The organism is Breznakibacter xylanolyticus (genome assembly GCF_003254275.1).
GTDB lineage: Bacteria > Bacteroidota > Bacteroidia > Bacteroidales > Marinilabiliaceae > Breznakibacter > Breznakibacter xylanolyticus.
Window position 1 is genome coordinate 1 of sequence record NZ_QKZK01000011.1, and the last position, 115,343, is coordinate 115,343.

Genomic DNA, 115,343 nt, shown 5'->3' on the forward strand with positions numbered 1-115,343 from the left:
CCTTCAATTTGCCGCTCGGGCTGACTGATGTTTACAATTTTGTAGTGATGGTAATAGTCGGTCAGTTTAGGCTCAAAGTTTTCGTTCACCAGACTCAGCGCATACACGGGTTGCAATAACTTATATTCGCGGGCATTGTCCAGCTGTTTGACGTAGGCCTTGGAGGCGTTGAATACCACTCGGTTTTTAAAGCTCTCGGTCCAATGCATCTGCATCTCCACAATAAACTGACGCCCTTTTTGGTCGCGGCAGCGCACGTCCACAATGGTGCGCTTGAGCACCGGAATTTCGGGCACCAACTCGGGGGAGAGGTATTCAAGTTCCTCAATCAGGGCATCGGGTTCGAGCGGCAGCACGCTGTTGAGGAAACTTTTGCACAGGTGCGGATGCTCTCCGAATATCCGTTTAAAGGTGAGGTCGTTTTTTGGATCGAGATAATGCATGATGTGTGGTTTGATGCAAAGATAATCAATTGATGTTGTTGACGCCAGATGCTTTGAGTGAACAAAGTAGCAGTGTGATTGTTTTCGGTAAAAGATTCTATGGATTCATTGTCACACCTTCGTCGTAACTTCACGTTGCAACAACTTCAACGGCACCAGTTAATGACCAACCCCCTCCTGCAATTTACGCAGTGGCTTTCCGATGCCGTTAATCAGATGGCTGATGAAGCCACCATGATGACTCTGTCTACCGTTGACGAGCAAAGTCGTCCCCATGCCCGGGTGGTATTGCTGAAAGGGGTTGACGATGGAATGCTTCAGTTTTTTACCAATTACGATAGCGACAAAGGGCGCCAGATTGCCGCCAACCCTTATGTGGCTGCTACTTTTTACTGGGGGGCGTTGGAGCGTCAGGTGCGCATCGAGGGGGTGGCGCATCGTTGCAATGAGGCGGTGAATGAGGCCTATTTTTCCTCGCGTCCCATCGAGAGCCGGGTGGCCGCCTGTGCATCGCCCCAAAGTCGCCCAGTGAACGATGATGAGGTGCAGGGGCGTTATCGTGCGTTGATGGATTGCCTGTTGCCATCCGATATTGCCCGTCCTTCGTACTGGGGCGGGTACAACATTGTACCCCATCGGTTCGAGTTTTGGCAGGGGGGAATCCATCGGTTGCACGATCGTTTTGTGTACACGCTCAACGAGGGTCAATGGGTGATTGATCGCTTAGCTCCCTGAACGAGTGAGGGCATGAAACACCTCCTCGAGCGAGCGGCTTTCGCGGTTCATTTCCAGAATGACGCGTTGGTTTTCTACTGCCCATTTGAAAATGACCGGGCGAATGTCGTTGCCATCGCCCGGTGCAGTGATTTTGTAGTGTGCCGCCCCATGCTGGCTGATGCCGGTAATGCCGCTTTGCAATGACAGCGATTCGGTACAAATGGGTGCATCGAACTCCACGTTGATGATTTCTTCGTTTTGAAATGTCGAGGCCGAGAGTTGTTCGGAACGGTTGTCGGCCACAATTTCCCCTTTGTTGATGATGATGACCCGCTGGCAGATGGCCTGCACTTCTTGCATGATGTGTGTGGAGAGCATCACCGTTTTTTCACGCCCGATGTTGCGGATGAGTTCACGCACGTCTACAATCTGGTTGGGGTCGAGGCCGGTGGTGGGCTCGTCGAGGATGAGCACCTTGGGGTCGGGCAGCAACGCCTGCGCAAGTCCCACGCGCTGACGATAGCCCTTGGAGAGGGCTCCGATTTTCTTGTGTTTTTCGGGAGTGAGGCCGGTGAGGCCAATCATCTCGCGAATGCGTGCATCGGGTTTGGGCAAGTGGTAGATGCCGGCCACCATGCTGAGATATTCGCTCACGTACATGTCGGAGTACAGGGGGTTGTGCTCGGGCAGATAACCGATTTTTCGGCGGATGTCGAGCGTGTTGTCGGCAATGTTCATGCCGCACACTTCCACTTCGCCTGCCGAGGGAGGGAGATAGCCGGTGATGATTTTCATCATGGTGGACTTTCCCGCACCGTTAGGGCCCAGAAATCCCACCACTTCGCCCGAAGGGATGTTGAAACTAACCTCGTTGAGGGCTTTTTGAATGCCGTATGTTTTGGTAACTTGTTTGACCTGTATGGACATTGTTTCGTATTTGAAGGGGTGATGGCATTCAACCATCAGCGGGTAATGATGCCTCCCAAAACTACACATTTCATCGCATCCTAAAAAATGGTTTCTAAGGACACTGCGTCCATACGCCCCCGTTAGATAAATGTGTTGATAAATGGTTGATTTTTAGATGATGAATTGACGCATTGGTTGAAAACCTTTCATTCTCTTTTCGTGGGTTTTGAGATTTTCGTTTCTTTGCACCCGAAATGTTGTCTTAATGTGAAGAGAACATTAAGCAAATATTAACAAAGCAAACGCAACAATGAATTATTCGTTTTTTGATTTTCTCAAGCTGGTAGGCTCGTTGGGCATGTTTTTGTATGGGATGAAAATCATGGGTGAAGCCCTTCAACGCCTGTCGGGCGACAAAATGCGCTCCATCCTCTCGGCCATGACTGCCAACCGTTTTCTGGGCGTGTTTACCGGCTTTTTGGTGACGGCCATCATTCAGTCGTCGTCGGCCACCACCGTCATGGTGGTGAGTTTTGTAAATGCCGGGTTGATTTCGCTGGTCGAATCCATTGGGGTGATTATGGGGGCTAACATCGGTACAACGGTGACCGGGTGGATGATTTCATTGTTGGGTTTTAAAGTCAGCATCAGTGATTATGTGCTGCCATTGTTGGGCATCGGATTGCCGTTGGTGTTTTCAAAGGTGACGCGACGCCGCTCGTTGGGGGAAATCATGATTGGCTTTGCGCTATTGTTCCTGGGGCTCGATTATCTGAAAGCATCGGTGCCCGATATCAATAGCAATCCCGAAATATTAGAGTTTCTTAAAAATTATACACAGTGGGGATATGGTTCAATCATTTTGTTCATGTTTTTTGGCACCTTGCTCACCATCGTTATTCAATCTTCAAGTGCTACGATGGCGCTCACCTTTGTGATGTGCAATCAGGGATGGATATCCTTTGAGTTGGCAGCAGCCATGGTGCTGGGTGAGAACATTGGAACCACCATTACGGCGAATTTGGCCGCTACCGTGGCGAATCTCTCGGCCAAACGAGCTGCCATGGCGCATTTGGTTTTCAATTTGATCGGGGTAATATGGATGTTAATCGTTTTTAAGCCTTTTGTGGGGATGGTCGATAACATCATCACTACTAATAATGGCGCCTCACCCATGGTTGAAATGACGGCTGTGCCCATCGCCCTGTCAATGTTTCATACCTTGTTCAATGTCATCAATACATTTGTCATGGTATGGTTTGTGCCACAGATTAAGACCATTGTGGTGAAAATTTTGCCGCAAAAAGAATCGGAAGAGGAAGAGTTTCATCTTAAATACATCACCACCGGATTACTCTCGACACCGGAATTGTCGTTGCTTCAGGCTCGTAAAGAGCTTCAGTATTACGCCAAGCATAGCATTAAGATGTTCTCGTTTGTGGAACGTTTAATGGATGAGAGCTCTGATAAGAAATTCAATAAGCTTTATGCCAAGGTGCAAAAGTATGAAGACGTGAGTGATGAAGTGGAGGTGGTAATCGCCAACTACCTCAGCGAAGTGGCTCAAGGTAAGTTGAGTGATTTTGGGCGCCATCGCCTGCGTGCCATGCTCAAATTGGTGAGTGACATCGAGAGCATTGGTGACTGCAACTACAATTTGGCTCGCACGGTGAATCGTATGCGAGAGTCGAAGATTGTCTTTCCTGATAAAATACGAGCTAAGCTCGATTTGATGTTTCGTTTTGTTGAGAAGGCGCTCGAGGAGATGAAGGCCAATCTCGAGAAGGACGAGAAACAGGTGATACTGGCCAAGGCCAAAGAAATAGAAGATGAAATTAACAATTACCGTACCCAGTTAAGGTCCGAGCACCTCGAAAATCTCCGTAAGGGGGTTTACAATTACGAGACCGGGATTGTGTTTGCCGATTTGTTTTGCGAATGCGAAAAATTGGGTGATTATGCCATCAATGTCTCAGAGGCATTGGTTGAAGTAAAGTAAATGAGGTAGAATTTGTTGGTGAGTTTGCTCTATTGAGATTCTCATTTTCTGAATAGGGTGCAGTCATGCCTGGAATGACATAATTTATGACTGCAATGAAGTGCGATGTCCTTTGGATGTTTGTGCTGATGCCATAAAAAACGAAGGCACGGATACACTATCGATATAGTGCATCCGTGCCTTTTTGTTTAAAACAACGGGAGTGTTGTTGTTCCTTTTTCTGAGCGGGGTAGTTTAATTGCCGAATTCGCTCTCAGTGGTGAATGACGGAGCAGGAAGTCCTGCGTTGTTGAAGAGCGATGCCTGCGCACCGTTTCTAAAGGCGTAGCGTACGCTTACAGGAGCTGTGACTTTGGGGGAGCGGCATACAATGGTTTCTCCTTCGATGGTGGTGATGGCGGGGTAAAACACGCCATTATTTCCTGCAATTTCAAACTGATTGGGGATTTCATTTTTGAGTAATAATCCATCGTTGGCGTGTGTGAAGTGCAGGATGGCACTGTTGTCTTTAATTTCGATGTTGCTAAACAAAGGGCCGCTCGAGGCCATTTGTTGCCCGTATTGGTTTGTTAAAGCCCAGGCCGCGAGTCTTTCGCCCACTTCTTTTTTGTGGCAGGGGTGAATGTTGTTCACGTTACCAATGTCGAGGGTCGAAATCATGCCGGTGTTTGGGATGGTCATGGTTCGGCGTTGTGCCTCGCGCAGGTTGGCCGATGAGGTGCCGTTTACATCGCTGTAGTTCCATGGAGCCAGTTGAGTGAAATAGAATGGCATGTCGGGTTGATTGAATCGGGTTCTCCAGTTCGAAATCAAATCTGACATCAGTTTCACGTACTGATTGGCACGTCCTACGTTGGTTTCGCCCTGATACCAAATTGCCCCTTTGATGGTGTAGGGGGTGAGGGGGGCTATCATGGCATTGTAAAGTGCCGATGGTGTGCCCGATCCCAGTTGAATTGAGAGTTGTGGACGATTGGCAAACTCGTTCTTCACGGGGTCAAATATTGTCATTTGGTTTTGTTTGTAGAGCGCGACCACCCGGTATTTCCATTCCCCGGTAAGGGCGATGGTTTGCTTGGGGGCGTTTTGAAGCGAGATTGCCATTAACTCAGGTTTTCCTGATAGGCCGCCGCCACCCTGTGTGTCGGTCATCTTCACGGCGATAACTGCTTTGCCGGTTTTGGTTATCTCGGCCGGGATGGTGTATTCGCGGTTCATCTGCCACAGTCCTGCTGCGTCGTTGGCGCCTACTCGTATGCCATTAAAGTAAGTGACGTCGCGGTCGTCGATGGCGCCCAGGGTCAGCGTGAGGGCTTTGCCGTTCCATTGGGCGGGGATGTCGATGCTGCGTCGGAACCAAATGGTGCCGTCGAATTCTCCCACTTCGGTGTTCTCGATGGTGGTGGGGATGGTCATGGTGTTCCAGTCGGCGTCCTCGAGAGCTGGATTGCTGCACACACTGTCAAACAGGTCGAGTCCCACGATGGGGTCTGAACCGTCGGGGCGGGTGGCGACATCGATGGTTTTGAACCCTTTTAGCCATGCTTCAAAGGCTTTGCTTTGAGGTGCAATGGAGTCGAGTTTGGCAATGGTGGCGCTGAAGTCGGGGCTGGCAGCCAATACTTTGCCTTCAACCCAGGCTTCGGCCGGAGTGCCGCCCCAGCTACTATGAATAATGCCCACAGGTATGTTTAGTGTCTGGTGCAATTTTTTTGCGAAGAAGAAAGCAGATGCGCTAAAGGTTGGTGCACTTTGCGGCGTGCAGACGGCCCATTGTCCGCTCACATCGTCGAGTGGTGTCACCGATATGTTTTTTGCTACGGTGAACATGCGAATGCCTGTATAGTTTGCTGCTTCTATTTCTGAGGCCGAGTATTGAATGGTGTCGTTGGGCGGCCATCCGGCCAGGGGCATTTCCATGTTCGATTGACCGGACGCCAGCCATACTTCGCCACTCATCACGTTTTGGATGGTGTGGAGCGAGTCGCTGTTTTGAATGTTGATGGTGAAGGGGCCTCCGGCTTCGGGCGTTTTGAGTTTCAGGAGCCATGTGCTGTCAGGCAGGGTGGTGGCAGATGCTGTTTCACCCCACGATGCGGTGAGGTTGATTTTTGACCCCGGCGCCGCTTTGCCCCAAATGGAGGCTTCACTTTTTTGCTGAAGCACCATGTTGTCGGTGATGAGCTTGGGGAGTTGCAAGGCCGACTTCTCAGAGCCGCAACCCGTTGTCATTATCCCGATGGTGAGTGCCAGTGCGGGAATCATGCGAAAATGTGTCATTATGAATTGTTTTAGAGATTTGGTTTACTCGTGGTACATGTTGGGAATGCTGTCGTTGAATAGCGTTGCCGGGTGTTGGTAAAATGCCTTGAAGTCTTCAATGGCTTTGTCGGCATTGGGACGTTTCATGCCCAAGTAGGGGGTGTAAGCTTCGGTGGATTGGTCGCCACGCCAGTCGGCGCCGTACCAACTCATGATCCAGGCAATGCGACGTGTTTCTTTTGTGCTCAAAATGGGTTTTAGGACGTAGTTGGTCCAGAAGTCGGGGTGGATGTCGGGGTATCGGAAGTTGCCATTGTCGTCTTTTCGGAGGCCAGTTTCAGTGATGGCCACCACCTTGCCGTTTTTGTCAGCGTAATTTACCATTTTGGTGATGTTTTCGATCATCAGTTCGTGCGAGCTATAGGGCATGATGCCCGGTTCGTAAATGTCGAGCCCCAGGATGTCGGTGTACGCGTCGCCCGGGTAATAACGAAAGTCAGCTGTTTTGTCAGGAGCCCAGGCCACCAGCATGTTGCGAATGCTTTTTTCGCGTAGATAGTCAATGGTGAGGCGGAACAAGCGGATGTACTCATCGGGCGTGCAATTGTCACGTCCCCACCAAAACCAGTCGCCGTTCATCTCATGAAAAGGGCGGAAGATGAGGGGGAAGCTCAGTTGGTTAAACACGGGGATGACCATCGAGTCCAGGCGTGTCAATAGCCAGTTGAGTGCCGGGTTTTCATTGCGATTGCTGTTGCTGAGAATGTTTTTGACCAACAGGCTGTCGGCAGTGAATTTGTTCGTCTCTTTGTCGCGTGCGTAAAATGATTGGCTGTCGGGGCCACGAAGATGCCAACAATAAGCCAGAACAGCACCTCGTTCGTAAGCCTGCTTCATGGCCAGAATATCTTTGGTTTGGAAGGCTGAATCCTGTTCGTACCACATGAAATCACTCTCAATAAATGCCGGGTGGGATCCCGTGATGTCTTTGCAGTCACTGCGTGAGAGGTCGTTGTGGTTGATGCCTCCCAAGTAGGTGATGGTGGTGGCATTGGCCTGTCCGAAGAGTATTTTGCCGTCGTTGACCAGTTTTTTCAGATTGTTGTACAGGATTTTCGTAGCTGTGTCTTGATGGATGGATTCAGAGCTGCTGCTTTTATTAATCTGACAGGAGGTGAGGGCGATGATGCCCATGATGAGGATGGATTTTAGATAATTGTTTGGCATAGCGACAGATGTATTTGAATGTGTCTGCAGGTTGGTTTTTACCCACTCAATTTATGGTTTTTTTGGATATGAATCAATCAAAGATATTGTAATTGATACGCTTACTTTTGTGTGATTTAATCTTTTTATGGTATTATTATTTAGATGTGTGCTTGTTGTTCGCAGTGTTGTTTTTAGATTCTTTGAACTGAATGTGCCGATTTGTGTGGCTTGTGTTGATTAAATGCTTCGAAAAGAGTGTTTGTTGTGGTTGGTTAATGGTTTTTGTCTTGTGAAAAAATGTAAAAACCAATTGATACAATTGTGTCACTTTTTATATCTTTGTCTACATTCTTTTAGTCGTGATTGGGTGTAGATGGGCGTGAAAAATGAATCGATCGCCCGTTGAACTTAAAGGGGGTAAGAATGTCGTTTTGTTTGTCTTATTCGGATAAAAGAAAATTGGGAGAAGTGCTAAGGTGCAAGAGTACATCAGTGCCATCATTAAGTTTCTATCACAACTCCAAATTCGTGTAATTCTTTCCTTCGGGAAGCGCAAAGGCGACGATTACTTTGTTTCGCAAGGTGCAAATCGATATTGTGGCTTAAGAAAATGAAATACAGCTCGATATAAAACTATAAACGCATGAAACGAGCCATGTCTAACGCCTCGAAACGCAGGCGTATGCGGCAGGAGAGTTTCATGAGGTCATTGAAAATAAATATTAACACATGAAACGAGCCATGAGTAACCTTTACTCACACACGAGGATGATTATTTGCGAGTTCCATATGGCCAATGAAAAACAAATTATAATCATATGAAAGATGTCATCCATCGTGAAATTACACCGTTGAAGGACAACGATTGTTTTTTGGTGTTCGACCGGACGAAGGCCGACTTTAATTTCCCCATTCATTTTCATCCTGAATTTGAGCTCAATTACATTGCTCGCGGAAAGGGGGCTAAGCGTTTTGTAGGCGACCACATGACCGAGATTGACGAGAAGGAATTGGTATTGATAGGGCCTAATCTTTATCATGGATGGGAGAACTATCATAATGCCATTCTGCCTGATGAGATTCACGAAATCACCATTCAATTTCCGCGCGATTTGTTTGGTAACGACATGCTTGAGAAAAATGTCCTCAAGCCTATCAAGGAGTTGTTTCAGAATGCACAGCGGGGTATTGCCTTTTCATCGTCAGCCATTAAGGCTGTGGAGGATAAGATTTTGACTTTGTCAAAGAAGCGTGGATTCGATTCGTTCATTGAGTTGCAATCCATCTTGTACGATTTAGCCATTTCGCGTGACCAAAAACTACTCACCAATGTGTCGTTTCAGCGAAATAACGACTTTCACAATAGTGAAAAGATCGAAAAGGTGTATCATTTTATTCGCGAAAATTACAATAAGAAGATCAAGCTCGAAGAGGCAGCCGGATTGCTCAATATGTCGATCGTGTCGTTCACGCGGCTCATTAAACAACGTACCGGGAAGTCATTTGTTGACTTTGTCAATGAGATACGGTTGGGTTACGCCACCCGCATGCTCATTGAAACCACAAAGAGCGTGGGTGAGATCTGTTTTGACTGTGGTTTTAACAATATTTCTAATTTTAATCGCATCTTCAAAAAGAAGCAAGGCGTAACACCATCGGAATTCCGAAACAGCTTTACAGGACTTCGGACGGTGTATTGATCTCTCTGTTCAATGTTTGAATAACATCCTTTGATTTTAAGTTGAGGTTTTGAAGTTTAATGCTATCAATATCGACAATCGTGTCATAAGTGAGTATCTTTGTGTTAAAATGTTTAGGTATGGAACTGACAATAAGCATAAAGGAACAGGAAAAGATTGCTGCTTTTCTTAATTTGATCAAAGAAATTGATTAGATCGAGATTGTTGATGTGAAAGAAGATTTGCCGGAGCTTCCATTTAAGCACTCTGATTTGCTTAATAAAAGGATGCGAAGAATAGATAGCGGCGAAGTAACTTTTAAGAGTTGGGATTTGATTAAAATGAAATATGATGACAAAGCCTTATGATATCGAATTATTAGATGAGGCTGAAGTTGACATTGATAAATCATTTGAATTTTTTTTATGAGAAAAGCCCTGATGTTGCATTCGGTTTCATTAAGTAAATAAATATTGGGTTTGAGGGTGTTATGAAAAATCCAAATTACTTTCCAATTGTGTATGTCAATGTGAGAAAGTATTTTATGACGAAATTTCCCTTTGTGATTTATTACAGAGTCAGAATAAACGCAAAGGCGCGAAGGCGCTGAGTTATTTTGGTGCGCCATGCGTTTAAATAACAAAGCAGATAACTCAAAAGAGTTATATAGTAGTTGTAAATTCAATTATACAGGTGATTGCGATATTCCATTCATGTAGGAATCCTGAAATGTGGAATGAACGGTTATAAGCAATCAGCTGCGGAACAATAGTTTGTCAAAGCCATTTTTTAAGAGAAGAATACAGTAAACTAAAAAACAGATGATGAGATGAAGAAATTTTTTAGATCTGTTGTCTTAGTTTCATTACATTAGTCAAGGCGATCTGTTTGAAATCTAATATTCTTCATGTTTGACATTGACTCAATGACACTGACTTTTAATATCATGTTTTATTCATGTTGACCGTAATTGCCATTGATGATGAGCCCCTTGCTTTGAAGCTGGTAGAGGGGTATGTGAAACGAACCCCGGTGTTGCAGTTGGCCGGACTCTTCGATAATGCCCTGGACGCCATGGATTACCTCTCTGAGCATCCCGTCGACTTGGTGCTCACCGACATTCAGATGCCCGACATGAAGGGTACCGATTTTGTGCGGATGCTTGAGAAAGCGCCCATGATTATCTTCACCACTGCCTATGAGAAATATGCCATTGAAGGCTTTCGGCTCAATGCTGTCGATTACCTGATGAAGCCTTTTGGTTACGATGAGTTCCTGACAGCCATTCGTAAAGCTGAACATTTGGTTGAGCTGGAACGTCAATCGGCTTATGCCACGGCTGAGGCTGGTGGTAAGTTTCTTTTTCTCAAATCGGAGTATAAGGTAAGACGCGTTAATTTTTCCGACATTCTTTACATCGAGGGGCTTAAGGATTACATCAAGGTGTATGTGCAGCACGAGGAGAAACCATTGTTATCGCTAAGCTCTCTCAAGGTTCTTGAGCAAAAGCTGCCCTCTGTTTCATTTATGCGGGTACACCGTTCGTTTATCGTCAACCTCGATAAAATTGAGACCATCGACCGCCTGCGTATTGTCTTTGGCGATGTTTATATTCCTGTTGGGGAACAATATAAGGAACGCTTTCAAGAGTTTGTGGAGCGGAATTTTTTGTAAATGTTTTGCGTGTAATCGGTTGATTATGTGGGTTAAGGGGATTTGGAGTGGATTGCAAGCGGTTTGAAACACAACCATTACTTACCTGTCTCTAATGATAACATCACAAAAACGCCAAGGGCAGAGTCGAATCTCTTTGTGCCCTTGGCATCTTTATTTTGTTGAATAATCAGCCGTCAATCCATGAGACTGTAGTTATTCTCCGTGTCATTGGGGCGCGCTGTTATACACCGCATCGAGGGTGTAGGATGCATCCTGATTGGTCATGGCTTTCACCATCACGTCAATCATCTCCTTGCCGTTGTTGATGTATTCGCCTGTGGCGTGGTTGATTAATCCAAGGCATTCCTTGCCGGTACCGGCACTGCCATTGTCCCAGTAGAATGGAGCCAGTCCGTATGTTTTTGCTGCTTTACACACATATTCAAGGTAGTATTTTCGGAATGCTTCAGCACGTGCGGTGCTGCGGTGCACACTACCCATTTCGCCAATGTAAACGGGAATGCCTTGGTCGATGTATTTGGTTTTAAGTTTCTCGAACATCGCTATGACTTCTGCTTCATCACCATACGAATCTTTTTTATCTGCTGCGGCTGTGTGACCCCATTCAGAATAAAGGTCTTCCAGTGCATATTTGTGTGGGTCGTAATAATGTACCGAAACCATGAGTCGATTGGGTGTGATGTCATTTGGTAATACCAAGTGGTCGATGGTCAATTTTGGACTGGTAACGTATCCCGGCACGCCCAAATATCGATCGGCATTGTTGCCGCCAGTTGCGCGCACGGCATCGACAAACACCTGGTTCCACTCATTGAGCACTTCGTACTGTTTGCCGCCATCAGTCAGGTTGGCACCCCATCCCCATTTGCCGTCGTGAATCTCGTTCATGGCTTCAAACACCAAAAAGTTGCCTTTGTCCATGAACTTGTTAGCAATTTGTGTCCACATGGCCTGTAGTTGAGCTTTGATTTTCGTGTTGACCATTGCGTTGGTGGCCGCATCGGTGATGTTGAGCCAAAATTTGCTTTCTGCACCATCGTGGTGAATGTTGATGATGGCTTTGAGGCCTGCATTTTCGGCATAGCCCACGACTTCAGCCACGCGGTTGAGCCAGGTTGCATCGATGGTGTAAGAAGGTGCCGGTCCGACTTTCCCCAGCCAGGTGACCGGAATGCGAACGGATTCGATGCCGACAGCTTTAATTTTATTGAATGCCTCTTGTGTGGTGGCCTGGTTGCCCCAAATGGTTTCGTTGGCCACGCCGTTGCTGTGTGCATCCAGTTGGTTGCCTAAGTTCCAGCCCATGCCGAAGTGGTAGTCGATGACCGGAGGCTCAGGTTTTAATTTTCCTTGTTGGGTGATGAGTACTTCACCTGAATAATCTGATCCGGTGATGATAATTTTACATTCCCGAGCGTTGTAGGTGGCATTCGCACTGGTGTTGATGGTGTAGAGGGTGCTGTTGCCAGAGGGTTTTCCCTTGATGACGGTGCACCAAAGGGCATTGCTGCTCGTTAATTCGAGTGGGATGTTTGATGTGATGGTGAGAGTTTCACTTCCTCCGGGGGCATCAAATGTGAATGTGTTGTGGGAGAGCTGAACCTCGGGTACGACCGTTGTTTCCTTGTCGGAACAGGCGCTGAATAGCGTTAGAATGATTAAGGAGATGATTGTCATACTGATGTGAATGGGTTTTCTCAATTTGTTCATCATGGTGCTTTGACTTAGTGTGTAGAGTACAAAATTAGCAAGATCTTTGTAATCCTTTACTTATGCTGATGTTAAAAAAGAAGCCGGCACACTCAAGGATGAATGTGCCGGCTTACTGTTTGAGTCATCTGATGTCAGAATGGATAAGTTCCGGCATCGGCTCCTTGTTTGAGGGCATCGAGTGCTTTTTGATCGGATACCGTTAAGTTGCTGCGGTTGAAAATGCCAAAGCCATCGTTGGCGGTAGGGCCGTTATCCCAATAGAAGGGGGCAATGCCGTATTCTTTCATCTTTTGAGTCACATATTTGAGGAAATAAGCTCGAGACTCCTGATGTTTCAGGCGATCGGTTTCGTTGTCAATGTTTGATGAGCGGTTTACCGCACCATATTCGCCCATGATGATGGGGATGCCTTTATCGACGAAATTGGTTTTGAGTTTTCCGAATTCTGTTCTTACATAATCCTCTTGGCCGTAGGTGGATACATTGGTGTAGCCACCTTCTTTGCCCCAGTAAAGTTTGGGGGATTCAGTGCTTTTAGCCCCACAAAAGTCCCAGGGCGAATAATAGTGGGTTTCGAGGATCAATCGGTTCTCAACCACATCGGTTGGCATGTTTAAGTATTTTAGTGCCCATTCGGTGTTTGTGTTGTAGGACTGAATGATCAGGTTGCGATAGGCATTTTTGCCACCAGTAGAGCGAACGGCGTCCACAAATGTTTGGTTATAGCTCATTTGTACGGTGTAGTGCTCAACGGTCGGTTCGTTGTAATCGGCATGTACCTCGTTGGTGCCGGCAAACAACAGGTGTTCATCGTAATCGTTAAAGTAGTTTGCGATTTGTTCCCAATAAGCTTTTTGCTTTTTGTTGACAGATTCCTGATTGGCGTAAAGCGGGTGTTCTTCCAGCCAGCCACCATCCCAGTGGATGTTGATGATGGTGTACATGCCGTTGTCGATGCAGTAGTCCACCACTTCTTTGACCCGTGCCAACCAGGTGCTGCTGATCACGTGGGTGGTTTGATCGGCATAGCCATCCCAGGCGCAAGGGATGCGCACGGCGTTAAATCCTGCGTTTTTTACCATATCGATGATGGCCTTGGTGGTCTTGGGGTTGCCCCATTCGGTTTCATTGCCGGGGACTTCGAGGCTGTTGCCGAGGTTCCAGCCAAGGTGGATTTTTTTTACCAAAGCAAGGGCATCGCTGGACATGCTGCCTAATCCGGCTGCTTGTTTGACCACAAATGTTGCTTTGGCATTGCCGCAGGTGAATGTGATGGTGTCGGTTCTGGTGGTTGATTTGTAATTATTGGGGACTGTGATCTTTACGCTTGTGGCATTTTTTTCACTAATCGTTAACCAATTGTCGGTCGTTTTAATCGTAAAATCACCACTTGCCTGCACGTTGATGGTGAATTCTCCTCCGCTAGTTGGGGCTTCGTAAACTTTGATTTCGTTGGTGATGGTCATCTGGTCGCCGGCTGTTTGTTCTACAGATACTTCGCCGGCATATCCTTCACCTTTAATCTGTATTTGTGTGGATCTCGTCTCTGTGTTTGGGTTAGGAAGGACAGTGATGGTGTATTGAGCTACCTTGGTTGACGTAAGCTCTACTTTGGTAATGGTGCACCACGATGCGTCGTTGCTGGTGGCTTCAATGGGAATGTTGGTTTGGATGGCAAGTGTTTCAGTTCCGCCTGAGTTGGGGAAGGTGAATGCTGGGGTTGCAATGACGACTTCGGGTGTAATGGTCGATTCCTTGTCGGTGCACGATCCCTGTATAAAGGCCAGTGAAAGACCCAAGGTCAAGGTGGCGGTCTTTATGAATCGGGTGATGTTGTTCATGGTGTATTTTTTAATGTTTGTTTACGCAAATTTAACTTCATTGGGGTGATTGCTCTTGGTTGTTTTGTGTTAGAATGTGGCGTGAATTGTCATTTTATTTGAATTGATAGGCTTTCTATGAAGGCTGATAAGCATCCGGATATTCCTTCTTTAAAAATAGAAACGGGTCTGCCTATTGAGATAGACAGACCCGTTCTTCAAATAATGCTGTTTTTTAATTCATCACTGTTAATAGAGTGAATTAACAGTGAACGAGACTGTTGTTGATGAGGTAAAACCAAGAGCCGGAACTTTGCCTTCTGTTTCACCTGCAAATGCAGAATTATCTTTTGAACTACCAAAGGTGTTGTAAAGTTCAATACGATAATTTCCTTTGTCTTCTAAATCTCCATAAAGGATTTTGGTTGCATCAAAAGAAACCTCTAAATTGTCACATTCTACTTTATTAAGTGTGAAGGTGGCCTTGGGAAATGCCTTGGCAAGGTTTTGCATTTCAATTAGGTTAATCATGCCATCGGCTCTGCTACCTTCGAAGGTTATCTGATATTCAACGTTTTTTGCGGGTGCGAAATTCGTGAATAGATTGAGTGGCGTTGAAGCATCAGGCCAGCTGGAATTCCATCCTGAATCGCAGCAAGTATAACCTGCCGTGAATCCGTTAAGAGACACAATGGTGAATACGACTTCAAATGATTGAGTAAATCCAATGACCGGTTCTTCTGTTTTTTCGCCGCCGGTGCCGAATGGGCTGTCTTTTACCCCATTCCAGGCATCATTGTGGCCGGCACCCCATTTGTTAAACAGCTCAATTCGATAATTGCCATTTCCTTCGATGTCTCCAAAAAAGAATTTGTTCGCATCGTAGGAGATAGATGATCCATCTACTTTGATGTCATCAACGCGTAATACAGCACTGGGGTAATCTTTTGCAAAATTTTCAACATCAATGATGTATACTTCTCCTGCATTTCTTTGGCCTGTGAATTTTACGGTATATTGGTTTCCTTGGATGGGAGCAATTCGAGTCATGGCTGATGACCATGCATCTGCCGCATCGTTTGGTATACCGTAACAGGTAAGCTTGGCTTTGTATCCATTCTTCACGATGTCTGTCACATAGTTGATCGACAGCAGGCAAGGATCTTCAGTTCTCACCACGGCAATTTGCATGGCCGTTTCGGTTAATGACAGTATTTTTAGCTTTGTCTGTTTGCTGTCTATCTGAGTCAGGCCTTCGCCGGCAGTGGTTGAGAAGGTGTAGGGCGTTAAGATGTCGATATCGAGCGTCACCGTTTTTTCGGTTTCATCAACGATGTACGTTCCGGTTTGGATGGTTTCTTTGCCTTCGGCATCTATTTGAGTCACCGTAACCTTACCATCATCCTCAAATTTCATAGAACCATATTCCTTCGCCGGACAAATCTTTTTAGTATCAGCATGTGTCGGCTTCCACGCCCAGGCACCCATGACTGGTTCATAGTTGGTTTCGGTTGCCCAGCTGTTTTGTGTGCCATAGAAATAAACAGGTCCGACAAATTCAACCGAAGCACCATCTACATCGATGTCAATCATCCAAGTGTTTTTCATTAATTCCTTTTGGAGAGCAACCTTTCTGGCGGTTGAAACAGGGCGCACCGCCAATGCGGTATAGCGGGGCGAAACGCCTTTGTCGGCATAGCCATTGCCAAAGGTGAACGATTGGTTAAAATCTTTGTTGCCTTTGTTGATTGATCCGGTCAGGTAGTTTCCTAAAACTTCTTTATTGCTAATGGTGTTGCCGGTGCGAGAACCTGCTGCTGGGAGGAACAGTTTGTTGCCATTGGGGCCGGTAAATTCATATCCGGTAACATCGTCAATGGTTTTCCAAACATAGGTACAGGAGTTGAATAGTTCTACGAAATCGCTTGCTGTTGGCAAAGTAGTTTTCGAATAGGTGGCGTGGCTGATGTCGAAATTTGTTAAGTAAATGTCGCCCTCCTGGCCGTAGTCTGACACGTTGGTCGAATTGTTCAATCCGGTGAGGTCGCCATAGGCAAAAAGGCCACCATATTCAGCTGCTTTGGAGGCTCCCAGGTTGTATTTGCCCCATTTGCGGCTCAGACCCAGATCTACAAAGTCATCATCTACATCCAAATCGTGAGATGTGGTGGTGAACGATTTCACATCACCGTAAACAATGCCAGAACCAAGATTCAGATATGCCGCATAGTAGTAAGTTTTACCAGGCAGCAATCCTTTTTGTTCGAATGAAAAGTCACCGGAAAGTTCTGAATTGGCAACAATTAACCCGGCACGTACCGCTTCGTCATCAGCAGATAAGGAAATCACAATACCACATGATATGTCTTTACCTGTTGGGTAGTCGGTGATGGTACCGCCCAGGGTGGCTTTCATCAATCCTCCTGTGGTTTCTTTGGTGGCCACTTTGGCATTGGTGGTCACCAGTGTTTTTACTTCACCGGTGTAGGTTACCTTGCCTTGAAGAGTCACATAGGCCTGATAGTAGTAGGTGGTGTTGTTGGTTAGCCCGGTTTTTGAAACGGTCATGGTGTTACCGTCCAGACTACCGGTCAATTCGCTCAAATTGTCTTGCGAGGTGCCGAATTTGACCCCTACGACATAAGCCGCAGGGGATTGTTTCTCGAGTCCTTTAACGGTTCCGTGCATCACGGCCGAATTGGCCGTGACGTCTGCTGAACCGGTGGTGATTTCTGTCATCACATTACCTGTTGCGACAGAGAAGTCTTCGTCATTGCCGCACGAGATCGCGAAGAATCCCAAGGTTAACGACAGGAGACCGGATAATATTTTTGTCTTCATAATTTGTAACAATTTAATGGTTATTCAACAGTGATGGCATCCACGGTGACAGTGAAGTTGGGACATTGAATGCCTCCTTCGGCAAGTTTCAAGTCCACATCAGTTTTTCCTTCAATGGGCATGTCAATCACAAACACAAAATCGGTGGTGGGTGTTACAGCTACCTTTGTTTCTGTGGTGTACTTTAATGTATAAGTACCATCTCCAGTGACGTTGGCATTGGTTCTGTTTGGAAGCGCAGCAGCTTCTTCCTTAAATTTACCGTCTGCACCGCCATTCATGATGCCAATTGTTGCAGTTGTACTTTCTTTAAGCGTTCCTAAGCCAGCAATCGTGAAGGTTACAGTCAGTTCTTTTTTGAAATTGATTTTAGTAGCATTGATGGGAGGGTTGGCTTTGAAAGCGTCTGCACCATAAGCGTTGTAAAGTTGAATTCTCAAGTATTTCTCGTTTTCCACAAATCCATAAGACACTTTGCTGTTGTCGCAAATCACCTTGGTGGCACCCGACTCTGAAGAGGTTTTCTTGGGTAAGAGTCGCACGCAAATGTACTTGTTGGTATTGCCTTTGGAATCCACACCGGCAGCTGCACCCAGCCATACTTCTTTGGTCTCTTCGTCAATTTTTAAGACGGAGAATTCTTTACCCGAAATGGAGATGGAGCGGATGTCGTTTGACGCAGTAAGGATGGTTACTTCTTTTGAGAATGTTAGTGTATTACCCGAAAGTGTGTAGTTTCCGTCAAAGCTCACATCGTCGGTGCTGTTAAGAACAAATTCGTTGGTCACTTTTCCACTAGCGTCTTTCATGGTTTCGAGAGAAAGACTGAATTCGCTGGTTGAAGCCGGCAGTGGCGCCCAAGTTGGATAGTCCGAATTTGCCGCAAAGCCGTTCGATTCCCAAGTAGCGTCAGCTGCGTTCCACCATAGCCAGTCATAAGGTGCGTCTTCGTTGAGCGTATAGGTCATCTTGGTGGTTGTAGTTGTGGTTAGTTGGCCGTTCAGATCGGTGAAAGTGGGATCTGTAACGGGGGTTTCTGTGACACCTGTTTTTTCTGTTAGCAAAAGCGTTGGATCGTCGTAGGCGGCTTTGGTAATGTAATTGAAAACTAAGAGACATGGGCCTTCGGTCGATGCGTCACGCAATGCTGCAATTTGCATGGTGTGCTCGGTCAATGACATGATTTTTAAATTGCTAGCCCAGTTTGTAACAATGGCATCGTGGCCAGAAGTGTGCAAAATGAGTGCATTCGTTAGTGAAATGGTATGGTTTTCTGTATCTAGTAAATAAGTGCCTTCATAGTTTTTTCCGTTATCAAGGTCATTTACTTTTACGTGAGCTCCATTTGTCAGGTCAAATGTCATGGTTCCGAAATCTTTGGCTGCACTTATCCATTTGGCATCAGCCCATACGGGTTGCCAATTCCACGAGTCCACATTATCCCCGACTAATTTTGCTCCGTTGGTTACAGTTTCCCAGCTGTCATCAGTGCCATAGAAATATAGCGGTCCAGTGAAAAACTTGCTGGCTCCATCAGCATCCAAGTCCAATACCCATGTTTTCGATTTGTCAACACCGCCCGAAATTAGCTTCCAAAGAGGATCGGTTAATAAATTCCCGTTGGTGTTATCGATGGTGAAGTTGATGGGAGCCGACTTTATTAAACCTTCTTTAGTGACGATTCCGAAATAAACCGTGTAGTCGCCCGCGAAGGGGATGGCAAATTTGACATCGCGGTTTTGAGAATAACCATTTCCGGCTTTCGAAAAGTCCCAGTATACGGAGTATTCTTTGCTAACGAAACCTTCTTTGGTTGTGAAGGTGACTGTGTTGGTGGTTTGATCTACGGTGTAGTCGTAGGCAATCCCCTTCACTAGGTCGTCACTCGTGAGTGCCGAGCTGCCCAGTTCATATTCATCCGGTGAGCAAGCCGTAAACGCTAACATGACGGCTGTCACAAGTATGGAAAGATATTTAAATTTCATAATTGTAATGTTTTATGGTTTTGTGCCTGTGTTTTACCAACCTGTATTTTGGGTGAGCACTTTGTCTGACAGGGTGATTTGTTTATTTGGGATTTGTTGCAGGCCTTTTTTAGCGCTGATGTTAGCGGCAGAAGTAACAACCACATCGTCGGCACCACCCGATTTGACAATTGTGCCGTTTTGGTTGGCCGTGATGGTGGCCGCAGCCACGTCAACGCCCTGGCGGAGCAAGTCCCAATAGCGAATCCCTTCAAAGGCAAACTCTACTTCGCGTTCTTGCATGATGGCTTCTTTCGAAACGGGAACCACATCGGTATAGCCGGCACGTCCGCGTACTTCATTGAAGTGTGTTTGCGCGTTTTCAGAACCCAGTTCTGCTGCCATGAGAAGTACATCGGCATAGCGCATGATGGTGTAGTCGATGTAATAGGTGATGTTTTGGTGTTGCTCTCCCAACTTGAAGCCCACTGATTCCCGGGTTCCATCAAAGAAACAGAGAGGTGAATACTTTTTAATGGCATAGCCGGTGTATTCACGGGTGTCGTTAAAGCATTTTGAGAAAGACTCAGCTGCTTCAAAACCAATGCCTTTATAGTCAATTACAGAGGCCTCAACGCGAGGATCTCCCAGGAATTTCTTCACGAATTTTGGATTCACCGAGCAACAACCCCAGCCGACAGCAAACGGAGGGTGGTTGGTGTTGCGCATGCCCAGGAATACCTGGAATGCATTGCCGTCGGCGTTGCCATTGTAGTCCTGTGTGGTGTTGAATTTCATGTTGAGGATGAACTCTTTTGACAATTCGCCCTGTCCTGCGTGCCATCCGTCGGCGTTGTAGTATTTACCGGCATAAGTGGTCACCCACGAATATTCCGAGGGAGATGATTGTGTGCAGGCGGGCATCCACAGGTCGGCATATTTTTTTTCTAAGCTGTATCCACCTTCTTTGATGACGCTTTCTACGGCAGCCAGCGCCTGTTCTTTGGTGCATCCTTCGGGATCTTTACCGTAGTAGCCGCTGTAGAACAGATATACACGCGCCAGCATGGCCTGAGCAGCAAATTTTGTGATCCGTCCGTCGGTGGCGTTATTCCCTTTGACGGGATATGCGTTGGCGGGAATATTGGCCGATGCATAATTCAAATCAGCCACAATCACTTTATAGACCGAATCTGCAGCTGCACGGGGGCGGTTTTCATTCACCGGCTCGGTAAACAGAGGCACATCGCCAAACAGACGTGCCAGGTCGAAGTAGAGGATGGCACGCATAGCTCGGCATTCACCCAAGATGCGACCTTTGGCCGCTTCGTCGGGCCATGTCATCTGTCCTGTCTTGTCCAACAGCTCGTTGCAGCGATAAATTGCTGCATAGTAGTTTTGCCAGTCAGTATCGTAGATGTCAACGTCAGATGTCGATTCGGTCTGGTCGAAACGGTCGAGTACCTGCCAGTTGCGGCCGTCGCCATTACCGGCTCCACCAAAACATTGATCGGAGAGCATCTCGGATGCCAGGTAGAAGCCCGGTCCTCCTGATGAAATGGTGCGTTGCCAGCCGTCGTAGCACCCGATAAGTGCCATTTCGGCATCCGCGACTGTCTTGTAGAACGTTTCCGTGTTCAGTTCTGTCTTTGATGACGTATCGAGAAATTCATCGGAGCAAGCTCCAAAGGACATCAAAGAGACAGTCAAAGAAGCGATATATATGAATGATTTTTTCATTGTCTTACTCTTTTTTAAAATTTAAGATTAACACCTACAATCAGGGTGCGAGGATGTGGGTAGTAACCCATGTCAACGCCTGATACCCATGTGTCATTGCTATTGCCATCGGTTCCGTTGTATGAACCAATTTCAGGATCCATGCCGTCGTATTTGGTGAATGTCAAAAGGTTTTGACCTTGCACGTATAAGCGTGCCTGAGAGAGGTATTTCCAGTCTACGAGCTTGGCAAAATCGTAGCCCAGGGTTACGTTTGAGATGCGCAGATAGTCACCTTCCTGAATATACAAGTCAGAAAATTCCCAGTTGATGTTAGAGGTGGTTACGCGGGGCATTTTGTTAGATGTGCCTTCGCCGGTCCAGCGATCCAAAATCTTGGTGGAATAGTTGGCCTGTGCTGAGGCGTGGTTACGGTACGATTGCACGATTTGGAAATCAGCAGCACCCGATGCAGTTACGCCCAGGTCAAACCCTTTGTAGTTGAGCCCGATGTTGAAGCCGAAGGTCATGGTGGGGATGCCGCATCCCAAGTCTACTTTGTCGCTGTTGTCGATTGCTCCATCGTGGTTGATGTCGTAGTATTTCACGTCACCTGGTTTTACATCGGTTTGTTTCACTCCGTTACCGGCTGCTATCCAGTCGTTGATTTCTTGTTGATTCTGGAAGATGCCGGCTGTTTTATAACCCCAAAAGTATCCAATGGCATGTCCGTTTGAAGCGCGGTAATATTCGGGCGCATTGTTATAAATCTGGTTGGTTTCGCCATGGATAATCCCATCTTGTGTGGGGATTTCACCGACTTCGTTTTTGTTGTAGGCACCGTTGATGCCGATACGGTATGAGAAGTCTTTGGTAATTTCGTCGTTCCAACTCAAAGAGAGTTCAACCCCTGTGTTTTTTACATCGCCACCATTAATGTACGGCGCGCCGGCGCCTGCAGTGGCCAATATTGGCGCTTCAACCAGCCAGTCTTTGGTCGTTTTAATGTAATAATCGGCATTCACTCCCAGTCGGCTGGTTAAGAAGCGTGCATCTACTCCAATGTTGATTTGCTCTGAGGTTTCCCATTTCAGATTGGCATTGGCCAGGCGACTTGGATAGGCTCCGGTAATCCAGGCCGTTTGGCCGCCGGTTGCCCCAAAGTTGTAATTGATTTTGTCGGATGTCACAGGTGCCAGATATTGGTAGGCTTTAATGTTTTGGTTACCCACTTGTCCCCAGCTGGCACGTAGTTTCAAATAGTCGAGCCAGCCTTGGGTGGCTTCCATGAAGGTTTCGTTGGTCAGAGTCCAACCAGCCGATACTGATGGGAAAAAGCCGAAGCGGTTGCCGCTGGCGAATTTCGAAGAACCGTCAGCACGGAAGGTGGCATTCAGCATATAGGTCTCGTTCCAGTTCCAGCCCAAACGGGTAAAATATGAAACGGTGCGATTAACATCGTTGGGTTTTCCTTCCGCAGTTTTGTTTTCAGTTCCGTTGGTGTTTGACAGGTAGGCTGTTGACCATGAGTCAAACCCGTTTTTCAGGTCGGTGTTGTATCCTCGCAGGTAACCGCCATCATATTTCGAAATCTCCATCCCCACGAGTGTGTTGAATGCGTGCGAGTCAGCAATGATGAAATCGTAGTTGGCTGTGTTGGTCCACACCTGAGTCATGCCCGAACCTCTGCTTTGATCCACTTTTGTCACCGAGTTTTCGGTGGCTGCCTGAAATTTGTAGATGGGGGTGTACGAACGGTACTCGTTGGCGCCAAAGCTGATCCCGTAAACTGATTTTATTTTCAGGTTTTTGACAGGTTCGATTTGTGCGTAAGCATTGGCATCCAGTGTTGCGTTTTTGCTCAGGTTGTTACCGGTCATCATTGATGCATAGGGGTTTCCATCGTCAACGTTCCACAGGGCATTGGCTGTGTTGTTGTAAGCGCCCAGCGCATCATAAATGGGAGCCAGGGGCGAAGTGCCAAAAGCACTGCGCAATGTGTTGTTATATTGGTTGCCAGTGCTAATGCCGGTAGTTTCTTTCCAAATGAAGCTGACATTTTCGCCTACGGTCAAAAAGCCATTGTACAGTTTGTGTTCCGAGTTGATGCGGAAGTTATAGCGGTCGTATGACGATACTTTGGGGCCGCCCACAATTCCTTCTTGTCCCATGTACCCGGCTGACATGGCATAGGTGGATGTTTCAGAGCCGCCGGTTATACCCAAATTGTAGTTTTGTGTCACCGCATTTTTCACGAACATCTCATCTATCCAATTGGTGTCGTACACATTTCCATTGGCATCGTAAATGCCATTCGAAATGATATTTCCTTCTTCATCCAATTTGTCGGCAAATGAAGCCCAATCGTATGAGCCGCTGCCCGAGTTGACGCGAGCTTCGTCCATGATGGTCATGTATTCTTTGGCGTTGAGCATTTGTGCTTTGCGAGCCACGTTTTGGACGCCGTAGTACGCATCAAATGATACCTGAGATTTTCCGGCTTTCCCTTTTTTAGTGGTGATGAGCACCACCCCGTTAGCCGCCTGTGCCCCATAAATGGCAGCTGAAGCAGCGTCTTTCAATACGTCGATGCTTTCGATGTCGGCGGGGTTTACGGTGGAGATATCACCGCCAATTCCGTCAATCAGATAGAGCGGGGCTGCGTTTCCTACAGTTCCCAAACCACGAATGGTTACGTTCATGCCGGCACCGGGTTGACCCGAGGTGGAGGTGATGGTTACCCCTGGCGTTTGTCCCTGCATGGCCTGCAATGGGTTGGTGGTGTTGAGTTTTGAAATCTCTTCACCTTTCATTTGAATGGTAGCGCCGGTATTCAGTTTCTTTTTCTGTACCCCGTACCCAACTACCACCACTTCATCAATCTCTTCTGTGTCCGATATTAATGATACGTTGATGGTCGATTGTGTTCCCACGGTGATTTCTTGTGATTTCATTCCGATGAACGAGTACACCAACACGGCATTATCGCCCGGAACGGTCAATGAATATTTTCCGTCGATGTCGGTAATGGTTCCGTTGGTGGTTCCTTTGATGAGGATCGACACCCCCGGAATCGGGTCATTGCTGTTGTCTGTTACGACCCCCGTCACATTTTTTTGTTGTGCCCAGAGTCCGATTTGAACCAGCAATGCAAGCATTAGAAACATACTTCTTTTTAGCATAGCATTGGATTTTGAATTTAATAGTTCGTGTTAATTTGTGATATCAACTCATTGTGAGGGAAGTTGACGTATGTAAAGATATTTTAACACATCTTGACCCTTTTCTGTGATTTGTTCTATTTAGAGGGGTAGATTGATTTTTTGGGGTGTGTGAAATGTTTTTGAACGTGGGGTAATTTGTAGGTACGGGTGTTGTAATGAATTGTCAATCAGCTTTGAGTCTGTTTTTGTTAACACTTTTCAAGAAGTGTAAATTAGACACAAAGATGGGTGTCGAAGGAAGACCCTCAGGGTTTTTAAAACCCTGAGGGTCTCTGTTAGTCCTCGGGTATTCTTCGCCTCGTATACGCTCTCTTTTCGTATCATCCACGAGTCATCTCTGAGTCATCTCCGTATTACCTCTGAGTTTTTTTGAGAATTAATTGGGCGAATACTGGTTAAAAACATGAAATAGGTCTGAAGATGGTTCGAAGCAGAGGTGGAAGAGAGGATGTTTGGGGGATGTGGGTTTTGAGTTGGGATGTGTAAAGGAAAGTTGAGTTGTGCGTTATAGTCGAATTTCGAGGTGGTGTCCCCCGGTGGGGTTTAGATTTTGGGTGTGATTGATAATTCCGGGGTTTATTGAACACTGGAATTTTTATTTTTCGAACAAGAAGTGTGTAGAAGTGTAAATAAATACTAAATTTGCCAATAGAATGTCGAAATCGTATCAATCAAATCTGATTGGGTTGTATACTTTTGTTAAAACCAAATGTGTGTAAGAGAAACACTAAGAAGGGGTGATTTTGTGAGTTGGAAAGTGGTTGTCTTGGGCTGACATGTTGGTGGTTACGCATTGGGGACTATGTCTCGATCGTAATCTGACAGATAATGGCTTTACTGGCAATTTTCATAAATGCAACATTTATTAATTAAACTCAAGAGACTATGAAAAAAAGAGGAGTGATTCTGCTTCTTTGTTTGTTGGTAGGCTTTGCCGCTTTCGCCCAGAAAAAGGTGAGCGGTAAGGTGACTGACAATCAGAACGACCCCATTCCCGGGGTGACCGTTGTCGAAAAGGGAACTACCAATGGGGCCATCACCGATATGGATGGTAATTTTTCATTGACAGTACCCGGTGATAATACCATTTTGGTGTTCTCGTTCGTGGGGATGAAATCCCAGGAGATTACTGTTGGCACTCAGTCAACTATTAATGTAATGCTTGAATCTGACATGTCCGACCTCGATGAGGTGGTGGTGGTAGGATACGGGGTACAGAAGAAAAAACTGGTGACCGGAGCAACCATTCAGGTGGGTGGTGAAAATCTACAAAAGCTGAGCACCAACACTGCTTTAGGAGCGCTTCAAAGCCAAGCGCCCGGGGTGAACATTACCCAAAGCTCTGGGCAGCCCGGTGAAGCTTTTAAAGTGACCATTCGCGGTTTGGGTACCGTGGGTAACTCTTCGCCTTTGTACGTTATTGACGGTGTGGCCGGTGGCGATATAAACTCGTTAAACCCTGCTGATATTGAAAGTATTGATGTGTTAAAAGATGCTGCTTCGGCTGCCATCTATGGTGCTCGTGCTGCAAACGGGGTCATCTTGGTAACTACCAAGCAAGGTAAGTCAGGTAAGATGCAAGTGACTTATGATGGCTATTATGGGGTGCAAAATGTGTACAAAATGCCATCGTTGCTCAATGCCAAAGAATACATGGCCATGATGGATGAAACCCGTTTTAACGATGGGAAAGATGGTTATGATTGGGAAGGAATGATGCCTGAATTGTACGAAAAAATACAGGCGGGAGAATGGAATGGTACCAATTGGCTTGAAGAAATGCGTGTAAAAAATGCAGCGACTCAAAGTCACGCTGTGAATATTACCGGAGGAACCGATGTGTCACGTGTTTCGTTAGGTTTTTCATATTCTTCGCAAGAAGGGATTTTGGGTAATCCAGTTCAGTCAAACTACGATCGCTATACAGCTCGTTTAAATTCTGAGCATGTCGTATATAGTAAAAACGATATGGATGTGATTACTGTAGGCGAAAACCTTACTTATAGTTACAATACGCGTAACGGGATTCAGATTGGTAATATCTATAGCAATGATATTCACTCTGCTTTGGTGGCTTGTCCTTTGATGCCGATGTATGATGAAGATGGCAATTATTTTGATGCTGCCGACAAAAAAACTGCAGGGTTGGACAAGTATGATTCTTATATTTTGAATCCTGTTGCATTAATGGAATATAGGAGTGGTTATAATTTGTCAAAAAACTATAACCTTCAGGGAAATGCTTATTTGGTGATACAGCCGGTTAAAGACTTAAAATATAAGAGTACTTTTGGTTATAAGATGAATGGCAGCAGCTATCGTCAATATCGTCCCACCTTTGAGTTGGCATCAACAGGGGATGGCTATAATCCGACTAATGATAGAACTCAACAAAGTTTGAACCTTGGCTATCAGTGGCAGTGGGAAAACACCTTGGCCTATAACATTCGTAAGGATTTGCATATGATTGATGCGTTGGTTGGTCAATCCGTTGAAAAATTCGGATTGGGCGAGAATGTAGATGCAACAAACGCAAAGTCTGTTTTTTCTGATTTTGATCATGCATGGTTGACAAATACCCAAGGTTTTACCGAAGGGGTTACAAATATTAAAGGAGCCCCATGGGACGAAGGCGCATTGGCATCCTTCTTTGGTCGCGTAAACTATAACTTCAATGAGACTTACATGGCATCATTGGTGATGCGTGCAGATGCCTCCTCAAATTTTGCCCGAGGTAATCGTTGGGGGTATTTTCCTTCGGTTTCTGCCGGCTGGGTGATTACGAACGAAGATTTTATGTCTGCCACATCAAGTTTTATGGACTTTCTGAAACTTCGTGCCAGCTGGGGACAGAATGGTAACTGTAATATTAAAAACTTCCAATATTTGGCCACAGTTGGTTTCCCTGAGACAAGCAAATATTCATTCGGAGGAACAAAAACAGAACAGTCATCAGGAGGTTATCAGAATATCTTAGCAAATCCAGATGTAAAATGGGAAACATCCGAGCAGCTAAACTTGGGTTTTGATGCACGTTTCTTAGGTTCACGCATGGGATTGGCTTTTGACTGGTATAAAAAAACTACTAAAGATTGGTTGGTTTTGGCTCCAGCTCCTGCTACTTATGGAACAGGTGCTCCATATGTCAATGGTGGTGATGTTGAAAATACCGGTATTGAGATTGCCTTAAACTGGAACGATCAATTGGGTGATTTGACTTACGGTGTGTCAGTGAACATGGCTTATAATCAAAATGAGGTGACCCGAATCGCGAATAGCGAGGGTATTATTCATGGGCGTACCAATGTGCTGAGTCAGGGAACTACTGAGATGTATCGTGCAGAAGTTGGTAAACCCATCGGTTATTTTTGGGGTTACAAAACCGAAGGCATTTTCCAAAATCAGTCTCAAATTGATGCCCGTCGTGCCGATGCCAGTAACGGGGTGTTGGATGGCGCACAACCCGGAGATGTTATTTTTGCAGATACCAACCACGACAATGTGATTGATGAAAAAGATAAAGTAGAAATTGGAAATCCACATCCTGACGTGACATCCGGTTTGAATATTAATTTGGGTTATAAAGGGTTCGATTTTTCAGTGACTGCAACCGGTGCTTTTGGTCATCAAATTGCCAAATCGTATCGTTCGTTTGCTGACTCAGAGAAGCAAAATTATACCACCGAAATTTTTGGTCGTTGGTATGGTGAAGGTACTTCCAATAAGCTGCCACGCTTGACCCCCGGGACTCATACCAACTGGCAAAATATCTCAGATATTTATATTGAAGATGGCGACTATGTAAAGCTTACCAATATATCTGTTGGCTATGACTTTAAAAAGCTGTTCAAAGGAATGCCATTGCAGCAAGCACGTCTCTATTTCGCAGCGCAAAACCTTTACACATTTACCGGTTATTCAGGGATGGATCCTGAAGTGGGATATGGTTACAGCGGAGGCGATACTTCTAACGATTCCAACTGGTCATCGGGCATCGACCTTGGATTCTATCCAAGTCCCCGTACCTATTTGGTTGGTGTCAATCTTAAATTTTAAATCGATAGGACAATGAAAAGACTATTATATTTTGCAGCAGCTGCATTGGCTTTGACCAGTTGCGAAGACTTTTTGGATACCGAGAGCTACACTCAGAAAAACACCACCAATTTTCCTGCAAATGCCGATGATGTTGAGTTGGCTATGGTGAGCGTTTATAATACATTGAATGTGGCCGTTGCTGATCCACAGTGTACCTATTTTTATGCTGCCGAGCTGGCTGCCGATGACCGTTTTGGCGGAGGTGGTGATAACGATAAGTTGATGCAGGCATGGGATAAAATCATGAACTTTAATACTGATGCGTCATTACCATTTTGGAAGGCTCGCTATCAAGGTATTTTTCGTGCCAATAGTGTAATAACCTCTATTGAAGCGATGAAACTTGAAGGCGAAGCTGTGAAGGCGATGAAGGGCGAAGCTTATTTTTTGCGTGCCTTCTTTTATCATGAGTTGGCCGAAATGTATGGTGAAGTACCTTTAGTGTTGACAACCGAAGCGGTTACCCTGCCAAAATCATCAGCTGAAAAGATTTATGCACAAATTACGACCGATTTGGATTCAGCGATTGCTTTATTGCCAGCGGTAAGTTATGATAAGACAGTTGCCGGGCATGCAACGAAATGGGCTGCAGAAGCTTTGTTGGCTCGTGTGTATTTGTTCTATACCGGTTATTATAAAAAAGATGCCCTGCCCATGGTTGGTGGTGGCTCTATGACCAAAGCGAAGGTTGTAGAATATTTGGAAGATTGTCGCGACAATAGCGGACATGGCTTGGTGGGTGATTTCCGTAATTTATGGGCATACACCAATAAATATTCCAAGAAAGACTACGCAAAAGTTGCCGGCGTGAAGGGGGTCGATGGTAGTGATTTGGATTGGGCTGGTGATGGAAACAAGGAATCCATTTTTGCCATTAAATTTTCAAAATTTGCTGATTGGAACACCACCATCGGATATTCAAATCAATATTTGCTTCACTTTGGCATTCGTGGGGGTCAACCTTATGCCAATACTTTCCCGGTTGGTCAGGGTTGGGGTGCCGGTCCTGTGAATCCAACACTTTGGGAAGAGTGGGCTGCTGCTGAGCCAGAAGATTTGCGACGCGAAGGATCAATTGTTCCGGTGAAAGAGTTGCCTGCTTATTCGTTTGGCGGCTGGACTATGATGGAAGAGACCGATTATTGGCAGCTTAAATGTGTGCATATTGCAGCAAAAACCGGAACACAAGATGAAGATGGCAATGATAAGTACTATTCGTCGTTTTCGGTGCCAATGTTTGGAGCCTCTGATAACTTTCAATTGGATGGACTCAATGATTTGGTGTTGATTCGCTATGCTGATGTTTTGTTGATGCATTCAGAGTTGACTGGAACAAATGATGGTATGACTTTGGTTCGGAAACGCGCAGGACTAGACCCTGTTGCTTTTTCACAGGAAGCCATCAAGCGTGAACGTCGTTGGGAATTGGCCTTTGAAGGTCGTCGTTGGGCTGACATTCGTCGTTGGGGGGATGCTCCTGAGTTGTTAGCAAAGCAGGAAGGGGTTAAGATTTATAAGAGCGGATCACCTGCCACCATGAAAGCATTTGGTGGAGGATACAAAGCTCGTTATAATGCAACTGGCGGTTTCTTTCCAATTCCAGAGTCTGAGGTTGCTCTTTCTAATGGTGTTTTAGAGCAGATAAGTGGCTATTCTGACGCTTCAAGTCAGTATACTGGCTGGTAATCAAATTAATTAAGGAAAAGTTATGAGAAAAAATATTTTATATCTGGCGTTCCTGGCTGCTGCATTCACAGCCTGTGATCCCATCGAAGATCGTGATTCTCTTTCAGGGAAGCTAAGTGCTTCTGATTTGGAATTGACTTGTACTCCTGTGGTGGTGAATGGTAAAAACGGGAATGATGTGGTGGTTGAAAACAATTCGACCATTTTATCCCGTTGGATTTCCGATCGATCAAAAATCGAAAAGGCTCATGGTACCGTGACTTTCCAGTATATTGGTAATCGCGAGGTTCAATTTTTTGGATTAAACGGAGATGGTACTGATTTGGAGAATAATATTGTAGAGAAAAATGTACCTGTTCGTATCGATACAATTTCAAATATTCCATCTGATTTTTTCGATCGTCTTTCGATAAAGAAGAATTCAGATGGTTCGATTGATCAAACGAGTCTTCCATATTATTTTGGAATGGCAAGCGGAACAGCAATAACGAACAGTATTACTATCGAGCAAGTTGTTGAAGAAGGAACCAATTTGAAAGGTAATGTGCTAAAAGTAAAGTGTGCAAGTCCTGTTCTTTGTGATTGGAACTGGGGAGGTATGACAGGTGAGAAAAACCATGATCAATTATTTGTTACCACTGAAGGAGAGCATGTTTTATCACTGAAAGTGACCAAGGCTGACGGATCAACCGAAACGTTTGATTTGGGCTCGTATAAGGTTGAAAAGTTGACATATATTCCTGAGGTATTTATCAATCTTTTTGGTGGGGTAACAGCTTCCTCAAATAAAACTTGGGAATGGTATAAAGATGGCCCATGCTGGGCTAACGGACCATATCTATCTTCAACGGATCCCAATGCCGGATGGTGGCAGAACAAATTCGCTGATATGGAAGGGCGTGAAGTTGGCACCATGACCTTTGAATTTGATGGTTTTAAAATGAGCAAAACCGTGACCGGAGGAGGTGATGATGCTGTCCTTGGAACGACTAACGGAACCGTGAAGATTGACTTGTCAAAGACTTTAACAAAAGATGGCAGCAGTGATTTGTGGTCTGTAGGTCGTATGTATACCAATGGTGTGAATGTCCTTTATGGTATTAATGTCAATGATGGTAATGCTCCTTATTATGAATATGATATTTTGAAAGTGAGCAAAAAGGTTCTGATTGTTGCCGGGACTAAAGCAGGTACAGGTGCCTATGGGGAATCTTGGTTCTTTAAATTCCAGGTGGTAGAAGCGCCTGAAGCTGGAGAATGATGCATTTCTTTTTAGCGATTTAATGTTAGTTGAATGGAAGGACGGGCTTTTTTGCCCGTCCTTTTCATTAAAAATAGGTTCAATCGTTTTTAGAGGATGCATAATGATATCTTTGATGAAGGTGAATTATTAAAGTAAAAAGTATGGTTCGTTATCTCGCAATGTTGATGTTTTGTATTTATGGTTGCTCAGAGGGGGCTCGATTTGTGATTCGTGGGCAGTTGCAAGGGGCGCAGTATGATGGTGAAAAAATTTATATGGTTCCCATTGAAAATGCATCGCTTCATCGCATTGATTCTACCGTGATTAAAAATGGGCAGTTCTGGTTTGACGGTGTCGCTGATACCATTGAGATTTATGTGTTACGAGCCCGACCTCTTTTGCGTTTGCAGTTGCAAGAATTGCTGGTGGTTAAGGAGCCCGGGGATATACAGGTAACGTTGAGTGAAAATAGCGTAGCATCCGGCACTTCGTTGAATGATTCCCTGCAAATGTGGAAGCGAGAAAAGATGCAGTTGGATAGTTTGTATTATTCATATTACAATAAGATCCGTCACTCAAATGATTCCGTTAAGAGTTTGCTAATGGATAGTCTAACTTCACTTCAAAACCGCAGTGTCGCTTATCATTTTGGGTTTGTCAAGCACAATGGTGATAATGTTGTCGGTCAGTTGGTGCAAAAAATGATGGAAGGAGCTTTTACTCAAGATCAGCGCAATGAATTATCTCATTGATGACGTGAATGATTGGTGTTAATTGATTCTGTATGTTTGTTTCTAATATGGAGGGTTATGATCTCATTTAATTCCATTCGTCACTTGAGGGTCGGACTGTTGCTGGGGGCACTGGTGTTTTTATTTTATCAGTTTGCCTATCCCCATCATCTCTATTTTAAGGAACAGAATCTGTTGTTTCTTTGGGATATCTCTGCTGTGTTAGATTATATGAGCGAGTCGGGGTGGCTGGCGCATCTGTTGGGCGATTTCTTCACCCAGTTTTTTTATTTGCAGGGGGGTGGAGCGCTGGTACTCACGTTTTGGCTCATGGTTGAGTGGTGGTTGGTTTCGCGCATGCTTCGTGATGTCACGCAGCACGCAAGTGCGTCATGGTGGGCTGTGTTGCCGGTGATGGTCGATGCGGGGCTGCACACGTCGCTGTTGCATGGGCTGGAGTGGACCATGGCCGTGTTGCTGGGTAGCGTGTTTTATTTCCTTCTATCGTTTCGTCTCAGGCGATGGGGCTTGCTGATGGTTTCAGTGCTGTTGATCATGGCCGGATGGTGGTTGTGTGGGGCTGTGGTTCTGGTGGCGCCCTTGATGTGGGTGATGCACGGGTTGATGCCACAGAAGCGTGATTGGTGGCGGTGGCTGTTGCCCTCGTTGGTCGTGGCGGTGTTGTTGCCACTGGCAGGTCGGTATCATTATTTACAGACCATCCGTCAGGCTTATGTGTGCCCATCACTGATTGCCGACGGCTGGTGGGTGATTGTGGCACTTGTGTCAGCCCTGGCAGGTGTTTGGTTTAGTCGCTTCCAATGGTTGCAGCGTCGCAGAATCATGGTTGGATGCATTGTTTTGCTTGGCGTGACTGCCGGAGTGGTGGCGGGATGGTGTCGCGCCGATTTTGAGGGTGAACGCATTCACGAGTTGGATAATCTCACCTATTTTGGTCGTTATGAAGAAGTGCTTGAGATCGTTCAGCGACAAGGGCTAAAGAGTCGTCATGCCATCTATTTCGCGAACTTGGCCATGTCGGAGTTGGGCATATTAGGTGATTCGTTGATGACGGTTCCACAGCCGGCCACCTACGGGCTGATGCTGCCCGTGGCACCCGGAGAGGGATGGGTGTCCATCCTCTTTAGCAATGAGGTGCATTATCGGGTTGGTGATATGAACATGACACAACATGCGGCCATGCTTGGCAATACATTTTCGCCGCGTTGCCACAATTCGCGCATGATGCGACGGTTGGCCGAGGTGAACCTGGCCATCGGCGACACGGCAGCAGCTGGCAAATATTTGGGACTTTTGGAAAAGACACTTTTTCATTGCCGCTGGGCGCAGACGCGGTTGTCGTTGCCATCCACATCGTATTGGCTGCGTGAAATGCATCATCGCCGAGCGTTGCTGCCCGTTAGCGACACCATTCGGCGCTCCAACGATTTCACGGGGTCATTGGGCTTTCTCATCTCTCAAAATCCTCGAAATGTCGTGGCTGTCGATTACTTGCTGTGTTATCATTTGTTGAACAAAGATTTGGCCTCTTTTCACCGCACCTACGTGGCAACCGCGCAGTCATTGACGCGCAAAATGCCCCAGGTATATGCCGAGGCGTTGTTGTTGTATCTTTATTTGGAAAGAGCCACCCCACAACAGGCTGCTGCATATCAAATTCCGGCAGAGGTGGTGAGTCGCTTTCCGGAATATTTAAGGATGGGTGAAGATGCGTCAAATAATGCAGCGGCGTTGACCCGTCGCTTTGGAAAGAGTTATTGGATGTATTATCACTTTGCAAGGCTGATGAAGTGAACGAGAGGGAGGGCAGTTTGAGTCCTCTCTGAATAATCCTTTGTCCACGAATTCTTTGCTACGCAAAGCGACTTTGTCGATTAACACGAATTTCGCTCATCATTAAACGTAGATATGCATAAGGCTATGATTGAAATAAGGTGGTTGATCTGAGAGAGAAACACTTTTCCGAGTAAATTTAAGTTTAGATGTGTATGAGTTTAGGAGTTCATGAAGGACAGAATTTGAAACATATCATGAAGGTTCACGAATTGGGGAGTGCATCATGTGGTGAGTTTGTTTGTTGTTGAATTGTAATAAATTGAAGCGCTGTAGGTAATGAGTCGTTTATATGTTATAGTTAGTTTTTTTCTGGTGCTGGCATCGTGTCAGCGTCCGCATCATGTGCGACAGATGGAGACGTTGCCGCCCATCTATCCCGATTATGTGGATGTGACGATTCCGGAGAATATAGCCCCGCTCAATTTTTTAATGCGTGGAGCGCCCGAACGAATGGAGGTTTATATTCATGGAAACCATGGGGCAATGACCGTTCGAGGGCGTTCCGCCATTGCCATGCCTTTGAAGCGTTGGCGGCAGTTGTTGGCCGATCATCGGGGTGATTCACTCACGGTGGAGGTGACCGCACGTGTGGAAGGTGAGTGGCAGCAATATCGCTCGTTTGTGTGGCATGTGGCACCCGATCCGGTGGATGCCTATCTGACCTATCGGCTGATTGAGCCCGGGTACGAGGTGTGGAATCAAATACAGTTGATACAACGCGATGTGACTTCATTTGATGAGCGGGTAATTGCCGATAACCAACTCACCGAAGGACGTTGTATGAATTGTCATATCTCGGGAAAGGGAGATGCCTCATTGACCATGTTTCACGTGCGAGGACAGGGGGGCGGCACCATTTTGAACAGGGATGGTCGATTGCGTAAGTTGGCACTGCGTACCGACAGTATGATGTCGGCAGGCGTGTATGGCGACGTGCATCCATCGGGACGTTTTGGCGTTTTTTCGTCCAATGTGGTTATTCCTGCTTTTCACGCCTATGGCAGTGAGCGGCTCGAGGTGTACGATGATGGTTCGGATTTGGTGGTGGCCGATTTCGACAATCACACCATTCTTCGTCCCGGTCATTTGAACGGAGAGGTGTCGTTGGAGACATTCCCGGTGTTTTCACCCGACGGTCGGTTTATCTATTATTGTGTGGCTTCGGCAGTCGAATTGCCCGAGCAGCTGCGTGATTTGCAGTATCACCTCTGTCGTGTCACGTTTGATGCGGAAAGCGGGGCGGTTGGGACGGATGTGGATACCGTTTGGCATGCCGGGTCGAATAGCGGCTCGGCCAGTCATCCTAAAGTGTCTCCCGATGGTCGTTATCTGCTATTCACGAAGGCGGCTTATGGCACGTTTCCCATTTGGCATCGCGAAGCCGAATTGCAACTCATCGATCTTCAAACCGGGATGGTTGACAGTTTGTTGCATGTCAATGGCCCCAATTCAGATACCTATCACAGTTGGTCGCGTAACAGTCGCTGGTTCGTTTTCGCCTCAAAGCGCGACGACGGCATTTACGGCAAGCCCTATTTTTGTTATGTCGATGGACAAGGTAAAGCCCACAAGCCTTTTGTGTTGCCACAACGGCATCCTTCAAAATATGATGTGATGCTTAAGTCCTTTAATCTTCCAGAATTGATGTCCACGCCGGTGCCCTTTGATGCCATGGATGTGGCACATTTGTTTCGTCGTGGAGAGGCTGAGCGGTTTGAATAGGGCTGGCATTGGTTGCAGGTTAAGTTTAGAAGTGGAGAAGTTTAGAAGTGGAGAAGTTTAGAAGTGGAGGAGTTTAGAAGTGGAGGAGTGGAGAAGTGGAGGAGTTTAGGGGTGGAGAAGTTTAGGGGTTTGAAAGTTTAGAGGGGAAGTTTAGTCATAGATTTTCTTTTATCCCTGAAAGGAGGGATATTACGTGATAAACCCGTTGCAATTCAGCCATATTGAGTAATTTTGTAGAAAATCGATGTTATGACCGAATTTACCGAGAGATATATCAACCCGTTTACCGATTACGGATTCAAAAAACTGTTTGGTGAAGAGCCTAATAAGGATTTGTTGCTCGATTTTTTAAATGAATTACTCAAAGAGGAGCAAGGTCAAATCACGAACCTGACCTTTATGAAAACCGAGTTTCTGGGCACATCCGAAATTGACAGGAAGGCAATTTTTGACCTTTATTGTGAAAACGAAAGAGGCGAGAAATTCATCGTTGAGCTACACAAGTCAAAACAGAATTTTTTTAAGGACAGAACTGTTTATTATTCGACATTCCCAATACGAGAGCAGGCAAAGAAGGCCGATTGGGATTATGAGCTTAAAGCCGTTTATACCATCGCGATATTGGATTTTGTGTTTGATGGCGATAAGCGCGAGCCTTCGAAGTTTCGCTACGACGTTAAGTTAACAGATATAGACACGAAAAAGGTGTTTTACGACAAGCTCACCTTTATATACCTGGAAATGCCCAAGTTCAACAAAACGGTTGAAGAACTGGAAACCCGATTTGATAAGTGGCTGTTTGTGATGAGGAATCTCAATAAGTTAGATCGAATTCCGGAAAAGCTTAAAGAGCGAATTTTCGATAAACTATTTGAAACGGCCGAGATTGCCAGGTTCACGCCGGATCAGGTGCGTTCATACGAAGATAGTTTAAAGTATTACCGCGATTTAAAAAACTCATTGGATACCGCAAGGGACGAAGGCAAGATTGAAGGAAAGATTGAAGGCAAAATTGAAGGAAGGATAGAAGGCAAAATTGAAGTTGCTAAAAATCTGTTGAAGAGTGGGATTTCAATTGATTTGATTGCAAAGACAACCGGCTTGTCAGAAGATCAGATCGCGAATTTGCAATAATTGCATCTCCTGATAAGCGGTCGTTTTCAATGCCAGACCTTTGATCGTTCATACGTTGGCCGTTCTTTAAAATGCGGCATCAGCCTTTTTGCTCACAGTTACAAAATTCATCCTATTCATGAATCGTTTTTTGAAATCACCTCTTTTGCTCAGCCTGTTGTTTGGCATTGGCGTTTTTCTTTTTTGGACTTTCGGTTATTCCTATCACCTCAATTATCAGGAGCAGTATCAATTGTTTCTTTTTACCGGCGATTATTTGTTTGATTATTTATCGCGTCCGGGCGGCTTATCTGATTATCTGGGTAACTTTATTACGCAGTTTTACTTTTATTCGTGGATTGGGGCATTGATGATTGTCCTGTTATTGGTGCTGATTCAACAAGGTGTGTGGGCATTGAGTCGCCAATGGGGTGCCGCGTTGTGGACGGTACCACTGAGTTTTGTGCCGTCGTTGCTCTATTGGGGCGTATTGTGTGATGAGAATTATCTGATTGGGGGCGTGATTGCATTGTTGTTGGTGTTGGCAGCCATGTGGGGGTGGTCGTTTGTATTTAAAAGGCGTTGGCGCATGGCACTACTATTGGTTTCGCTGCCTTTGTTGTACTGGGCTTGCGGGGGGCTTTTTTTGTTGTTTCCATTGTATGTGATGACGTATGAGAGGAAGCATGCCTCAGTGCCTCGCTCAAGTCTTCTTGGATGGATTGTGGCCGTGATGTTGACAGTTGTTTTGGTGTTGCTTTCGGGGCGCATGTTTGCCTTGCAATATCCGTTGGATCGTATGATGGTGGGAGTGAGTTATTATCGTTATCCGCATTTTTGGCCGTTGCCGGTCATTGCCATTGGGGTTATGGTGTTGCTGATATCGCTCTTTGGAGGTCGTCTGTCCATGCTTGTTTCACCCCGGCGGCAGTTGTTTGCCTATGTGGTTACCATTGTGGTGATTGTTGCCGGCGGTTTTGGGTATGTGAGTGCATCAGCCGATTTTTCGAAAGAGGAGGTGATGGCATACGATTTTCAGGTGCGCATGCGCCGTTGGGATCGGGTGATTGCCATGGCCGATCACAAGCAGCCCATGAGTCCGCTGTCAGTCACCTGTCTGAATCTGGCACTGGCCAAGCAGGATTTGTTGGGGGATCGTATGTTTCACTATTATCAAAACGGGGTAGGGGGGCTGCTTCCTGATTTTGTGCGTGATTACACCATTCCGATGATCACAGGTGAGGTTTATTATCATTTGGGGATGATCAATACTTCTCAACGTTATACGTTTGAAGCCATGGAAGCGCTCCCCGACTATCAAAAAAGCGTTCGAGCGGTCAAGCGCCTGGCCGAAACCAATATCATCAATGGAGAATATCGTTTGGCTCGTAAATATCTGACCCTTTTGTCGCAGACCCTCTATTACCGGGACTGGGCACAGAAGGCGCTGTTGACCATTGCTGATGAAGGTGCTGTGAATGAGCATTCCGAATGGGGCGTATTGCGGAAAATGAAACCTGTGGCTGACTTCTTTTATAGTGAGCAAGAGAAGGATATGATGCTGGGACTTTTGTTTCAGCAGCAGCCCGATAATAAAATGGCATTCGACTATTTGCTGGTGCATTGCTTGTTACGAAAGGATTTGCAGCATTTTTGGAAATATTTTTCATTGGGCGAGTCATTTTATGGTCGTCGCATCCCCAAGGCTTTCGAGGAAGCATTGGTTGCCGGCTGGAGCATGCAACAACGTTCACCCTCCGAGGCGATGCCCTTTCCGGTGTCGACCACTACCCGGCAGCGTTTTGATCAGTTTGCCCGCAATGTCCGTTCCGGGGGGGAAGGCACTTATTGGGATTATTTGCAAAGGAGGTAAACATGGCGATGTTGAGTAAAGGTTGAGTTCACTCTTGAAAGTTTTTTTCACGAATTCTTTGCTTTGCAAAGCGACTGAGTCGATTACTTTCCTTCGGCCATTAAAGGATCAGAAATAGGTGTTTTTAGTAATTATTTTTTTTAGGTAAGTATGTTACATTTTAAAATATTCGTCCGATTGTTATCGGGGTTGATCATGGGAGGCGCGTTGTTGTTGGTTACTTCTTGTGCCGGACGTGTGTCGCCTGACGAAGTCCGTCCTGATCATCCTTCAATATTTCCCGATTATGTTGGGGTAACCATTCCAGTGGGCATTGCGCCGCTGAATTTTCGAATGGATTCTCTCACCTCAGGTGTTGAGGTTGAGGTTGTGTCATCCGGTGGTGAAACGTTGTTGGTGAAAGGGACGGATCATATTGTTTTTCCTGAAACGGATTGGCGTGATATGGTTGAGCAGTCGACGGGCGACAGCCTGATGTTGACAGTGACAGCTTTGAAGGATGGTCGTTGGGTGCAGTATGCGCCCTTTGCGGTGCATGTGAGTGCGCATCCCATTGATGCCACATTGGTGTATCGATTAATCGCTCCCGGGTATGAGGTGTATAGTCAAATGGGGATTTACCAGCGCCAACTGGCTTCGTTTAAGCAGACGGCATTGGTTGAGAATACGTTGGTGCCTGGCAGTTGTGTCAATTGCCATTCGTTTCGGCAAACGGCACCCGGTCAGATGAGTCTGCACATGCGAGGCGAAATCGGTGGCACCATCGTGAAGAACGGCGTAGAGATGCAGTTTCTCAATACCAAGACGGAGCAGACGTTAGGGAATTGTGTTTATCCTTATTGGCATCCTGGAGGTGATTATATCGCCTATTCGGTGAATAAGACGCAGCAAGCGTTTCATATTCAGCAAACCAAGCGGGTTGAGGTTTTTGACCACGCATCGGATGTGGTGGTGTACCATTTGCCGTCAAAGCAGTTGGTGAGTTGTGATGCTTTGCGTAACGATTCTGTTTTTGAAACCTTTCCTGCATTTTCGCCTGACGGAAAGTGGCTTTATTATTGTACTGCCGCTGTTCAGCCCATTCCCGAAGGGTTGAAAGAGATTCGATACAACCTGTGCCGCATTGCTTTTGATGTCCAAAGTGGGACATTTGGTCAGGCAGCGGATACTCTTGTGGATGCTGTTGCAAAGGGAAAGAGTGTGTCGTTTCCGCGTCCATCGTATGATGGACGTTACCTGATGTACACCCTTTCCGATTATGGTAATTTTTCCATTTGGCATCGAGAAGCCGATTTGTGGATGCTGGATTTGCAAACGGGTCAATCACGAGCTTTGACAGAACTGAACAGCGATGAGGTCGAGAGTTATCATTCATGGTCGTCGAATTCCCGGTGGGTGGTTTTTTCCAGTCGTCGCATTGATGGACTTTATACCCGTTTGTATTTGTCGTGCATGGATGAGTCTGGTCAGTTTTCGAAGCCTTTTTTGTTGCCGCAACGCCATCCCGGTCAGAACGATGCGTTATTGTTTTCGTATAATGTGCCAGAGTTTGTGAACGGAGCGGTTCAAATGAGTCCTTCTGAGGTTGAGCATCTGGTAAAGGGTGCCAAAACCAATGTGGGATACCGAAATGAGACTTCTGGTGTAGATTTAAACATAGAGTCAGAATAAAAGCAAAGGCGCGAAGGCGCTGAGTTATTTTGTTACGCCATGCGTTTAAATAACAAAGCAGATAACTCAAAATTGTTATATAGTAGGCGTTTAAGTGTTAAGGGCATCAGAGATGATGGGGGGAAAGTGCAATCGTGCAGGAGTGCAGGAGTGCAAAAGTACAATTATAGGTCTTGAGTCTAGGTGCTTGCATCTTAATAGTTTTTTAAACTCATGAAACAGTATCGTTTGATAGCGCCTGTGGGGGGCATTGGTTTTCGGGAATTGTTTGCTGATTGTTTGGGGCAGATACAGGAACAAATCGATGGTAGCTTTCGTGTTATTCGTATCGTGGTATTTGTGGATGTCACCGAAGATTCGTTGTTGGCACAATACCGCCAAGTGGCCGGGATGATGCTGGAAGATGCCTTTAGAGAGGCTTGTCCTGCCTGGTCGCTGTTGGCTCAGCCACCCCGGTCGCGCCATGGTTTAATGTGCGAAGTGATGGGCGTGGCCGATGAGGCGGTGGGTTTGTTGTATCAGCGATTCAATCTGACCCCCTACGTCATCGTGCAGACCGGTCACACTCGCGAGTTGTGGGTGTCGGGGCTTGGAGGTCATGCATCGGCAATGGATATTGAAGCTTCTTGTGTCGCGGCTTTTGATGAGATGGTGTCGATCCTGTCACAGTGTCAAATGACGCTAAACAATGTGGTGCGGCAATGGAATTATGTGCCGCACATTCTGGTTTGTGAAGGCGATGCCGTGTTGTGTGAGCGTCAGAACTATCAGGTTTTGAATGAGGTTCGCCGTCATTATTATGGCCTTTATCGCACCATTGACCGATTCCCTGCTGCGACGGGGATTGGAACTTCTGCCGGTGGTGTTACCATGGATGTGTGCGCTGTTGAGTCCGATGAAGTGCGTGTGGTTCCTGTAGATAACCCCGTGCAGTTGCCGCCTTATCGTTATAGTCAACAATTGTTGGTTGGGAAACCGCCTGTTGGAGCCTCTGTTAAGCAACCGCCGCAGTTCGAGCGGGCAGTGATGGTGCATGATGGTCGGGGTGGGGTTGTGTATGTTTCGGGCACTGCATCCATTGTGGGCGAGCAAACAGTGGGGGTGGGCGATGTGGTTGTGCAGACGCAACAGACATTGCAGAATATTGGGCAGTTGGCTTCAGTGAGAAATATTGGTGACCACGATTCAAGTCTGTCGGGTTTTCAAATCGCTCCGCATTATTTGAGGGGTTATGTTAAGCACGTGTCTGATTTTGAAGTGGTGATGCGCTTGTGTCGCCAATCTTATCCTGGTGTGCCTGTGTCGCTGGTTCAGGCCGATGTGTGCCGCGATGACTTATTGGTAGAGATTGAGGGGGAGTTTATGTTTGTTCGTTAGAAGAGAGAAAGTTGTTTTGATCAGAGTTAGATGACGAGGTGATGATGTAAGTGATTTGTTGATCGATGGGGTTGTGCTAAAAAGCGTCACATTCCAAGGGTTTTAATATCCTTGGGATGTGACGCTTTTTTGTTGTTTGAATGATATATGTGTTAATAAATGTTTTGAACTCATGTGTTGTTATGGTTTGCTCATTTTTTGGGTGATTAAATTGTATTGTTGTTGTTGTTGTTTGTTGGTTGGATGTGTGAGGAATATGTGGGTGTGGTTGTTGGTTTTATGTGAGTTTAATTTTAGATTGAGTATTTTGTAACAATCACGATGTTAATCTTTAGCATTGACAAAGTGTCTAAATTACAAATTTCAAATTGAGGGTTGTGTTGAATGGTCTTTGATTCGTAAGAGGTGAAGGTGAAGTGGTGAAAAGTTATATGAAAATGATCAAAAAGTATCTGAATAAAACCTAAAAGCCGTTTATCTTGCATATTCATAAAGAGTGTCACAAACTCAGTAATCGGTTTTTTTATAAACTCTAAAAAGTATTGATAATGAAGGAAAATCTGCGGTTTTTTTCAGTCGTGTTTTTCCTGTCCATCAACTTCATGTTATTTGGACAAGGGAAAACCATCACCGGAAAGGTGACCGATGACACCAAAGCGCCTCTTCCGGGGGTGTCGGTGGTCATTGAGGGAACAACCCAAGGGACAATCACTGATGTTAACGGTGGTTATTCGGTGGCTGTGCCCGATGATTCTAAAGTGCTGGTCTATTCATTTATCGGGTTTGAATCCCAAAAAGTGGAAGTGGCCGGCAAGACTGTTATTAATGTTTTGCTGAAGCCCGAAAACATCGGGATTGATGAAGTGGTGGTCGTGGGTTATGGAACCATGAAAAAAAGTGACCTCTCAGGCGCTTCGGTTTCCGTAGGCGAGGACAAAATCAAAGGCTCGGTGATTACGAACCTTGACCAGTCATTGCAAGGCCGTGCTGCCGGGGTGACTTCGGTGTCAACTTCGGGTGCTCCGGGTTCGTCATCGTCAATCCGCGTGCGTGGTCAGGCGACCATCAATTCAAACGCCGAACCGCTTTATGTGATCGATGGTGTGATCATTCAGGGTGGCGGTAATAGTGGTGCTGACTTTGGCTTGGGCGATGCTCTTGGCAACGGTTCTACCTCTACTATTTCGCCTCTTTCAACCATCAACCCATCCGATATCGTTTCGATGGAAATTCTCAAAGATGCTTCAGCAACCGCCATCTATGGTGCACAAGGTGCCAACGGGGTTGTGCTCATCACCACCAAACGAGGTAAGGAGGGGGATGCCAAATTTTCATACGAAGGTATGATGGCTTGGCAGCGTCAAACGAAACGATTGGATATGATGAACCTGCGTGAATTTGCAGAATACTATAACGATTTGGCTGCGACAGGCGAACTGACTGCAACCGAAGACTATGCCGACCCATCTTTGCTGGGCGTAGGCACAAACTGGCAGGACGCTATTTTCCGTACTGCATTCCAACAACAGCATCAGCTTTCAGCTCAGGGTGGTTCGGACAAGGTTAAATACTACGTTTCGGGTTCGTACATGAATCAGGATGGTACCATCATCGGTTCTAATTTCAAACGTTACTCTATGCGTTCTAACCTCGATGCCCAACTTAAATCCTGGTTGAAACTCGGACTGAATGCCATGTATTCGGGCACAGACGAACGTCTGACTCTGGCTGACAGTGACGAAGGTATTGTTAACTATTCATTGACAACCCCTCCTGATATTCCGATCTACAACATCGACGGCACCTATGCTACGGTAGTTAAGGAAGGCTACACTGCCGTCAACCCTATTGCAATGGCACTGATGGACGACATTCTACTCGGCAGAAACAAACTCAACGGTAGCGTTTTTGCCGAAGTGACACCTCTCAAAAATCTTGTTTGGCACACCGAACTCGGTTTCGATATCAGCAATTCGAAGGGCGAAACCTATTCGCCGATGGTCAACCTCGGTACATGGACACGCGCAAGCAACGAAAGCTCTGTTCAGAAAAACAACAGTACCTTTTTGCAGGCTAAGAACTACCTGACCTACAACGGACAATTTCTCGAAAAACACAGCTATACATTGATGCTTGGACAAGAAGCCTGGGAAAGCGAATACGACTTCGAGCGGGTTCAAAACACAGGTCTTCCCTCGGACGCGGTTCACAACCCTGCTCTTGGGACAGGCACGCCAACCATCGGTTATGGTTTTGGCAGTTCATCAATGGTGTCGTTTTTTGGCCGTGCCAATTATAACTTCAGCGACCGCTATCTTTTGACCTACACTTATCGTCGCGATGCTTCGTCAAATTTTGGTGCTGACAACCGCTGGGCCGGTTTCCATGCCGTGGCCGGGTCGTGGCGTTTCTCGAACGAAACATTTTTTGCACCTCTGCTCTCGATAATCAATAATGGTAAGTTGCGTTTGGGTTGGGGACAGACAGGGAACTCTAACATTGGCGGTTACAAATGGGGGTCGTCAATTTCAAAAATGCCTACAGGACTCGGAACAGGTTATCGTCCGGCTAACATCCCCAACACAGGCATCAAATGGGAAACTCAGGAGCAGTTGAATGCTGGTATCGACCTTTCATTCCTAAAATCTCGCATCAATCTGACCGTCGATTACTACGAAAAGACTTCGAAAGACATGCTGATGCAGCTGCAGTTACCTTCTTACATGGGTACACGTGGCAATGCTTCGTCTGCTATTGCAGCTCCTTATGGCAACTACGGATCAATTGAGAATAAAGGTCTTGAAATCACTCTGGGGGGTCGTCCTGTAACTGGTCAATTTGAGTGGGATTCGGAATTTCAGATTTCGTTTAACCGCAACAAATTGGTTGCGCTCGACGGTGCCGCTTCCAGTCATATCGAAGGTTATGGACAGTGGAGTGATGTGGTGACTCTGACCGAAGTTGGTCAGTCGCTCTACAGCTTCTATGGTTATCAGGTAGAAGGCGTTTACAAAGACCTGGCCGACATTCAGAGTTCTGCAAAACCGGTTAAGTATCCTGCTAACGGTGTCTACAACAGAGCAAGTACTGTATGGGTGGGTGACATCAAGTACAAAGACTTAAATAACGATGGTGTCATTGACGAAAAAGATCGTACAGACATTGGTTCACCTCTGCCTAAGTTCACCTTTGGTTTTAACAACACTTTCCGCTACAAAAATTTCGACCTGAATATCTTCGTAAACGGTTCGTATGGCAACAAAGTTTACAATTACTTGGGTATGAAACTGACACACATGAACAGCGGTTGGACGAATCAGTTGTCTGATGTCAGCGACCGTGCACAACTCGTAGCCATTGACGCAAGCAAGGATTACTCGACCGGTGTAGATGTGTATGGAAACGGTCAGTTGGTGTACAACTGGTACGACGACATCACCAACGTGCAGGTAAAGAATTCAGGCACAAGCACACCGCGTGCAACCACTGCCGACCCCAACGACAATGACCGCATCAGCGACCGCTACATCGAAGATGGTTCTTATATCCGCATCAAGAACATCACTTTAGGTTACACATTACCCAAAGCTGTGATTCAGAAAATCAAATTGGAGAATGTCAGAATCTACACCAATATTCAGAATGTTTACACATTCACCAAATATTCGGGCTTTGATCCGGAAATTGGCGCCAGTACCGCCAGTGCCAACGTTTACGGCCTCGATAACGGTCGATATCCGTCGCCTACGGTGATGTCTTTTGGTTTGAATGTTACATTTTAAATAAACGGACTCAATATGAAACAAACAAGTAAGCCTGTCTCTTTCAGATGGATGAATTTGGCGAGTTCCATATGGCCAATGAAAAGTAAAAGTAAGCATATGAAATACAGAAATATATTAAATGCGATAGCTGTAGCAGCTGTGAGTTTCTCACTGACTGCATGCGACGACTTTCTGGATCGTCCGAATGAAGACAGCTACAACGTAGATAACTTCTATCAGAACGATGAACAGCTGTATCAAACAGCTAATCAACTCTACAGCTCACCTTGGTACGACTTTCAACGAGGCTTCATCAAGGTGGGTGAAGTGATGTCCGGCAACTATTACATGGGCAGCTCGCCATACCTGACATTGACTGTTAACTCAAGCGATGCAGATTTGGCAACTATGTCGGCTTCGCTATGGTCGGTGAATGCGTATTGCAATACATTGATAAAGAACGTGAATGAGAAAGCAGGTTCGGCAACGACCGAGACCGTGCGCAACGCTGTGAAAGGCGAAGCATTGACCTGGAAAGCCATGACATATTTCTTCCTTGTTCGTTCGTTTGGTGCTGTGCCCATTATTCACGAGAACTCGGAAATGATGGCAAGCAACACCTACAACGATGTCTATAAAGCTAAAGTAGAAGACGTCTATGCTTACATTGTTCAAACTTTGGAACAGGCCATCGCATGGCTGCCCGAAAGCGCTGCAGCCGGTCGCATCGACAAATATTGCGCCGAAGGTTTGCTGGCCAAAGTGTATTTGGCAAAAAGCGGTTTGGGAATGAGTGGCACTCGCAACGAAGCCGACTTGAAAAAAGCTGCTGAATATGCCAAAGACGTCATCGACAACAGCGGTCGCGAACTGATGCCAAACTATGCGGACATCTTTCGCCTTGCCAATAACACCTGCCCCGAAAGTCTGATTGCATGGCGATGGACAGCTGAAGGTGGTATCTGGACTGCCCAAAACTCTTTTCAGTCCGACTTGGCAATGACGGGTTTTGATGAATATATAAGCTGGGGTGGGTACGGCGGTCCGTCCGTTGACCTGATTGAGGCCTTCGACGAAGACCCCACATCGCCTACACGTCAGAATATTGACAGTCGCCGCAAGGCAACCCTGATGATGGCGGGTGATGTGTACGAATATTTTTGGACTGACTTAGGCGGATTTGATGTTCTCGACTTTTGTTTCAGCAAAGAAACAAAGGGTGGCAAAATTGGCCCGCAGACATATCAGTCTCCAACGGGTGCCAACTGTGTGAAGCATCTGGTGGGTGACAATGCCGACCATGTGGCTGGTATCGGACATAGCATGGCTCGTATGGCTACCAGTCTTGCCACTCATATTCTTCGTCTTTCAGATGTGTACCTTATCTATGTCGAAGCAATGATTGGCAACAACGGTTCTACCACCAATCAGAGCGCCATTGATGCTTTTTATGCCGTACGCCACCGCGCTCGCTCTGGTTATACCAAACCCACATCTGTAACATGGGAAGATGTTTGGAAAGAACGTCGACTGGAATTGGCCTGCGAAGGCGATCGTTGGTATGATTTTGTGCGCCTGAGCTACTACGATCAGGCGACAGCCATCAGCGAGCTGACTAGCCAAAAGAGAAATGCGTTTTTCGGCCTTAACGATGCCTACAAAGTGTATTGGGAAAGCGGAAATCTTGATGCATCAAACGCAAGTTACGACACTGGCATTGCAGCTCCCAACGTGACTTCAAGCTCGTTCACACTGCCTTTCCCCGATACTGATCTTGCGCTCAATAAGCACTTGTTAGAGGATCCTATAGATGTGGATGTGACACAGTACAAATATTAATGTAGCACACAATAGTAAATCAATATAGCAATGAAAGTTATATCAAAATATATCAGTCGTTGGTTCATGCTTGGTGCAGTGGCAATATCAGCATTGGTGTTGTCGTCGTGCGAGGACGAACCGGACAAATATGAGACAGCAGGTGGTACCCCTGAGGTCATCTATATTCGCACCCCTGAGCGTCCTGACTCACTGCTGACTTCTGCATTTCTTGGGACACGCATTGTGCTTGTCGGTAACAATTTGCGCAGCGTCACCGAAATCTACTTCAACGATGTGAAGGCCGTGCTCTCGACCAGCTATATCACCGACAACACGTTGTTTGTTTCGGTTCCTAACGCTTTGCCTACCGATTTGACCAATACCATGTATCTGATCAACTCGGATAAAGACACCACCAAGGTTCCGTTCTATGCTCAAATTCCGGCTCCGGTGCTGTCGTCTATGGCTTGCGAATACGTTAAGCCTGGCCAGGTTGCTACCATTGTTGGTGACTATCTGCTTTCGTACGAAACTTCTCCTCTGGTGATCACCATGCCCGATGGCAAAACGGTGACCGAATTTGAAAGTCTGTCGAAGACAAGTGTCTCTTTCATCGTTCCTGAAGGTTGCACCCAAAGTGGTTCAATTTCTGTGACATCGGCCTACGGTACCACAGCTTCTACTAAGTTCCAATTCAATGACGAACGTGGCATTATGTTTGACTTTGATGGCAAAACAGGTCTTACCAACCACGGTTGGCACAATCGTGATATCCTGAGTGACGCCACGAGCATTACCGGCAACTTTGTACAGTTGGGTAACGGCTCCACTACCATGAGTGCAACTGGTGGATGGAACGACAGCCAGTTCGCGTTCGAATATTGGTGTGGCGATTGGGGGCAAGATGATCCCTATATACCAGTAAAATTTAATGGTACTGACAAGAAACTGACCGACCTTGTAGACTTCTCTAAATGGGAAGACATGGCTCTTAAGTTTGAACTCTACATTCCTTCAACCTCTTCGTGGTCGGCAGGCAGTATGCAGCTGATCTTTGCCGGTACCGACTTGGTGACCCTCGGTAAAGATGTTGTACAAAAATTCCCAGGTGCCAACAACACCTTCTTTAATAGCAATGTGCTGCCACGCGGAATCTATCGTCCATGGGAATCTACAGGTTCGTTTAATACCAATAATCAGTGGGTGACTGTTACCGTGCCGTTGGCCGACTTTAAATACGGAATGGATGGCGGAGCAGCCACAGGTTCTCTGAATGCCGAAAGTTTTGCAAGTTTCACACTTTTTGTAGTTGGCGGTGGCATCAATGGTGTTGAATGCACCCCGATATTCAAAGTGGATAACATACGTGCAGTACCATTTAAGTAATGATTTTTAAAAAACTTAAAATGAAAAGAATAAATAAAACCTTGGCACTGATGATGACGTGCCTGCTGGTGGCGTTCAGCAGCGTTTTTGTCGCTTGCGATGACAGCGATGCCCCCGACACAAACCAAATAAAAGGTGGCGTTTCGTTGAATGCTGCTCAGTTGCAGGTGACACGTGGCGGATACATGCAGTTTAAGGGGAGTGGCCTTGATCAGATCGAGACCATCGTTTTTCCCGGAAATGTAACCGTTGCTGATATTGAGGTGGTTGATAATTACACTATTCGATGCCTCGTTCCCGAAGCTGCTGTACCCGGTAAAGTGAAAATGATTTACGGTGACAAAACCATCGAGACTGGCGCCATCGCTTTTACCGAGCCTATCAAGTTTGAAGGCTTTTCGCCCGCCAATGTGAAGGCGGGCGATACGCTGACCATAAAGGGAACGTACCTCAATTACATTGATCATGTGATGTTTGCCACCGGTGAAGCTGTGGCAGTGACTCCGACACGCTACGAGATTAAGGTGGTGGTACCGGTTGACGCATCGACGGGCAGAGTGTTTTTGGCAATGACCGTTGTTGAAGGTACCGAGACGCTGATCAATCAGATTGCAGCCAAAGAAGAACTTGTTGTGGCAAAACCGACTGAAATTAAGTTGCCCGATACGAAAGTTAAAGCAGGCAGCACCATCAGCATTACCGGTTCATTACTACGCCTTGTTAAGACAGTTCATTTCCTAAATGCGGATGGTGTTAATGTAGCTCAGGCTGATCCTACCAAGGATATCACTTCGATTAGTGTTGCTGTCCCTGCCAACGCTTTAAGTGGCGAAGTCGTATTGGGTTTACATTCAGGTATTGTAATTCCAGCAGGTGAAATTAAACTTGTTGAGCCTACAGCAGCCATTGCAGACTTGAAACCTTCATATGGCATTGACGAAACAGTTGTCATCAGTGGTACCGATCTTGATCTGGTGACCAAGGCTGCGTTCACCGGGGGCGAAGCGGCTGCTGTGACTCTCACCGAAGGTAAGATCAATCTCAAAGTAACGGCTGCAGTGAAGAGCGGTGTGATTACACTGACATTGGCCAATGGTAACACGTTGAGTGTTGCCGGTTTTGAGACTACCAAGCCTGTTGCAACATTCCCATCTAATGCCACTCCGCTTGATGAACTCAGTATTGTTTCAACTCTGGGCAGCCGCGTGAAAACTGTTAAGTTTGGAGACCTAGAAGCCCCCGCGATTGCAACTGACAAAGGTTTCAAAGTGAAAGTTCCACTTGATGCCCAAACAGCACCGATTACGATGATTATGGACAACGGGGAGATAGTTGCAGTTGACATCTTCTTTACCATTAGTGCCTACACCTTTTGCGCTGTAGCCGAATTTGCTGAAGAAACAACCACAGTTGGAAGCTTGCTCAAATGTACCGTAGTCAACGGCGCGAACCTGAAGGATGTAAAGCTCAATGGCAATAGCACTGGTTATATCCTTAATGGCAATGTTCTTTTTGTTAATGTGGGACGTAATACAGGTACTCAAACGATGACGCTTGTTTCTGTGAGTGGTACTGAAGTGCCTTACGAAGTGAAGGTTGTCGGTGCCGGCCTTGTCGAAACCGTACTATATGACACTCCTCTCGAAATCAATGGATGGGGTGGGGTCGATCTTCCTGTTGCAATCGATGTGCCGCTGCCTGCGAATTCTAAAATCCGCATCCGAGTGGCAAAAGCAAACTCCGACCTGCAGGTAATTGATGGCTATTGGGGCATGGGGCCTAATTGGGCGATTACCGATGATGCCAAGAAGAATACAATTGTGTTCAGCTCCGATGCACTGAAGGCTGGTTATGTCGATGTAGACTTCTCTGGCTTCCACGATGAAAATGGCAATGCATGGTGGGATGGTAAAATCAAGTTTAATGCTGACGGAGTGATTGTGTCATCTGTTTCTGTGATTACTGATTATTCTCCTGCAAAAACTATTTACGATACGCCAGTAACAATTGGTGGCTGGGACAAGTCTGCTCAGATCGAAGCTTCCGTTTTTGCTTCTGCCACAGTCGGACAAGTGATAACTGTTGTAACATCTGGTGTTGCAAGCGATGCACAGGGGTCTTTAAAGACTGCTTCTGATGGTTGGCCTGCCATCGCATCAGGAACAGAATACTTTGATATAAAAGGTGATTTTACGTTGCCAATTACTGCTGATGTTTTGACCAAACTGAAAAGTACTGGTCTTATTGTTTCTGGTAAAAATTATACAATCGAAAAAGTTACTCTGAAATAATCAGGGGTCAGTACAGCGATATTTCTGAAATCAATAAGGGGGAGGATTCAACCTCCCCCTCTATTTAAAAGATAATCATGAGAAGATTCGTTAATTTGTTGTTCAGTATACTGATACTGACCCTCGGTTTCTGCGAGATAACAGCATGTTCCTCTTCCGATGAGGATGAACCGGGGATAAAACCACAACTGGTCTCGTCCACTCCTGCCAATGGAGCCACCAATGTGGCTGTGTCAACAACAACGATTGAACTGACTTATAACTGCAAAGTCAAGTGGAGTAGTGCTGCATCATTTCGTTTGAATGATAAACCAGTGAATCCGCTCAATCTTAGTTTGGATGGAGAAAAAATTACCATCAAAAATATCTCTTTAGAACAAGGAATGATCTATGAGCTCATTGTATCACAGGAGGCGGTGATGAGCTATGACGGTAATGTGCCCGCTGATGAACACCGAATTTCATTTTCAACGGTTCCTAAGCCTGATCAAGTAATTTCAACCTCCCTCGTCACCCCCTCCCCCTCTCCCGAGGCCGTGAACGTATATAACTTCCTGTTGGAGAACTATCGCAAAAACATCATCTCGGCTACAATGGCCAATGTGAGTTGGAATATTAACGAGGCCGAGTGGGTGAAACAACACACCGGGAAATTTCCTGCGATGGTAACATTTGATTACGGTCATTTGCCTGCGTCACCTGCTAATTGGATTGATTATTCTCAAACTGCCGTAGTTGAAAATTGGTGGGGACAAAAAGGTTTGATTAGTGCTGGATGGCACTGGATTGTTCCTCGTTATGAGGGGCATGCTGATATTAATAAATTTACCTATAAACCCGAAGAAACCACCTTCCGTGCCGTCAATGCTTTGAAAGACGGCACCTGGGAGAACAAAATATTGAAGGCCGATCTCGAAAAAATGGCCGGATACCTGTTTTTGCTCAAAAATAAGAACATTCCGGTGATTTGGCGTCCCTTGCACGAGGCCGCCGGGAATATTTACGAGTACAACAATGGGACTGCCTGGTTTTGGTGGGGTTATGATGGTGCCGAAACGTATGTGCAGTTGTGGCGTTATATGTTTGATTACTTCAAGGCACAGGGACTCAATAATCTCATTTGGGTGTGGACCACGCAAACCAAGGACAATGCTTTTTATCCCGGTGATGCCTATGTGGATATTGTGGGTCGTGACATTTACAACAATAGCACGTTGACCAATCTGGCTGCGCAGTTTACGTCGATTCAGGATGCCTATCCCACCAAAATGGTGACGCTGAGCGAGTGCGGCAATGTGGCCAAGATGTCCGCCCAGTGGGCTGCCGGTGCCGAGTGGTCGTTCTTTATGCCGTGGTACGATTATAAACGAACCCTCAATCCCGGTACTGCCGATTTCGAGCTCACCACACATGAGCATGCCGATAAGGCTTGGTGGGTCGATGCTTTTGCCATGGACAATGTGATCACCCTTGATGAGATGCCCAGTTTGAAATGATGTATCAAATATGGCCGGTAGGTCTTTGGTTCGCTGCTCATCTGCCCGGCTGTTATAAAATGATAGAAAGATGATTAAAAAGTACGTTTGTTTCTCGTTTATTTCGCTGATGTTTGCAGCGTGTAGTGCACCTGTGCAAGAGGATGCTCCGTCTCAGAAACTGATTGACCAGCTCAATGATTTAAAGGGCAAAGGCGTTCTGTTTGGACACCAGGACGACCTGGCTTACGGTGTGGATTGGTGGATGCGCACCGACTCGTCGGATGTGAAAGCGGTGGCCGGAGATTATCCTGCCCTTTGCGGATGGGAGCTGGGAGGAATTGAGCGTGGCGAAGCCCGCAACCTCGACTCGGTGTCGTTTGATGACATGCGGATGCTTTCGATTAAGTTCCACAACATGGGCGGTATAAACTCGTACAGTTGGCACAGTTACTCGGTGATTAACAACGTGAACTCGTGGAATACCGACACACGTGTGGTGGAGCACATCATTCCCGGAGGGAGTCACCATGAGCAATTTAAGGCACAGCTCGACAAGGTGGCCGACTTCTTTGGGTCGCTTAAGGACGATAGTGGAAAACTCATTCCCGTGATTTTCCGTCCCTGGCACGAGATGGGAGGCAGCTGGTTTTGGTGGGGGCGCAATCATTGCTCAACCGATGACTACAAGGTGTTGTTCCGTTTCACGGTCGATTACTTGCGCCAGACCAAAGGGTTGAACAATCTGGTGATTCACTATTCGCCCGACGGTGGTTTTACCACAGCCGATGAGTTTCTTACCTTTTATCCCGGCGATGACGTCGTGGATATGTTGGGGATGGATGAGTACGACTTTAACGGCGCTGACGGTTGGGTGGAGAGCCTGAGCGACAAGTTGCGCGTGGTGATAAAGCTGGCCAACGAAAAGAAAAAAATATCAGCCTTTGCTGAAACCGGTAATGAGAACCTGAAGGACACCGTGTGGTACACACAACGGTTGATGAAGGCCATTGAGCCTGAAGATATCCGTAGTCAAATCAGCCACGTGCTGTTATGGCGCAACGATCCGCGGGTGCATTTCTTCTTTTCCTATCCCGGACATGCCTCGGAACCCGATGCCCAAGCGTTTTTGGCGCAGCCATGGATGTTGCTGTTGAATGACTGGAATATGGTGAAGAAGTAAGTGTATGAGTGGAAAAGTGTAAAAGTGCAAGAGTGTAAAAGTGTAAGAGTGGAAAAGTGCAAGAGTGAAGAAGTGAAAGAGGACAGAAGTGCAAAAGAGAGAGAGCTATAGTCTTGATGCTTTTGACAATGGCGTTTAGTGATTGACAATTGAATAAAAGACAAGAAGAATTTCAGACAGATAGATTAGACTGTGAAGACGACAGATCTAAATATCTTTCCTCATCTCAATCATCTGTCTCATTGTCTTACGTCTTCTTCTCTTCTCATCTTTTAACGACGTTGATACTTGAGTCTTGATTCTTGCGACTTATATCTCATGTCTTTCATCTTGCGATTCAATCATTCACACATATATCTCGTTGACCAAATCGATCTGCGGGGACAGGTTTCGTGTCCTCATCTACGCCAAATAAGAAGAAAAAAAGAATAACAAGAAAAACAGTTAAGAAGATGTCAAGCGATTTGTTTTCAGAGCGTAAGCTGCTCATCGAAAAAGAGCATGAAGCATTGATCACCCGCAAGAACGAGAAATTGTTCAGCACTAATGGTGTGTACAACCGTTACAAAAATCCAATTGTGACGCGTAACCATGTGCCCCTGGAGTGGCGATTTGATTTCAACCCTACTACCAACCCATATTTCATGGAGCGCATCGGCTTTAATGCCGCCTTTAATGCCGGTGCCATGAAGTGGAACGGCAAGTACTTGTTGGCCGTGCGTGTAGAAGGTAACGACCGTAAGTCGTTCTTTGCCATCGCTGAAAGCCCTAATGGGATTGATAACTTCCGTTTTTGGGAGCGTCCCATCACCTTGCCTCAAACATCGGAGCCCGATACCAACGTGTACGACATGCGTCTGACCAAACATGATGATGGTTACATTTATGGCGTGTTCTGCACCGAGCGTAAGGATCCCAACGCACCTGCCGGTGATACCAGCAGTGCCGTGGCCGCCGCCGGTATTGCCCGCACCAAGGATCTCATCAACTGGGAGCGCCTGCCCGACCTGGTTTCGACCGCCGGACAACAACGCAACGTGGTGTTGTTTCCCCATCTGATCAATGGAAAATATGCTTTCTATACTCGTCCGCAAGATGGCTTTATCGACACCGGTAAGGGTGGCGGTATCGGTTTTGGTTTTGCCGATGACATCACCAAGGCTGTGGTGAAGGAAGAGGTGATTGTCGATCCTAAGACTTATCACACCATTTATGAGGTGAAAAATGGCATGGGGCCTGCCCCCATTCGCACCGACAAAGGATGGTTGCAGTTGGCACACGGCGTGCGCAATACAGCTGCCGGTTTGCGTTATACCTTGTATATGTTTATGACCGACCTCGAGAAGCCTTGGGTGGTGACACACAAGCCACATGGTCACTTTATCGCTCCCCTGGGCGATGAGCGCGTGGGTGACGTGTCGAACGTGGCTTTTGCCAACGGCTGGATTTGTGACGAAGATGGCAAAGTGTTTATTTACTACGCATCGTCGGACACCCGCATGCACGTGGCCACATCGACCATTGATCAACTGGTGGATTACTGCATCAACTCACCGCAGGACAAATTGCGTTCGGCCGCTTCGGTGCAAACCATTAATGAGCTGGTGGATAAAAACAAGGCTTACCTGGCTAAATAATACAACGTGTTTTAATGAATGTGGAATTGTCAGAAAATTGCAGAGACACTCATCGACATCGTCGCATGGGTGCCTCTGTGTTTTTTACAGATGCCATTCGTTTGAAATATTTATGTCATATTTGAATCATATCTCTGAAGAGAGGGATTTGGCGCAAGTATAAAGTGTTCAGACGCAAGTATCAAGATGCAAGTATCAATGTCGTTTAGTTAAGCCCCAACGGGGCGCCGGCAATAGAGCAGGGCAAAGCCCTGTTAAATGTAGACAATGAACTCAAGCCCTGAAAGGGCGTAAGCTTACGCCCTTTCAGGGCTCTAAGATTGAGTTTGCATTCATCGTAGGGCGATGCCCCACGCTACTGCTTATCGCCCTTTCAGGGCTTAACTTAACGACATTGCTACAAGTATCAAGATCTTAAGCACTCTTGTACTTTTTCACTTGTGTACTCTTGCACTTTTTTGTGTTCAGTGCCTTTCTTGCCAGCCAAGCGACTGTGTCGATGTATCATTCAAGTTGCCCAATAAACGTTTTACCCCATAAATACTCCCGTCATGATTGATATTCAGCAGCTTTATCAGCAACAAAACAACGAACTGCACAACATTCTAAAGTATTGGATCGACAATACGCTGGATGTGGCACATGGCGGTTTCGTGGGTCAAATCGACCATTTTAACCATGTGGTGCCGGGAGCCTCAAAAGGAGCAGTGCTCAATGCCCGGATATTGTGGACCTTTTCGGCCGCTTACCGATTTACTCGTCAGGCCGAGTATCTGCAGGTGGCCGAAAACGCCTTCAATTATCTGTTGCTTCATTTTTGGGACAAACAGCATGGTGGTTTGGTGTGGGAGGTTGATGCTAACGGGAAAGTGCTCAATGGGCGCAAACAGATTTATGCCCAGGGATTTGGGGTGTATGGTTTTTCGGAATACTATCGTGCATCGGGCAATACGTTGGCGCTCGACAAGGCCATTGAGTTGTACCGCCTTATCGAAAAGCACAGTTACGATGCCAAAGATGGCGGGTATATTGAGGCGTTGGCACAGGACTGGTCGCCTCTCGAGGACATGCGCCTGAGCCCCAAGGATGCCAATGAGCCAAAGTCGATGAACACGCATCTTCACATTTTAGAGCCCTACACCAACTTGTTGCGCGTGTGGGACGATGCCGGTCTTAAAAAGCAGGTGAGGTCGCTGATCCGCATCTTCCTCGACAAAATTATCGATAGCCAGACGGCTCATTTCCAACTTTTCTTTGGGATGGATTGGGAGGTACGCTCACAAATTGTTTCGTATGGTCATGACATTGAAGGCGCCTGGTTGCTCACCGAAGCGGCGCATGTGCTTGGCGATGACGCGTTGACTGCCGAAGTGGAGAAGATGGCCATCCGCATGGTGGATGTCACCATGAATGAAGGAGGCGATACCGACGGCTCCATTTTTTATGAGCTGGAGACCGATCACAATCACCTGGACACCGACAAGCACTGGTGGCCACAAGCCGAAGCCATGGTGGGACTGGCCTGGGCCTGGAAAATTACCGGCAATGCTGATTACCTGGGCATGCTCGACAAGAGCTGGCGTTTCATTGATAAATACATCATCGACCGCAAAAACGGTGAGTGGTTCTGGCGCGTCAACAAAGACGGGGCGCCTTATACCACCGAAGATAAAGCCGGTTTCTGGAAATGTCCCTATCACAACAGTCGCGCCCTGATGGAGGTGATGGAAGTATTGCATGCCAAGCGATGATTGGTTAAGGGTGATGGGTTTCTCGTTTCGAGTTTCATGTTGAACTACACCCAGAAACCCATAACTCTAAACTAGTAACCCGAAACCTTCTTAAGTCCCCTTTGGGGGATTAGGGGGGTGAACTCGAAACCAAAAAAACCAAAAGATATGTCAACCGAGAAATTAAAACTAAAAGAGAAAATCGGCTACGGCCTCGGCGATGCGGCCTCGTCGATGTTTTGGAAGCTGTTTTCGATGTACCTGCTGTTTTTCTATACCGATGTGTTTGGTATTTCGGCAGCAGCCGTGGGCAGCATGTTTCTGTTTACGCGCATTTGGGATGCGGCCAACGACCCGGTGATGGGCATCATTGCCGACCGTACCCACTCGCGGTGGGGCAAGTTTCGTCCCTATTTGTTGCTGATGGCCATTCCGTTTGGGCTCATTGGCTTTTTGACGTTTACCACGCCGTCGTTTGGGCCGTCGGGTAAACTCATTTATGCTTATGTCACTTACACGCTGATGATGATGATTTACACCGCCGTGAACGTGCCCTATGCATCGCTCATGGGGGTGATGACTTCCAATTTTAAGGAGCGTACCACCTTGGCGTCGTTCCGTTTTGTGTTTGCCTTTGCGGGAAGTATTTTGGTGCTGGCACTGGCCGAGCCGTTGGTGGGTGTGTTTAGTCAAACCACTTCGGGCATCGTGAACCCGCAGAAAGGTTGGGAGCTGACCACAGCACTTTTTGCCGTGATTGCGGCCACCCTGTTTATCCTCACTTTTATGTGGACGCGTGAGCGGGTGTCGCCGCCCAAGGGGCAAAAGACATCGCTCAAGAAAGATTTGGCCGACCTGGCAGTCAACAAGCCTTGGTTCATCCTGTTGGGAGCCGGGGTGTCGTCGCTCATCTTTAACTCGATTCGTGACGGAGCTGCCATTTATTACTTTAAGTATTACATTCAAACGCAGAGCGCCTTTGTGTTGCCATTTACCTCAATTACCATCGGGTTCAGTACCCTTTATCTGGTGTTGGGGCAGGCTGCCAACATTGTGGGCGTGGTGCTGGCCAAACCGGTTTCCGATAGAGTGGGTAAGAAAAACACCTTCCTGGGCGCCATGTTGGTGGCCACCGTGTTGAGCGTGATGTTTTTTTGGATGGGCAGCAACGACCTGACGATGATTTTTGTGCTTCAATTCTTCATTAGCATCTGTGCCGGTATCATCTTCCCGTTGTTGTGGTCGATGTACGCCGATATTGCCGACTATTCGGAGTGGAAGACCGGGCGTCGAGCCACGGGACTCATCTTTTCGTCGTCGTCGATGTCGCAAAAAATGGGATGGACGCTGGGAGGTGCCCTTACCGGGTGGTTGTTGGCCATTTACGGATTTAAGGCTAACGCCGTTCAGAGCGAGACCGCTTTGTCGGGCATTCGCATGATGTTGAGTATCTTCCCTGCTGTTGGAGCCTTGTTGTCGGCGGCATTTGTCTTCACCTATCGCTTGTCTGATCAATACATGGAACAAATCACCAACGAGCTCAATGAACGCCGTAAGGCCGAGGGAAGCGATGAGGTAAAAGCTTTGTAATTTTTCTTCATTTCTACACGATAAGTGTCTTGATACTTGATACAATGTCGTTAAGTTAAGAGAAGAAGATGCAAGACTATGAGACAGATGATAAGATAAGGAAAGATATTTAGATCTGTTTTCTTCGTCTTCACAGTCTAATCTATCTGATGTCTAAAATTCTTCTTGTCTTTTATTCGATTGTCACTAACTAAACGACATTGATACTTGATACTTAAATCTTGATACTGTAAAAACAATACATATGAGAATCATCACTCTTTTTTTAGTGGCTTTGATGGTCATCTCCTGTCAGCAGGTGCCCATGGAGAGGCCTTTTGTGAAGGTGCAGGGGCACCAATTCACCATTAACGGCAAACCGCATTATTTCGTGGGCGCCAACTATTGGTACGGTGCCATTTTAGGATCGACCGGTCGGGGTGGCAATCGCGATCGCCTGATCAAGGAACTGGATATGATGAAGAACCATGGCATTACCAACCTGCGTGTGTTGGTCGGTGCCGAGGGGCCTGACAATCAGCCTTACCGGGTGACACCAGCCCTGCAAATTGCCCCCGGCGTGTACAATGACACCATTTTGGATGGCCTCGACTTTTTTATGAACGAGTTGAGCAAGCGCCAGATGCATGCCATCTTGTTTTTGCACAACACTTGGGAGTGGAGTGGTGGTTACTCGCAGTACGTCAACTGGAATGGCGGCGGTGACATTCCTTATCCGCAGATTGCGCCCAACACCTGGCCGCAGTTCATGGCTTATGCCTCGCAGTTCCTCACTTGCGACGCTTGTAAGGAGCAGTTCAATAACCATGTGCGTTTCATTCTGGGGCGTACCAATGCTTACTCTGGCGTGAAATACACCGACGATCCCACGGTGATGACCTGGGAGGTGGCCAATGAGCCTCGTGCCCTGAGTGAGGACAAAAAAGAGGATTTGGCCAAATGGATTGCCGAAACTGCCGCCCTCATCAAGTCGTTGGCTCCTCATCAGCTGGTGACCACTGGCACCGAGGGTAGCCATGGCTGCGAAACGGACATTGACCTGTTTAAGCGCATCCATGCCGATAAAAACATCGACTATCTCACCTTCCATATCTGGCCTAAAAACTGGGGCTGGCTCAAGGTGGACAGCATTCCCCAGATGGTTGATACGGCCATTGTGCTCACCAATGCGTACATTGACCGTCACCTGGCCGTGGCTCGCGAACTGAATAAGCCGGCCGTGTTTGAAGAGTTTGGTTTGCCCCGCGATTCATATCGTTTCGACCTGGAGGATGCCACCACGGCGCGTGATAAATATTTTCAGAATGCCTTTAACCTGGTAGAAGACCACGCCAAGCGTGGCGACGTGCTGGCGGGCAGTAACTTTTGGGCGTTTGCCGGTATTGGACGTGCCGCCGGTGACGAAAACCCCTTCTGGAGCGATGGCGACGACCTGATGGGCGATCCCCCGCAGGAGGAGCAAGGCCTCTACTCGGTGTTCGACACCGATTCATCCATGGGACTTGTGAAGGCGCATGCCGAGCGCATGAAACAAATCATGAAGTAATTGCGATGCATCTCCTGCGTTGATTGGAGATGATGGATTGTAGGTTTTGAATTTTTTGTGTTGGCGGGTGCTCGTGAGGGTGCCCGCTTTTTTATTTGTGGAGGGAGTGTGGAGGGGGGTTTAGGGTATTGAGTGCGATATTTAACAAACGATTGAGGGGTTAGACGTTAACTTTGTGTAGAATAAAAATAGAAAAAGTGATGAATTCGATAGGGCTAAAATCGGATCTTCACAGTTTGATCGACAAGGTGGAGGATGTTGCAATTCTAAATGCAATCAGAATAATTTTATGCAAAGAGGTCAAAGGCGAATTTTGGGACGGATTGCCATTGCGTGTTTGGAATCTGTGAAAAGTGTATGGAGCAAGTTAATCGCGTTGAGCTAAGATCTCATTAAGACATGATGAAAAAATATGAGAAATGACTTTAGTTGCAAGTGTCATTTTGTTGTTATTTGGCTGTGAGTTGAATCGTTAAATTTAAAGCGTTTGCAACTAATAGTAGGTTCGAAATTTTTACATCTTCTCCATTTTCAATCCGTGAAATGTATGGGCGCTTTTTTCCAACCGCCTGAGCTAATTGTTCCTGACTTATATTTAATTCTTTTCGTCTGTCTCGAATAATCTCTCCGAAATAGTAAGAATAAGCTTCTTCTCGGAACTTCTCTCTACTTTCCGAACCTTCTTTGCCATAGCGTTCTGCTAATAAGTCCTTTGCTTTTATTGTTTTCATATCTCCTTGTTTTTTAGGTATTCCTCTAAAATTTTCTCTGCTTCCTTCATGGCTTTATGATAGTCTTTATTCGACTTTTTTATAAAACCATTTAAACAAACAGCCTTTGTACATTCAGCAAAATTCAAGTGGTCAATTGCAAATATTATAACTCGATATTCGTTTCCAGCTTTAATCCTTAATTCATAAAATGTTGAATGAATCAGCTTTTTAATGAAATTCGTATGGACAATTTTTTGTTCTCCAATGATTTCAATGAGTTGAAAGAATTTATCAGAGACTCTTTTTTCTTGACTATCTATGAAATCCAAGCATTTCTCAGTAATGACAATTTCCCTCATGAAACAAAGGTAATGAATTCGTTACCTAAATCAAGCGTTTTGCTCTTTGTTTTTGCTTGTGTTATTTTCTATCTATGTGAAGCACAGTAGTTATGGTTGTTATTATTCTATTAAAGATAACCCCCGACAAGTTTCCGAAAACCTGTCGGGGGTTCATTGTTTTAGTCGTTTCTTATCTCTCAGGGCGTTTTGCTTTTATCGGATTGTCAAGGGAATCTCTTTCAATGCTTCGGTGCTTGAGCTGCCACCGGTTTGCACCACGTATTTGCCGGGCAACATGCGCATGGTTTGTGAGGCGTCGTCCCACCATTGCAACTCCTTTTCGCCCAGGTCGAAGGTGACGGTGACGGTTTGGCCGGCCGGGATGTGCACGCGTTCAAAGGCGCGCAGGGTTCGCACGGGGCCTTCGGTGTCGTCGGGCTTGGAGAGGTAGAGTTGCACCACCTCGTGGCCATCGCGGGTGCCCGTGTTGGTGACCGCCACCGACAGGGTGACGCACTGATTGCGGTTGATGCGTTTGTGGCTCAGTGTAGGGCGCCCATAGTGAAATGTGGTGTAGCTGAGTCCATGTCCAAAGGGGAACAGCGGCTTTTGTTGCATGAAGCGATAAGTGCGTCCCTGCATGTGGTAATCTTCAAAATCGGGCAGCTGGGTGGTGTCGCGATAAAAAGTGACGGGCAAACGGCCGGCCGGGTTGATGTGTCCAAAGAGCGTTTCGCCCACGGCCGTTCCTCCCGCTTGTCCCGGGTACCAGGCTTGCAGGATGGCCTCGCAGGCTTCCACTTCGGGAGCCAGCCCCATGGGAGAGCCTGAGCAGTTGACCATTACCACCTTTTTACCCGCACGACGAAGCGCCGCGATGAGCTCTCGCTGCACCGCCGGCAGCTCTATGTCGGTGCGATCGCCTCCTTTAAAGCCGGGGAGACTCACGCCCATCTCCTCGCCTTCGAGGGAGGGGGAGATGCCACCCACGAACACCACGATGTCGGCATCGCGCACCCGCTCAATAGAGGCGGCCATGTCGATGGGCTCCTTAAAGCCCAAATCGAAATTGAGCTGGGCATCGCCCATGGTGTAGTCGAAGTCGAGTTGCAGTTCGTACGTTTCGCCGGCTGAGACGGGCATCTTGTAGTTGCCTTTGCGGCTGCCGTGGTTGCTGCGAAACGATTTTACCTCGTTGCCATTGACCCAAAGCTTGATTTGTCCGCAATAAAACAGGTCGAAAATCACTTCGCCTGACTGTTGTGGGGTAAACGAGGCACTGTAACTGGCGGCAAACCCGGTGAGGTTGACGCCCGGGGCAAACACCGTTGCCCCCGAAGTGCAAAACCGGAAGGGCGATGCTACCTCTGCCTGGGCAACCGGCGAGAGGGTGCGGTCGGGGCTGTTCCAATATCGGGCGGCGAAGCCCTGACGGCCGTTGTGGGTGCAGTGGTTAAAGGCGCTTTGCATGAGGGTGCGTTCCACCAGGTCGCAACCGGGCTCATAAATGAGGCTATCGTCGTTGCCCATCATGGCGCGGATGCCTTGCAGGATAGTGACGGTGTGCGGCGGCGTGCCGTTGTAGTTGCCCCATTGCATCACCGAGTCGTTGGCGTTGGGTCCCATCACGGCGATGGTGAGTCCGCCGGTTTTCAACGGCAAAAAGTTATTGCGGTTGTGCAACAGGGTCATCGACTGGCGTGCCATCATCAGCGCAATGGAATCGTGTTGAGCCGAAGCCACCACCCGGTAGGGGATGGCCGACCACGACACGTCGCTGAGGTTGTCCATCTCACCCAGGTCGAAGCGGGCTTTGAGCAATCGCACGACCGATCGGTCAATCTCTTTTTCGTCGATGAGACCTCGGTTCACACTCTCCTTTAGTGCGCGATAGCTCGATCCGCAGTCCAGGTCGGTGCCCATGAGCACCGCGTCGGCCGAAGCCGAGGCCGCATCGGGATGGGTGGCGTGGGCGTTGGGTTTGTAGAAGTCGGCAATGGCACCGCAGTCGGCCACCACAATGCCATCGAAGCCCCATTGCTGGCGCAGGATGCGGGTGAGCAGTTTGTTCGATCCGCAGCAGGGCGCCCCTTCAAAGCGGTTGTAGGCGCACATCACCTCACGCACTTTGGCATCTTTCACCAGGGCTTCGAAGGCGGGCAGATAGGTCTCGTGCAGGTCGCGGGCAGGGAGCGACGCCACGTCGAAGGAGTGGCGGTTCCACTCGGGGCCCGAGTGCACGGCAAAATGCTTGGCGCAGGCATGCAGCTTGTTGTATTTGGCGGTGTCGGGCCCTTGCAGTGCCTTTACCACGGCCACGCCCATCGCCGAGGCCAGCCAGGGGTCTTCGCCATAGGTCTCTATGCCGCGTCCCCAGCGGGGGTCACGAAAAATGTTGACCGTGGGCGTCCACATGGTGAGGCCCTGATAGCGCAGTCGGCTTCCTTCTTCAATAAAGCGGGTGTTTTTGGCTCGAGCCTCGTCGGACACAGCTTCGAAGACCCGGCTCACCGCCCCGGTGTTGAACGAGGCAGCCATGCCAATGGGCTGGGGGAACACTGTGGCCACCCCGGCGCGCGCTACCCCGTGCAAGGCTTCGTTCCACCAGTTGTAGGCTTGGATGCCCAGCCGTTCCACCGGGCGCGAGGCGTCCATCATCAGCAGGGTTTTTTCTTCGAGGGTGAGACGACCTGTCAGGTCGGTGGCGCGTTCTGTGCTGCTGAGCGTCTTGTCCTGCCAGGGTTGCACCGTTTGGGCGCCAGCCACCATGGCCACGAAGACCAGGGGGAGCGTGAGGAATTTGGATGTCATGTGGTTATAAATTAGCCCCCTTATTCCCCAAAGGGGGACATCAGGATTTGTTTCGTCATATTTGCTGCCGACACTTATATGCTTTCGCTTTTGTACTTTAGTATGCTTGTCCTCTCGTACTCTCGCACTCTTGTACTTTTGCACTCTCGCACTTCTGCACTCTTGCACATAGCCGTTCATCACTCTTTCTCACAAATCTACAAGATGCCCGGGTGCCAGGGGTGCAGATATTGGGCGATTAGGTGGTGAATCTGGTCGGATGGAGGAGCAGGTGTGGAAAATTTGTGCGGGTTTGATGTGAGAATGATGTTGAGTTGGTTTGACGGGTTTCAACGGGATATTGATCCGACGCACCATCGGAGCATAGTCCGACGCACCATCGGAGCCTAATCCGATGCACTATCGGAGCATAGTCCGATGCATCGTCGGAGCCTCATCCGATACATCATCGGACGATGCTCCGATGAGCATACTCCTGTAATGGCCGGGGTTTGATGATGCAGATGTTATGACTGATCAGCCTTGTTATGTCAATGCATGATGTTACATCAATCATACCCATGTCTTTCATGGGTAGGCCATGCGAAGATGTCAATGAGCGCCTCAGCCTGTGTTTCTTACTCAGCATTTGCATCTTGACTGATCATTCGATGGTGAGAAGCATAAAAAAACCACCCCCGCAATGCGAAGGTGGATGGTGTCATCAATGTATAGCATCAATCCCCTTATTTTATAAACTTCATCGTTTGGGTTTGGCCATCAGCCAGGGTTGCTTCAATGATATAGGTGCCCTTGGGCCATTGACCAATGGCGATGTCGGAGGGCTGGTTGTAGCGCGCCAAAGGGGTGCCGTTGAGACTGCATATTTGTGCCCGTGTCCATTCACAGTTGGGGTTGAGGATGAGTGTGTCGCCGTTGACCCATGCCATGGGTTGTGGCAAGGAGTGGGAGGGAGTGATGTGGCTGGCTTCCGGCAGCACAAATTCAAGGTAATTGATATTGGCCGAGCCAGACTTGAAGGCCAGTCGAAACGTGTTCCATCCTTCTTGCAGGGCGATGGCGCCCATCTCGGTGGTTTGCCAGGTTTGCCATCCGCCGGTAGGCGCGAGCGCTTTGGCCAGTAGTTCGGTGTTGTTTTGAGTGTTGATGCCCACCGTGGCCGTTTGTTCCGACGCGTGACGGATGCGGATGGTGTATTGCCCGGCCTTGGCTGCTTTGACCGAGTATTGTAGCCATTCCCCGGCATTGGTCCACCCCAGGTTGTAGCCATTCGATTTATCATCGGTCACCCCTTCGGTTTTGTTAAAGTCCACCGCATCGTTGCGCCCCGTCCATCCGGCATTGTAGGCACCGGCATCCATGGCGGTGCGCTCGATTACCTGGTCGCTGTTGTTTTCATAAAAGGCATAGCCCTGACGTCCCAGATCATAGTGAGTGGTGTGCACCACGCCCGGAACGATGTTGGTGGGATAGGGGCGCGTGAGGGTGCCGTCGGGCTGTTGGTCGATGAGGGCAAACAGCACATCGTGGTTGATTTTGCAGTTGGCCATCTTCACGGTTTCGAGAAACTCGTTAAAGATGGCTCGGTTGCCCGCTTTGTCGTTGGCGTCGAGCCCGGTGCCGTGGTTGATGAAGTCGCTGATTTTGCCGAAGGCATCACCCGTTTGGATGCTGGTGAAGCCGCTGATGTTGTCAATTTTCTTGTGCGCCCACCAAGCCCAGCCAATGTTTCGGCTCTCGGCCAGCTTCACGGTTTGGTAAAACCATTCGTTGGCGTTTTCGCCCGTCTCGCCCAGCCACAGGGGCACGTTGTGTTTGGTGCGGAGGTCTTCGCCCGCAAAACCGTCATGTTTCGCCCAGTATTTATGGCAACTGAAGGCCACGTTGTCGTCCCAGTCGGCGCCCCATAACTCGGGGGCAATGGTGGCGAAGTCGTTGGCAAAGCCGTTTCCTTCAAGGTAAATGATGCTGTGGCGGTCGTGCAGGCGAATGACCTTCGTGCAGCGTTTGTACAGGTCAAGCAGGTTCAGATTGTCGCCCGTGTAGTAGTTGGTTTCGTTCAGTAGGTCATATCCGCCCATCCACTCTTTGTCGCCAAAGCGACGGGCGAGTTCCTGCCACAACAACACGGTCTTGTCCTGATATTGACGGGCGGTGCCATCGCTGTTGCCGTCCCACAATCCGGGCGACCGGCTGTCGGAAATGGCGTGGTCGTTGCCCTGGCCGCCGGGCGCTGCATGCAAATCCAGCACCAGGTACATCTCGTTGGCCGCGCACCATTGCCGCAGTTGTTCGGTCATCTCAAACCCTTTTTCAACGAAGGTGTTGTCATCGGCATCCGTGCCGATGAACAGGTTGTAGTGCATTGGCAGGCGGATGGCGTTGAAGCCCCATTTCTTGAGTGAGTCCACATCATCTTTGGTGATGTAGTTGGCCATGTATCCATCGACGAAGGCTTGCAAGTCGGCCGGTTCCAGCGCCAGACTCATACGCCCCACAATGTCCTGCATGATGCCGGCTTTGGCATAGTCGGTCACCTTCCACATGTAGGGCTCCCACACCATATAGTTGCCCAGTCCGATGGCGCGCATCACAAAATTGTTGCCTTGGGCGTCGGTGATTTGGTTGCCGGTTCGTTTCAGATAGTTTTGTGGTGATGTCAGCGGCACCGGAACGCCTTTCCAACTGTTCACCACGTCGTGGGTGACTTGTGTCGATGCCGTGCTTACGGCAAAGGCGTCGGCGGCCGATTGCTCGTAATCCCACGCTGCCCCGCACAGGTATTTATAATAGTAAGTCTGGTCGGGCGTGAGGTCGAGCGTCACCGCAAAGGTTCCCTCGCCAGTTTTTGGCATCTTCACGCAACGCCCTTTGGGGACTTCCCAATTGCCCAGTTCATCCATGTCGGTGGCGTTGTCGTTGTCGCCTCCGGCCAGATACACCTCTTGTGTCGATGCCGGCACCGTCACGTTAAAGGTCACTGTGGTCACTTTGGGGGGGATGGCTGTCCAGTCTGTTACGGTGTTGATGCGGTGGTTGTCGCCTGTTTCATCCTGTGTGCCGGTGGTGAAGGGGGTGCTGGCGTTGGGCGATTGTTCGTACTTCCAGTTGGGGCCGCACAAAAACATGTATTGGTAGGCGGTGTTGGGTTGTAGTTCCACAGTGAGCGTCCATCGGGTGGCGTTGGTGGCATTCATGGGCAAGGCTCTGTTTTCGTTGGCGCCCCAGTTGCCCAGTGCATCGGTGCTGCCAATGAGGTACACCTTTTGCGTGCCATTGGGCACGGTCACATCGAACCTCACTTTTACCGCATGCGCCAGTGTGGCCATGGCTGCTGTCAGCAGGGTTGCAAGGCATCTTTTGTAGAAGTTTTTCATTTTCATTGTTTTGATTTTATGAGGGTTTGATGATGAATGCGAAGTTACTGTCTCGTCAGGTTCATGCCTTGTTTGGCACCTCATCTAAAACTCATCTGCCTCCTCATTCAAATCCCATCCTATTGATCTTTTGATGCCGGGGCGGTATTTGTTGTATGTTTCAATGACTTTTTTTGGATGCTTTATGTTTGGCTCCTTTCAACGCATTGTTTCTTTCAAATCCATGGCGTCATCGTGTCGTTGCAATCAAAAACTCCGTGTATCTTCGTTGACACAAACCACCAGTTATGATATTAATTGCCGATAGCGGTTCCACCACCACCGATTGGTGCCTGATGGATGCCACGCAACGTCTCTATTTTCAAACGCGGGGCATCAATCCTTTTATGGAATCGCCTGTTGACATCTTGCAAATGATTCAGTCTGAATTGTTGCCTCACTTGCATTTTCCACCCGCCAACGTGTTTTTTTATGGTGCCGGATGTGTGCATCGCGGCCGCGACAATGTGCGTGACGCCCTCGTGCAGGCCTTCCCCGATGTGCCTGTTGAGATTGAAAGTGATTTGTTGGCGGCTGCCCGTGCCCTGTGCGGGCATCAGCCCGGCATTGCCTGCATTGTGGGTACCGGCTCTAACTCGTGCTATTACGACGGGCTGGCCATTGTCGACAATGTTTCGCCCCTGGGGTATGTGCTGGGCGATGAGGGAAGTGGCGCCGTTATTGGTCGTTTGTTTGTGGGGGCACTCTTAAAGAATCAGTTCTCCGATGATCTTAAAAGTCGTTTCTTTGCCGAGTATGAGCTAACGGTTCCCGACATCATCGAGCGGGTTTATCGCCAGCCTTACCCCAATCGGTTTCTGGCTTCCTTCATGCCATTTGTGCATCGTCACTTGCATTTCGATGGCGTTCGGGCATTGGTGATGGATGAATTCGGACGTTTTATCCGGCGCAATGTAATGCAGTATCCTCAGGCTGCTTCGCTCCCCATTCACATGACAGGGAGTGTGGCCTGGCATTTCGCGACATTGATGACCGAGGTTCTTGAGCAAAGCCGGCTCCGGGTGGGAACCATTTGTGCCTCGCCATTGGAACGGTTGGTCGTTTATCATCAAAGCCGTTTGATATGAATTCTTTGCCACCCACCGAAGAGTCGTCGGAGTATGCCCATTTGGATTTGCTCTCCATCGCCGAGATCATGGATATTATCAATGCTGAAGATGCGCGTGTACATGCTGCTGTGAGGCGCGCTTTTCCCCAAATTGAGACTCTGATTGCCTTGGTGGTTCGGCGTTTGAAGGCCGGCAGTCGACTTTTTTATATCGGTGCCGGAACCAGTGGTCGCCTTGGGGTGCTCGATGCCAGTGAATTGCCTCCCACCTTTGGGGTGCCCGATGGTTTAGTGACGGGCGTGATTGCCGGTGGTGACGTCGCTCTGCGCGGGGCTGTGGAGGGGGCTGAAGATGACTTGCAGGCCGGCTGGCGAACCCTGATGGCCTTAGGTGCTCAATCGGGTGATGTGGTCGTTGGTATTGCTGCATCAGGAACCACGCCTTATGTGATGGGGGCGTTGAGCGATGCTCGTCGGCATGGTTTGCTGACCGGTGCGATCACTGCCAATCCTCATTCTCCGCTCACGCAATTGGTTGATGCGCCTGTGGTTGTTGAAACGGGGCCGGAGGTCATTGCCGGAAGCACCCGCCTGAAGGCCGGTACAGCACAAAAGATGGTGTTGAACATGTTGTCGACCACAGCAATGATTCAATTGGGACGCGTGAGGGGCAACGCGATGGTGAACATGCAGCTCAAAAATCAAAAACTTATTGGACGTGCCATCCGATTATTGATGTTCGAACTGGGATTGGATGCGGGGGAGGCCACCCGATTGTTGGGCGAGCACGGCTCGGTGCAGCGTATTTTAGAGATCTATGGCACAAAAAAAACCGGCCACAAGGACCGGTCATAAGTATCAGCTGTTTTGGGAGAGGCGTTGCAGGGCATCTTCGATGACTTGCAGGTTGTTACCCGCAGCCACAATGCGTCCTTCTCCGTCAATGAGGTACTTGCTGTTTTCCTTGACGTTCCACGTCGCAGCAAGCGGCGATTCGCTTCCCCTGGCATCGAACACATGGTACGAATAATTCAGGTTGTCGTTGCTTATCGCAGTGATCAAAGGCGTTTTGAATCGGTCGAGCGAGATGCTCACAATCACAAAACCTTCGCCTTTGAGGAAGTTGTTTTGGCCGTACGACTCGAGGAGTGCGGCCTTGGTGTGGTTCTCGATTCGGTCGTTGGCATTAAATGAAGCCCAAAAATCGACCAGAATCATTTTCCCCCGCAGATGGCTCATGGTGAGCTTTTCCCCGTTTAGCAGGGTGGTCTCGATGTTGGGGGCTTGGTTTCCCGGCTCTGTGCCGATAGCAGGTGTCATGGCTTTGTCAGCCCACGACAGCAGTGCTAAACCAATCACAATCAGGGATAATGCAAGTTTGATTTTTCGCATGCATGTTGTTTAGGTGAAACTTATGGCAGCAAAATTCTAAATTTATTTTGCTGCTCTTTCATTTTTTAGATGAAAGGAATCAATCCGTTGATGAACGGAAAAATTCAGACCGCAAATATATGCTCTAAAGCACAAAAAAACGTCTAATAAATTTGCCGAAAAGTTAATTTAAGTGTTAAATTAATAGCAAAAAATAGTAAGTATCAGATAATCAACGTTTATTAAATAGTGTTTTTAACGTTGCTTCAATGGGGCTTTTAGATGGCTGAAGGGTGTCGGAAGCTTATTGGAGCTGGGTTTTTAACGAAGTGTTAAAAGATATTGCGGATGTGCTTGTTTTGCGCAAAAGTGAGTTTTGTATGAATCAATGAATTTTACTTTCGCTTCAAGGGATTTCTTTTTAATGACGTATGGACTTTTTGCCTTTGTCGATCATTGTTTTGAAGCATAATTGTTATTTTTATTTCCTGTGGGTGGTGTTTTGTTTTTAGAACAAAATGCAATCCTGGCTGTTTTTAGTCTTAGCTTGTTTGGATGCATTTAAAGTATGTATATATTTGCATATATTGACGTATTTTTTGGAACTGATTTTTAATTGGTGTCCGTTTAAAAACTGAAACATATAGATGATAATGATATGAGACGAATGATGCGTTTATCGATTGCAATGGTTCTGTGGGGATTGACGCTAATGGCTTCAGCACAGATTGTTCAGCCTGTTAAGTGGGCTTTTTCCTTAAAGTCCATCGATGCTCAGCATGTGGAGGTGGTTGCAATGGCTACAATGGATAAAGGATGGCATGTGTATGGGATGCATTTGCCAGATGGTGGACCTGTGCCCACGCGATTGGTCGTGGAGGTATCTGACGAAATTGAATTGGTTGGTTCTGTGACCGATAGGCCTGCTGCTGTGGAGGTGTTTGATAAGACCTTTGATATGAAGGTGAGTTATTATAAGGGAACGGTGTGGTTGACTCAAAAAATAAAGCTGGCTAAGTCTCAGCCGATGGTGATTCGAGGAGAAGTTGAGTTTATGGCCTGCAACGATGAGCAATGTCTGCCGCCTGATGTGTTGCCTTTTTCGCTAAACTTTTCTCCTCAGGTGGCTGTTGTCACCGAAAAATCACAGTCAGCACCCTCTCTTGAGGTCGTTGTGCCTATTGCTGTGGAGAGTGTTTCCGATTCTGTTGTTGGCGATAGTGCCGTGCAGCCTGCCGAGGCAGTTGCGTCAATGGTTGAGTCCGGCAGTGAGCCCTCTACCGATGAAGGGCATAGCCATTGGGCAATTTTTTGGCTGGCGTTTGCCGGTGGCCTGGCCGCCTTGTTAACGCCATGTGTTTTTCCCATGATTCCCATGACGGTGAGCTTTTTTACTAAGCATAGCAAGACGCGTGCTTCCGGGTTGCGCAATGCCTCGTTTTATGCCCTGTCAATTATTGTGATATACGTCATTTTGGGGACAGTGGTGACCGGTATCTTTGGAGCTGATTCACTCAATGAATTATCGACAGCGGCGTGGTTTAATGGTTTGTTTGGGGTTTTGCTCATCGTTTTTGCCATCTCGTTTTTTGGCGCCTTTGAATTGGTGTTGCCCTCCAAGTGGGTCAATGCAGCTGATCGTGGTGCCGATAAGGGCGGATTGATTGGGAGTTTTTTTATGGCAACGACCCTGGCTTTGGTTTCATTTTCGTGTACCGGCCCCATTGTGGGAGGATTGATTGTGCAGGCCGCGCGTGAAGGGGGCATGGCACCCGTGGTGGGCATGTTAGGATTTTCGTCGGCCATTGCTTTGCCTTTTGCTTTCTTTGCAGCTTTCCCAGGTTATTTGAATTCGTTGCCAAAGTCGGGTGGTTGGCTCAATTCGGTAAAGGTCGTGCTTGGCTTTATCGAACTGGCGTTTGCCTTTAAATTCTTGTCGATGGCCGATATGATTCTGAAATTGGGCTGGTTGCCGCGTGAATTATTTCTGGCTGTTTGGATTGTAATTTTTGGTGCACTGGGCTTTTATTTACTTGGTAAAATTCGTCTTCCACACGATTCCCCGATGGAGCGAGTTCCTGTGTCCCGGTTTATGCTTTCGATGGTGGTATTCTCGTTCACTATTTATATGATTCCCGGATTATGGGGTGCCCCCGTGAAACTGATTAGTGGTTTTCCCCCTCCGGGACGATATGCTGAATCGCCTTTTGGAGTAGGAAAGGAGATGCCGTCAGGAGGAGGGGCTGTTTCCTCAGGTCATATCCCCGAAGGGATGCACCATGGCCCTCAGGGAATATTAATGTTTGATGATTATGAAAAAGCATTGGTGCATGCCCGAAAGGAGAATAAACCATTGTTGCTCGATTTTACGGGTGATGGATGCGTCAATTGCCGCAAAATGGAGGATAATGTGTGGTCCGATCCGGTTGTTAAGCAGATGCTCGAAAACGATTTTGTGGTGGTTTCACTTGTGGTTGATGATCGTGAGGTGTTGCCTGAATCAGAACAATATGTCTCTCAAACCGGTAAGCGTATCCGAACCAAAGGCCATAAATGGAGCGATTTTCAAATGACTCGTTTTCATAGGAACAGCCAGCCTCACTATGTGATTTTAAATCTCGATGAGCAACCAATCGGCTCCGATAAAGCTTATGATTTAGATGTAGATGCCTATGTGTTATGGCTTAAGAATGCTGTTGATGTGTTTCATCGATGATATTTAAAGCTTAAGTTTTTAAAGTTTTTGTGATGACGACTGAGTGAATGAGATAAAAAAAACTGGAAATTGATGTTTTAATTCGCGAAATTAGTTCAGTCATTTGGGAATCACCTTTGCGTTGTTTGATGCGTGAGTGCCAAAAAAGCTTGTTATTGTTGACGTTCTTTCGTGTTTTTCTGCGATTGGGTGTTTCCTTTCTGGTTTTTTAATATTCATTTTAATCTTAATATCATGCTTAGTTCAATTCTTAAAGGCGGTGGATCCGAGTTGTTGTCACAGCTTACCAATGGTTTTAATTTGAATGCCGATCAAGGGGGCAAAGTGCTCGATGTGGCCGCTGATAGTTTGCAGAGTGGGGTAATGGGTGAGCTTAAGTCCGGCAATCTCAGTGCAGTTTTGTCGCTCTTTAATGGCGACAATTCAAGTGCATCAGGCGGATTGGCCGATAAATTAACATCTTCGTTGTCCGGTAGTTTGCTCGAAAAAGTGGGTTTGAAAAATGAAACAGCACTTAAAGTTGCTCAGTTTATTATTCCTTATGTGTTGAAGCAGATTAATTCAAAGAAACCTTCAGGTGGTTTTAGTGCTGATAATCTTACCGGTTTACTAACCGGATCTGTGGGAGATCAGTTGAAAGATAAGGCGTCTGATTTACTCAAGGGCGGGTTGGGTGGTTTGTTTAAGTGAGCGACCGATTAATTATGACAAATATGGTAAATCCTTCATGTTGACGAGTTTTCCTATTTAACGAGTTTGAATCTTAATTCACAATTCAATGTCGTTAAGTTAAGAGATGAAGACGCAAGACTATGAGACAGATGATGAGATTAAGAAAGATAATTAGATCTGTCTTCTTCGTCTTCACAGTCTAATCTATCTGCGGTCTAAAGTTCTTCTTGTCTTTTATTTGATTGTCACTAACTAAACGACATTGATTCAAAATTTTAAATCACTAATCACTAATTAATTCTTTATTGTCATGGCTAATATTTCAGAAATTGAGGGCATTGGTCCGGCTTATGCCGAAAAATTAGAAAAAGCGGACATTAAAACGGTTGAATCGCTTTTGAAACACGGAGCCACCAAAAATGGCCGTCAGACCATCGCCGAGGCCTCCGGGATTGATGAAGGCAAAATTTTAGATTGGGTCAATATGGCCGATTTGTTTAGGATTAAAGGCGTGGCAGGTCAGTTTGCCGAATTGCTTAAAGCAGCCGGTGTTGATACCATCAAAGAGTTGCGTCATCGTAATGCCGAAAACCTGCATGCCAAATTGGCAGAAGTGAACGAGGCTAAAAAGTTGACGCGCGTGGTGCCCGGTATTGAGCGTGTGGCTGAATTTATTGAGGAGGCCAAAAGCCTCGAACCGATGGTAACCTACTGATTTTTTTTGAAGACAATAAGGCCCGGTTGTTTCAGCCGGGCTTTTTTGCAAAAAAGACCCAACGGCTGTCAGGTCTTTTCATCATTGATTAACTGCCTAAAAGGAAAGGACAATTGTAGATTTCATTGCAAATCTAAATTTATTTTCACAAAAACTAACATTTAGGCATAGAACTTTGCATATATTTTCAATTTTTATGGGTGTCAGGTGTTTCAATTGAGACGTTCAGCCACGATTTCTACTTGCTTAACCTCTTTTTTGAGATAATCAATGAGGGTCATGTATTTTTGAGTGACACGTTCGACCTCCATTTTTTGTTGAGCCAACACATCAGAACTTCCTTTGATGGATTCGACCACAGCGTATATTTTTTGCGCCTGACGTTTGGTTTCGTCCGACATTTTGACAATTTCACCCGAGATGACCCGAAAGCCCGATCCCTGCATTCCCGCCGAATGTGCTTCGATGGAGGCGTTGATGCCCATGATTCGGATTCGATCGCTCATTTCGCGTATGAAATGGACGATGGTGTCGGTTTCGCTAATTTTCATGTTCGAATCGTGTACGCGATCAATGAAGTGTTGCACAAACCGCAATAGGTCTTGTTGTTGCGAGGCCAGCTCGTTGATTCGGATGGACAGAGCATTCACGCATTTTACCAAGGCATCGCCGGCTTCTTTGCGTTTATTGATGTCGGTGTCGATGGTGGCCAGATGAATGACTTCACCGTTTTCGTCCAGGATAGGTGTCAGCGATGTGTGGGTCCAGATTTCTTTGCCTGAAGGCATGACGTTGATGGCCTCGTAAAATACGGGTTGTTTGGTGCGGATGCATCGCTCGAGCCGCTCTTTGATGGCAGGGTTAAAACTTGTTTTGAGTATGTTGTTGCCACGGATTCTGATAAATTCTTCAAAGGTGTATTCGTACATGCGGGTGAAACCATCGTTGAACCATTCGATGTTCCCTTCCCGATCCATAATCATGATGGCATTGTCGGTTTGTTGCGCCACAATGGACAGACGTTCGAGTTCATCTTGTGAATAACGGCTGTTGCTGTTTTTTTGGGTCAGTTGTTCTTCTAATAATTCAATCTGTTGTTGAAGTAAGACAGCTTTTGCATTGGTTTCTTTACATTTCTTCTTCGCGTAATAATAAAGAATAGGGGAGGAGGTGAGGATGCCGCTGAGAAATAAAATGATGCCCATGGTGTGTTATTTGGTTTCAATATGAAACGCAAAGTTATGAAATGATTTTAAAATGATATTGCATTGGTGTCGTTCTTTAGGGGTATTTTTGTTTGATTGGTGTGGGAGGGCTGTTTTTTTTAAGGGGTAAGTTGTGTAAAAGGTGTGTAATTAGGTGGTTTTTCTTTATTGTGTTTGTGATTTGGTGGGATTTTGGATTTTATTGAGGGGTATTGTGTGTTTTTGTGAATTATGGCTTTATGTAAATAAATAGCCCCCATGCATCCAAAGATGCATGGGGGCTAATGTGTCGTTAAAAACGTTCTTAGGCTTTTCCTCCTCCGTCGATGGTTTTAATGGTTCCGTCGGCATTGTATTCCAGTTCCACAACTTTGATGCTGCGCAACCAGGTTTTTCCGCCCGAGGGGACGCTGTCGTGGTGAAACAAATACCATTTGCCTTTGAATTCAGCAATTGAATGGTGTGTGGTCCAGCCGACAACAGGCGTTAAGATGACGCCTTTATACGTGAATGGGCCATAGGGATTGTCGCCGACGGCATAACACAATTTGTGCGTGTTTCCGGTCGAGTATGAGAAGTAGTATTTACCCTGATATTTGTGCATCCAGGGGCCTTCGAAATATCGACGGTCGTGGTCGCCGGCCTTCAGTGGTTGACCGTTTTCATCAAGAATCACCACATCGCGTGGTTCTTCGGCATATTCAAGCATGTTGTCCGACAGTTTGGCCACTTTGGCGCAAAGAGCCGAATCGTTATCGGCGGGTTCGTGCGGGTTTTCGATGGCCTTGTTGTTGCGGTAGCGCTGCAATTGACCGCCCCAAAGTCCGCCAAAGTACATGTAATATTTTCCGTCGTTGTCTTCCAATACGGCTGGGTCGATGCTGTGGCTTCCTTTGATGGGATCGCTTTGCGGAATAAATGGTCCTTCGGGGCGATCGCTCACGGCCACTCCAATGCGGAAGATGTCGTTTTGGTCTTTCAGCGGAAAGTAGAGGTAATATTTACCATCTTTTTGAGCTGCATCGGGAGCCCAAAGCTGACGGCCTGCCCAAGGAATGTTTTTTACATCCAGCGCAACACCGTGGTCGGTGACCTCGCCATTGATGTCATCCATCGAAAAGACATGGTAATCGCGCATGTCGAAGTGGTCGCCGTTGTCGTTTTCGGGAATGCCCGATTCAATGTCGTGTGACGGATAGATGTACAGTTTGCCGTTGAACACGTGTGCCGATGGGTCGGCAGTGTATAAATGGTTAACCAGGTAACGTGGTGTCTTCATTGTTTTTTGTGTTTTATTATAATGATGTTTGTTATTTATTTTTCGGTTGAGGCTGCTTTTTTAGCCTCCTCAATGATGGCAGCCACAATGGGCTTGGGTTCATAGTTGCGATCAAAAATCAATGGATAATCGGTTCGACCACGCATGGGCCAGTCGTTTTTCCACGATTGACCATCGTGTACCCCCCACAGGGTAACCCTGTTAATTTTATCGTGGTGCTTGATAAATAGCTTGAAGAAATCCAGATAGCGTTGGTGCAATGCCGAGCTGATCGAGTCGGGCAGACCTTCGGTGTAGGGATTCATCTCTTTTTGATAGTCGTAGTTGAGAGCCACATCGGCACCCACATCTCTGCGGGGCGAAGGCAAAATAGAGACATCGAGCTCGGTGATCATCACTTTGACACCCAGGTTGGCAAAGGCCACCAGGCTTTTTTCAAATTCGCTCACCTCAGGGAATTGCATGCTCATGTGTCCTTGCATTCCAATGCCATGAATTTTAACGCCCTGTTGTTGTAACGATTTCACCATGTTGATCACGCCCTGGCGTCTGCCTTCATGAGCCATGCTGTAGTCGTTGTAGTAGAGTTCGGCATCGGGGTCGGCTTCGTGAGCAAATTCAAAGGCCAAGCGCACAAAATCTTCGCCCACGATTTTGTAGAACTTGCTTTGACGCCACGATCCGTCATCTTCAATGGCTTCGTTCACCACGTCCCAACCTTTCACGCGTCCTTTGTAACGGGTTACCACGGTGTGGATGTGCGTTCTCATTCGTTCAATGAGCGTGTCGCGCGAAACTTCGTTGCCTTGTGCGTCGGTGAAGAACCATTTGGGTGCTTGCGAATGCCAAATCAGCGTGTGACCAATGATGTGCATGTTGTTCTGCATCCCGAATTCAATCATTTTATCTGCCAACGTGAAGTCAAATTTCCCTTGCTCGGGCTGCAATTCTTCACTTTTCATGCAGTTCTCGGCCACAATGGCGTTGAAATGCTGTGTGATGACGCCAATGGCGGCTGTGTCAGTACCCTCAATTTGCGGGGCATTCATGGCGGTGCCAATGAAAAATTTACCCGCAAGAGCGTCTTTGAGTGATTCCGATGTTTGTTGTTTTGGGGTGCAAGCCGTAATGGCAAGCGCACAGGCCATACTGGCGATCATGAATGGTATTTTCATAATGGTCATATTTTTAATGGACTTTTTAATTTATTCGGTGTGTGATGCTGAGGCGCGACGTGCTTTCAATTCTTTTTCAATTTCAACCTCTTTGGTCTTGTTGATTTCATAAAAGAAGAGACATCCAACTGCAATGAAGAATGTAATGGTTGGGAAGATACTCATGGTGAGTAAGATGCCGTGAGTGGTTTCTGCCGATTGGCTGGATAAATTGGCATCATAACCATAGGAACTGAGGATGCCTGCGACCAACGCGCCGCCGATGGCCAAACCAGCTTTTAAGCCGAAAATCATGGCTGAGAAAATGATGGCGGTGGCTCGACGGTTGTTTTTCCACTCTGAATAGTCTGCCACATCGGCAATCATTGCCCAAAGAAGCGGAATGGTCAAGCCATAAAAGAAACCGTGAATAATTTGTGTCAGAAATACCAACCCGATGGACGAAGGTGAAATGAAGAAAAACATAAATTGAGCGATGGCCGAAATGGTTAAGGCTACCCCAAATAAATCTCTTTTCCCGTATTTGTCGGCAATGGGTTTTGAGAGTGCGATGGCAATAATCATCAGGATGATGCCGCTGGCGTTAAAGAGGCTGAATGCCGATGTGGGAGCATCTTCGGGCCAGTGAAAGCCTACCAGACCAATGCCGGTGAGGAAACTGTTAAGCCCATTGATAAAGCCATTAAAACCAATCGAGTTCAGGAAGTTGGCAGTGTCTTGTTCGTTTAGGTAGTTCTTGAAGTAGTACACATAAGCGCCACCTTTTAATGAAAGGGTGATGAAAATGAATACTGTAATAACCAACATGGCAATCCAAGGCTTATTTTTAAACAGGTCAGTAAAGTCTTGTTTAATGCTGGTTTTTTGTTCCTGCGAAGGGACAATTCGTTCTTTGGTGGTTAAAAATGTGATGATGAAAAAGATAACCCCAATGGCGGCAAAGACACCCATCACGGTTTCAAAACCTGCCGCCTGGTCGCCTTTGCCCACGATGAGTACCAGCGGGAGCAGGATCACCTGAATGATAAACTGAGCTGTGGTAACCGCAATGAATCGGTATGAGGAGATGCTGTTTCGCTGAGCCATGTCGCCGGTCATCACGCCGCTTAATGCCGAGTAGGGAAGGTTGTTGGCCGAATAAACCAGTACCAATAAAACATAGGTAATCATGGCATAAGCCACTTTACCACCCGGTCCAAAATTGGGCGTGCTGAATGCCAACAGTGCCATGATTCCAAATGGAATTGAAGTCCAAAGAATCCAGGGCCGGAATTTCCCCCAACGAGTGCTGGTGCGGTCGGCAATGATGCCCATTACCGGGTTAAAGAAGGCGCCGATCATACCGCCAATAAAGATGATGGCCGATGCCGTATTGGGTTCAATTTTATAAACATCGGTGTAGAAAAATGCCAAGAAGGTCATTAATGTCTGAAAAATCAGGTTGGCGGCCAAGTCGCCCAAACTGTACCCGATTTTTTCAATCACGGAGATTTTGTGAGTGGATGTGTTCATGAGTTGTTTTTAAATAATGTTTGAATATGTGTGTTGGATTGATGGATTCCCTTTTCATTGGGTTTCTATCATTCAAAAATACGATTTGTAAACAGGTGTTAATTTCAATGGCGTATCATATCCTTGTTATTAGGTAACAACGAGACGTTTTGTAGGTGTCAATTATGAAACATTTTCTTGCAATTGGGTAACATGAGAGGGCTTAAGTGTCATTAAGACAGGTATTAAGCGTGAATCTCTTTTTTTGTATTCCATAGATTTTTATGAAGCCATTTCTGCAGTTTGTTTTTGTGAATTGGTCAAGCGTCTGTTTTTTTACCCTTGGGGGTTTGTAGCGTTAAAATGTTGTAAACTTTTCATTGTCGATGACAACGACAGGTGTCTCGCTATACATTTGCAGCGGAAAAACATTATGAATGTAAAATTTCACGAACTGTTTATTGTGATGTTCTGATCTGATGTTTTTGATGACGACAAGTCATTGATTAACTCCAGCCTGGCATCTTCGATGAATTAATGTGAGTGAGAAGTGAGGTCATTTTTAATTTTGTAAATTTTTTAATTATGAAGAATGGTTTGTTTTTGATTCCATGTTTGTTATTGGCGATTGCCTGTCAGCCTAAAGCCGACCGAGGAAACGCTACCACCACTGAAGTTCATGCATCTGCTCATACAGAGCATCTTGAGCATCCAGACAGTGCCATGGCTGAGTTGAAAGCCGGTAATGTTCGCTATGTCAGTGGTCAGTCCGTTGCGTTTAATGCATTGGCAGGAGAACGTTCAGCCACTGCCGCCAAGCAGCACCCTTTTGCCATTGTGGTTTGTTGCTCCGATTCTCGCGTGCCGCCCGAAGAGGTATTTGATCAGGGTATTGGGCGTCTTTTTGTGATACGCACCGCCGGCAGTGTGCTCGACCAGGCTGCGATGGGAAGTATTGAATATGCAGCTGAGCATCTTGGCGTTAAGCTGGTGGTGGTTTTGGGTCATGAGCGATGCGGTGCCGTCACAGCAGCTGTTGAAGGCGGAGAGGCGCCCGGTGCTGTTGGGTACATTGTTGAACAGATTCGTCCTGCGGTTGAATCGGCTAAGACTAAAGAAGGCGATTTACTGATGAATGCCATTCATGATAATATGGCATTGGTTCAGAGTCAAATATCGTCTTCGGAACCCATTCTTAAGCACTTGGTTGATAAGGGTGAGCTTAAGGTCGTGGGTGCCTATTATGATTTAGACGAAGGAACTGTTGTTTTTTAATGTTGTGCTAATGATCATTCAATGAGTTTCATGTGTGTTTTTTGAATCGTCATTAAGTATGCTGTAAATACTTTTGTCCGAAAAAATACTTTGGGAATTCATTTGAATGTTTATATCTTTGTGTAAAGAGTCCTGCAGGTCGGGATTCTTTATTTTTTTATATCAATTGAGGTTTTTGTTGATTATAACACACAGAATGCAATTGTCATATTTACATTGTATAAGAGGCGAACTCTTGAGCCGGTGCGTGGCTGTTTCTGTGGTGTTGCAACCTCAGCAACCACACCGTCTCCGGTGACGCTATCAAGCAAAAGATTTTAAATTCACAATCATTTTGCAACCCTCAGGACTTCGCGGTTCGGAGGGTTGTTTTTAAATATTTGTCTTAATACATTTAGCTCCGGGAGGATCATATTATGTCAAAAATTAATTACATTACCGAAGAGGGTTTAAAAAAGCTGAAGGAGGAATTGGTTCATCTTGAGAGTGTTGAGCGTCCAAGTATCTCGCGTCAAATTGCCGAAGCACGTGACAAAGGTGATTTGTCGGAAAATGCCGAGTACGATGCCGCCAAAGAGGCGCAAGGAATGCTCGAGATGCGGATTGCCAAGCTTAAAGACGTGGTTGCCAATAGTCGCATTATTGATGAATCTCGCATTGATACATCTAAGGTGCAGATATTGAATAAGGTGACCATTCGAAATACCAAAAATAATGCGAAGATGACCTATACCCTGGTGTCGGAAAGCGAGGCCGATTTAAAAACCGGTAAACTCTCTATCTCGACGCCTATTGCGAAAGGTTTGTTGGGGAAAAAAGTGGGCGATGTGGTTGAAATTCAGGTGCCTTCGGGGCTCATGACTTTCGAAATTGTTGATATCGCGTTATAATCTCTTACTGTTTAAATTTTGTATTCGTTATGGCAACCATTTTTTCTAAAATTGTCAAGGGAGAAATCCCTTCTTACAAAATTGCAGAGGATGAGCGATACTATGCTTTTTTAGACATCAATCCGTTGGGCGAAGGCCATACCCTGGTGATTCCCAAGCAGGAGATTGATTATTTGTTTGATTTGGATGATGATCTTTTGGCCGCCATGATGGTGTTTGCCAAAAAGGTTGCTGTGGCTCTCAAAAAAGCCATCCCCTGCGAGCGGGTTGGTGTTGCCGTATTGGGCATGGAAGTTCCTCATGCACACATTCATTTGCTTCCTTTGCAACATGAGAAGGATTTGAATTTTTCAAACCCCAAAAAGAAGTATTCATCTGAGGAGTTTCAGGCCATTGCCCAAAAAATCACTCAGCAGTTTTAGTTTCAGTTGCTTGTTGTTCGACCGGGAGGATATTTCGTTGGAATTTATGCCGGGGTCAACCGATGCAGATTGGTGATTAGAACGATTTTATATGAACTTTTTGAATACCCGAAACAGTTTGGTTTCGGGTATTTTCGTTCTGGGCGCCATTGAAGGTGTCGAACATCTTGTTTTTTTGAAGTTTGTGATTCGGTTTGTTGTGCAAATAAATAAATTCTTTCCGTTGAGGGATATTCATATTTTCTTATTTTTGCCAAACTGAATTATAGTTTATTAATGGATACGACAGTTAAAATCAAATCGGCACTGATTTCCGTCTATCATAAAGACGGATTGGATGAAATCATCAAAACCCTCCACAGTCAGGGGGTCACTTTTTATTCTACCGGCGGGACGCAAGCTTTCATTGAAGAGTTGGGTCTTCCCTGTATCGCGGTGGAAGACATCACGGGGTATCCTTCCATATTGGGTGGCCGCGTGAAGACATTACACCCCAAAGTGTTTGGTGGTATTTTAGCTCGTCGTGACAATAGTGGAGACAAAGAGCAGCTTCACAAATATGAGATTCCGGAGATTGATCTGGTTATTGTTGATCTTTATCCTTTTGAAGCCACTGTTGCCAGTGGTGCTTCGCAGGAAGACATCATCGAAAAAATTGATATTGGTGGCATTTCCCTCATTCGCGGGGCTGCTAAAAATTATAAAGATGTGATTATTGTTCCTTCAAAAGGTCAATATGGTGACTTGCTTCGCTTGTTGAACGAAAAGAAGGGTTCTTCAGATATCAATGATCGTCGTTACTTTGCTTCGGCTGCTTTTGCGGTGTCGTCGCATTACGATTCGGCCATTTTTAATTACTTCAATGGCGGCAAGCCCGGTGTTGAGCGCGTGAGCCTCAATGATGGTCAGGTGCTTCGTTACGGCGAAAACCCACACCAATCGGCTACTTTTTACAAATTCAATAATATTCAGCAAGGATCTTCCCTGGCGCAGGCTAAAATTCTGCAGGGTAAAGAGCTGTCGTACAATAATCTTTTGGATGCAGATGCGGCTTGGAAAGCTGCGAGTGATGCATACCATGCCGTGACGCATTTGTCAAATAAAGTGGCGGTGTCGGTGGTAAAACACTTAAACCCTTGTGGGTTGGCTGTGACTGATAGTGTGATGCGTTCGTTGGAATTGGCATGGGCAGGTGATCCGATTAGTGCTTATGGCGGCATTATTTGCTTTACGCACAAGGTGACTGCTGAGGTGGCCGTGTGGTTCAGCAACCGTTTTGTAGAAATCATCATTGCCCCTGAGTTTACCGAGGAAGCGCTTGCCATTTTGGGTAAGAAGAAAAACCTTCGTTTGCTTGAGGTGCCAGTGAAGAATAGTGTGACGGGTGAGAAATTGTACCGTTCCATTAGTGGTGGCATTCTGGTGCAGGATGAAGATGAGGAACCTGATACCGAATTCAAAACCGTAACCAAGTGTCAGTTTGCCCAAAACAAAATGAACCTGGCCAAGTTTGGGATTACTGCCTGTAAGCATCTGAAAAGTAATGCCATTGCTATTGTTACCGAAAATAGTGACGGTTCATTTTGGCTTACAGGAGCCGGCATGGGGCAGCCCAATCGTTTGGACAGCCTCCGCCATTTGACCATGCCTCGTTTCGACATGAAAGAGGGTGTGAAAATTGAAGAGTCGGTGCTGATCTCCGATGCCTTCTTCCCCTTCCGCGATAGCATTGAGGCGGCCAACGAATATGGTGTAAAATACATCGTTGAGCCCGGAGGCAGCATTCGGGACGAGGAGGTGATTGAGGCCTGTAACGAGTTTGGCATGGCCATGATTTTCACCGGAAAAAGACATTTCAAACATTAAAATATAAAACCCGATGGGATTGTTTTCGTTCCTTTCTCAGGAAATCGCAATGGACCTGGGAACCGCCAATACCCTCATCATCTACAACGATAAAGTTGTGGTGGATGAGCCTTCTATCGTCGCCATTAACCGTCGCACCGAAAAGCTTGAAGCCATTGGTGAGCGTGCCCGTCAGATGCATGGGAAAACGCACGATAATATCTACACCATCCGACCGTTGCGCGACGGGGTGATTGCCGACTTTAATGCTGCCGAGCAGATGATTCGTGGCATGGTGAAAATGATTAACACCAAAGGCAAGCTTTTTTCTCCCTCGCTCACCATGGTGATTTGTATTCCTTCGGGGAGTACCGAGGTGGAAATACGTGCCGTTCGCGACTCCGCCGAGCATGCAGGTGGTCGTGAGGTGTACATGATATTTGAGCCCATGGCAGCTGCCTTGGGGATAGGCTTGGATGTGGAAGCGCCCGAGGGAAACATGATTGTGGATATCGGTGGCGGAACTACCGAAATTGCCGTGATTTCGCTCGGCGGTATCGTAACCAACAAATCCATCCGCATTGCCGGTGACGATTTGACGGCCGATATCATGGAATATATGCGTCGTCAGCACAATATTAAAATAGGTGAACGGACGGCCGAGGAGATTAAAATTCATGTGGGCTCGGCATTGCCTGAGTTGGAGACCCCTCCTGCTGATTTTGTGGTGCAGGGTCCCAACCAAATGACCGCTTTGCCCATTGAGGTGCCTGTTTCGTATCAGGAAATTAGTCACTGTTTGGAAAAGTCAATTTCAAAAATTGAAACAGCAGTGTTGAGCGCATTGGAGCAAACGCCTCCCGAGTTGTATGCCGATATTGTGAAGAACGGTATTTACCTGGCCGGCGGAGGTGCTTTGTTGCGAGGTCTCGATAAGCGATTGACCGACAAAATCAACATTCCCTTTATCGTGGCAGAGGATCCGCTTCGGGCAGTGGCGCGAGGTACCGGAATTGCCTTGAAGAACCGTCATCGCGGCTTGCCATACCTGATGCGATAACCATACGTTATTAATAGCCGGTACATGGATTGAACCATCTGTGTACCGGATTTTTTTTAGTTTGCGCTGGGTTTATGAGAAATATCATCCGATTTTTGATGCAACACCATGTAGGCGTGTTGTTTGTTTTTCTGGAGATTTTATCGCTCATTTTGGTTTTTCGTTACAACCCCTACCATCGGTCGGTGTTTGTGAGTTCATCCAATCGTCTCTCGGGGGCTTTGTATGAAGGAACCCACGCGTTGACACATTTCTTTTCGTTGCAGCGTGACAATGACCGGCTGGCCGATGAGAACGCCTTCCTTAAAAGTCGGTTGCCCGGGGCGTTTCAAATGTCGCCCAACTATATTCGGCTGGTGAAGGATAGCCTCACTGGGCAGCAGTACGCTTACCATTCAGCACGGGTGATCAATAATTCCGTGAATAAATCGTTCAACTACCTGACGCTTGATAAGGGGAGCATCGACGGTATTCGGCAAGAAACGGCCGTGATATGCCCCGATGGCATCGTGGGGGTGGTTCGGCGTGTGTCGCCTCATTTCACAAGTGTGATTTCGCTGTTGAATTCGCGGTTAAAAATTTCCGGCAAGTTAAAAGAGTCGGGGCATTTTGGTTCGGTGAGTTGGGATGGCACCGATTCGCGATACGTCAATTTGAGCGAGATTCCCTTGCATGCCACGGTTAAACCCGGCGATTTGATTGTTACCTCGGGTTACTCGGCCATCTTTCCCGAAGGGATTCCCATTGGGACGGTTGACGAAGTGGAAGCCGAGGAGGGCGAGAGTTTCTTTCGCATACGTGTGAAGCTGGCCGTCGATTTCAAACGGTTATCGTACGTCGAAGTGGTGGACAATACTTATCGCGGTGAACAGTTACAATTAGAAAAGCAGAACGAAAATGATTAAGGACATTGTTAAGCATGCCTTTAGTTTTATCCTGTTTCTGTTGATACAGGTGCTGGTGGTGAACCAAATTCATTTGGGGTGGGTGGTGAACCCTTATGTGTACATTGCGTTTATTCTGTTGCTTCCTATTGGTACGCCGGGGTGGCTGTTGTTGATTTCGGCATTTGCCATGGGATTGGGTGTTGATGCCTTTTCGAACACGCCGGGCATGCATGCTGCCGCCTCGTTGCTCATTGCATTTTTGCGTCCGTCGTTGCATCGGGTGATGATTCCTCATGATACGTTTCAGCCCGGCACGCAGCCCGATGTCGCGACATTTGGATTGGCCTGGTTTATCAAATATGTGGTAGTAATGACCATGATTCATCACACTGCCTTTTTTCTGCTCGAAGCACTTTCGGTTGAGCACATGGGCGTGGTGGTGCTCAAAGCTTTTGCCAGTATGTTTGTTTCAGTATTGTTGATTTTGTTGGTTCAGCTTTTTACAGTTGGTAGCACCAAGAGACGATGATGATAGGCAGTTATAATAACCGGGCGCTGACCATTTCAGTGATGGTGGTTCTTTTGGGACTCATTTTCATCATTAAGTTGTTCTTTATTCAGGTGCACGATGAGACCTATAAGTTGTCGGCCGATAGCAATACGCAGCGCATTTTGACCCAATATCCGGCGCGGGGTCTCATTTTCGACCGCAATGGAAAGTTGCTGGTGTCAAACCAGCCGGTGTATGATATCATGATTGTTCCACGCGATGTGGAGCCTTTCGATACCTTGGATTTTTGCAAGTCGTTGAATATTCAGATGGATGATTTGCGCAAGATGTTTGTCGATTTGCGCAAGAGCATTCGTTCACGCAAGGTGTCGTCGTACAAGCCGTCGGCGTTTATCAAGCAGGTGTCGGCCGAGCAGTATGGCGTGTTTCAGGAGAAGGAATACAAGTTCAAGGGTTTCTTTGCGCAGCGTCGGACGTTGCGCAAATATGAGTATCCCGGTGCCGCTCACGTGATGGGGTATGTGGGGGAGGTCAACGAAGCGGGCATCAAAAAGGATCCCTATTATGTAATGGGCGATTACATCGGCATCAGTGGGATTGAGAATACATACGAGAGCTACCTGCGTGGCCGCAAGGGTGCCAAGGTGGTGATGGTAGATGTGCATGGCCGTGAAAAAGGGGCCTATCGCGACGGGCGTTTCGATACGGCTGCCATTGTGGGGAAGAACCTCACGCTTTCGCTCGACATTGATTTGCAGATGTACGGCGAGTTGTTGATGCAGAATAAAATAGGAAGCGTTGTTGCCATTGAACCTGCTACCGGTGAGATACTGGCCATGGTTTCAGCGCCATCGTACGACCCGGGTTTGCTGGTGGGCCGTGTGCGAAGTCAAAACTACACCTTGCTGGAAGGTGACCCCAATAAGCCGTTGTTCATCCGCCCCTTGCAGGCGCAGTACCCGCCGGGTTCGACCTTTAAAACGCTCAATGCCCTCATTGCTTTGCAGGAGGGGGTGATTACCGAAGATACACGCATTCCCTGTTCGATGGGGTATCATTTAGGATCACTTAAAGTGGGATGCCATGCCCATCCTAGTCCGCTGAATTTGCCACAGTCCATTCAGCATTCATGCAATGCCTATTATTCGGCCGCATTTCGCAAGATTCTCGATAATCCCAAGTACAATTCGCCTAAGGAGGGGCTTGAGCATTGGAAAGATTATTGTGTGAAGTTCGGGTTGGGGTATCGGCTCGAAACCGATTTTGCCTACGAAAAGCGCGGTTTTATTCCCAATGCCGAGTATTACAACAAAGCCTATCGTGGGTCGTGGAACTCGGTGACGGTGATTTCGTTGGGCATTGGGCAAGCTGAATTGTTGCTCACGCCCATTCAAACGGCCAACATGACCACGGCCATCTGTAATCGGGGTTATTATTACACGCCTCATGTGGTGAAGTCCATCGAGGATGAAGATATCGATCCCCGTTTTAAGGAGAAACATTTTACAGGCATCGACGAACGCCATTTTACACCTGTGCTCGATGGGATGGAGCGCGCCGTGTGGGGCGATGACGGGGGAACGGCGCGGATTGCGCAAATCGATAGCATCCGTTTGTGCGGCAAAACCGGCACGGCGCAAAACCCGCATGGGAAGGATCACTCCATCTTTATTGCTTTTGCGCCTCGCGAAAATCCCAAAATTGCCATTGCAGTGTATGTCGAGAATGCTGGTTTTGGTGCCACTTATGCCGCCCCGGTGGCCAGTTTGATGATTGAAAAATACCTGAACGGACAAGTGAGCGAGAAACGCAAATTTCTGGAAGAACGCATGGTGAACGCGAATTTGATAGGTAATGCTGTCGCGCAGTAGTTTAAGAGTGGAAGAGTGGAAGAGTGCTGGCAGCTAATATGACGAAACAAATCCAAAGTCCCCCGTTGGGGGATGAGAGGGGCTTATTATAGATACATGAAATATTCATGACGAAGCACCATCGACACAGGAGGATTATAAATCCTCGTTGTCTTGCGTCTTGATAATCATGCCTTAATACTTTTTATAGACACATGAAACAAGGGAACCATAGCGCATTGCGCAAATTCGATTGGGTGACCGTCATCCTTTTTTTGATGCTGATTGTTTTCGGGTGGCTCAATCTTTATGCGGCCAACTTTAATCCCGAAAATCCGGTGTTTTTCGATACCGGCAAGGAGTACTTCAAACAGCTGATGTGGATTGGGTTCTCCTTTGGGTTCATTTGGTTGATTTCGCTCACCGACAGTAAGTTCTTTGTCGAGTTTGCATATATCTTTTATGGCTTAACCATTTTTCTGCTCATTGTGGTTTTGTTGTTTGGTAAGGAAGTGAACGGCGCCAAGGCGTGGGTCGAATTTGGGCCGTTGCGGTTACAGCCGGCCGAGTTTACCAAGGTGGCCGTGAGTCTTTCGCTGGCGCGTGCCATGAGCCGTTTTGGCTTTTCGTTTCATCGCTGGAGTCATTTGTTTAAAATTGGGGGTATTTTGTTGTTACCCATCTTGTTGATTTTTTTACAAAACGATACCGGGTCGGCCTTGGTGTATTTTGTGTTTGTGCTCATGTTTTATCGCGAAGGGCTGAGCCCCCTCATTTTGGTGGCTGGCGTCATTGCGGCGGTGGTGGCCATCATGGCTTTTTTGATTGATTTGCCCGTTGTGTTTTTAATCATTGGCGCTTCGTTGTTGCTTTATGTGTTGTACAAACGCGGCTTTCAGGTGGTGAAACAATCGCTGGTGATTGCTGCTGTGGTGATGGGGGGCGGTTTTTTACTCAGCCTCACGGGGCTTTACAAATGGAGCCTTTTTTATGCTGTGGCCATCACGTTGCTGGCTCTGTCGGGGTGGATGCTTTATCGTCGTTTTGCCAAAAAAGAAAAATACCTGCAGGTAGGCGTGTTGATGATGTGGATGGCCGTGGCGTTGGCTTTTTCGTCTGAATATTTTTACCATAATATCTTATCTCCCTATCAATTGACGCGCATTGAAGTGTTGTTTGGCCTCAAAGAAGATTTGCTGGGAGCCGGGTACAACGTCAATCAGTCGAAAATTGCCATCGGGTCGGGCGGCCTGGTGGGAAAGGGATTCTTGCAAGGTACGCAAACCAAGTTCAACTTTGTGCCCGAGCAGAGCACCGACTTCATATTTTGTACCGTGGGCGAGGAGTGGGGGTTTGCCGGAACCAGCCTGGTGGTGATATTATTTGTGGCTTTGCTCTTGCGACTTATCTATCTGGCCGAACGACAACATTCGGCATTCAGCCGCATTTATGGATACTGCGTGGCCTGTTTGGTGTTTTTTCACCTGGCCATCAATGTGGGCATGACCATTGGGTTGGCGCCCGTCATCGGCATCCCGTTGCCGCTGTTTAGCTACGGGGGCTCTTCGTTGTGGGGTTTTTCACTTTTGTTGTTCGTGTTCCTCAAGCTCGACACCAACCGCACTGAATTGATCCGCTGACGATCGTTCGCATCCCCAATCATCTGCGCCAGCTCAAAGGCTTGTGTGGGATGATGAATTTCCACGTGTGAAAAATTATTTTCCACACGTGGAAATTTTTTTTCCACACGTGAGAATTCTCATCCCCTGCCGTGGGAATTGGCCACCGGTCATTTGAGGAATTGCCGGAACCACTTTCCCGAATCCTTAATGGTGCGCTGCTGGGTGATAAAGTTGTTGTGTACCAATCCAAAACGAGGAGTGAAACCCTCCCTCCACTCAAAGTTATCCACCAGTGTCCATGCAAAATAGCCGTGTATGGGTAGTTTCTTTTTTTTGATGCCATCTTTGACGATGTGCAGGATGGTGCGGTGGTAGTCGCGCCGCTGATGGTCGTGAATATGTCCGCCCATGGGGAAATCGGGAAAGCACACCCCGCTCTCGGAGAGGATGATGCTTTTGATTTGCGGATAACGACCGTAGAAGTCGAGCAGATGTTGCAGGCCTTTGGGATAGACATCCAGATCCATCAGATTGAGCTTGGCCTTGCGCGAGGCCGGTGCCACCTCTTCGGCAAACAGAATGGGTGGCGTGATGCTGAAGCGGGTCACGATGCGGAAGTAGTATTGCAAACCAATGAAATCGAAGTCGAAGGCCATCATTTCGGTATCGCCCGGCCGCATGTAGCGTCTGATGAGGTGCAGCGCCGGCATGGCGTCGGTGGGGTAGCCCATGCCCAGCAGGGGTTCGAGGAAGAAGCGGTTGAGCAGTGCCTCCACCCGGCGTGCGGCACCCCGGTTGAGCGGGCGATCGTCTACATGTTCGATGTACGAGCACGAGAGTGCCACGCCCACCTTGGCTCCATCGACCATCTCGCGGATGATGCGTCCCCCTTGTGCCATGCACAGTACGGCATGGTGCGCAGCCGGTAAAAATGCCCCGATGCCCGTACGCCCCGGGGCATGGTAGCCCATAAAATAGCCCATGCCCACAAAGGTCATTGGTTCATTCATCACAATCCAATGCTTCACCCGGTCGCCAAACAGGCGGGCGCAGGTGCGCGTGTAGTGGGCAAAGTGGCCTATGATATCGCGGTGCGTCCATCCGCCTTTCGCCTCCAGCTCCTGGGGTAAATCCCAATGGTACACGGTCACCCAGGGCTCCAGTCCGTTTGCCAGGCAGCAGTCGATCACCCGGTTATAAAATGCCGCCCCTTCGGGATGGGGCTCACCGGTGACATCGGGCAGCAGGCGCGGCCATGAGATGGAGAAGCGAAACACCCCAAAGTTTAGGCGGGCGGCCAGGGCAACGTCTTCTTCGTAACGATGATAAAAGTCGCAGGTGTCGCCCGGGCGATCGCCGTTTTTGATAATGTCGGGGCGCCCGGTAAATGCGTCCCATATCGAGGGGGCTTTGCCGTGCAGATGTGCCGCCCCCTCGTTTTGAAAGGCACTGATGGTGACGCCCCACTTGAAGTCGGGGCCAAAATCTGTTTTTCGGAGCATTTGTTTTGTGTCGTCTGCCCAAATGTACCTGCCTGCCGGCACAGTTACGTTAACTCGCCGTTAAGTTTGTGGCCGTCGTCGCGATGAATGATGAGTCGCAGCGACTGGTCGAAGGTGATGTAACTCCACAGCCAGTTGAGAAATACAAACAGCCGGTTTTTGACACCCAGGATGGCCATCAGGTGCACAAACATCCACACGTACCAGGCAAAAAAGCCAAAAAAGGTAATGCCCGGCAGGTCGGCCACAGCCAAATGGCGCCCCACGGTGGCCAGTGACCCGGGGTTGCGGTAGCGGAAGGGGCGCAGGTTTTGATGCTTTTGCATGCGAATGAAGTTGCGTGCCAGGTTGCGTGCCTGCTGAATGGCCACTTGCGCCACTTGCGGATGGCCTTTGGGCGTGGCGTCGGTGATCATGGCGCTGTGGTCGCCCACCACAAAAATAGTGTCGCTGCCCGCCATGCGATGGAAGGCATCTACCCGGATGCGCCCGTTGGGCAGAATGGCCTCGGCCGGGATGCCGGGCATGGACGCCCCCTTGATGCCCGCAGCCCAAATGAGGGTGCGGGTGGGAATGCGTTCTCCGTTGCTGAGCACCACTTCGTGATTGGTGTAGTCGTTTACCTGCGTGTCGAGGTACACTTCTACCCCCAGTTTGTGGAGGTAACGCAACGATTTGGACGACGATTTGGGGCTCATCCCCCCCAGTAACCGTGGGGCAGCTTCGATGAGTACAATGCGGATGCGGCTGGTGTCCAGTTCTCGGTATTCTTTGGGGAAGATGTGTTTCTTCATCTCGGCCAGGGCGCCGGCCACTTCGGTGCCGGTGGGCCCGCCGCCCACAATCACCAGGTTGAGCAGCTGTTGTTGCACGGCCTTGTCTTTCTCCAACAGGGCATTCTCCAGATGGTTGAGGATGCTGTTGCGCAGCGTGAGTGCTTCGGTGACCGACTTCATGGGAAAGGCTGCCGCCTCAATGTTTTTGAGCCCGAAGTACGACGTTTGTGCCCCCGCAGCCACCACCAAGTAGTCGTAATGGCAATCGCCCGAGCGGGTGTGCACCATTTTGGCCGTGGGGTCGATGCCCGTCACTTCAGTGATGCGCAGGTAAGCGTTTCCCTGACGCTGAAACAGTTTGCGCAGCGGGAATAGGATGGCGCTGGGCTCGATGCCCGCTGTGGCCACCTGGTAAAACAGGGGTTGAAACTGGTGATAATTGTTCTTGTCGATCATCACCACCTGATAATTGCTGTGGGCCAAACTCTTGGCCAGGCTGATGCCCGCAAAGCCCCCGCCCACAATGACGATGCGCTTTTGGTTGGTTTCCGGTATTTGTAGCATGTATAAATGGTTGTGTGTTTGTGTTGCTTTTCAACCACAGGAGGGGGGCATTTGTTCAATTTGAGATTTTTAAGTCTTTTGTTGTGTTTTTTGATGTATGGTGTTAAGAAGTTGATAACCAATGTTTGCATCGCCTGTTGCTGACGTATGCCTGCATTCTTTTTGGGCTTCGTATTCGCCCGGTGGTGTTGTAGCCCTTTATCTGCGTTTGTATGTCCCATGGCTTTCTGTCGCCCTGGTGGGGGGTAGGACTGATGTTTTTAGGGTTTATTGCATAAAATGACCTGTTTTTAATTAAAATAGGTTGAAAATCAGGGTGTCGACTCCCAAACTTTAACAATGAATTTTGAATATTAATACCAGTTAGATGGGGTGGCAGATATTTTTGTATCGTTATCAAAAAGGGAAAATACAAACACAAATAAAAGGTACAAAACATGAACACAAGTATGTTGAAAAGGGGATGGATGGCTTTGGTTTTTGCAGCAGTAACAGTATCGGCTTTTGCCAAAGACGATGTGGTGGTAAAAACTTATCGCAATACCGACTATGCCATTGTGTCGGCCGTGTTTGGCGAGAGCGACAACTACCGCGTGGCCATTAAAGACGATTTGGGCAACCTGATTTACCGTAGTGCCAAAATCAGCAACTCTAACATGTTTCAGCGTCTGGTTGATTTAAGTTCGTTGGCCGATGGCGTTTACCACGTGTATGTGGTGAACGATGGCAGTCGTCGCGTGAGCACCTTCGAGGTGAGCAACGGCCGTTTGGTGGAAGAGAAAAAGAACAATGCCAAAACTGATGCCGCCTTTTTGCTCCGCGGCAACGAGATGTTGTATGTGCGCCACATCAACCCCGCTAAAAGCTACTCGGTAATGGAGATCACCAACGAACGCGGCGAAATGGTTTACACCAACGAGCTCCCCGCCCGCGAAGTGTACAACGGCCTGTACAAAGTAAGCAACCTCCCCAAAGGAAATTATACCGTTTCGGTGGCCACGGGTAACCTTTCGCACCGTTATGAGTTTAGCAAATGATGATTGATTAAGTGAGTTGAATGAGACGGCGCCGGGAGGATTTCCCGGCGCCTTTTTTTTACTTAGGCAAATTTTAACCCGTCAGCAAGGGGCGGCTCTTTAGACGATGGGGTGTTTTAAAGTTATGGAAGGTGGTTCTGTTAATACTTGGCAAAGTTTTAGTGGTTCACTATTTTGTGAATTACGCCTTGATCTGTATTATCTTTGTACCGTGAAACACTTGATAATATGGTATGGACATCACATTTGATAAGGAGTATTTGCGAGAAATGTACCGTACAGGTAAAACAACCGACAAAAAGCACCGTTTTCAGTCTGCCATTATCCGCAAATACTATGAGTGATCGACTTAATGATTAATCTTCCCGATACATTGGCTTTGATGAAGTACCATTCGTTGAACTACGAAAAACTTAAAGGCGACAAATCTGGTGTGTCATCCGTGAGAGTAAATGACCAATACCGTATTGAGTTCGAAGACAAGACATTTGAAAACAAAATGATAGCTACAATATGCAACATAATCGATTTGTCAAACCATTATTAATGAAAAGTTATGATTGCTGTTCCAGGTGTTGAGCCGAATATGATTGCAAACAACCTCGAACCGTTTGAACCCACCCATCCGGGCGAAGTGTTGAAAGACGAAATTGAATATCGGCGGATTTCGCAGCGTAAACTGGCCGCTGCAATGAATGTACCTTACACCTTGCTCAACGAGGTGTTAAATGGCAAACGTCCCGTTAATACCGAATTTGCCTTGCTTATTGAAGCTGTGGTGGGTTTACCTGCCGAACCCTTGCTTAAAATGCAGGCGAGTTACAACATTGTGGTAACCAAACGCAATTCTGATTTTATGAATAAGTTAAGCAAAACTCGCAAAATGACGGCCACACTCTGATGATTGAGGGGATAATAGTCGTGTGTGTAGCCTTGATATCTAAAACCCACAGCTCCAAAACGATTCCGTTTTTGGGCTGTGGGTTTTTTATTGATGTCATAACTCCGTTCAATACAAGTCATTGATGGGCGTGAGATGATGACCGATCCTTATTTCATCCATCTTTTCCCTAGCACAATGGTCGCTTGATTTCCGTTGGTGTCGGTGAGGGAGGCCTCATTGTCACATTCCCCGTTGCCATAATTGAGCACAAAGGTGTTGTTGGCGCCGTTGGTCAGGGTCACTGTGCCGCTCACCGGAAATCGGCAGATGCGTTTGTGCAACACGTTGGCAATGGCATTGTTGTAGCTCCATCCTCTTGAGTTGCTGCCCGAAGCTGTGCCGTTGATGGTGAACTCGTCGTCCCAAATGTTTAGCGGTGTGGAGGCGCCGGCGGTCATCTCGCGTGTTTTGGTGGCCGTGCGTTTAATCCAGCTTTCATCAGTAGCAGTGATGGTCAGGTCTGATGCCCAGGCGAACGTCCAGTTTTGTATGTCATTAAGGCCTGTGTTGGTGTAGGTTTGGGTGCCTTTAATGGCGTTGTCGCTCACATAAAAGTCAGCAAAGCTGATGTTCCAAACCGAGTTGGCAATAAAGAGAGGCGCGGATTTCTCCACCACAATTTTGCCCCGAATGTTAACTGTGCGGGCATTGATCCCGCTGCCAATGGTGATGGCCGTGTTTTCACTGCCATAGTCGATGGTGATTTCACGTGGCCAAAATGACTCGCCCGTCGATATGGCTGTGACGTTGGGCAGGCTTACGGTTTTTAGTGCCGGGGCGTTGGCCGCTTCATCGTCACTGCCGGCGTGGGTCTCCACCAGGGCGTCGAGCAGGTTCGACATTTCTTCGGCCGCATCATCATCTGCCGCAATTTGTTCGTTTTGATTGATGGTTTCTTCGTCTTTGTTGCACGAGGTCATCAGCAACATGCCACTCATGGCAAGGGTTGCAAAAAGCAATTGGGTTGTTTTCATATTTCTGTGATTTAAAGCCCCCTCATCCCTCAAAGAGGGACTTCAGAGTGTTGATTTCTTTTGGGTTGAATTCGCTCATTGTCATTTTTGTGTGAATGACGATGAGTCAATACTTGTTGATAGTATTTGGATCGTTTAGTTGTGAAGAATCATGTTTGGAGTAAAGGACTCTTGAACTCTTATTCGCCTAAACTTTAAACTCCTACACTCTTACACTTTCCCCCTTTTTGGCTCGTCCATAATCAACAAACGCCGCGAAACATTGTTTCGCGGCGTTTGTAGTAGCAAATTCTTTGCCAAATTTTTATGGTTTCTCAAACACTTCTTTGACAAAAGCACGGATGTCGATGCCATCAAAGTTCCCGGATGTCATGATGAGCAGGTTCTTGTTGGTCCAGTCGATGCTTCGGAGCATGTCGAACAATGGAGCCGATTGGGTGTAGGCTTTCAGCCCGGGTTGGTCAAATGCTGTTTCTGCTTCTTGAGGGGTGAAGGGCTCCAGTCGTTTGTGTTTCATCACTTCGGGGCTGAAGTACACATAGGCGTTGTGCGCCGCCTGCATGGCATGGCGATATTGTGGTAAAAAGGCTTTGTTGAGGCTGCTAAAGGTATGCAGCTCCATGCAGGCCACCAGTTCCCGGTGGGGGTATTGCTCACGAACGGCCTGTGTGGTGGCTTTCAGTTTGCTGGGCGAGTGGGCAAAGTCGAAAAATACCGTGCTGCTTTCGCCCGTGTAGAGGGTTTGGAGGCGTCGTGCTGCGCCTTTGAAGGTGCCCATCGAGGTGAGAAAGTCGTGGTGACTCATCCCCAATGTCTCGCACATCAACATGGCTGCATGGATGTTTTGAAGGTTGTGCGCTCCAAACACCGGGGTGCAATAGTCGCGTCCTGCCCATTGTAGGATGGTGTTGCCGTTTTCCACCCGATGGGGGATGCCGCGGTAGGCCACGGTTTGGATGCGATGTTGCTGTTTGGATGCGATGGCTTGCAAGTGCTCATCGTCTCCATAATAAATGAGCGTGCCGCCATCGGCAATGGTGTCGGCAAACATCCGGAACTGCTCCACGTACCCATCAAACGTTGGAAATACGTTGATGTGATCCCATGCCACGCCAGTGAGAATGGCCACCTGCGGTTTGTACCACAAGAATTTGGGGCGCATGTCGATGGGCGACGACAGGTATTCGTCCCCTTCGAACACAGCTACCGGTGCTTTGGCCGTGAGGCTCACCATGGTGTCGAAGCCTTCGAGCTGGGCACCCACCATAAAGTCAAAGGCCTTTTGATGATGTGCAAGGGCGTGCATCACCATCGACGTGACGGTGGTCTTACCATGACTGCCACCCACCACGGCGCGCACTTTGTCGGTGGTTTGCGTGTACAGATACTCGGGGTACGAATAGACCTTCAGCCCCATGTCTAGGGCTTTTTGCAGCTCGGGGTTGTCGCCACGGGCGTGCATGCCTAAAATAATGGCATCGAGCGAATCATCTATCTTTTCGGGATGCCAGCCCGGTTGTTGTGGCAGCAGCCCATGTTGGGCAAGCCGGCTTTTGGATGGCTCAAATATCTCATCGTCACTGCCGGTGACGTGGTATCCTTTTTTGTGGAGGGCGATGGCCAGATTGTGCATGGCACTTCCGCCAATTGCGATGAAATGGACGCGCATGAGGTGGGTTATGTGTTGGTGGTTGTTGCTTTGGGTTGTTCGGCACATGCCGCCGAGGTTTGTTTGACTATCAGTAATTTGCCGGGAGCAAAGGTGTAGATGATGCCGGGAAGCGCCACTACTACTGATATTAGGTAAAATATAAGGCTCAAAGCCACAGCATGGTTGGCGTTGAGGTTGAGTATTTCAGCGCCTTTGAGCAGGGTTAGTTCCCGGGCTCCGATGCCGCCCAGCGTGATGGGTACCGATGCGGTGATGGCCGAGAGCAGGAACAGGAAGATAAAATCGTCGCGATGTCCCACCACCTTGGCGCCCATGGCTTCGAGAATCAGCATGGCCGACACCACCTGAAGTCCCTGAATGAGCAGTGACCAGGCATTGACTTTCCAAAATGCCGCCGTCAATGGGCGATTGAATAGATAGAGGAACAGAAAGTAACCCACGCCAACGGTTGGGATCAGTGCCCAAAACCATCCTTGGTAGGGTAATTCGTAGTTGATAAAATAGACCAACGCCAGCAAATAAACCAGGATAACCGACAATCCGCTGAGCCGGTCGGCCAGGATGGCTCCGATGAGTCGTTTGGTCGGGGTTTTTATGTATTTGTGGATGAGGAATACTTTGTAACCGTCGCCTCCCACGCCACCCGGTAAAAAGATGTTGTAGAAAAGGCCCATCCAGTACAACTTGATGTTGTTGGTGCTCTCAATTTTCAGGGGGAGATGCTTAAACAGGGTGTTGAGTCGCAAGGCGGCAATGAATTGTGAGGCCACGTAGGCCATGATGGCTGTCCCTATAAGCCAGTAATTGGTGCTGCGGGCAGTTGACAATAATGTTTTGGTGTCGATTTTTGTGGCCAAGTACCATATGGCCAGCGACGAGATGCCAACTTTTATAAGCGTTTTGAAGGTCTTGACCAATCGGGGGGATAACTGCATAGACGATACTCTCATGAAATAGCTGTCAAAAATAGCAAAAACCGCAACGTTTTTGCTTTTATGCAATCACGCTGCGGTTTTTTTCAACCAAATTCCAAATTTATGATTTTCTTTCTTTAAGATAAGACGTATGGCGATGAGACAGATGATGAAAAGATGAGAGACTTTTGGATCTTTTGTATTCGTCTCTTAAGTCTCATCTGTCTGTCTTTAGTCTATCAATCTTATTGTCTAAATTTTGGATAAAGCAAATCAAATTGTGGGCTCTATGTCGATATCTATGGGTAAACAAAACATGAAAGCTCGAAATCAAGCAAGGTAATTAAGCCGCCTTCGGAAAATGACGTTAAGAAAATCATATGCCTGAGCGTTAAAAAATATGCGCTGTTTGAGCTTGCGAGTTCGCAGATTTTAGAGAAGGCCTATGATTTTTAGCCATTTTACGTCAGCGGCGGCCTTTTTTGCTTACTTTTTGGGGCTGTAGCCAAAAAGTAAGAGCCCGCCCGGCTTGAGGGCACGAAATAATGGTTTGTGTAAAATATTCCTATGATTACTAATACAAATTAGATTAGAGCTAAATTGTGACTATTAAAAAATGGAGTAGGCAATGGTCAAGCCAGCCATCACCACCGACACCATGGTCATCAGTTTTATTAAAATATTGAGCGAGGGGCCGCTGGTGTCTTTAAAGGGATCACCCACAGTGTCGCCTACCACAGCGGCTTTGTGTGTGGGACTTCCTTTGCCTCCATAATTGCCTTTTTCGACATATTTTTTTGCGTTGTCCCATGCGCCACCCGAGTTATTGAGCATTACCGCCAGGGTAAAACCGGCTGTCAACCCACCGGCCAATAAGCCAATGACGCCGGCCACACCCAGCAGAATACCCACCGCTACCGGCACTATAATGGCCAATAACGACGGCAGCAACATTTCGCGTTGCGCGCCACGGGTCGAGATGTCCACGCAGCGAGCATAGTCGGGCGTTGCAGTGCCTTCCATGATGCCTGCGATGTCGCGGAACTGTCGGCGTACTTCATCTACCATGGCTCCGGCAGCTCTGCCCACTGCTTTCATGGTCATGGCACAGAATAGGAAGGCCATCATGGCACCCAGAAACATACCCCCCAGCAGCAGTGGGTTCATCACTGAAAGATCATAATAACTCACGAAATCACGTATTGAGGCTTCTTGAATTGACGTGATGTCGGATGCCTCTAAAAAGGCACTTAGTTTTTCAGGGGTTTTGCTCAGCCATATTTTTATCTCTTCGATGTAAGCAGATAGCAGTGCCAGAGCTGTCAGAGCTGCCGAGCCAATGGCAAAGCCTTTGCCGGTGGCTGCGGTGGTGTTGCCCAGCATATCTAAGGCGTCGGTGCGTTCGCGTACTTCTTTGGGCAGGTGAGCCATTTCGGCATTTCCGCCGGCGTTGTCGGCAATGGGGCCAAAGGCGTCTGTGGCCAGCGTGATGCCCAGGGTGGCCAACATGCCTACAGCTGCGAATCCAATGCCATACACGCCCCGTGAAAAGGCTCCTGCCTCGGTTGAAAATCCGCCTGCGAATCCATAGGCGGCAATGATACCCAGAACAATGGTGATGACCGGAATCCAAGTGGAGTACATTCCCACAGCGATGCCATCGATGATGGTGGTGGCCGGTCCTTGTTGGGCTTGTTTGGCGATGCCCTTGGTGGGGCCGTATTCATCCGATGTAAAATATTCGGTGGCTTGTCCGATGATTACCCCGGCAACCAAACCGGCTACCACCGATCCAAACACACCCCAACTAATCCATTCAAGCCAGGCGAGTGCCCCAACGCCAGCCAAAATGAACACCGAGCTGCCACCTGTGCCCAGTAGTAAAGCGTTAAGCAGATTTTTCTGTGTGGCCGATTCTTTGGTGCGAACCATAAAGATGCCAAGGATGGAGAGCAGGATGCCGATGGCCGCTACAATCATAGGAGCCAACACGGCTTGCATTTGTGCTTGATCGGAAATCAAAGGCAGGGTGGCTCCCAATGCTGCTGTTGCCAAAATGGATCCGCAATACGATTCGTACAGGTCGGCACCCATGCCGGCCACGTCACCCACGTTATCGCCCACGTTGTCGGCAATGGTGGCCGGGTTGCGAGGGTCATCTTCTGGGATGCCTGCCTCTACTTTACCCACCAGGTCAGCGCCCACATCGGCCGCTTTGGTGTAAATGCCACCCCCCACGCGGGCAAAGAGTGCCTGTGTGGAGGCGCCCATCCCGAAAGTGAGCATGGTAGTGGTGATTTCAATGAGTTTTTGATGGTCGGTGGTGCCCTCGTGCACAAAGGTCAGCCCCATGAAATGCATGCCACTGGCCATGTGTTCGGGTGTGAAAATAACTTTGGTCAGGAACAGAAACCAGGCGGCAATGTCGAGCAAGCCAAAACCCACGACCACGAGCCCCATGACAGCCCCGCTGCGGAAGGCCACCTGAAGGCCTTTGTTGAGCGAGATCGAAGCGCCTTGTGCCGTCCGTGCCGAAGCATTGGTGGCCGTCTTCATTCCAAGATAGCCGCATAGTCCCGAGAAAAAGCCCCCCGTGAGGAATGCGATGGGGACAAACGGGTTTTGTACCCCCATGTACGCCAGTACGGCCAAGATGATGACCAGGATGAGGAACACTTTCCCCACCACGGTGTATTGTCGCCTCAAGTAGGCCATGGCGCCCTCGCGAACGTATTGGGCAATTTCTTGCATGCGTGGCGTCCCTTCCGACGACTTCATCATGGTTTTGTAAAAGTACCAGGCAAAAATCAGCGCCACCAACGACGCTGCAGGTACCAGCCAGAAAATTGAGCTAATCATACTTTTTTAAGATTTAGGTTTATAAAAGATCATCTGATTTATTAGAATTGAGTGCTGTATTTGTTTGTTTTACAGCGCTTTTGTCTCTTGTCATTTGTTCGATTGCAAGAGATTAATGGATGTGAAGGCGATGTCGCGGCATCTGATACTGTGCCTGTGAATGCAGCGTATACTGTTTGTCAACAGCCACTCATGTAAATAAATGAGCATAGAAGCAGGAATGTGATCATGCATGACAAGGGTAGTTGTCTTGTTAAACGTAATGAGTAAGACCCTGGGCGTTCCTGCACTGCTCTCCTTGTCTTGTATTGCCCTCGGGTTTTCGAAGATAGTGATTTGAGGGGAATAAACAAATGGATTGTTTACAAAAATTAATGATTTGCGGAAGTGTTAGCCCGATAACGAGTATTTCGATGTTATGATTGTTGTGGGAATGAAAAAAACGAAAAAATTTTACGATGAAATGCATTGGGGAATAATTAATATATATATTTGTATGGTCAAACCTTTAACTTAAATTGGAATGAAAAAGTTTGTTTTGTTTTTTGCCCTTGTGTTGGGCTTGTCAACATTTGCAGTTGATGCCAGTGCGTCATTTAAAATTGACGACAATCAGGTAGAATCGTTGTTTGCTGCCGCAGATGAGGTAAGTACAAGCATGATGTTTGATGCTTTGGACATGTCAGCCAATGCTTCCACTGCTACTATTTCAGCAGGAAAAGATCCTTTGGTTGCTATCTTGCTTGACTTCTTTTTGGGTGGTTTAGGAATTCACCGTTTCTACTTAGGTACTAAGACGATGACCGGTATCGGTTACATCTTGACTTGTGGAGGTATTTTCGGTCTGGTGCCTTTGATTGACTTGATTGTATTGGCTGTCAATTATGATGACATTAGTCAGTTTGTAGATAACCCCAAGTTTTTCATGTGGTAATTTGCAGTTTTGTTGACGCAAAATTTATTAAAAAAGCAGGTTGTTTATTGCAGCCTGCTTTTGTCTTTGTTTGTAGTAAATGATTGACATTTGATTGTTATGAAACATTATTGCTGCGTGTTAATTTTATCGATGTTGATTGCTTCCATGGGGGTGAGCTCTGCGCAGTTGTTAAATTCTGCTGTATCTGCCGATGTAACACACCAAATTTTGCAAAAAGGTAAGGTGATGACTGTTAAATCGCAAACGCTCTATGATGGTAAAAGTGATAAAATTGTATGCCATTATTTTAATCCGAAGGAATTTTATAAAACGGTTAATAATAAGGGTGAAATGCGAATATATTTTCCGAAAGATAATACGGTCTCGTATACGCAGAATAACCATTATTCAAGTAATAATGAGTTGATGTACTATTTTGTGAATAATAAAGTTGATGATCTGGGTCTAAAAAGTGAAGGATTTAAAGTGAAAAGTACAAATTATAAAGACGATCATTTGGTTGTTACATGGGAAGCTCCGGTTCATCTGATGCCAGTAAAAGAAGTGGATGTTGTTTTTGAAAATTATCTTCCTATCTATTCTGAATATAGGGGAGTGGATGGTAAAGTTTTGAAAAAAATATATTACTACCAGTATTTTTCGTGCCCGGAGTTTAATTTTCCTCAAAAAATCACCGAAGTATCTTTTGATGCAAGTCCTGATTCTATTTTGAAGCGAACAACTTATTCAAATATCAAGATCGGTAATCAGGTTGATCGTACTTTGTTTAATTTTGAAATCCCTGCAAATGCTAAGAAGGTCGATTAAGCGTTGTTGTTTTAGTATTTTTTTTGCTTTTTCTTTCATTTCTTTGGGTGCTCAAAATTCATCAGAATCAACAATTTCTTCGTTGAGTGATTTAATCATTCAGCGTAATCGTATTGATTCATCTGAAGTTGCATTGGTGTATAACAAGAACCGCGATTTTTATTTAAAAGGGGAGCCTTTGTCCAGAAAGTTAAATCCGTTGAATTGGTTTTTTGGGGGTATGCTTTATTTTTATCAGGAGGTTTTATCTAATCAGTTTTCTGCTGATTGTTTGTTTTATCCAACGTGTTCCGAGTTTTGTAAACATGCAATGCGGCGTCATGGATTAATTCGAGGCTTGTTATTGACCTCAGATCGTGTTGCGCGTTGCAATCAAATTTCTCAGTCTGATTTGCATCCGATGAAATTTGATGAGAAGAAACGGCGTTTTTTTGATGGTGTTGAATTGTATGATGGTCACAATGGTTGTAAGCTGAAGGAATGAGTCTGATTCGTTTATTATTTTTTGGTGTTTTTCTTGCCGGGACTTATTTGTCTTTAAGCGCACAGAAGGATGATTTGGCTTTTGTTGATTTTTTAGTACAGAAGGGTTCCTATCGCGAGGCTATTTTTGTTTTAAATAAAATGCCTTATGAATCATTCTCTCAAACGAGATTAGATTCTCTTAATTATTTTAAGGGATGGGCGTATTATTCGGTAAAAGAGCTTGATTCGTCTTCTGTTTGTTTGGGGCTGGTTTCTCAAGGAGCAGTTATGTATTCTAAATCCAGTCTTTTTAGTGCATATAATCGCATGCATTTAGGGCAACTTGGCAAGGCAAAAGAACAACTTTCTTTTTATAATCCTTCATCACATCAGGATTCGTTAATGAAAATGTATCTGACATGTGGTATGGAGCTCTTAAGCCGAAATTATAAAGGATATCATCAACATAGGCAGCAGCTTGATTGTGGCTTTTATGGATATGTTGATGAACTAACAAAAATTGATGCCATTGCATCTCGTCTTCAAGTGCATCGACCTAAATCGGTTTTTTGTGCCGGATTGATGTCAGCGTTGGTTCCCGGAAGTGGTAAGATTTATTTAGGTAGAACCGGACAGGGCATATCTTCAATGTTGTTGGTTACTGGTCTCGGTTTGGTTACAGCCGAAAATATCCGCAAACGAGGAATGGAATCTTTTGCTTCCATTTTTTTCGGAACTGTTTTTACAACATTTTATGTTGGTAATATTTTGGGGACTGTAAAATTAGGTGCAATTGTTAATCAGGAGTTTAATGCTGAAAATGATGCGAAAATTCTTTTCAATCTTCATATCCCTCTGCGTAATTTATACAATTGATGTTCATTCGCAGTCATTGCCAGTCTTTAATCGTGTTGATTCGTTGATGCTTGCAGGCAGTTTTTTTCAGGCCTCAATTGAATGCGATCGAGTGATGTTTAATTCCGATTCGATGGAACTGAATCGCATTGCCTTATTGAAAAAAGCGTATGCTCAAAAATCAATGGGGAATTACGAGAAGGCTATTGAGTTGTTGACTCAGTTTCGTCCGGCCAATAATCATCAGGATAGTTTATGGGTCGTAAAATTTTCCGAATTGGCATTGTGCCATTTTTTAGATAAAAATTTCGAGAGTTCGTTGGCTGCTTTGGCTGGTATCCGGAATGAATCAATAAAATCAGAACAATTTTATGATATACGCTTGTTGAAGATTGTGAATTTGAATAGTCTTTATCGTTTTGAAGAAGCCAAAGAATTGATGGAAAGTGCTTTTGTTGATTGCCATCTTGACTGTTCTCAGGTTGATATGATATACCGGAAAAGGTATCTACCTAAAAGACGAAATCCAGAAACAGCCAAGAATTTGTCTATGATCATTCCTGGTTCAGGTCATGTTTATTCGGGACGATTCGGCGAAGGGGGAATTAATTTTCTGCTCAATGCCGGGGCTTTGTCTTTTGGTGTTTACCATATTTATTATGGATATTTTTTTTCAGGATATGTCATCGGGTTTACCCTACTTCATAAATTTCATTCCGGAGGAATGCATCGTGCTGAAATATTGGCTGAAGCAAAAAACTTGAGAGACATGACCCGTTTTAATGAATCCGTTATAAATTGTTTTAATAGAAATCGGAAAATTGTTTTAATGGATTAATCAAAACTCCGGCCTTCTCAATATCTCTGCATATATCACCGCCTGTCGTATGTCAATGTTCTTGTCCACGGCCAGGCGTCCTTCCTGGGCTTCTTCCACTTCGAGTGCTTTGGATGGGGTGGCACGTTCAGGTCGTGCTTGATCGGGTGAGTCGTAAGTGAAGTAATCGGCACGCACAAATGATCTTGGTGTATTGGATGGGGTGGGCGCCGGTTGGGGTGTCGCTTGGGGCTTAGGTTCTTCGTCTTCTTCCTCGGTGTCGTTGAACCAGTCCGCATATGTGGGCGCTTCATCGTCGTCAGGGCGAGGCGTCGGTGGGATGCCGGCTTGTGCTTTCTTTTTGTTTTGTTTGATGATGCTGGCCACAATGGCTATGATCATCACTATAATGTACACGTAATCACCGAAGTTTTTCATACGGATTGTGTTTATCGGGTGTTTGGGTTCACTAATTTAAAGTAAACCTTTTTTAAATCAAAATCCTGACGTTGTTCGGCATCGTTCAATTGTTGTTTGAACGATGTCAATGATGGTTTGGTCATCCGGGCTCACTTGTTTAAAAATATCGATGAGCAGTTCCTCGGTCATCTTCATGAAGTCTTCCTCGCGGGGTAAGATGACCACGCCGGCCAAGTCGACCGAAGCAGGGCTGATGACCATTTGTTCACTGCCAGTTGCCTCGTATTGGCGGGGGCGGTGAGCCGTACGTGGCAGTATATGCACCACCCAACGGTCGGTGTCGTAATGGCAAAGCAGGTTCATCATTGGTTCTTCCAAGTCGGGTTGACGTGCTTTTAGTGTGTTACAGAAGCAGTGAAAGAGATGCGCCAGCTTTTTGGGGCAGTGGCTTTCCATGCTTATGATGCCTCGTAAGTAGCCCTGCCATGGCCGTATGGTAACCTCATGTATGTTTTCGGAGAGAAGGGTCCATTGGCCGATTCGGTAGTCTGCTTCCAAAGGTAGAAATCCCTTATTGCCCGCCTGAAAGTGAAGGTGATCCGGTGCCGATGCCCCACAGCGTGGCCCGTTGTAAAAGATGACCATTTCGGGAAACATCTTAGCCAACCCCAGTATCGACGCAAATGAGTGTGCAATGCGTTGCGGTTCGTGCGTTAGGGTGGGAATGGTAAGGTGTTGATCGAAAATGGGATAAGGGTTCACCAACAACTGGAAGCCATCGGGCAACGACAGGCGCTTTTGCTCGAGTGGCAGATTGTCGGGACACAAAAAGCAGCGACGTGCTTGGATGCTTGACGCATCAACTTTGGCGGCTGTAGATGCAATCCGGTGCGGGTTGTATTGCAGATGAACGGTGACACCCGCTGGCGTGAGGGTGCGGCGACGAATTTGTTGTAAGGCTTGGTAGTTGTAGTGGGCTAGGGGCCAGCTTGATAGTTGCTGATGTAGGAATTCAGGTAGGGGTGGATGAGGCATTCTGTTGATTTTAGGTGTGCAGAGTAGCTTATTGAGTTGTCACAATAGTTGCTTGGATTCAGTGAGGAAATTCAAATTTTTGTCATCGTGAATCATTTAGATAAAGAGAAAAAGACGATTTAAATTTAACCGATGATGAGATGACGAAAGGAAATAGAGCTTTTATTTAAATAGGCATAATGAAACGACGATTAATTGCAGTGTGATTAAAATATGTTTAGATGTATGGGGTGAATGGTTTTAATTAAGTTGTTTATCTTTTTTTTAATAATGTATAAAACACTAATCCTTTGTTTGTTAGTTGATATCTTTGCTTTGAGCTTTTAGGCTTATCCGGGATAGTCCACTCAATTAATCCATCTTCACGCAGTTTGTTAATGATATGGTACAACTGTCCGGAAATGGTTTTTTGACCTAAGACGGTAGATATATCTTGAGTTGACAATGTTCCCGTTGATAAAAAACTTAATACTTTACTATAGAGGGATTCTTGGTGTAACTCCTGCTGTAGCACCCACTGCAACTCCTGCTGCAACTCCTGCTGCGGCTCCTGCTGTGGCACCCACTGTGACTCTGTCTGTTTTTTTTTAATTTCTTTGTTAATTATTTGATTGTATGGTTTTTTGCTATTTTTGTTAGGCTTTTTTTCCCATAGACATTGATCATCGTTGATTATGTTGTTAGGTTGAGTTTCGCTTGTATATGATTGAGGACGAAAAAACTCTACGTCAAAAAAATCATTTTGCTCTGTTATTTTTGGTTTTTGTAACCCTTGAGCTAAGCAGGTGTTGATAATCCTGTTAATACCGCTGCCCCATTGTTCAATTAGTCCAAGTTCTTTAAATACATGAGCAACGGTTCTGTTTCGTACCTCGCTTCTGCCATTCAATGCATCATCCATTGTTATTCCGAAAGGCAATCCACCTGGCGATACAATGTTGACAATATCGTCGTATATGCCCACTTTTATATCACGGCCTTGGTTGATGTAGTCTCGGTGGACTAAGGCATTGATTAAGGCTTCACGTAAGGCCGGTACCGGGATTTCATAAGTGTCGGTACGATAAAGTCCGTTGATTTCACCCTTTAGATTGATGTGGTTTAGAACAAAACTTTGAATGTTTTCTAATATTGTGAATATATCGCCGTTGTACTCTTTTTTGTCGGTAAAAACGGACATCGTGTAGCCTTTAAATCTGGCGCATTTTACAGTGCAGTGAACAAATTTCCCTAATAAAATCATCAAAGCATGAGTTGGATATGTTTTGCCGTTCTCTGTCTTAATGAGTTTTAAGTTCTCCAGTTTCTCCCTGTTTAATGGCTTGTGGATGCTTTCAAAACGTTGGGTCAATGAGGTAATGTCGAGTTGATCAAGGGTCGTTTCATAACAGATTTCTTCATCGAAGCTGATGTGTCTTTTTTGACGTTCAAGCTCGGCAATTGTTTCTAAATCTGCTAATCTGTTGGTGGCACCGATGCGCACGTAGGTTCCATCGGCTTTACCCTGGCTCTTAATAAAGTAGGGTTTTAGGTTGCCACGTACAACTTCAATCACCAGTACTAGCTTCCCTTTAATATTTACGCTATAAATTTCAGGATTGATGCCAGGGGTGCAATTGTCGGAAATTATTGAAGCTATTTTGTCTTGTAAGTTGAATAATTCGTTGTCGTTAATTCCAATAATTTGCCGGTTATCGTTTACACCTATAATCATTTTTCCCCCACTGGTATTTGCGAAAGCTGTCACCGTTTTGGCTATGTGTTCGTTCTTCGGCAGCTTTTCCTTCAATTCCAGCGTTTTGCTTTCTCCTTTATCAATCTGTTCTGTCAGTTTCATGGGGTGCTGATTTCAGTATATTGATGTCTGTACAAAGGTGGGTTTAATCAGCAGCTTTTGTCAAGTGATATAATGACTTTTCTGTATTTTATTCGTCCGCATAAAGGGTGTTGGAGATAGTCTGTTATTCAAATTTATCACTTCCCATTTATCCTTATTCTAGCTTCCAATTCAATGGTTCTGATTCGGTCTTTGTAGGTGTTGTAGGTGTTTATTTTGTCGATATCCAGGGCTGCGTCGGAGTTATCGTCCCAGCGACGGCACAAATAAAGAGGCTCGTAGATACGCCCGATTTGAAACTGACGGCTGATGCGAAGCCCCACGGCATAGTCCTCGCCGTAACTCACGTTGGGAATCATCATCTCTCGCAGGATGGGCGTGAAAAAGGCACGTGGTGCTCCCAGTCCGTTGATACGCAGGGCGTTGTTGCGGCCGTTGTCGGGTGTCCACTCGCGGTGGTCGATGAGACCGGGCGGGATGGGTTCCAGGTTGAAGTTCACCATCTGGTACGATCCCACCACCATGGCGCACTGTTGCTCGTAAAAGGCATTGACGATGTGTTGCACCACATTTTCGTCGATATAGAGGTCGTCACTGTCGAGCTGGATGGCGAATCGGCCGCAACGGGCATCATTCACGGCCAGGTTCCAACATCCGCCGATGCCCAGATCGTGTCGTTCGGGCGTGAGATGCACGATGCGGTTGTCGTTTTTTGCCAGTTCGCTTATCAATAGGCCAGTGTTGTCGGTCGAGTGGTTATCGACCACGATGAGGTTGAAGGTGAAGTCGGTTTTTTGGATGAGCACAGATTTAATGGCATCGGCAATGGTCTTTTCGCGGTTGCGCACAGGAATGACCACAGAGGCTTCCACGTCGAAAGACGGTGTGTCGAGTACCGGCGTAGTGAAATCAGGCTTGAGCCAGCCCCCGATGGCTTGGAGATGCTTGTTGCAAGCGGCTTCCATTTCTATTTGGACCTCGCGGTTGCGTGGGTTTACGTAATCGAACTGTTTCTCCCCGCTGGTGCGACGATCGGTTTCGAGTGTGGTGCAAAGGAATTCGGGTACGCGCACCATGGCACTTTGTCGAGATAAGCCCAGACGAAGCTCGTACAAGCCTGAGTAATGATGCGTTGCGGTCAGTTCTTGGGCTGCAGACTTCAACATTTTTGTGTTGATCAGCCACAGGGGGCCAAAGTTGAAGTCATCGCGCAGGCTCCCCTTTTGATAGTCGATGACCGGGCAGGGCTGGATGCCATTCTCTTTTTCGATGCGGTAATCGCCATAAACCATGGCTGCATCTATGTCGATTGCCACCTGAAGCATCCGCGCCAGTGCCTGATAGCCGAGGGAGATTGGCTGGGGGGTGGTGACGATGAGCGCATAGGGTGTCTGAACCATTTCAGCCATCCTTATGATGGTTTTGCTACTCCATAAATGGTTGCAGATGATGTGTTTCGCGGTGGTGCTATGGGTTGGAGAGATCAGTTGTATGGTTTCTTTTACGATGCCCGTTTGATTTAGCTGTGAGGTCATCATCGCATCGTTATCGGTGCCCGATGCCGGAAAAAAAACGGTGATGGGGGTTGTCATGTCTGTTGAAATCAAGGTTTGATATATTGTTGTAAAAATATGACATTTTCGGACTAAACGCCATGCCCGAAGGATACATTCACGGTTGAATATGGTCAGGGGATGGGCAATGCATTTTTATGAAGTCCGTTGACCGCCTGCTTCAATAGCTGTGCGAAGTTTGTTATGAACCTCTTTGCGTTTCAGCGCTTGGTTTGAATCCCACTTTTTTACCATCCCGAAAATAGATTTACTCCAAACCGTCCTTCCCTAAATTCCTTCTGATAAAATGGGAACGCAAAGTAGGGTTCCACGACGAGCAAGCCATATAGGTTGATGCGGTATCCCAGTCCTGTGCTGAACACTGGGACACGTTTTTGCGGGTCGTTGGTGGTTAGGCTCCATATCGGATGCGCCGTTCTGTTCCACGCCAGTCCGGCATCCACAAAAAAAGCCAACTCGCTGTAAAGGCTGTACGACCGCACTACCGACACCTCAGGAGGGCCGGTGAAAGGCACTCGCCATTCGGCGTTGGTCACCAGAATTCGTGACCCCAGCAACTGGCTGATACCCACCGACTGTTGATCTATGTCGTCGTTGTTGTAGTAACTTCCGCTTTCGTAGCCCCGAAGGTACCAGGGGTAGCCCATGTAGAGGTTCATCAGTCGTTTGTCCTGACTGTCGGAGCCGTAGCGCCCGTAGTGGTAGGTTCGCAGGGCTATGCACGACGGGTTGAGGAACCAATATTGGCGATAGTCCACCGAAAAGGTTTGCATATCCAACCCAAAGAGGTAACGCTCGGTTTGAATGCGCAGGCGCCGACCTTCGTTGGGTGATGCCAGCCCCATTTTGGCGTTGTCAATCACGATGGCGGCGTCGAGGATGGCCACGCGAAAACCGGGGGGCGACTCCACCGGCTCGGTTTTAGAGTAATAAATGTCGTTGTACGAGGTAACGTTTTTAATTTTCTCGTCGCGATAGCTGTACCAAGCCCAGGCAATGCCCGATTCCACCCGACGCGTGCGGCTGAAGGGATAGAAGGCAAAGAGTGACAGCTTGTCCTCAAAAGTTCTACGGAACAGGTAGCTGAGACTTTTGGTTTGCGTGCCGTCATCGGCCGTTTCGGTCTCGTAGGTGAGTGATGCCGTGGGGTAGGGGATGTGCGAAAGACTCACCCCTTTTTTTAGACGACTTTGTTGGTTGACGTAGGCCACCTGGCCACCAAAATCGTAAATTTCGCCATTGATGCTCACTCCCGAGTAGAGCATGTGCTGCCCCAGAATGTCGCTGAAGAGCGCCTCCACGCTTCCGGCCATGCCTGTGCCAAAGCGGCCGGCCATCACCCCTGCCGACACGTTGCCCAGGTAATCGAGTTTGAAGTGGCGACGGATGGGCGCTATCGAAAAGCTGTCGGGAACCAGGTGGTGGGGGCGGTTCCTAAAGTAGAGGTTGTTCTCAACCTGCGACAGGTGTTGTGTGTAAGGCATTAACCGCAAATCTTTGTAGTTGGTGGTGGCGGGTGTCGATGCCACTGACATCTGTGCCAAGCGGTTGTAGGTGGTTTTAAAGAGGGTGAATCGTCCGTCCCACAACATGCAGTACACCAGCGTGTCGCCGGCTGTGGTGAGGGCGGGTGAAAACTCGGTGGCTCCGCAGATGCCTGTGGGATAGTCGGTGAGCTGGCGCAGTGCCCGGCTTTGTGTGTTGATGCTGAACAGGTTTCGTCGCCCGTCGCCATCGGAAAGGAACACCACATCGTGTCCCCCGTTCATAGGCAGCGGGTTGACGTTACGAGCTCCGTCGAAGGTTTTGTAAACTGTGATTTGACCATATTTCAGGTCAATGGTGGCGATGTTTGTGTAAGGGAATCCCACATTGATTTGCCCCGGAGCCGGCATTTCGGTGGTAAAAAACAGGCGGTTCCCATCGGCACTCCAGGCAGGCATGATGCACGACCCGCGCCCGAGGGTGAGGTTGGTCAGTTGCCGATTGTTGACGTGCCACAAATAGAGGTCGCTCACCCCTTGATGAAGTCCGGCAAAGGCAATGGTGGTACCATCGGGACTCCAGGCCGGGTAGCCGATGGCGTCGATGTCCGGTATTTCTATTTGATGGTCAATTTTATCCTTGTCGATGTTGTAGCACAGCAGCACAGTTTTGCCCTTCACGAATCCCACAAAGGTGAATGTCCGTCCGTCGGGACTCCAGGTGCCCGAAGTTTGCAGCATGTTAAGGGCGTCGATGTGGTCGTAGCGAGTGGCGGTGAAAATGCGGCGCATCACCTTGCCGGTTTTTACATTAGCCAAAAAAAGGTCGAGGCTGAAGAGATCCCGTTCGGACATAAAGATGATGTGTTGGCCGTCGGGGCTCAGTGACGGTGCCAGGTTGTAACGCCCGCTCTCGCCCTTGGCCAGCAGTCGTTCGCCCACGATCGAGAAGGTGGTGTCGGCCTGACGCGTGAGTAGTTGCTTGCGCAGGGCGCTCTCCCAGTTTTTCGACAGACTGTCGCTGCTGATGCCCAGTACTTCGCCAATGGAGGCCGGGAAGCCCTTGTTGGCCGTTTCGCGAAACAGGCGATTGATGTACTGCTCGCCATAGGTGGCAGCGATATATGCCCAAAAGGCATGGCCAAACCGGTAGGGTGAGTAAGTGGGGTTGAAGGTGAGTTTTTCGAGTGAGGGGAAGTTGCGGCTAATGAGCGCGTCGCGCATCCACAGGGCTGTGTGGCTGCTCACGCTCCCGATGGATAGGTACTCGGCCATGCCCTCAATCATCCACAGGGGGATGTTTTGAATGGCTCCCAGGCTCAGGTTCTCCGACTCGGTGATGATATGGTACTGAAAAGCATGCACCAGTTCGTGGCCAAGCACGTGGTCGGTCTCCTGCTGCGTGAAGGCCAACGGGAACACCACGCGCCGTTTGAGGCCTTCGGTGACGCCGCCCACGCCCACATCTATCTGGCTCATGATGGCCGTGGTTTGCTGAAAGTCGGCGTGGTTGGTGTACACAATCACCGGGTTGCGCCGCTTGAACGTTTCGGCAAACACCCCGCTGTGGTAGAAATACCATTTCTCGCAATCGGCCGCCATTTGGTTCAGCAAGATGCTGTCGGTGAGGTAATGGTATATCTCGAAATGGGGCGTTTGATACAGCTCGTAATTGAGTTGCTTGTAGATGGGCTTGTTGGTGCCGAAGTATTGCGCGTTTGCCGATAGCATCATTATGCCCCACAGGGCAACCGTCAGGACTATCAATTTTTGTCGGTTTGGGGACATGAGTGGCGCATGGGGTGTTAATACAAAAATAAACAAAGTCGTCAATTACAACACGAAATGTTAGGTCGCTCCCCTGGATCTAGTTTTTTCACGTTGTTTAGGATTAAGAATGAGGTCGTTCAGTTCTGTTCTGTGAAAAATGATTAAAAAGTATTGTGTTTTGAAAAAATACAATCAGTAATATGTATTAACATTCATTAATATTGATGTGTTCTTAATACACTTACTTATTTACTTTTTTAAATCTTTTTGTCATGAAAAAATTCTACGCGTTATCAATGGGGCTTCTGCTGGGGACAGCGGGGGCGTTTGCTGCTGATTTGAGTTTGGGCGATTTTGAGGATCAAAGTCTTAGTTCTTGGGGGAATTGGGGTGGAGCAAATACCATCGTTGCTAATCCTTATTCGAATACCGAAAATTCATCTTCATATGTTATGAAGTATGTTCCAGCAGCTGAATGGAATGGTATTTCCTTGTCAAAATCGGGTGTCGTTAATGGCGATTTTATTTCAGTTAATGTTGATGTTTATTGTGAAGAAGATGTAACTATTCAGATGATTTTAAATGGCTCAGCTTCTAAAGGGGCTGATTATGTTGCGTCAAAATCAATTCCAGCTGGTGCTTGGTATCATTTATGTTTTGATATCAATGCATTAACACTTCGAGATTATGGGGGGCTTGTTTTTCAAAACAGCGTTGTATCTACTATTTACTTTGACAATATTAGAATTGTTTCTGGTACGCCAGACTTGTCGAAAAAAATGTTGATGAATTTTGAAGAGGGTTTGATTGATTCTTGGGGTAGCTGGCAGCCTACAACTCCTACCATTGAAGCGAATCCTGCAATAGGAGCCGTAAATGGTTCAGCAAAGAGTGTGAAGTTGGTTACCACCGACGAGTGGGGTTCATTGAAAAAATGGTATGGTTCTATTTTTATTTCGGCTAAGCCATCAAAACTTAGCGTTAAAGTGTATGCATCTGTTGCATCTAAAGTGAAATTACAGATGGATAATCCTGTTGTGGCATTAGAGACTGCTACTATAGAAAAATTTTTGTCTGTTGCAAATGCCAGTGAATGGACTGTATTAGAGTATGATTTGAGCGAATTATCATATTGGGAATATAAACAGTTAGCATTTCAACCGGAGAAAAATGGGACATTTTATTTTGATGATATTACTGTTTATTATAGTTCCGGGAGTAGTGAGGTTATTGAGATTAAATCACAAATGCAAGCGGAAATATTTACTTGCGATAGCTCCATCTCCATCCTCAACTCCGAAGGTGCTTCCGTTGAAATCTACACGATGACCGGTGTCAAAGTGGCAGCCGATACCAACATTGGTTCTGAATACTCAGTGGCTGTAGGCAAAGGCACTCACGTGGTGGTGGTGAACGGCGTGGCTCAAAAAGTTTTGGTAAAATAATGATTTGGTTTTAAGGTGTTAGTAATTAGCAATGTGAAAGGGCGTCTCCTTGTGGGGCGCCCTTTTTGTATGGATGCAGATAGGGTGTAAGGGGGATGGATATTTTTTGTTTCATGATTTACCTTGTGCCTTCATCATTACCGCACACCCATGACCTCACATGATATACACAATGCCATTGTGCATTGCAAACAACCCATCAATGTTCATTGGGATGCCTTTGTGCACCATAGTCGGGGCGATATTCAGCAAACGTCGGTATGGACGGCCGTCGATGGCGATCCTGCCCGGCAGGTCTCCCGGTTTTACCTGATGGAGGGGGGCGACATTGTGGCGGGTGGGCAAGTGGTGACGCGTCGCATGCCGGTGGTGGGGCGTTTTGGATTCATTCTGCAGGGGCCTTGTTTCAAAGAACATTCCTTTGATTATTACGACTGGTTTGTGGCCGAGGCCATGAAGGTGGCTGCCAAAGAGGGGTTGCGTTATCTGGCTGTGGTGCCCGATTACAAGGTTGAGGGGCTTGTGTCGTTGCTCGAAAAGCGCGGCTTTCGGCGAAAATCTGTCCACCTGCCGCCCAATCCAACGGTCAAGAGCACGCTGATTCTCGATTTACGTCAGTCTCTGGAGGTGTTGATGCAGCAGGTGAAAAAAAAGCGTCGTAAGTGCATCTTGAAGGGACTCGCATGCCCCGTGACTTATTCCATTGGCGGGCGCGATGACTTGGAGACTTTTTACACCCTGTTACTCGCGACCTGCAAACGACGAAATACCAAGCCCATTCTTCGCTCATCGGACATTTTGTATCGGCTATGGGATCGCCTGGTTCACAAAGATGCCATGGTGCTGCATCTGGCACATGTCGATGGTCGACCTGTTGGTGCTTCCATCGGGTTGGTCAATGGCGGAACTTACAAAAATTGGTTGTGGGGATGGACGGGGGAATACTCGAATTATTGCATCTCTGAAACGCTCGACTGGAAAACCATCGAATGGGCCAAGGCACATGGCTGTTGCTGTTACGATTTTCTGCATCTTGACCCCGTAAGTGCCAAAGCGCTGGAGGCCGATGAGGAGGTGCCTGACCTCATTCGCAATCGCACCCATTTCGGATCAACGTTTTACAAGATGCAGTTTGGAGGTGAGGTGGTGCACTATCCCGATATCTACTATTATTTTCCTCGTAAACGGGATTATTGGCTTTTTCATGTCCTTGGGCACACCTTGTTGAATTTGTGCGTGGTGAAAAAGCTGGCGTTGATGTTTCATCCTTATCGTCGCGGCGGGCTGTTGATCCCGTTGGTGAGTTGGTCTGGTTTAGAATTGCTGGTTGTGTAATTGGGTTATGTTATC

78 protein-coding genes are annotated in these 115,343 nt (G+C 47.1%); 48 read left to right on the top strand and 30 right to left on the bottom strand.

Annotated features, from left to right (window positions below; genetic code table 11):
- Positions 1 to 443, bottom strand: a 443-nt coding sequence (locus tag LX69_RS07960; RefSeq protein WP_146260681.1) for an Rpn family recombination-promoting nuclease/putative transposase, incomplete at its 3' end; no start/stop codon positions are given.
- A gap of 99 nt (positions 444 to 542) precedes the next feature.
- Between LX69_RS07960 and pdxH the strand changes: the two genes are divergently transcribed.
- Positions 543 to 1,178, top strand: coding sequence for a pyridoxamine 5'-phosphate oxidase (pdxH, locus tag LX69_RS07965; protein ID WP_111445303.1), 636 nt, complete (start codon positions 543 to 545; stop codon positions 1,176 to 1,178).
- On the opposite strand, the gene gldA is transcribed toward pdxH, so the two are convergent.
- Complete coding sequence (gldA, locus tag LX69_RS07970; protein WP_111445304.1) at positions 1,167 to 2,087, bottom strand: gliding motility-associated ABC transporter ATP-binding subunit GldA; 921 nt, start codon at positions 2,085 to 2,087, stop codon at positions 1,167 to 1,169. The genes pdxH and gldA overlap by 12 nt on opposite strands.
- Before the next feature lie 292 nt (positions 2,088 to 2,379).
- Here gldA and LX69_RS07975 point away from each other — a divergent pair, with 292 nt between their 5' ends.
- A complete protein-coding gene (locus LX69_RS07975; protein WP_111445305.1) occupies positions 2,380 to 4,068 on the top strand; it encodes a Na/Pi cotransporter family protein in 1,689 nt (562 codons plus the stop codon).
- A 234-nt stretch (positions 4,069 to 4,302) separates the two neighbouring features.
- Here LX69_RS07975 and LX69_RS07980 read toward each other — a convergent pair whose 3' ends face one another.
- On the bottom strand, positions 4,303 to 6,348 hold the full coding sequence (locus LX69_RS07980) for a sialate O-acetylesterase (protein ID WP_245934971.1): 2,046 nt from the start codon (positions 6,346 to 6,348) through the stop codon (positions 4,303 to 4,305).
- A 24-nt stretch (positions 6,349 to 6,372) separates the two neighbouring features.
- Positions 6,373 to 7,557 (bottom strand): glycoside hydrolase family 26 protein, encoded by a 1,185-nt coding sequence (locus LX69_RS07985; RefSeq protein ID WP_111445307.1) that lies wholly within the window; start codon positions 7,555 to 7,557, stop codon positions 6,373 to 6,375.
- 800 nt (positions 7,558 to 8,357) lie between these two features.
- On the opposite strand from LX69_RS07985, the gene LX69_RS07990 reads away from it, so the two are divergent.
- The 3 genes from LX69_RS07990 (at position 8,358) to LX69_RS07995 (ending at position 10,892) form a co-directional block, all read left to right on the top strand.
- A complete protein-coding gene (locus LX69_RS07990; RefSeq protein ID WP_111445308.1) occupies positions 8,358 to 9,239 on the top strand; it encodes an AraC family transcriptional regulator in 882 nt (293 codons plus the stop codon).
- Between the two features lie 209 nt (positions 9,240 to 9,448).
- Positions 9,449 to 9,586, top strand: a complete 138-nt coding sequence (locus tag LX69_RS18350) for a hypothetical protein (protein ID WP_394336312.1) — start codon at positions 9,449 to 9,451, stop codon at positions 9,584 to 9,586.
- A gap of 589 nt (positions 9,587 to 10,175) precedes the next feature.
- On the top strand, positions 10,176 to 10,892 hold the full coding sequence (locus tag LX69_RS07995) for a LytR/AlgR family response regulator transcription factor (RefSeq protein ID WP_111445309.1): 717 nt from the start codon (positions 10,176 to 10,178) through the stop codon (positions 10,890 to 10,892).
- Positions 10,893 to 11,099: 207 nt separating this feature from the next.
- Here the strand turns inward: LX69_RS07995 and LX69_RS08000 are convergent, their stop codons facing one another.
- The 6 genes from LX69_RS08000 to LX69_RS08025 all read right to left on the bottom strand — a co-directional run bounded on the left by LX69_RS08000 (position 11,100) and on the right by LX69_RS08025 (position 24,134).
- Complete coding sequence (locus LX69_RS08000; protein WP_111445310.1) at positions 11,100 to 12,605, bottom strand: cellulase family glycosylhydrolase; 1,506 nt, start codon at positions 12,603 to 12,605, stop codon at positions 11,100 to 11,102.
- A gap of 134 nt (positions 12,606 to 12,739) precedes the next feature.
- Positions 12,740 to 14,449 (bottom strand): cellulase family glycosylhydrolase, encoded by a 1,710-nt coding sequence (locus LX69_RS08005; protein ID WP_111445311.1) that lies wholly within the window; start codon positions 14,447 to 14,449, stop codon positions 12,740 to 12,742.
- A gap of 228 nt (positions 14,450 to 14,677) precedes the next feature.
- Positions 14,678 to 17,269: a hypothetical protein gene (locus LX69_RS08010; protein WP_146260682.1), complete on the bottom strand. Its 2,592-nt coding sequence runs from the start codon at positions 17,267 to 17,269 to the stop codon at positions 14,678 to 14,680.
- A gap of 20 nt (positions 17,270 to 17,289) precedes the next feature.
- The gene (locus tag LX69_RS08015) at positions 17,290 to 19,254 is read right to left on the bottom strand and encodes a hypothetical protein (protein ID WP_111445313.1); all 1,965 of its coding nucleotides are present in this window, start codon (positions 19,252 to 19,254) and stop codon (positions 17,290 to 17,292) included.
- Positions 19,255 to 19,287: 33 nt separating this feature from the next.
- On the bottom strand, positions 19,288 to 20,973 hold the full coding sequence (locus tag LX69_RS08020; protein ID WP_111445314.1) for a RagB/SusD family nutrient uptake outer membrane protein: 1,686 nt from the start codon (positions 20,971 to 20,973) through the stop codon (positions 19,288 to 19,290).
- A gap of 14 nt (positions 20,974 to 20,987) precedes the next feature.
- Entirely contained in the window at positions 20,988 to 24,134 is a 3,147-nt protein-coding gene (locus LX69_RS08025) for a SusC/RagA family TonB-linked outer membrane protein (RefSeq protein ID WP_221621313.1), read from the bottom strand.
- A gap of 927 nt (positions 24,135 to 25,061) precedes the next feature.
- Here LX69_RS08025 and LX69_RS08030 point away from each other — a divergent pair.
- The 20 genes from LX69_RS08030 (at position 25,062) to LX69_RS08130 (ending at position 59,970) form a co-directional block, all read left to right on the top strand.
- Complete coding sequence (locus LX69_RS08030) at positions 25,062 to 28,232, top strand: SusC/RagA family TonB-linked outer membrane protein (RefSeq protein ID WP_111445316.1); 3,171 nt, start codon at positions 25,062 to 25,064, stop codon at positions 28,230 to 28,232.
- A gap of 12 nt (positions 28,233 to 28,244) precedes the next feature.
- Positions 28,245 to 29,960: a RagB/SusD family nutrient uptake outer membrane protein gene (locus LX69_RS08035; protein ID WP_111445317.1), complete on the top strand. Its 1,716-nt coding sequence runs from the start codon at positions 28,245 to 28,247 to the stop codon at positions 29,958 to 29,960.
- Positions 29,961 to 29,982: 22 nt separating this feature from the next.
- Positions 29,983 to 31,221, top strand: coding sequence for a hypothetical protein (locus tag LX69_RS08040; RefSeq protein WP_111445318.1), 1,239 nt, complete (start codon positions 29,983 to 29,985; stop codon positions 31,219 to 31,221).
- 143 nt (positions 31,222 to 31,364) lie between these two features.
- A complete protein-coding gene (locus LX69_RS08045; protein ID WP_111445319.1) occupies positions 31,365 to 31,955 on the top strand; it encodes a DUF4369 domain-containing protein in 591 nt (196 codons plus the stop codon).
- A 57-nt stretch (positions 31,956 to 32,012) separates the two neighbouring features.
- The gene (locus LX69_RS08050) at positions 32,013 to 33,749 is read left to right on the top strand and encodes a DUF6057 family protein (protein ID WP_111445320.1); all 1,737 of its coding nucleotides are present in this window, start codon (positions 32,013 to 32,015) and stop codon (positions 33,747 to 33,749) included.
- A 318-nt stretch (positions 33,750 to 34,067) separates the two neighbouring features.
- Complete coding sequence (locus LX69_RS08055) at positions 34,068 to 35,513, top strand: TolB family protein (protein ID WP_111445321.1); 1,446 nt, start codon at positions 34,068 to 34,070, stop codon at positions 35,511 to 35,513.
- Between the two features lie 249 nt (positions 35,514 to 35,762).
- Positions 35,763 to 36,647: an Rpn family recombination-promoting nuclease/putative transposase gene (locus LX69_RS08060; protein WP_111445322.1), complete on the top strand. Its 885-nt coding sequence runs from the start codon at positions 35,763 to 35,765 to the stop codon at positions 36,645 to 36,647.
- 118 nt (positions 36,648 to 36,765) lie between these two features.
- Positions 36,766 to 38,499: a DUF6057 family protein gene (locus LX69_RS08065; protein ID WP_111445323.1), complete on the top strand. Its 1,734-nt coding sequence runs from the start codon at positions 36,766 to 36,768 to the stop codon at positions 38,497 to 38,499.
- 150 nt (positions 38,500 to 38,649) lie between these two features.
- Entirely contained in the window at positions 38,650 to 40,170 is a 1,521-nt protein-coding gene (locus LX69_RS08070) for a TolB family protein (protein ID WP_221621314.1), read from the top strand.
- 213 nt (positions 40,171 to 40,383) lie between these two features.
- Complete coding sequence (locus tag LX69_RS08075; RefSeq protein ID WP_111445324.1) at positions 40,384 to 41,547, top strand: chorismate transformation enzyme, FkbO/Hyg5 family; 1,164 nt, start codon at positions 40,384 to 40,386, stop codon at positions 41,545 to 41,547.
- 548 nt (positions 41,548 to 42,095) lie between these two features.
- Complete coding sequence (locus LX69_RS08085; protein WP_111445326.1) at positions 42,096 to 45,329, top strand: SusC/RagA family TonB-linked outer membrane protein; 3,234 nt, start codon at positions 42,096 to 42,098, stop codon at positions 45,327 to 45,329.
- A 99-nt stretch (positions 45,330 to 45,428) separates the two neighbouring features.
- The gene (locus LX69_RS08090) at positions 45,429 to 47,150 is read left to right on the top strand and encodes a RagB/SusD family nutrient uptake outer membrane protein (RefSeq protein WP_111445327.1); all 1,722 of its coding nucleotides are present in this window, start codon (positions 45,429 to 45,431) and stop codon (positions 47,148 to 47,150) included.
- Between the two features lie 30 nt (positions 47,151 to 47,180).
- Positions 47,181 to 48,518, top strand: a complete 1,338-nt coding sequence (locus tag LX69_RS08095) for a glycan-binding surface protein (protein ID WP_146260683.1) — start codon at positions 47,181 to 47,183, stop codon at positions 48,516 to 48,518.
- A gap of 20 nt (positions 48,519 to 48,538) precedes the next feature.
- Entirely contained in the window at positions 48,539 to 50,809 is a 2,271-nt protein-coding gene (locus tag LX69_RS08100) for a hypothetical protein (RefSeq protein WP_146260684.1), read from the top strand.
- Positions 50,810 to 50,886: 77 nt separating this feature from the next.
- The gene (locus LX69_RS08105) at positions 50,887 to 52,305 is read left to right on the top strand and encodes a glycosyl hydrolase (protein WP_111445330.1); all 1,419 of its coding nucleotides are present in this window, start codon (positions 50,887 to 50,889) and stop codon (positions 52,303 to 52,305) included.
- 70 nt (positions 52,306 to 52,375) lie between these two features.
- Entirely contained in the window at positions 52,376 to 53,467 is a 1,092-nt protein-coding gene (locus LX69_RS08110; RefSeq protein ID WP_245934972.1) for a glycoside hydrolase family 26 protein, read from the top strand.
- A 452-nt stretch (positions 53,468 to 53,919) separates the two neighbouring features.
- Positions 53,920 to 55,104: a glycoside hydrolase family 130 protein gene (locus LX69_RS08115; protein WP_111445331.1), complete on the top strand. Its 1,185-nt coding sequence runs from the start codon at positions 53,920 to 53,922 to the stop codon at positions 55,102 to 55,104.
- Between the two features lie 551 nt (positions 55,105 to 55,655).
- A complete protein-coding gene (locus LX69_RS08120; RefSeq protein WP_111445332.1) occupies positions 55,656 to 56,855 on the top strand; it encodes an AGE family epimerase/isomerase in 1,200 nt (399 codons plus the stop codon).
- Positions 56,856 to 57,002: 147 nt separating this feature from the next.
- A complete protein-coding gene (locus LX69_RS08125) occupies positions 57,003 to 58,424 on the top strand; it encodes an MFS transporter (RefSeq protein ID WP_111445333.1) in 1,422 nt (473 codons plus the stop codon).
- Positions 58,425 to 58,668: 244 nt separating this feature from the next.
- Positions 58,669 to 59,970, top strand: a complete 1,302-nt coding sequence (locus tag LX69_RS08130; RefSeq protein ID WP_111445334.1) for a glycoside hydrolase 5 family protein — start codon at positions 58,669 to 58,671, stop codon at positions 59,968 to 59,970.
- A gap of 449 nt (positions 59,971 to 60,419) precedes the next feature.
- Here the strand turns inward: LX69_RS08130 and LX69_RS08135 are convergent, their stop codons facing one another.
- The 4 genes from LX69_RS08135 to LX69_RS08150 all read right to left on the bottom strand — a co-directional run bounded on the left by LX69_RS08135 (position 60,420) and on the right by LX69_RS08150 (position 67,212).
- Positions 60,420 to 60,701 carry a helix-turn-helix domain-containing protein gene (locus tag LX69_RS08135; protein ID WP_111445335.1) on the bottom strand — a complete coding sequence of 94 codons (282 nt, stop codon included), beginning with the start codon at positions 60,699 to 60,701 and terminating at the stop codon, positions 60,420 to 60,422.
- Entirely contained in the window at positions 60,698 to 61,042 is a 345-nt protein-coding gene (locus tag LX69_RS08140; RefSeq protein ID WP_111445336.1) for a type II toxin-antitoxin system RelE/ParE family toxin, read from the bottom strand. The genes LX69_RS08135 and LX69_RS08140 overlap by 4 nt, the downstream gene beginning before the upstream one ends.
- 195 nt (positions 61,043 to 61,237) lie before the next feature.
- Positions 61,238 to 63,835, bottom strand: a complete 2,598-nt coding sequence (gene xyl3A / locus LX69_RS08145) for a xylan 1,4-beta-xylosidase (protein ID WP_111445337.1) — start codon at positions 63,833 to 63,835, stop codon at positions 61,238 to 61,240.
- Positions 63,836 to 64,560: 725 nt separating this feature from the next.
- Positions 64,561 to 67,212, bottom strand: a complete 2,652-nt coding sequence (locus LX69_RS08150) for a cellulase family glycosylhydrolase (RefSeq protein ID WP_170124301.1) — start codon at positions 67,210 to 67,212, stop codon at positions 64,561 to 64,563.
- 287 nt (positions 67,213 to 67,499) lie between these two features.
- On the opposite strand from LX69_RS08150, the gene LX69_RS08155 reads away from it, so the two are divergent.
- Positions 67,500 to 68,339, top strand: a complete 840-nt coding sequence (locus tag LX69_RS08155) for a BadF/BadG/BcrA/BcrD ATPase family protein (RefSeq protein ID WP_111445339.1) — start codon at positions 67,500 to 67,502, stop codon at positions 68,337 to 68,339.
- Complete coding sequence (locus tag LX69_RS08160) at positions 68,336 to 69,175, top strand: N-acetylmuramic acid 6-phosphate etherase (RefSeq protein WP_111445340.1); 840 nt, start codon at positions 68,336 to 68,338, stop codon at positions 69,173 to 69,175. Before LX69_RS08155 ends, LX69_RS08160 begins: the two co-directional genes overlap by 4 nt.
- A gap of 3 nt (positions 69,176 to 69,178) precedes the next feature.
- Here LX69_RS08160 and LX69_RS08165 read toward each other — a convergent pair whose 3' ends face one another.
- Positions 69,179 to 69,712, bottom strand: coding sequence for a TlpA family protein disulfide reductase (locus tag LX69_RS08165; protein WP_111445341.1), 534 nt, complete (start codon positions 69,710 to 69,712; stop codon positions 69,179 to 69,181).
- Between the two features lie 646 nt (positions 69,713 to 70,358).
- On the opposite strand from LX69_RS08165, the gene LX69_RS08170 reads away from it, so the two are divergent.
- The 3 genes from LX69_RS08170 (at position 70,359) to LX69_RS08180 (ending at position 73,794) form a co-directional block, all read left to right on the top strand.
- Complete coding sequence (locus LX69_RS08170; protein ID WP_111445342.1) at positions 70,359 to 72,407, top strand: protein-disulfide reductase DsbD family protein; 2,049 nt, start codon at positions 70,359 to 70,361, stop codon at positions 72,405 to 72,407.
- A 234-nt stretch (positions 72,408 to 72,641) separates the two neighbouring features.
- Complete coding sequence (locus LX69_RS08175) at positions 72,642 to 73,097, top strand: hypothetical protein (RefSeq protein ID WP_146260685.1); 456 nt, start codon at positions 72,642 to 72,644, stop codon at positions 73,095 to 73,097.
- Between the two features lie 292 nt (positions 73,098 to 73,389).
- On the top strand, positions 73,390 to 73,794 hold the full coding sequence (locus tag LX69_RS08180) for a DUF4332 domain-containing protein (protein WP_111445344.1): 405 nt from the start codon (positions 73,390 to 73,392) through the stop codon (positions 73,792 to 73,794).
- Positions 73,795 to 74,006: 212 nt separating this feature from the next.
- On the opposite strand, the gene LX69_RS08185 is transcribed toward LX69_RS08180, so the two are convergent.
- From LX69_RS08185 to LX69_RS08200, 4 genes are all read right to left on the bottom strand, one after another.
- Positions 74,007 to 74,999: a methyl-accepting chemotaxis protein gene (locus LX69_RS08185; protein ID WP_111445345.1), complete on the bottom strand. Its 993-nt coding sequence runs from the start codon at positions 74,997 to 74,999 to the stop codon at positions 74,007 to 74,009.
- 304 nt (positions 75,000 to 75,303) lie between these two features.
- Positions 75,304 to 76,278 carry a glycoside hydrolase family 43 protein gene (locus tag LX69_RS08190; RefSeq protein ID WP_111445346.1) on the bottom strand — a complete coding sequence of 325 codons (975 nt, stop codon included), beginning with the start codon at positions 76,276 to 76,278 and terminating at the stop codon, positions 75,304 to 75,306.
- A gap of 35 nt (positions 76,279 to 76,313) precedes the next feature.
- Entirely contained in the window at positions 76,314 to 77,453 is a 1,140-nt protein-coding gene (locus LX69_RS08195) for an endo-1,4-beta-xylanase (RefSeq protein ID WP_111445453.1), read from the bottom strand.
- Between the two features lie 30 nt (positions 77,454 to 77,483).
- On the bottom strand, positions 77,484 to 78,965 hold the full coding sequence (locus LX69_RS08200; protein WP_111445347.1) for an MFS transporter: 1,482 nt from the start codon (positions 78,963 to 78,965) through the stop codon (positions 77,484 to 77,486).
- A 564-nt stretch (positions 78,966 to 79,529) separates the two neighbouring features.
- Here LX69_RS08200 and LX69_RS08205 point away from each other — a divergent pair.
- From LX69_RS08205 to rodA, 9 genes are all read left to right on the top strand, one after another.
- Positions 79,530 to 80,219 carry a carbonic anhydrase gene (locus LX69_RS08205; RefSeq protein ID WP_111445348.1) on the top strand — a complete coding sequence of 230 codons (690 nt, stop codon included), beginning with the start codon at positions 79,530 to 79,532 and terminating at the stop codon, positions 80,217 to 80,219.
- 416 nt (positions 80,220 to 80,635) lie between these two features.
- The gene (gene greA / locus LX69_RS08210) at positions 80,636 to 81,109 is read left to right on the top strand and encodes a transcription elongation factor GreA (RefSeq protein WP_111445349.1); all 474 of its coding nucleotides are present in this window, start codon (positions 80,636 to 80,638) and stop codon (positions 81,107 to 81,109) included.
- Between the two features lie 29 nt (positions 81,110 to 81,138).
- Positions 81,139 to 81,531, top strand: a complete 393-nt coding sequence (locus tag LX69_RS08215) for an HIT family protein (RefSeq protein WP_111445350.1) — start codon at positions 81,139 to 81,141, stop codon at positions 81,529 to 81,531.
- A gap of 276 nt (positions 81,532 to 81,807) precedes the next feature.
- Complete coding sequence (gene purH, locus LX69_RS08220; RefSeq protein ID WP_111445352.1) at positions 81,808 to 83,397, top strand: bifunctional phosphoribosylaminoimidazolecarboxamide formyltransferase/IMP cyclohydrolase; 1,590 nt, start codon at positions 81,808 to 81,810, stop codon at positions 83,395 to 83,397.
- Positions 83,398 to 83,410: 13 nt separating this feature from the next.
- Entirely contained in the window at positions 83,411 to 84,436 is a 1,026-nt protein-coding gene (locus tag LX69_RS08225; protein ID WP_111445354.1) for a rod shape-determining protein, read from the top strand.
- Positions 84,437 to 84,534: 98 nt separating this feature from the next.
- Positions 84,535 to 85,341 (top strand): rod shape-determining protein MreC, encoded by an 807-nt coding sequence (gene mreC, locus LX69_RS08230; RefSeq protein WP_245934973.1) that lies wholly within the window; start codon positions 84,535 to 84,537, stop codon positions 85,339 to 85,341.
- Positions 85,334 to 85,852: a rod shape-determining protein MreD gene (gene mreD / locus LX69_RS08235; RefSeq protein WP_111445358.1), complete on the top strand. Its 519-nt coding sequence runs from the start codon at positions 85,334 to 85,336 to the stop codon at positions 85,850 to 85,852. Before mreC ends, mreD begins: the two co-directional genes overlap by 8 nt.
- The gene (gene mrdA, locus LX69_RS08240) at positions 85,849 to 87,705 is read left to right on the top strand and encodes a penicillin-binding protein 2 (RefSeq protein WP_245934974.1); all 1,857 of its coding nucleotides are present in this window, start codon (positions 85,849 to 85,851) and stop codon (positions 87,703 to 87,705) included. The genes mreD and mrdA overlap by 4 nt, the downstream gene beginning before the upstream one ends.
- A gap of 194 nt (positions 87,706 to 87,899) precedes the next feature.
- The gene (rodA, locus tag LX69_RS08245; RefSeq protein ID WP_111445362.1) at positions 87,900 to 89,324 is read left to right on the top strand and encodes a rod shape-determining protein RodA; all 1,425 of its coding nucleotides are present in this window, start codon (positions 87,900 to 87,902) and stop codon (positions 89,322 to 89,324) included.
- 149 nt (positions 89,325 to 89,473) lie between these two features.
- On the opposite strand, the gene LX69_RS08250 is transcribed toward rodA, so the two are convergent.
- Together LX69_RS08250 and LX69_RS08255 are read right to left on the bottom strand one after the other, a co-directional pair.
- Positions 89,474 to 90,808, bottom strand: a complete 1,335-nt coding sequence (locus LX69_RS08250; protein WP_111445363.1) for a glycoside hydrolase family 1 protein — start codon at positions 90,806 to 90,808, stop codon at positions 89,474 to 89,476.
- A 44-nt stretch (positions 90,809 to 90,852) separates the two neighbouring features.
- Positions 90,853 to 92,148, bottom strand: coding sequence for an NAD(P)/FAD-dependent oxidoreductase (locus LX69_RS08255; RefSeq protein WP_111445365.1), 1,296 nt, complete (start codon positions 92,146 to 92,148; stop codon positions 90,853 to 90,855).
- Positions 92,149 to 92,585: 437 nt separating this feature from the next.
- Here LX69_RS08255 and LX69_RS08260 point away from each other — a divergent pair, with 437 nt between their 5' ends.
- Together LX69_RS08260 and LX69_RS08270 are read left to right on the top strand one after the other, a co-directional pair.
- Positions 92,586 to 93,185 (top strand): hypothetical protein, encoded by a 600-nt coding sequence (locus tag LX69_RS08260; RefSeq protein ID WP_146260686.1) that lies wholly within the window; start codon positions 92,586 to 92,588, stop codon positions 93,183 to 93,185.
- A 556-nt stretch (positions 93,186 to 93,741) separates the two neighbouring features.
- Complete coding sequence (locus LX69_RS08270) at positions 93,742 to 94,086, top strand: HigA family addiction module antitoxin (RefSeq protein ID WP_111445369.1); 345 nt, start codon at positions 93,742 to 93,744, stop codon at positions 94,084 to 94,086.
- Between the two features lie 149 nt (positions 94,087 to 94,235).
- Here LX69_RS08270 and LX69_RS08275 read toward each other — a convergent pair whose 3' ends face one another.
- From LX69_RS08275 to LX69_RS08290, 4 genes are all read right to left on the bottom strand, one after another.
- Positions 94,236 to 95,102, bottom strand: a complete 867-nt coding sequence (locus LX69_RS08275) for a hypothetical protein (protein ID WP_111445370.1) — start codon at positions 95,100 to 95,102, stop codon at positions 94,236 to 94,238.
- 304 nt (positions 95,103 to 95,406) lie between these two features.
- Positions 95,407 to 96,819: a UDP-N-acetylmuramate--L-alanine ligase gene (locus tag LX69_RS08280; RefSeq protein WP_245934975.1), complete on the bottom strand. Its 1,413-nt coding sequence runs from the start codon at positions 96,817 to 96,819 to the stop codon at positions 95,407 to 95,409.
- A complete protein-coding gene (locus LX69_RS08285; protein WP_146260687.1) occupies positions 96,780 to 97,724 on the bottom strand; it encodes a lysylphosphatidylglycerol synthase transmembrane domain-containing protein in 945 nt (314 codons plus the stop codon). Before LX69_RS08285 ends, LX69_RS08280 begins: the two co-directional genes overlap by 40 nt.
- A gap of 573 nt (positions 97,725 to 98,297) precedes the next feature.
- Positions 98,298 to 100,547, bottom strand: a complete 2,250-nt coding sequence (locus tag LX69_RS08290) for a sodium-translocating pyrophosphatase (protein WP_111445374.1) — start codon at positions 100,545 to 100,547, stop codon at positions 98,298 to 98,300.
- Positions 100,548 to 101,070: 523 nt separating this feature from the next.
- Between LX69_RS08290 and LX69_RS08295 the strand changes: the two genes are divergently transcribed.
- The 5 genes from LX69_RS08295 (at position 101,071) to LX69_RS08315 (ending at position 104,449) form a co-directional block, all read left to right on the top strand.
- The gene (locus LX69_RS08295; protein WP_111445376.1) at positions 101,071 to 101,481 is read left to right on the top strand and encodes a TM2 domain-containing protein; all 411 of its coding nucleotides are present in this window, start codon (positions 101,071 to 101,073) and stop codon (positions 101,479 to 101,481) included.
- Positions 101,482 to 101,613: 132 nt separating this feature from the next.
- Positions 101,614 to 102,291, top strand: a complete 678-nt coding sequence (locus tag LX69_RS08300) for a LolA family protein (protein ID WP_111445383.1) — start codon at positions 101,614 to 101,616, stop codon at positions 102,289 to 102,291.
- 82 nt (positions 102,292 to 102,373) lie between these two features.
- Complete coding sequence (gene yidD, locus LX69_RS08305) at positions 102,374 to 102,775, top strand: membrane protein insertion efficiency factor YidD (RefSeq protein WP_221621317.1); 402 nt, start codon at positions 102,374 to 102,376, stop codon at positions 102,773 to 102,775.
- Positions 102,772 to 103,632 carry a hypothetical protein gene (locus LX69_RS08310; protein WP_111445385.1) on the top strand — a complete coding sequence of 287 codons (861 nt, stop codon included), beginning with the start codon at positions 102,772 to 102,774 and terminating at the stop codon, positions 103,630 to 103,632. The genes yidD and LX69_RS08310 overlap by 4 nt, the downstream gene beginning before the upstream one ends.
- 112 nt (positions 103,633 to 103,744) lie before the next feature.
- Positions 103,745 to 104,449: a hypothetical protein gene (locus LX69_RS08315; protein ID WP_146260689.1), complete on the top strand. Its 705-nt coding sequence runs from the start codon at positions 103,745 to 103,747 to the stop codon at positions 104,447 to 104,449.
- Here the strand turns inward: LX69_RS08315 and LX69_RS08320 are convergent, their stop codons facing one another.
- The 5 genes from LX69_RS08320 to LX69_RS08340 all read right to left on the bottom strand — a co-directional run bounded on the left by LX69_RS08320 (position 104,450) and on the right by LX69_RS08340 (position 112,545).
- Complete coding sequence (locus tag LX69_RS08320; protein ID WP_111445389.1) at positions 104,450 to 104,866, bottom strand: hypothetical protein; 417 nt, start codon at positions 104,864 to 104,866, stop codon at positions 104,450 to 104,452.
- A gap of 57 nt (positions 104,867 to 104,923) precedes the next feature.
- A complete protein-coding gene (locus LX69_RS08325) occupies positions 104,924 to 105,883 on the bottom strand; it encodes a DUF4922 domain-containing protein (protein WP_111445390.1) in 960 nt (319 codons plus the stop codon).
- Positions 105,884 to 106,136: 253 nt separating this feature from the next.
- Positions 106,137 to 107,720, bottom strand: a complete 1,584-nt coding sequence (locus LX69_RS08330) for an RNA-binding domain-containing protein (protein WP_111445392.1) — start codon at positions 107,718 to 107,720, stop codon at positions 106,137 to 106,139.
- Between the two features lie 137 nt (positions 107,721 to 107,857).
- Positions 107,858 to 109,312 (bottom strand): glycosyltransferase family 2 protein, encoded by a 1,455-nt coding sequence (locus LX69_RS08335; protein WP_111445394.1) that lies wholly within the window; start codon positions 109,310 to 109,312, stop codon positions 107,858 to 107,860.
- Between the two features lie 209 nt (positions 109,313 to 109,521).
- The gene (locus LX69_RS08340; protein ID WP_170124302.1) at positions 109,522 to 112,545 is read right to left on the bottom strand and encodes a PD40 domain-containing protein; all 3,024 of its coding nucleotides are present in this window, start codon (positions 112,543 to 112,545) and stop codon (positions 109,522 to 109,524) included.
- Positions 112,546 to 112,820: 275 nt separating this feature from the next.
- On the opposite strand from LX69_RS08340, the gene LX69_RS08345 reads away from it, so the two are divergent.
- Both LX69_RS08345 and LX69_RS08350 read left to right on the top strand, forming a co-directional pair.
- Positions 112,821 to 113,993, top strand: a complete 1,173-nt coding sequence (locus LX69_RS08345; protein ID WP_111445397.1) for a hypothetical protein — start codon at positions 112,821 to 112,823, stop codon at positions 113,991 to 113,993.
- 150 nt (positions 113,994 to 114,143) lie between these two features.
- The gene (locus tag LX69_RS08350) at positions 114,144 to 115,328 is read left to right on the top strand and encodes a lipid II:glycine glycyltransferase FemX (protein ID WP_111445399.1); all 1,185 of its coding nucleotides are present in this window, start codon (positions 114,144 to 114,146) and stop codon (positions 115,326 to 115,328) included.
- Positions 115,329 to 115,343 lie beyond the last annotated feature (15 nt).

Excerpts from the sequence above, each read along its gene's own strand:
- LX69_RS08060 (WP_111445322.1), top strand. The coding sequence starts at position 35,763 with ATGACCGAATTTACCGAGAGATATATCAACCCGTTTACCGATTACGGA.
- mreD (WP_111445358.1), top strand. The coding sequence starts at position 85,334 with ATGATTAAGGACATTGTTAAGCATGCCTTTAGTTTTATCCTGTTTCTG.
- LX69_RS08010 (WP_146260682.1), bottom strand. The coding sequence starts at position 17,269 with ATGAAGACAAAAATATTATCCGGTCTCCTGTCGTTAACCTTGGGATTC.
- LX69_RS08160 (WP_111445340.1), top strand. The coding sequence starts at position 68,336 with ATGAATTCTTTGCCACCCACCGAAGAGTCGTCGGAGTATGCCCATTTG.
- rodA (WP_111445362.1), top strand. The coding sequence starts at position 87,900 with ATGAAACAAGGGAACCATAGCGCATTGCGCAAATTCGATTGGGTGACC.
- LX69_RS08250 (WP_111445363.1), bottom strand. The coding sequence starts at position 90,808 with ATGCTCCGAAAAACAGATTTTGGCCCCGACTTCAAGTGGGGCGTCACC.
- xyl3A (WP_111445337.1), bottom strand. The coding sequence starts at position 63,835 with ATGACATCCAAATTCCTCACGCTCCCCCTGGTCTTCGTGGCCATGGTG.
- LX69_RS08105 (WP_111445330.1), top strand. The coding sequence starts at position 50,887 with ATGAGAAGATTCGTTAATTTGTTGTTCAGTATACTGATACTGACCCTC.
- LX69_RS07980 (WP_245934971.1), bottom strand. The coding sequence starts at position 6,348 with ATGACACATTTTCGCATGATTCCCGCACTGGCACTCACCATCGGGATA.
- LX69_RS08085 (WP_111445326.1), top strand. The coding sequence starts at position 42,096 with ATGAAGGAAAATCTGCGGTTTTTTTCAGTCGTGTTTTTCCTGTCCATC.
- LX69_RS08275 (WP_111445370.1), bottom strand. The coding sequence starts at position 95,102 with ATGAAAACAACCCAATTGCTTTTTGCAACCCTTGCCATGAGTGGCATG.
- LX69_RS08310 (WP_111445385.1), top strand. The coding sequence starts at position 102,772 with ATGAGTCTGATTCGTTTATTATTTTTTGGTGTTTTTCTTGCCGGGACT.
- LX69_RS08035 (WP_111445317.1), top strand. The coding sequence starts at position 28,245 with ATGAAAAGACTATTATATTTTGCAGCAGCTGCATTGGCTTTGACCAGT.
- LX69_RS08290 (WP_111445374.1), bottom strand. The coding sequence starts at position 100,547 with ATGATTAGCTCAATTTTCTGGCTGGTACCTGCAGCGTCGTTGGTGGCG.
- LX69_RS08130 (WP_111445334.1), top strand. The coding sequence starts at position 58,669 with ATGAGAATCATCACTCTTTTTTTAGTGGCTTTGATGGTCATCTCCTGT.
- LX69_RS08115 (WP_111445331.1), top strand. The coding sequence starts at position 53,920 with ATGTCAAGCGATTTGTTTTCAGAGCGTAAGCTGCTCATCGAAAAAGAG.
- LX69_RS08070 (WP_221621314.1), top strand. The coding sequence starts at position 38,650 with ATGTTACATTTTAAAATATTCGTCCGATTGTTATCGGGGTTGATCATG.
- LX69_RS08180 (WP_111445344.1), top strand. The coding sequence starts at position 73,390 with ATGGCTAATATTTCAGAAATTGAGGGCATTGGTCCGGCTTATGCCGAA.
- LX69_RS07985 (WP_111445307.1), bottom strand. The coding sequence starts at position 7,557 with ATGCCAAACAATTATCTAAAATCCATCCTCATCATGGGCATCATCGCC.
- LX69_RS08260 (WP_146260686.1), top strand. The coding sequence starts at position 92,586 with ATGAACACAAGTATGTTGAAAAGGGGATGGATGGCTTTGGTTTTTGCA.
- gldA (WP_111445304.1), bottom strand. The coding sequence starts at position 2,087 with ATGTCCATACAGGTCAAACAAGTTACCAAAACATACGGCATTCAAAAA.
- LX69_RS08280 (WP_245934975.1), bottom strand. The coding sequence starts at position 96,819 with ATGTGCCGAACAACCCAAAGCAACAACCACCAACACATAACCCACCTC.
- LX69_RS08315 (WP_146260689.1), top strand. The coding sequence starts at position 103,745 with ATGGAACTGAATCGCATTGCCTTATTGAAAAAAGCGTATGCTCAAAAA.
- LX69_RS08100 (WP_146260684.1), top strand. The coding sequence starts at position 48,539 with ATGAAAAGAATAAATAAAACCTTGGCACTGATGATGACGTGCCTGCTG.
- LX69_RS08005 (WP_111445311.1), bottom strand. The coding sequence starts at position 14,449 with ATGAACAACATCACCCGATTCATAAAGACCGCCACCTTGACCTTGGGT.
- LX69_RS08135 (WP_111445335.1), bottom strand. The coding sequence starts at position 60,701 with ATGAAAACAATAAAAGCAAAGGACTTATTAGCAGAACGCTATGGCAAA.
- LX69_RS08050 (WP_111445320.1), top strand. The coding sequence starts at position 32,013 with ATGATCTCATTTAATTCCATTCGTCACTTGAGGGTCGGACTGTTGCTG.
- LX69_RS08030 (WP_111445316.1), top strand. The coding sequence starts at position 25,062 with ATGAAAAAAAGAGGAGTGATTCTGCTTCTTTGTTTGTTGGTAGGCTTT.
- LX69_RS08020 (WP_111445314.1), bottom strand. The coding sequence starts at position 20,973 with ATGAAAAAATCATTCATATATATCGCTTCTTTGACTGTCTCTTTGATG.
- LX69_RS08065 (WP_111445323.1), top strand. The coding sequence starts at position 36,766 with ATGAATCGTTTTTTGAAATCACCTCTTTTGCTCAGCCTGTTGTTTGGC.
- LX69_RS07975 (WP_111445305.1), top strand. The coding sequence starts at position 2,380 with ATGAATTATTCGTTTTTTGATTTTCTCAAGCTGGTAGGCTCGTTGGGC.
- LX69_RS08055 (WP_111445321.1), top strand. The coding sequence starts at position 34,068 with ATGAGTCGTTTATATGTTATAGTTAGTTTTTTTCTGGTGCTGGCATCG.
- LX69_RS08015 (WP_111445313.1), bottom strand. The coding sequence starts at position 19,254 with ATGAAATTTAAATATCTTTCCATACTTGTGACAGCCGTCATGTTAGCG.
- LX69_RS07995 (WP_111445309.1), top strand. The coding sequence starts at position 10,176 with ATGTTGACCGTAATTGCCATTGATGATGAGCCCCTTGCTTTGAAGCTG.
- LX69_RS08165 (WP_111445341.1), bottom strand. The coding sequence starts at position 69,712 with ATGCGAAAAATCAAACTTGCATTATCCCTGATTGTGATTGGTTTAGCA.
- LX69_RS08200 (WP_111445347.1), bottom strand. The coding sequence starts at position 78,965 with ATGAACACATCCACTCACAAAATCTCCGTGATTGAAAAAATCGGGTAC.
- LX69_RS08090 (WP_111445327.1), top strand. The coding sequence starts at position 45,429 with ATGAAATACAGAAATATATTAAATGCGATAGCTGTAGCAGCTGTGAGT.
- LX69_RS08045 (WP_111445319.1), top strand. The coding sequence starts at position 31,365 with ATGGTTCGTTATCTCGCAATGTTGATGTTTTGTATTTATGGTTGCTCA.
- LX69_RS08255 (WP_111445365.1), bottom strand. The coding sequence starts at position 92,148 with ATGCTACAAATACCGGAAACCAACCAAAAGCGCATCGTCATTGTGGGC.
- LX69_RS08000 (WP_111445310.1), bottom strand. The coding sequence starts at position 12,605 with ATGAACAAATTGAGAAAACCCATTCACATCAGTATGACAATCATCTCC.
- mrdA (WP_245934974.1), top strand. The coding sequence starts at position 85,849 with ATGATGATAGGCAGTTATAATAACCGGGCGCTGACCATTTCAGTGATG.
- LX69_RS08185 (WP_111445345.1), bottom strand. The coding sequence starts at position 74,999 with ATGGGCATCATTTTATTTCTCAGCGGCATCCTCACCTCCTCCCCTATT.
- LX69_RS08225 (WP_111445354.1), top strand. The coding sequence starts at position 83,411 with ATGGGATTGTTTTCGTTCCTTTCTCAGGAAATCGCAATGGACCTGGGA.
- greA (WP_111445349.1), top strand. The coding sequence starts at position 80,636 with ATGTCAAAAATTAATTACATTACCGAAGAGGGTTTAAAAAAGCTGAAG.
- LX69_RS08270 (WP_111445369.1), top strand. The coding sequence starts at position 93,742 with ATGATTGCTGTTCCAGGTGTTGAGCCGAATATGATTGCAAACAACCTC.
- LX69_RS08190 (WP_111445346.1), bottom strand. The coding sequence starts at position 76,278 with ATGAAGACACCACGTTACCTGGTTAACCATTTATACACTGCCGACCCA.
- LX69_RS08325 (WP_111445390.1), bottom strand. The coding sequence starts at position 105,883 with ATGCCTCATCCACCCCTACCTGAATTCCTACATCAGCAACTATCAAGC.
- LX69_RS08110 (WP_245934972.1), top strand. The coding sequence starts at position 52,376 with ATGATTAAAAAGTACGTTTGTTTCTCGTTTATTTCGCTGATGTTTGCA.
- LX69_RS08320 (WP_111445389.1), bottom strand. The coding sequence starts at position 104,866 with ATGAAAAACTTCGGTGATTACGTGTACATTATAGTGATGATCATAGCC.
- LX69_RS08205 (WP_111445348.1), top strand. The coding sequence starts at position 79,530 with ATGAAGAATGGTTTGTTTTTGATTCCATGTTTGTTATTGGCGATTGCC.
- purH (WP_111445352.1), top strand. The coding sequence starts at position 81,808 with ATGGATACGACAGTTAAAATCAAATCGGCACTGATTTCCGTCTATCAT.
- LX69_RS08155 (WP_111445339.1), top strand. The coding sequence starts at position 67,500 with ATGATATTAATTGCCGATAGCGGTTCCACCACCACCGATTGGTGCCTG.
- LX69_RS08350 (WP_111445399.1), top strand. The coding sequence starts at position 114,144 with ATGACCTCACATGATATACACAATGCCATTGTGCATTGCAAACAACCC.
- LX69_RS08195 (WP_111445453.1), bottom strand. The coding sequence starts at position 77,453 with ATGAAAATACCATTCATGATCGCCAGTATGGCCTGTGCGCTTGCCATT.
- mreC (WP_245934973.1), top strand. The coding sequence starts at position 84,535 with ATGCAACACCATGTAGGCGTGTTGTTTGTTTTTCTGGAGATTTTATCG.
- pdxH (WP_111445303.1), top strand. The coding sequence starts at position 543 with ATGGATTCATTGTCACACCTTCGTCGTAACTTCACGTTGCAACAACTT.
- LX69_RS08040 (WP_111445318.1), top strand. The coding sequence starts at position 29,983 with ATGAGAAAAAATATTTTATATCTGGCGTTCCTGGCTGCTGCATTCACA.
- LX69_RS08025 (WP_221621313.1), bottom strand. The coding sequence starts at position 24,134 with ATGCTAAAAAGAAGTATGTTTCTAATGCTTGCATTGCTGGTTCAAATC.
- LX69_RS08150 (WP_170124301.1), bottom strand. The coding sequence starts at position 67,212 with ATGAAAAACTTCTACAAAAGATGCCTTGCAACCCTGCTGACAGCAGCC.
- LX69_RS08300 (WP_111445383.1), top strand. The coding sequence starts at position 101,614 with ATGTTGATTGCTTCCATGGGGGTGAGCTCTGCGCAGTTGTTAAATTCT.
- LX69_RS08330 (WP_111445392.1), bottom strand. The coding sequence starts at position 107,720 with ATGAAACTGACAGAACAGATTGATAAAGGAGAAAGCAAAACGCTGGAA.
- LX69_RS08295 (WP_111445376.1), top strand. The coding sequence starts at position 101,071 with ATGAAAAAGTTTGTTTTGTTTTTTGCCCTTGTGTTGGGCTTGTCAACA.
- LX69_RS08175 (WP_146260685.1), top strand. The coding sequence starts at position 72,642 with ATGCTTAGTTCAATTCTTAAAGGCGGTGGATCCGAGTTGTTGTCACAG.
- LX69_RS08345 (WP_111445397.1), top strand. The coding sequence starts at position 112,821 with ATGAAAAAATTCTACGCGTTATCAATGGGGCTTCTGCTGGGGACAGCG.
- LX69_RS08215 (WP_111445350.1), top strand. The coding sequence starts at position 81,139 with ATGGCAACCATTTTTTCTAAAATTGTCAAGGGAGAAATCCCTTCTTAC.
- LX69_RS07990 (WP_111445308.1), top strand. The coding sequence starts at position 8,358 with ATGAAAGATGTCATCCATCGTGAAATTACACCGTTGAAGGACAACGAT.
- LX69_RS08335 (WP_111445394.1), bottom strand. The coding sequence starts at position 109,312 with ATGACAACCCCCATCACCGTTTTTTTTCCGGCATCGGGCACCGATAAC.
- LX69_RS08285 (WP_146260687.1), bottom strand. The coding sequence starts at position 97,724 with ATGAGAGTATCGTCTATGCAGTTATCCCCCCGATTGGTCAAGACCTTC.
- LX69_RS08170 (WP_111445342.1), top strand. The coding sequence starts at position 70,359 with ATGATGCGTTTATCGATTGCAATGGTTCTGTGGGGATTGACGCTAATG.
- LX69_RS08140 (WP_111445336.1), bottom strand. The coding sequence starts at position 61,042 with ATGAGGGAAATTGTCATTACTGAGAAATGCTTGGATTTCATAGATAGT.
- LX69_RS08120 (WP_111445332.1), top strand. The coding sequence starts at position 55,656 with ATGATTGATATTCAGCAGCTTTATCAGCAACAAAACAACGAACTGCAC.
- LX69_RS08125 (WP_111445333.1), top strand. The coding sequence starts at position 57,003 with ATGTCAACCGAGAAATTAAAACTAAAAGAGAAAATCGGCTACGGCCTC.
- LX69_RS08095 (WP_146260683.1), top strand. The coding sequence starts at position 47,181 with ATGAAAGTTATATCAAAATATATCAGTCGTTGGTTCATGCTTGGTGCA.
- LX69_RS08075 (WP_111445324.1), top strand. The coding sequence starts at position 40,384 with ATGAAACAGTATCGTTTGATAGCGCCTGTGGGGGGCATTGGTTTTCGG.